Annotated in this window: 117 protein-coding genes (2 of these 117 cut by a window edge); 35 read left to right on the plus strand and 82 right to left on the minus strand. The window is 60.8% G+C overall.

The window, feature by feature from the left end; all coding sequences use genetic code 11:
- Positions 1-1799 carry the 3' portion of an RNA polymerase-associated protein RapA gene (rapA, locus tag ACFWHB_RS18055; RefSeq protein WP_395948990.1) on the plus strand. 1069 nt of this gene lie to the left of the window's left edge, so 1799 of the gene's 2868 nt are visible here — the last part of the coding sequence; its start codon lies beyond the left edge, outside the window; it ends in the stop codon at positions 1797-1799.
- Between the two features lie 115 nt (positions 1800-1914).
- Positions 1915-2571, plus strand: a complete 657-nt coding sequence (gene rluA / locus ACFWHB_RS18060; protein WP_395948991.1) for a bifunctional tRNA pseudouridine(32) synthase/23S rRNA pseudouridine(746) synthase RluA — start codon at positions 1915-1917, stop codon at positions 2569-2571.
- 73 nt (positions 2572-2644) lie between these two features.
- On the opposite strand, the gene ACFWHB_RS18065 is transcribed toward rluA, so the two are convergent.
- The 5 genes from ACFWHB_RS18065 to ACFWHB_RS18085 form a co-directional block, all read right to left on the minus strand.
- Entirely contained in the window at positions 2645-2833 is a 189-nt protein-coding gene (locus tag ACFWHB_RS18065; RefSeq protein ID WP_106884960.1) for a hypothetical protein, read from the minus strand.
- Between the two features lie 58 nt (positions 2834-2891).
- On the minus strand, positions 2892-4823 hold the full coding sequence (locus tag ACFWHB_RS18070; RefSeq protein WP_395948992.1) for a putative bifunctional diguanylate cyclase/phosphodiesterase: 1932 nt from the start codon (positions 4821-4823) through the stop codon (positions 2892-2894).
- A gap of 25 nt (positions 4824-4848) precedes the next feature.
- Positions 4849-5346: a molybdopterin-binding oxidoreductase gene (locus tag ACFWHB_RS18075; protein ID WP_163135549.1), complete on the minus strand. Its 498-nt coding sequence runs from the start codon at positions 5344-5346 to the stop codon at positions 4849-4851.
- 95 nt (positions 5347-5441) lie between these two features.
- A complete protein-coding gene (gene groL, locus ACFWHB_RS18080) occupies positions 5442-7076 on the minus strand; it encodes a chaperonin GroEL (protein WP_025325745.1) in 1635 nt (544 codons plus the stop codon).
- Between the two features lie 44 nt (positions 7077-7120).
- The gene (locus tag ACFWHB_RS18085) at positions 7121-7414 is read right to left on the minus strand and encodes a co-chaperone GroES (protein WP_005318973.1); all 294 of its coding nucleotides are present in this window, start codon (positions 7412-7414) and stop codon (positions 7121-7123) included.
- Positions 7415-7656: 242 nt separating this feature from the next.
- Between ACFWHB_RS18085 and ACFWHB_RS18090 the strand changes: the two genes are divergently transcribed.
- Positions 7657-8991: an MATE family efflux transporter gene (locus ACFWHB_RS18090; RefSeq protein ID WP_395950220.1), complete on the plus strand. Its 1335-nt coding sequence runs from the start codon at positions 7657-7659 to the stop codon at positions 8989-8991.
- Positions 8992-9028: 37 nt separating this feature from the next.
- On the opposite strand, the gene ACFWHB_RS18095 is transcribed toward ACFWHB_RS18090, so the two are convergent.
- Positions 9029-9505, minus strand: a complete 477-nt coding sequence (locus ACFWHB_RS18095) for an FxsA family protein (RefSeq protein ID WP_163147431.1) — start codon at positions 9503-9505, stop codon at positions 9029-9031.
- Positions 9506-9954: 449 nt separating this feature from the next.
- Here ACFWHB_RS18095 and aspA point away from each other — a divergent pair, with 449 nt between their 5' ends.
- Positions 9955-11397 (plus strand): aspartate ammonia-lyase, encoded by a 1443-nt coding sequence (aspA, locus tag ACFWHB_RS18100; protein ID WP_106884964.1) that lies wholly within the window; start codon positions 9955-9957, stop codon positions 11395-11397.
- Between the two features lie 128 nt (positions 11398-11525).
- Complete coding sequence (locus ACFWHB_RS18105) at positions 11526-12845, plus strand: anaerobic C4-dicarboxylate transporter (RefSeq protein WP_106884965.1); 1320 nt, start codon at positions 11526-11528, stop codon at positions 12843-12845.
- A 126-nt stretch (positions 12846-12971) separates the two neighbouring features.
- On the opposite strand, the gene gshA is transcribed toward ACFWHB_RS18105, so the two are convergent.
- The 4 genes from gshA to ACFWHB_RS18125 are packed head-to-tail and all read right to left on the minus strand — an operon-like array spanning position 12972 to position 18877.
- The gene (gene gshA / locus ACFWHB_RS18110) at positions 12972-14567 is read right to left on the minus strand and encodes a glutamate--cysteine ligase (RefSeq protein ID WP_395948993.1); all 1596 of its coding nucleotides are present in this window, start codon (positions 14565-14567) and stop codon (positions 12972-12974) included.
- A 60-nt stretch (positions 14568-14627) separates the two neighbouring features.
- Entirely contained in the window at positions 14628-17441 is a 2814-nt protein-coding gene (locus tag ACFWHB_RS18115) for a M16 family metallopeptidase (RefSeq protein WP_395948994.1), read from the minus strand.
- Between the two features lie 27 nt (positions 17442-17468).
- On the minus strand, positions 17469-17906 hold the full coding sequence (locus ACFWHB_RS18120) for a YqaA family protein (RefSeq protein WP_395948995.1): 438 nt from the start codon (positions 17904-17906) through the stop codon (positions 17469-17471).
- Positions 17903-18877, minus strand: coding sequence for an NADP-dependent oxidoreductase (locus ACFWHB_RS18125; protein ID WP_395948996.1), 975 nt, complete (start codon positions 18875-18877; stop codon positions 17903-17905). The genes ACFWHB_RS18120 and ACFWHB_RS18125 overlap by 4 nt, the downstream gene beginning before the upstream one ends.
- A 65-nt stretch (positions 18878-18942) precedes the next feature.
- Between ACFWHB_RS18125 and ACFWHB_RS18130 the strand changes: the two genes are divergently transcribed.
- The gene (locus tag ACFWHB_RS18130) at positions 18943-19101 is read left to right on the plus strand and encodes a hypothetical protein (RefSeq protein WP_005331791.1); all 159 of its coding nucleotides are present in this window, start codon (positions 18943-18945) and stop codon (positions 19099-19101) included.
- A gap of 45 nt (positions 19102-19146) precedes the next feature.
- Here the strand turns inward: ACFWHB_RS18130 and ACFWHB_RS18135 are convergent, their stop codons facing one another.
- The gene (locus ACFWHB_RS18135; RefSeq protein ID WP_162520010.1) at positions 19147-20145 is read right to left on the minus strand and encodes a Preprotein translocase subunit SecY; all 999 of its coding nucleotides are present in this window, start codon (positions 20143-20145) and stop codon (positions 19147-19149) included.
- Between the two features lie 246 nt (positions 20146-20391).
- Between ACFWHB_RS18135 and ACFWHB_RS18140 the strand changes: the two genes are divergently transcribed.
- The 3 genes from ACFWHB_RS18140 (at position 20392) to ACFWHB_RS18150 (ending at position 21573) form a co-directional block, all read left to right on the plus strand.
- Entirely contained in the window at positions 20392-20682 is a 291-nt protein-coding gene (locus ACFWHB_RS18140) for a hypothetical protein (protein ID WP_171275434.1), read from the plus strand.
- A gap of 26 nt (positions 20683-20708) precedes the next feature.
- Positions 20709-21089, plus strand: a complete 381-nt coding sequence (locus ACFWHB_RS18145) for a hypothetical protein (RefSeq protein ID WP_111913168.1) — start codon at positions 20709-20711, stop codon at positions 21087-21089.
- Between the two features lie 286 nt (positions 21090-21375).
- Entirely contained in the window at positions 21376-21573 is a 198-nt protein-coding gene (locus ACFWHB_RS18150) for a hypothetical protein (RefSeq protein WP_234676031.1), read from the plus strand.
- A 16-nt stretch (positions 21574-21589) separates the two neighbouring features.
- On the opposite strand, the gene ACFWHB_RS18155 is transcribed toward ACFWHB_RS18150, so the two are convergent.
- From ACFWHB_RS18155 to rpsF, 4 genes are all read right to left on the minus strand, one after another.
- Entirely contained in the window at positions 21590-22333 is a 744-nt protein-coding gene (locus ACFWHB_RS18155) for a ferredoxin--NADP reductase (protein WP_163156684.1), read from the minus strand.
- 113 nt (positions 22334-22446) lie between these two features.
- Entirely contained in the window at positions 22447-22893 is a 447-nt protein-coding gene (rplI, locus tag ACFWHB_RS18160; RefSeq protein WP_005331773.1) for a 50S ribosomal protein L9, read from the minus strand.
- Positions 22894-22942: 49 nt separating this feature from the next.
- Positions 22943-23173: a 30S ribosomal protein S18 gene (rpsR, locus tag ACFWHB_RS18165; protein ID WP_005313392.1), complete on the minus strand. Its 231-nt coding sequence runs from the start codon at positions 23171-23173 to the stop codon at positions 22943-22945.
- 32 nt (positions 23174-23205) lie between these two features.
- Positions 23206-23592, minus strand: a complete 387-nt coding sequence (gene rpsF / locus ACFWHB_RS18170) for a 30S ribosomal protein S6 (protein ID WP_005331771.1) — start codon at positions 23590-23592, stop codon at positions 23206-23208.
- Between the two features lie 236 nt (positions 23593-23828).
- Here rpsF and ACFWHB_RS18175 point away from each other — a divergent pair, with 236 nt between their 5' ends.
- On the plus strand, positions 23829-25052 hold the full coding sequence (locus ACFWHB_RS18175; protein ID WP_392417484.1) for an Nramp family divalent metal transporter: 1224 nt from the start codon (positions 23829-23831) through the stop codon (positions 25050-25052).
- Positions 25053-25165: 113 nt separating this feature from the next.
- Positions 25166-26014, plus strand: a complete 849-nt coding sequence (locus ACFWHB_RS18180) for a hypothetical protein (protein WP_392417481.1) — start codon at positions 25166-25168, stop codon at positions 26012-26014.
- 27 nt (positions 26015-26041) lie between these two features.
- Here the strand turns inward: ACFWHB_RS18180 and ACFWHB_RS18185 are convergent, their stop codons facing one another.
- From ACFWHB_RS18185 to rnr, 5 genes are all read right to left on the minus strand, one after another.
- Positions 26042-26878, minus strand: coding sequence for an EamA family transporter (locus ACFWHB_RS18185; protein WP_395948997.1), 837 nt, complete (start codon positions 26876-26878; stop codon positions 26042-26044).
- 97 nt (positions 26879-26975) lie between these two features.
- On the minus strand, positions 26976-27428 hold the full coding sequence (locus tag ACFWHB_RS18190) for a GNAT family N-acetyltransferase (protein WP_395948998.1): 453 nt from the start codon (positions 27426-27428) through the stop codon (positions 26976-26978).
- 56 nt (positions 27429-27484) lie between these two features.
- Positions 27485-28051 (minus strand): Crp/Fnr family transcriptional regulator, encoded by a 567-nt coding sequence (locus ACFWHB_RS18195; RefSeq protein ID WP_395950221.1) that lies wholly within the window; start codon positions 28049-28051, stop codon positions 27485-27487.
- A gap of 10 nt (positions 28052-28061) precedes the next feature.
- Positions 28062-28811 (minus strand): 23S rRNA (guanosine(2251)-2'-O)-methyltransferase RlmB, encoded by a 750-nt coding sequence (gene rlmB, locus ACFWHB_RS18200; protein ID WP_163156688.1) that lies wholly within the window; start codon positions 28809-28811, stop codon positions 28062-28064.
- Complete coding sequence (gene rnr, locus ACFWHB_RS18205) at positions 28808-31174, minus strand: ribonuclease R (RefSeq protein WP_395948999.1); 2367 nt, start codon at positions 31172-31174, stop codon at positions 28808-28810. Before rnr ends, rlmB begins: the two co-directional genes overlap by 4 nt.
- Before the next feature lie 133 nt (positions 31175-31307).
- On the opposite strand from rnr, the gene ACFWHB_RS18210 reads away from it, so the two are divergent.
- Positions 31308-32330 carry a GGDEF domain-containing protein gene (locus ACFWHB_RS18210; protein ID WP_162520008.1) on the plus strand — a complete coding sequence of 341 codons (1023 nt, stop codon included), beginning with the start codon at positions 31308-31310 and terminating at the stop codon, positions 32328-32330.
- A gap of 60 nt (positions 32331-32390) precedes the next feature.
- On the opposite strand, the gene luxS is transcribed toward ACFWHB_RS18210, so the two are convergent.
- From luxS to ACFWHB_RS18230, 4 genes are all read right to left on the minus strand, one after another.
- The gene (gene luxS / locus ACFWHB_RS18215) at positions 32391-32900 is read right to left on the minus strand and encodes an S-ribosylhomocysteine lyase (RefSeq protein ID WP_106884978.1); all 510 of its coding nucleotides are present in this window, start codon (positions 32898-32900) and stop codon (positions 32391-32393) included.
- A gap of 17 nt (positions 32901-32917) precedes the next feature.
- Positions 32918-33511 (minus strand): transglycosylase SLT domain-containing protein, encoded by a 594-nt coding sequence (locus ACFWHB_RS18220; RefSeq protein WP_163149504.1) that lies wholly within the window; start codon positions 33509-33511, stop codon positions 32918-32920.
- A 61-nt stretch (positions 33512-33572) separates the two neighbouring features.
- Entirely contained in the window at positions 33573-33911 is a 339-nt protein-coding gene (glnB, locus tag ACFWHB_RS18225; protein WP_025325723.1) for a nitrogen regulatory protein P-II, read from the minus strand.
- 9 nt (positions 33912-33920) lie between these two features.
- A complete protein-coding gene (locus tag ACFWHB_RS18230) occupies positions 33921-35543 on the minus strand; it encodes an NAD+ synthase (RefSeq protein WP_163154498.1) in 1623 nt (540 codons plus the stop codon).
- Between the two features lie 138 nt (positions 35544-35681).
- On the opposite strand from ACFWHB_RS18230, the gene ACFWHB_RS18235 reads away from it, so the two are divergent.
- On the plus strand, positions 35682-36191 hold the full coding sequence (locus ACFWHB_RS18235; RefSeq protein ID WP_106884981.1) for a GspH/FimT family pseudopilin: 510 nt from the start codon (positions 35682-35684) through the stop codon (positions 36189-36191).
- 13 nt (positions 36192-36204) lie between these two features.
- On the opposite strand, the gene ACFWHB_RS18240 is transcribed toward ACFWHB_RS18235, so the two are convergent.
- The 12 genes from ACFWHB_RS18240 to murJ all read right to left on the minus strand — a co-directional run bounded on the left by ACFWHB_RS18240 (position 36205) and on the right by murJ (position 50007).
- Entirely contained in the window at positions 36205-36489 is a 285-nt protein-coding gene (locus ACFWHB_RS18240) for a TapY2 family type IVa secretion system protein (RefSeq protein WP_262113501.1), read from the minus strand.
- Entirely contained in the window at positions 36486-40064 is a 3579-nt protein-coding gene (locus tag ACFWHB_RS18245; RefSeq protein WP_395949000.1) for a pilus assembly protein, read from the minus strand. The genes ACFWHB_RS18240 and ACFWHB_RS18245 overlap by 4 nt, the downstream gene beginning before the upstream one ends.
- Positions 40065-40075: 11 nt before the next feature.
- A complete protein-coding gene (gene tppD / locus ACFWHB_RS18250; RefSeq protein WP_106884984.1) occupies positions 40076-40519 on the minus strand; it encodes a type IVa pilus pseudopilin TppD in 444 nt (147 codons plus the stop codon).
- The gene (locus ACFWHB_RS18255) at positions 40516-41511 is read right to left on the minus strand and encodes a PilW family protein (RefSeq protein ID WP_395949001.1); all 996 of its coding nucleotides are present in this window, start codon (positions 41509-41511) and stop codon (positions 40516-40518) included. Before ACFWHB_RS18255 ends, tppD begins: the two co-directional genes overlap by 4 nt.
- Positions 41508-42071, minus strand: coding sequence for a type IV pilus modification protein PilV (gene pilV, locus ACFWHB_RS18260; protein ID WP_163135571.1), 564 nt, complete (start codon positions 42069-42071; stop codon positions 41508-41510). Before pilV ends, ACFWHB_RS18255 begins: the two co-directional genes overlap by 4 nt.
- Before the next feature lie 3 nt (positions 42072-42074).
- Entirely contained in the window at positions 42075-42482 is a 408-nt protein-coding gene (tppA, locus tag ACFWHB_RS18265; RefSeq protein WP_163135572.1) for a type IVa pilus pseudopilin TppA, read from the minus strand.
- A 110-nt stretch (positions 42483-42592) separates the two neighbouring features.
- The gene (ispH, locus tag ACFWHB_RS18270; protein ID WP_395949002.1) at positions 42593-43528 is read right to left on the minus strand and encodes a 4-hydroxy-3-methylbut-2-enyl diphosphate reductase; all 936 of its coding nucleotides are present in this window, start codon (positions 43526-43528) and stop codon (positions 42593-42595) included.
- Positions 43528-43980, minus strand: a complete 453-nt coding sequence (fkpB, locus tag ACFWHB_RS18275; RefSeq protein WP_395949003.1) for an FKBP-type peptidyl-prolyl cis-trans isomerase — start codon at positions 43978-43980, stop codon at positions 43528-43530. Before fkpB ends, ispH begins: the two co-directional genes overlap by 1 nt.
- On the minus strand, positions 43977-44489 hold the full coding sequence (lspA, locus tag ACFWHB_RS18280) for a signal peptidase II (protein ID WP_139743717.1): 513 nt from the start codon (positions 44487-44489) through the stop codon (positions 43977-43979). Before lspA ends, fkpB begins: the two co-directional genes overlap by 4 nt.
- A complete protein-coding gene (ileS, locus tag ACFWHB_RS18285) occupies positions 44489-47350 on the minus strand; it encodes an isoleucine--tRNA ligase (RefSeq protein WP_395949005.1) in 2862 nt (953 codons plus the stop codon). Before ileS ends, lspA begins: the two co-directional genes overlap by 1 nt.
- On the minus strand, positions 47350-48324 hold the full coding sequence (gene ribF, locus ACFWHB_RS18290; protein WP_234676016.1) for a bifunctional riboflavin kinase/FAD synthetase: 975 nt from the start codon (positions 48322-48324) through the stop codon (positions 47350-47352). The genes ileS and ribF overlap by 1 nt, the downstream gene beginning before the upstream one ends.
- 120 nt (positions 48325-48444) lie before the next feature.
- A complete protein-coding gene (gene murJ / locus ACFWHB_RS18295; RefSeq protein WP_395949006.1) occupies positions 48445-50007 on the minus strand; it encodes a murein biosynthesis integral membrane protein MurJ in 1563 nt (520 codons plus the stop codon).
- A 191-nt stretch (positions 50008-50198) separates the two neighbouring features.
- Between murJ and rpsT the strand changes: the two genes are divergently transcribed.
- Positions 50199-50462, plus strand: a complete 264-nt coding sequence (gene rpsT / locus ACFWHB_RS18300; protein WP_033129187.1) for a 30S ribosomal protein S20 — start codon at positions 50199-50201, stop codon at positions 50460-50462.
- A gap of 49 nt (positions 50463-50511) precedes the next feature.
- Here rpsT and ACFWHB_RS18305 read toward each other — a convergent pair whose 3' ends face one another.
- From ACFWHB_RS18305 to rppH, 8 genes are all read right to left on the minus strand, one after another.
- Positions 50512-50814 (minus strand): ArsR/SmtB family transcription factor, encoded by a 303-nt coding sequence (locus ACFWHB_RS18305; RefSeq protein ID WP_106884992.1) that lies wholly within the window; start codon positions 50812-50814, stop codon positions 50512-50514.
- Positions 50815-50863: 49 nt separating this feature from the next.
- A complete protein-coding gene (gene nhaR / locus ACFWHB_RS18310) occupies positions 50864-51796 on the minus strand; it encodes a transcriptional activator NhaR (RefSeq protein WP_005332358.1) in 933 nt (310 codons plus the stop codon).
- Entirely contained in the window at positions 51783-52163 is a 381-nt protein-coding gene (locus ACFWHB_RS18315) for a hypothetical protein (protein WP_290070252.1), read from the minus strand. The genes nhaR and ACFWHB_RS18315 overlap by 14 nt, the downstream gene beginning before the upstream one ends.
- 20 nt (positions 52164-52183) lie before the next feature.
- Positions 52184-53374 (minus strand): Na+/H+ antiporter NhaA, encoded by a 1191-nt coding sequence (nhaA, locus tag ACFWHB_RS18320; protein ID WP_106884995.1) that lies wholly within the window; start codon positions 53372-53374, stop codon positions 52184-52186.
- 295 nt (positions 53375-53669) lie between these two features.
- Positions 53670-54464 (minus strand): thymidylate synthase, encoded by a 795-nt coding sequence (gene thyA / locus ACFWHB_RS18325; protein ID WP_395949007.1) that lies wholly within the window; start codon positions 54462-54464, stop codon positions 53670-53672.
- Positions 54464-55288, minus strand: coding sequence for a prolipoprotein diacylglyceryl transferase (gene lgt, locus ACFWHB_RS18330; RefSeq protein ID WP_395949008.1), 825 nt, complete (start codon positions 55286-55288; stop codon positions 54464-54466). Before lgt ends, thyA begins: the two co-directional genes overlap by 1 nt.
- Before the next feature lie 67 nt (positions 55289-55355).
- The gene (gene ptsP / locus ACFWHB_RS18335; RefSeq protein WP_106884996.1) at positions 55356-57635 is read right to left on the minus strand and encodes a phosphoenolpyruvate--protein phosphotransferase; all 2280 of its coding nucleotides are present in this window, start codon (positions 57633-57635) and stop codon (positions 55356-55358) included.
- 13 nt (positions 57636-57648) lie between these two features.
- Complete coding sequence (rppH, locus tag ACFWHB_RS18340) at positions 57649-58176, minus strand: RNA pyrophosphohydrolase (protein ID WP_106884997.1); 528 nt, start codon at positions 58174-58176, stop codon at positions 57649-57651.
- A 732-nt stretch (positions 58177-58908) separates the two neighbouring features.
- Between rppH and mutH the strand changes: the two genes are divergently transcribed.
- Positions 58909-59583 carry a DNA mismatch repair endonuclease MutH gene (gene mutH / locus ACFWHB_RS18345; protein WP_005332349.1) on the plus strand — a complete coding sequence of 225 codons (675 nt, stop codon included), beginning with the start codon at positions 58909-58911 and terminating at the stop codon, positions 59581-59583.
- An 83-nt stretch (positions 59584-59666) separates the two neighbouring features.
- Positions 59667-59990, plus strand: coding sequence for an isoamylase early set domain-containing protein (locus tag ACFWHB_RS18350; protein WP_005332348.1), 324 nt, complete (start codon positions 59667-59669; stop codon positions 59988-59990).
- 129 nt (positions 59991-60119) lie between these two features.
- On the opposite strand, the gene rplS is transcribed toward ACFWHB_RS18350, so the two are convergent.
- The 5 genes from rplS to ffh all read right to left on the minus strand — a co-directional run bounded on the left by rplS (position 60120) and on the right by ffh (position 63637).
- On the minus strand, positions 60120-60467 hold the full coding sequence (gene rplS / locus ACFWHB_RS18355) for a 50S ribosomal protein L19 (protein WP_005313505.1): 348 nt from the start codon (positions 60465-60467) through the stop codon (positions 60120-60122).
- A gap of 32 nt (positions 60468-60499) precedes the next feature.
- Positions 60500-61249, minus strand: a complete 750-nt coding sequence (gene trmD, locus ACFWHB_RS18360) for a tRNA (guanosine(37)-N1)-methyltransferase TrmD (protein WP_041206410.1) — start codon at positions 61247-61249, stop codon at positions 60500-60502.
- Positions 61250-61283: 34 nt separating this feature from the next.
- Positions 61284-61805: a ribosome maturation factor RimM gene (gene rimM / locus ACFWHB_RS18365; protein WP_005332346.1), complete on the minus strand. Its 522-nt coding sequence runs from the start codon at positions 61803-61805 to the stop codon at positions 61284-61286.
- A gap of 24 nt (positions 61806-61829) precedes the next feature.
- Positions 61830-62078 (minus strand): 30S ribosomal protein S16, encoded by a 249-nt coding sequence (gene rpsP, locus ACFWHB_RS18370; RefSeq protein ID WP_025325696.1) that lies wholly within the window; start codon positions 62076-62078, stop codon positions 61830-61832.
- A gap of 179 nt (positions 62079-62257) precedes the next feature.
- A complete protein-coding gene (gene ffh, locus ACFWHB_RS18375) occupies positions 62258-63637 on the minus strand; it encodes a signal recognition particle protein (protein ID WP_139436841.1) in 1380 nt (459 codons plus the stop codon).
- A gap of 286 nt (positions 63638-63923) precedes the next feature.
- On the opposite strand from ffh, the gene ACFWHB_RS18380 reads away from it, so the two are divergent.
- Entirely contained in the window at positions 63924-64715 is a 792-nt protein-coding gene (locus ACFWHB_RS18380) for a cytochrome C assembly family protein (protein ID WP_041204421.1), read from the plus strand.
- Between the two features lie 40 nt (positions 64716-64755).
- Positions 64756-66036 carry an HlyC/CorC family transporter gene (locus tag ACFWHB_RS18385; RefSeq protein WP_106884999.1) on the plus strand — a complete coding sequence of 427 codons (1281 nt, stop codon included), beginning with the start codon at positions 64756-64758 and terminating at the stop codon, positions 66034-66036.
- Positions 66037-66067: 31 nt separating this feature from the next.
- Here the strand turns inward: ACFWHB_RS18385 and ACFWHB_RS18390 are convergent, their stop codons facing one another.
- Positions 66068-66535, minus strand: coding sequence for an Rrf2 family transcriptional regulator (locus ACFWHB_RS18390; RefSeq protein WP_106885000.1), 468 nt, complete (start codon positions 66533-66535; stop codon positions 66068-66070).
- Between the two features lie 111 nt (positions 66536-66646).
- Between ACFWHB_RS18390 and hmpA the strand changes: the two genes are divergently transcribed.
- Positions 66647-67840, plus strand: a complete 1194-nt coding sequence (hmpA, locus tag ACFWHB_RS18395; protein WP_395949009.1) for an NO-inducible flavohemoprotein — start codon at positions 66647-66649, stop codon at positions 67838-67840.
- A gap of 86 nt (positions 67841-67926) precedes the next feature.
- Here hmpA and ACFWHB_RS18400 read toward each other — a convergent pair whose 3' ends face one another.
- From ACFWHB_RS18400 to ACFWHB_RS18425, 6 genes are all read right to left on the minus strand, one after another.
- Positions 67927-68517, minus strand: a complete 591-nt coding sequence (locus ACFWHB_RS18400) for a tetratricopeptide repeat protein (protein WP_395950222.1) — start codon at positions 68515-68517, stop codon at positions 67927-67929.
- A 401-nt stretch (positions 68518-68918) separates the two neighbouring features.
- Positions 68919-69854, minus strand: a complete 936-nt coding sequence (gene mdh, locus ACFWHB_RS18405; protein ID WP_395949010.1) for a malate dehydrogenase — start codon at positions 69852-69854, stop codon at positions 68919-68921.
- 242 nt (positions 69855-70096) lie between these two features.
- Positions 70097-70759 carry an arginine ABC transporter permease ArtM gene (gene artM, locus ACFWHB_RS18410; protein ID WP_139743708.1) on the minus strand — a complete coding sequence of 221 codons (663 nt, stop codon included), beginning with the start codon at positions 70757-70759 and terminating at the stop codon, positions 70097-70099.
- A 2-nt stretch (positions 70760-70761) separates the two neighbouring features.
- The gene (artQ, locus tag ACFWHB_RS18415) at positions 70762-71412 is read right to left on the minus strand and encodes an arginine ABC transporter permease ArtQ (protein ID WP_171275409.1); all 651 of its coding nucleotides are present in this window, start codon (positions 71410-71412) and stop codon (positions 70762-70764) included.
- 3 nt (positions 71413-71415) lie between these two features.
- A complete protein-coding gene (locus ACFWHB_RS18420; protein WP_395949011.1) occupies positions 71416-72153 on the minus strand; it encodes a transporter substrate-binding domain-containing protein in 738 nt (245 codons plus the stop codon).
- A gap of 24 nt (positions 72154-72177) precedes the next feature.
- Positions 72178-72918 (minus strand): ATP-binding cassette domain-containing protein, encoded by a 741-nt coding sequence (locus ACFWHB_RS18425; RefSeq protein WP_163135598.1) that lies wholly within the window; start codon positions 72916-72918, stop codon positions 72178-72180.
- Positions 72919-73118: 200 nt separating this feature from the next.
- On the opposite strand from ACFWHB_RS18425, the gene argR reads away from it, so the two are divergent.
- A complete protein-coding gene (gene argR, locus ACFWHB_RS18430; protein WP_005308670.1) occupies positions 73119-73589 on the plus strand; it encodes a transcriptional regulator ArgR in 471 nt (156 codons plus the stop codon).
- Positions 73590-73667: 78 nt separating this feature from the next.
- Here argR and ACFWHB_RS18435 read toward each other — a convergent pair whose 3' ends face one another.
- From ACFWHB_RS18435 to glnK, 5 genes are all read right to left on the minus strand, one after another.
- Positions 73668-74573: a Dyp-type peroxidase gene (locus ACFWHB_RS18435; RefSeq protein ID WP_139743706.1), complete on the minus strand. Its 906-nt coding sequence runs from the start codon at positions 74571-74573 to the stop codon at positions 73668-73670.
- A gap of 81 nt (positions 74574-74654) precedes the next feature.
- Entirely contained in the window at positions 74655-75689 is a 1035-nt protein-coding gene (locus ACFWHB_RS18440) for an ABC transporter ATP-binding protein (protein ID WP_395949012.1), read from the minus strand.
- A 234-nt stretch (positions 75690-75923) separates the two neighbouring features.
- On the minus strand, positions 75924-77549 hold the full coding sequence (locus ACFWHB_RS18445; protein ID WP_395949013.1) for an ABC transporter permease: 1626 nt from the start codon (positions 77547-77549) through the stop codon (positions 75924-75926).
- A gap of 39 nt (positions 77550-77588) precedes the next feature.
- On the minus strand, positions 77589-78596 hold the full coding sequence (locus ACFWHB_RS18450; protein ID WP_234568975.1) for a Fe(3+) ABC transporter substrate-binding protein: 1008 nt from the start codon (positions 78594-78596) through the stop codon (positions 77589-77591).
- 242 nt (positions 78597-78838) lie between these two features.
- Positions 78839-79177 (minus strand): P-II family nitrogen regulator, encoded by a 339-nt coding sequence (gene glnK / locus ACFWHB_RS18455; protein WP_005332325.1) that lies wholly within the window; start codon positions 79175-79177, stop codon positions 78839-78841.
- Positions 79178-79378: 201 nt separating this feature from the next.
- On the opposite strand from glnK, the gene arfB reads away from it, so the two are divergent.
- The gene (gene arfB / locus ACFWHB_RS18460) at positions 79379-79795 is read left to right on the plus strand and encodes an alternative ribosome rescue aminoacyl-tRNA hydrolase ArfB (RefSeq protein WP_368169209.1); all 417 of its coding nucleotides are present in this window, start codon (positions 79379-79381) and stop codon (positions 79793-79795) included.
- A gap of 27 nt (positions 79796-79822) precedes the next feature.
- Positions 79823-80317 carry a methylated-DNA--[protein]-cysteine S-methyltransferase gene (locus tag ACFWHB_RS18465; protein WP_368169208.1) on the plus strand — a complete coding sequence of 165 codons (495 nt, stop codon included), beginning with the start codon at positions 79823-79825 and terminating at the stop codon, positions 80315-80317.
- Positions 80318-80979: 662 nt separating this feature from the next.
- On the opposite strand, the gene ACFWHB_RS18470 is transcribed toward ACFWHB_RS18465, so the two are convergent.
- From ACFWHB_RS18470 to ACFWHB_RS18500, 7 genes are all read right to left on the minus strand, one after another.
- The gene (locus tag ACFWHB_RS18470; protein WP_111912147.1) at positions 80980-82176 is read right to left on the minus strand and encodes a NupC/NupG family nucleoside CNT transporter; all 1197 of its coding nucleotides are present in this window, start codon (positions 82174-82176) and stop codon (positions 80980-80982) included.
- 182 nt (positions 82177-82358) lie between these two features.
- Positions 82359-83294 (minus strand): LysR family transcriptional regulator, encoded by a 936-nt coding sequence (locus tag ACFWHB_RS18475; protein ID WP_041204171.1) that lies wholly within the window; start codon positions 83292-83294, stop codon positions 82359-82361.
- Between the two features lie 82 nt (positions 83295-83376).
- Positions 83377-83913 carry a glutathione peroxidase gene (locus ACFWHB_RS18480; protein WP_025325677.1) on the minus strand — a complete coding sequence of 179 codons (537 nt, stop codon included), beginning with the start codon at positions 83911-83913 and terminating at the stop codon, positions 83377-83379.
- A 59-nt stretch (positions 83914-83972) separates the two neighbouring features.
- On the minus strand, positions 83973-84536 hold the full coding sequence (locus ACFWHB_RS18485) for an NnrU family protein (protein ID WP_106885010.1): 564 nt from the start codon (positions 84534-84536) through the stop codon (positions 83973-83975).
- A 202-nt stretch (positions 84537-84738) separates the two neighbouring features.
- Positions 84739-85872, minus strand: a complete 1134-nt coding sequence (locus ACFWHB_RS18490; RefSeq protein ID WP_163135611.1) for a glycerate kinase — start codon at positions 85870-85872, stop codon at positions 84739-84741.
- A gap of 9 nt (positions 85873-85881) precedes the next feature.
- A complete protein-coding gene (locus tag ACFWHB_RS18495; RefSeq protein WP_025325674.1) occupies positions 85882-87144 on the minus strand; it encodes a GntP family permease in 1263 nt (420 codons plus the stop codon).
- A 119-nt stretch (positions 87145-87263) separates the two neighbouring features.
- Entirely contained in the window at positions 87264-88379 is a 1116-nt protein-coding gene (locus ACFWHB_RS18500; protein WP_395949014.1) for a sugar diacid recognition domain-containing protein, read from the minus strand.
- Positions 88380-88588: 209 nt separating this feature from the next.
- Between ACFWHB_RS18500 and ACFWHB_RS18505 the strand changes: the two genes are divergently transcribed.
- The 3 genes from ACFWHB_RS18505 (at position 88589) to ACFWHB_RS18515 (ending at position 90336) form a co-directional block, all read left to right on the plus strand.
- The gene (locus tag ACFWHB_RS18505; RefSeq protein ID WP_025325672.1) at positions 88589-88963 is read left to right on the plus strand and encodes a YacL family protein; all 375 of its coding nucleotides are present in this window, start codon (positions 88589-88591) and stop codon (positions 88961-88963) included.
- Between the two features lie 50 nt (positions 88964-89013).
- The gene (locus ACFWHB_RS18510; protein WP_005332293.1) at positions 89014-89310 is read left to right on the plus strand and encodes a hypothetical protein; all 297 of its coding nucleotides are present in this window, start codon (positions 89014-89016) and stop codon (positions 89308-89310) included.
- Positions 89311-89505: 195 nt separating this feature from the next.
- Positions 89506-90336, plus strand: coding sequence for a CPBP family intramembrane glutamic endopeptidase (locus ACFWHB_RS18515; protein WP_395949015.1), 831 nt, complete (start codon positions 89506-89508; stop codon positions 90334-90336).
- A gap of 78 nt (positions 90337-90414) precedes the next feature.
- Here the strand turns inward: ACFWHB_RS18515 and ACFWHB_RS18520 are convergent, their stop codons facing one another.
- The 5 genes from ACFWHB_RS18520 to ACFWHB_RS18540 form a co-directional block, all read right to left on the minus strand.
- Positions 90415-90834, minus strand: a complete 420-nt coding sequence (locus ACFWHB_RS18520; RefSeq protein WP_025325669.1) for a DUF4426 domain-containing protein — start codon at positions 90832-90834, stop codon at positions 90415-90417.
- A 4-nt stretch (positions 90835-90838) separates the two neighbouring features.
- The gene (gene yggU, locus ACFWHB_RS18525) at positions 90839-91147 is read right to left on the minus strand and encodes a DUF167 family protein YggU (protein ID WP_111912133.1); all 309 of its coding nucleotides are present in this window, start codon (positions 91145-91147) and stop codon (positions 90839-90841) included.
- On the minus strand, positions 91147-91698 hold the full coding sequence (locus ACFWHB_RS18530) for a YggT family protein (protein ID WP_025325667.1): 552 nt from the start codon (positions 91696-91698) through the stop codon (positions 91147-91149). The genes yggU and ACFWHB_RS18530 overlap by 1 nt, the downstream gene beginning before the upstream one ends.
- A 23-nt stretch (positions 91699-91721) precedes the next feature.
- Positions 91722-92546, minus strand: coding sequence for a pyrroline-5-carboxylate reductase (proC, locus tag ACFWHB_RS18535; RefSeq protein WP_395949016.1), 825 nt, complete (start codon positions 92544-92546; stop codon positions 91722-91724).
- Positions 92547-92672: 126 nt separating this feature from the next.
- On the minus strand, positions 92673-93374 hold the full coding sequence (locus ACFWHB_RS18540) for a YggS family pyridoxal phosphate-dependent enzyme (RefSeq protein WP_395949017.1): 702 nt from the start codon (positions 93372-93374) through the stop codon (positions 92673-92675).
- A 39-nt stretch (positions 93375-93413) separates the two neighbouring features.
- On the opposite strand from ACFWHB_RS18540, the gene tapT reads away from it, so the two are divergent.
- The 3 genes from tapT to yaaA are packed head-to-tail and all read left to right on the plus strand — an operon-like array spanning position 93414 to position 96390.
- Positions 93414-94448, plus strand: coding sequence for a type IVa pilus ATPase TapT (gene tapT / locus ACFWHB_RS18545; protein ID WP_111912129.1), 1035 nt, complete (start codon positions 93414-93416; stop codon positions 94446-94448).
- 26 nt (positions 94449-94474) lie between these two features.
- A complete protein-coding gene (locus tag ACFWHB_RS18550) occupies positions 94475-95584 on the plus strand; it encodes a PilT/PilU family type 4a pilus ATPase (protein ID WP_395949018.1) in 1110 nt (369 codons plus the stop codon).
- Positions 95585-95616: 32 nt separating this feature from the next.
- Complete coding sequence (gene yaaA / locus ACFWHB_RS18555; protein ID WP_262113416.1) at positions 95617-96390, plus strand: peroxide stress protein YaaA; 774 nt, start codon at positions 95617-95619, stop codon at positions 96388-96390.
- A 183-nt stretch (positions 96391-96573) separates the two neighbouring features.
- Here yaaA and srmB read toward each other — a convergent pair whose 3' ends face one another.
- The gene (gene srmB / locus ACFWHB_RS18560) at positions 96574-97797 is read right to left on the minus strand and encodes an ATP-dependent RNA helicase SrmB (protein WP_106885020.1); all 1224 of its coding nucleotides are present in this window, start codon (positions 97795-97797) and stop codon (positions 96574-96576) included.
- Between the two features lie 128 nt (positions 97798-97925).
- On the opposite strand from srmB, the gene ACFWHB_RS18565 reads away from it, so the two are divergent.
- Positions 97926-98636 (plus strand): tRNA1(Val) (adenine(37)-N6)-methyltransferase, encoded by a 711-nt coding sequence (locus ACFWHB_RS18565; protein ID WP_395949019.1) that lies wholly within the window; start codon positions 97926-97928, stop codon positions 98634-98636.
- Between the two features lie 235 nt (positions 98637-98871).
- Positions 98872-100134, plus strand: a complete 1263-nt coding sequence (brnQ, locus tag ACFWHB_RS18570) for a branched-chain amino acid transport system II carrier protein (protein ID WP_234569036.1) — start codon at positions 98872-98874, stop codon at positions 100132-100134.
- An 88-nt stretch (positions 100135-100222) separates the two neighbouring features.
- Here brnQ and ACFWHB_RS18575 read toward each other — a convergent pair whose 3' ends face one another.
- Genes ACFWHB_RS18575 through zur form a run of 3 tightly spaced genes read right to left on the minus strand, consistent with a single transcriptional unit; the run spans position 100223 to position 101365 of the window.
- A complete protein-coding gene (locus ACFWHB_RS18575; protein WP_163135628.1) occupies positions 100223-100450 on the minus strand; it encodes a hypothetical protein in 228 nt (75 codons plus the stop codon).
- Positions 100451-100455: 5 nt separating this feature from the next.
- Positions 100456-100917 carry a chemotaxis protein CheX gene (locus ACFWHB_RS18580; protein WP_025325657.1) on the minus strand — a complete coding sequence of 154 codons (462 nt, stop codon included), beginning with the start codon at positions 100915-100917 and terminating at the stop codon, positions 100456-100458.
- A complete protein-coding gene (gene zur, locus ACFWHB_RS18585) occupies positions 100907-101365 on the minus strand; it encodes a zinc uptake transcriptional repressor Zur (protein ID WP_025325656.1) in 459 nt (152 codons plus the stop codon). The genes ACFWHB_RS18580 and zur overlap by 11 nt, the downstream gene beginning before the upstream one ends.
- Before the next feature lie 136 nt (positions 101366-101501).
- Here zur and dusA point away from each other — a divergent pair, with 136 nt between their 5' ends.
- Complete coding sequence (gene dusA / locus ACFWHB_RS18590) at positions 101502-102488, plus strand: tRNA dihydrouridine(20/20a) synthase DusA (RefSeq protein WP_395949020.1); 987 nt, start codon at positions 101502-101504, stop codon at positions 102486-102488.
- Positions 102489-102490: 2 nt separating this feature from the next.
- On the plus strand, positions 102491-102640 hold the full coding sequence (locus ACFWHB_RS18595; protein ID WP_289986391.1) for a hypothetical protein: 150 nt from the start codon (positions 102491-102493) through the stop codon (positions 102638-102640).
- Between the two features lie 74 nt (positions 102641-102714).
- Here ACFWHB_RS18595 and ACFWHB_RS18600 read toward each other — a convergent pair whose 3' ends face one another.
- Positions 102715-103140 (minus strand): hypothetical protein, encoded by a 426-nt coding sequence (locus tag ACFWHB_RS18600; RefSeq protein ID WP_106887789.1) that lies wholly within the window; start codon positions 103138-103140, stop codon positions 102715-102717.
- Positions 103141-103253: 113 nt separating this feature from the next.
- Positions 103254-103526 (minus strand): nucleoid-associated protein HU-alpha, encoded by a 273-nt coding sequence (gene hupA / locus ACFWHB_RS18605; protein ID WP_005305063.1) that lies wholly within the window; start codon positions 103524-103526, stop codon positions 103254-103256.
- 338 nt (positions 103527-103864) lie between these two features.
- Here hupA and rsd point away from each other — a divergent pair, with 338 nt between their 5' ends.
- Both rsd and ACFWHB_RS18615 read left to right on the plus strand, forming a co-directional pair.
- Positions 103865-104338 carry a sigma D regulator gene (rsd, locus tag ACFWHB_RS18610; RefSeq protein WP_106885024.1) on the plus strand — a complete coding sequence of 158 codons (474 nt, stop codon included), beginning with the start codon at positions 103865-103867 and terminating at the stop codon, positions 104336-104338.
- Between the two features lie 110 nt (positions 104339-104448).
- A complete protein-coding gene (locus tag ACFWHB_RS18615; protein WP_106887790.1) occupies positions 104449-104832 on the plus strand; it encodes a PilZ domain-containing protein in 384 nt (127 codons plus the stop codon).
- A gap of 61 nt (positions 104833-104893) precedes the next feature.
- On the opposite strand, the gene radA is transcribed toward ACFWHB_RS18615, so the two are convergent.
- Complete coding sequence (gene radA, locus ACFWHB_RS18620; RefSeq protein WP_111912119.1) at positions 104894-106258, minus strand: DNA repair protein RadA; 1365 nt, start codon at positions 106256-106258, stop codon at positions 104894-104896.
- 100 nt (positions 106259-106358) lie between these two features.
- Here radA and ACFWHB_RS18625 point away from each other — a divergent pair, with 100 nt between their 5' ends.
- Positions 106359-108728 (plus strand): PilZ domain-containing protein, encoded by a 2370-nt coding sequence (locus ACFWHB_RS18625; RefSeq protein ID WP_395949021.1) that lies wholly within the window; start codon positions 106359-106361, stop codon positions 108726-108728.
- An 84-nt stretch (positions 108729-108812) separates the two neighbouring features.
- Here ACFWHB_RS18625 and ACFWHB_RS18630 read toward each other — a convergent pair whose 3' ends face one another.
- Positions 108813-109718: an alpha/beta hydrolase family protein gene (locus ACFWHB_RS18630; protein WP_106885027.1), complete on the minus strand. Its 906-nt coding sequence runs from the start codon at positions 109716-109718 to the stop codon at positions 108813-108815.
- Between the two features lie 29 nt (positions 109719-109747).
- Positions 109748-110102: the 3' portion of a phosphoserine phosphatase SerB gene (gene serB / locus ACFWHB_RS18635; RefSeq protein ID WP_395949022.1), read on the minus strand. 650 nt of this gene lie beyond the right edge of the window; 355 of the gene's 1005 nt are visible here — the last part of the coding sequence; its start codon lies beyond the right edge, outside the window; its stop codon occupies positions 109748-109750.

Below are 110102 nucleotides of genomic sequence, written 5' to 3' on the forward strand. Positions count from 1 at the left end.
AGCTGCTGGATGGCGAGACCCTGAGCGATGAAGCCAGGCAGATCCTCGCCAGCCAGCTGGAAGGGCTGGACTTAAGCGATGCTGCCGCCCGTCAGCAGGCGGTCGCCAGATTGCTGGATCAGCATGGCACCGGGCGGGTGCTGTTCCGTAACAGCCGCGCCAATATTCAGGGCTTCCCCGAGCGTCACCTCAACGTCTACCCCATGCCGCTGCCGGAGCAGTACAAGACCGCCATCAAGGTAATGGGCATGATGGGTGGCAATGGTGGCGATCTGCAGACCCGTGCCCTGCGCTACCTCTATCCCGAGAAGATCTTCCAGCAGTTCGAAGGCGACAACGCCACCTGGACCCAGTTCGACCCCCGCGTCGAATGGTTGCTGGAACTGCTGCTCTCTGCCCGCCAGCAGAAGGTGCTGGTGATCTGCTCCGAAGCGGCCACCGCCATCGCGCTGGAAGAGGCGCTGCGTACCCGTGAAGGGATCCGCGGCACAGTGTTCCATGAAGGGATGTCCATCCTCGAGCGGGACAAAGCCTCCGCCTATTTCGCGCAAGAGGATGGTGGCGCTCAGGTGCTGCTCTGCTCCGAGATCGGCTCAGAGGGTCGCAACTTCCAGTTTGCCAGCCATCTGGTGCTGTTCGATCTGCCGCTCAATCCGGATCTGCTGGAACAGCGTATCGGCCGACTGGACCGTATCGGTCAGCAGAATACCGTCGAGATCCACGTTCCCTATCTGGAAGGGACTGCCCAGCGCGCCCTGCAGCTGTGGTATCACGACGGCCTGGACGCGTTCGAGCAGACCTGCCCGACTGCCCGCCCGGTATTCGAAGCGGTGCGTGACGAGCTGTTCGAACTGCTTGCCGCCAATACGGGTGATCAAGCCGCTCTGGATACCCTGCTGGCCAGGACACGGGAGATCCACGAGCCGCTCAAATCCCGCATGGAGCAGGGCCGCGATCGCCTGCTGGAGATCCACTCCAGCGGTGGCGCCGCCGCCCAGCAGCTGGTCGACAAGCTGGCCGCCGAAGATGACGACACCGGCATGATCTCCTTCGCCCTCAAGATGTTCGACGAGATCGGCGTCAATCAGGATGACAGGGGCGAGAACGCGCTGGTGCTGACCCCGGGGGATCACATGCTGGTCTCCAGCTTCCCGGGCTTGCCGCAAGACGGCATGACCATCACCTTCGATCGCAACACCGCCCTGTCGCGGGATGATATGGCGCTGCTCTCCTGGGATCACCCCATGATGCGCGGCGGTATCGACCTGATCCTGGGCTCCGAGATCGGTGCCACCTCGGTCGCACTGCTCAAGAACAAGGCGCTGCCCATAGGCTCCATCCTGCTTGAGCTGATCTTCGTTGCCGAGTCTGCGGCCCATCCCCAGCTCTACCGCTTCATGCCGCCGACCCCGATCCGTCTGCTGATGGACAAGAACGGCCAGAATCTGGGCGAAAAGGTGGCGTTCGATGCCTTCAACCGCCAGCTGACCCCGGTCAACCGCCACCTTGGCAGCAAGCTGGTCACCGCGTCACAGCCGGTGATCCACGGCCTGATTGGCAAGGGGCAGGTCATTGCCGACGAGCTGAAAGCCGGGATTGTCGACAAGGCCCGCGCCCAGATGGCGCAGACCCTGCAGCAGGATCTGGATCGTCTGGAAGCGCTCAAGGCGGTCAATCCGAACGTGCGCGACAGCGAACTGGATTATCTGCGCAATCTGCAGGCAGAATTGCACCACCTGATCGATCAGACCCAACTCAAGCTGGATGCCATCCGCTTTATCGTGGTCACCCATAACTGACAAGGTACCGACCGACAGCGGCCAGACCCAGCTCAAACTGGATACCCAATGCCGCTTTATCGTGGTCACCCATAACTGATGGGGGCTTGCCCCCACCTTCTGATGCGAGACATTTATGTTTGAATACTCACCGCCTCTGGAACCCTGGCTCGATATCCTGTTCAAGGACAAGGACATCATGGTGGTCAACAAGCCCACTGGCCTGCTGAGCGTCCCCGGGCGCGGCCCCGAGAATGAAGACAGCGTCCTGCATCGGGTGAAACAGCAGCACCCCAAGGCGGCGGCAGCTCATCGCCTCGACATGTCCACCACTGGCGTCATTGTCATTCCCCTCAATCCCAATTCCCATCGGGAGCTGAGCCGACAATTTCGCGAGCGGGAAACCGAGAAGCACTACCTCGCCTGGGTGTGGGGCGAGCCGGAGGCAGACTCGGGTCAGGTCGACCTGCCGCTCTGCGTCGACTGGCCCAATCGCCCGAAGCAGAAGGTGGACTTTGAGGAGGGGCGTCACGCCCTGACCCTGTGGGAAAAACTGAAGGTGGAGAACGGCAACAGCCTCATCAAGCTGACCCCCATCACGGGTCGCTCCCATCAGCTGCGCGTCCATATGCTGGAGCTGGGGCACCCGATTCTGGGTGACAACCTCTATGCCCATCCGGATGCACTGGCGGCGGCCCCCCATCTCTACCTGCATGCGGCCATGCTGACCATCAGCCACCCCCGCAGCGGCGAGCGGATGACCTTCGAAGCCCAGGCCCCCTTCCCGGTCTGAGTAGTGAAACCGTCAGATAACACCCGATAAAAAAGAAAGCCCCCATCGCGAGATGGGGGCTTTTTCGTTCAGGTCAGACGCGAATATCGATCCTGCTTCCGAGGGAAGCGCTGGCCGATGTCGGCGCTGCCGGAGCGGACTGCGCTGCCGTTGCCAGCAGTTTCAAAGCCGATTCGCCCTCCTGGGTCTGCTGCTTCTTGGCCAGGCTGGCCACCATCAGTGCAGAACCAAACGACGCATTTGCAGAGCTAGAAATATCCATTGTGTACCTCCTGCCTAAACACTATCGGCCAGAACGTGGCAGACATGAGCCATATCGTTCAGAGCAGGTATGCCTTGTTCGGCGCACGCCGTGCCAGCCAGCGCTCCTCCATCTCCAGCAGGGTTTGATAGGCCTTGGACGCCTGTTCCGGGCGGCTGAACAGATAGCCTTGTCCGTAGAGATGGATGTCGGTCAATGAACGCAGCACGTCGAGCTGCCCCTGGGTCTCGATGCCTTCACACACCAGCTTCTTGCCCAGCATGGAGCCCATGCGGCAGATGTTGGCCACCAGCTCGGCCGCCTCTATGGAGGTGTCTATGCCCTGGATGAAGGATCTGTCTATCTTCACCTTGCTCACCGGCAGCTTCTGCAGATAGCTGAGAGAGGAGTAACCGGTCCCGAAGTCATCAAGGGCCAGGTGCACCCCCTGCTGGCTGAGATCCTGCATCAGCTGCAGCGAGTTCTTCACCTCGCGCATTGTGGTGTCTTCCGTCACTTCCAGTACCAGACAGGATGCGGGAATATGGTGTTCCATCAACGCCTTGGCCACCAGCTTCAACAAGTTGCGCTGGTACATGCCAGGGGAGATGTTGACGCACATCTGCAGATCGACCAGCCCCAGGTGCTGCCACTGGTGGAGCTGCTCGCACGCCGTGTTCAGCACCCAGCTCCCCAGCTTCTCGGCAAGCTGGAACTCTTCCGCCACCTGGATCACCTCGTTGGGCGGGATGAAGCCAAGTTCGGGGTGGCGCCACCTCAGCAGCGCCTCCACCGCCTCGCAGCGACCGCTCTCCAGGTTGACTATGGGTTGGTAATAGAGCTCCAGGGCATTGTGTTCCAGCGCCATCACCATATCGGAGGCGAGGTGCTTGCGCCTGGCGGTTTCGTTGAGCAGGGAGCTGTCATAGATGACATAAGGCACATGGGTCTTGCGACTGTGGAACAGCGCCTGCTCCGCCCGGCTCAGCAGCTCCTGGGTCTGGTTGCTGTCCGTGGGGAAGAAGGCGATGCCTATGCCCACCTCCAGCCGGAAGGGGTAACTATCGATGATGATGTCTTGCTTGATGGCGTGGAGTACCCTAGCCACCAGCTCCCTGACCTGGCGCAGGTCGCTGCTGTCCCGTTGCAGCATGGCGAGCTGATCGCCCCCGAGACGCGCCACCCACTCGCCGTTTTCACACAGGGAACGCAGCCGCTTCGCCAGCTCCTGCAGCAGTATGTCCCCTGTGCTGTAGCCAAACTTGCTGTTGATGTCCCGAAAATCGTTGATGTCGATCAGTATCAGACCAAAGGGAGTATCACGGCTGACATAGGACTCCATCTTCTCCAGCAGGGCCAGCCTGTTGGCCAGTCCGGTCAGCGGATCGACCCGGGCCGTTCTGAAATGGCGCCTGGCTTCACGCACCAGCAGGCCGCTGAGCAGAATGACGGAGATCACCAGGCCCAACACCATGAACAACAGGGCATCGCGCAGCTGGCCGAAGCGCTTGTCATTGCCCGAATAGACATTGATGTTCTTCTGCATCATGGAGGCGAGAGAGTAGGAGAGCGGCTCCTGCAAGGGCGCAAGGGTCATCATGATCTGCTGGTAGTCCGGCATCCCCGGCTTCAGCCTGGTCAGCTCTGGCTCCAGCTTGCGGATATTGCTCTCGGTCAGCTGGACCAGCCGCAGCGTCTTCGGATTGTCCGCCAGACTCTTGCGCAGCTGGCCGCTCAGCAGTATGGGGGTGCGGCTCCACAGGATGTCGTAGCGCAGCAGCAGGGTTTCATGGTCGATGCCGCCGTAGTGGTAAATCTCGACGGCATTGATAAAGCGCCCCAGCTCGAGCTGCAACTGCATCAATGCCCAGGAGACGTCATAGGTATACTTTTCCATCACCCGGGTCGCATTTTGTATCTGCACCAGGCAATACAGCGTGCTACCCGTGAATAACAGAATGGATAGATAAAGAACGCCGAGTAAGGGCCAGGCCCTGGTCTTCGCTTTCACCCAGTACTCCCGCAAGTCACCGTCTTTACTGCTGAATATCGATTGCGCTCAGTTGCCAGATCATCATGTCGGTGAACTCGGATCGCTTGAGTTCGGGATGCTGATCCAGCGGCAGGATAAACCAGAGCGGCCCTTTGTCACGTACCCGCATGGTCACCCCATCATCCTGCCAGGCCAAGATGGGATCGTATTGCCTGACCTTATCCCAGTTGATCCGGATCTGGAAACTATTCAAGGCGGTGAGCGTGATGCTCTTGCCGTTGGCCTTCACCGCCGTCAGCACATCCGCCAGCTTGGGCCCCACGTATTTGTGCGGCTTGTCCACCCAGGGATTGCTCGTCACTATCTCATGCTGTGGCAGGGCCTGGATCATGGCCATGTCGAAGGCAACCTCACCATCACTCGGGTCGGCGGGATCCAGATTCCCCGTCACCTTGAGGATCACGGGCCCTTCGGGAGCGGCCAATGCCATGGTGGGGACGACAAGGGAAAACAGTAATGGGATCAGGCCTAATGTTCGCATGCTTACCTCAGATCATTTCACTATCAACAACTTCAGCTTAGTAGCACTAAAAAAAACGGCCCGCAAAAGCGAGCCGTTTGATGACTATGACGGAATTACATCATACCCATACCGCCCATGCCACCCATATCAGGCATGGCCGGGGTATCTTTCTTCGGCAGCTCGGAGATCATGCACTCTGTGGTGATCATCAGGCCGGCGATGGAAGAGGCGAACTGCAGGGCAGAACGGGTCACCTTGGTCGGATCCAGGATACCCATTGCCAGCATGTCACCATACTGTTCGGTGTAGGCGTTGTAGCCGAAGTTACCCTCACCGTTCTTCACGGCGTTGGCAATGACGGAGGCTTCTTCACCGGCGTTGATGACGATCTGACGCAGCGGCGCTTCCATGGCGCGCAGGGCGACCTTGATACCCACGTTCTGGTCTTCGTTGTCACCACGCAGGGAGGCCAGCTTGGCGGCTACGCGCACCAGCGCCACACCACCACCGGCAACCACGCCCTCTTCTACGGCAGCGCGAGTGGCGTGCAGGGCATCGTCAACACGGGCTTTCTTCTCTTTCATCTCGACTTCGGTGGCAGCGCCAACCTTGATGACGGCGACACCACCGGCCAGCTTGGCCACGCGCTCTTGCAGCTTCTCACGGTCATAGTCGGAAGAGGTATCTTCGATCTGCTGACGGATCTGAGCAACGCGGCTCTCGATCAGGGCGGCATCACCCACGCCATCGATGATGGTGGTGTTCTCTTTGGTGATGACGATGCGCTTGGCACGGCCCAGATCTTCCAGGGTCGCTTTTTCCAGCTCCATGCCCACTTCTTCGGAGATCACGGTACCACCGGTCAGGATGGCGATATCCTGCAGCATGGCCTTGCGACGGTCGCCGAAGCCCGGCGCCTTGACGGCGGCGACTTTCACGATGCCGCGCATGGTGTTGACCACCAGGGTCGCCAGCGCTTCACCTTCCACGTCTTCGGCCACGATGATCAGCGGTTTGCCCGCCTTGGCCACGCCTTCCAGCACCGGCAGCATTTCGCGGATGTTGGAGATCTTCTTGTCCACCAGCAGGATGAAGGGGTCATCCAGCTCGACGGAGCCGGTTTCCGGCTTGTTGATGAAGTAGGGGGAGAGGTAGCCACGGTCGAACTGCATGCCTTCGACGACAGCCAGCTCGTCTTCCAGACCCTGACCGTCTTCTACGGTGATCACGCCGTCACGGCCGACCTTGTCCATGGCTTCGGCGATCAGTGCACCCACTTTCTCGTCGGAGTTGGCGGAGATGGTACCGACCTGAGCGATGGCGTTGTTGTCGGCGCAGGGCTGGGACAGGGCCTGCAGCTCGGCGACGGCGGCCACGACGGCCTTGTCGATACCGCGCTTCAGATCCATGGGGTTCATGCCGGCGGCAACGGCCTTCAGGCCTTCGTTGACGATGGCTTGCGCCAGTACGGTGGCAGTGGTGGTACCGTCACCGGCGGCGTCGTTGGCCTTGGAAGCAACTTCCTTGACCATCTGGGCGCCCATGTTCTGGAACTTGTCTTCCAGCTCGATCTCGCGAGCAACAGAAACGCCATCCTTGGTGATGGTCGGGGCACCGAAGGACTTGTCCAGTACCACGTTGCGGCCTTTCGGGCCCAGGGTCACCTTGACGGCGTCGGCCAGGATGTTGACGCCTTCCAGCATCTTGATGCGGGCTTCGTTGCCAAACTTAACTTCTTTAGCTGCCATGTTCTTCAGTCCTTAAATCAATTCGGGAAAAAGGGGGGAGGTGATTACGCTTCGACAATCGCCAGGATGTCGGTCTCGGACAGGATCAGCACGTCCTGGCCATCCAGCTTCTCGGTCTTCACGCCGTAGCCTTCGTTGAAGATCACCTTGTCACCCACCTTGACGGCGAGGGCTTTGACATCGCCATTGTCCAGAATTCGGCCAGTCCCCACGGCAAGAACTTCACCACGGGTGGACTTCTGGGCCGCAGTGCCAGTCAAGACGATGCCGCCAGCGGATTTGGCTTCAGCTTCGATGCGCTTGATGATGACGCGGTCGTGCAGTGGACGAATTTTCATCGATAACTCTCCCAAAATGAGTCTCTGTGTTGCTTGAGGAATGGCCGCAGTCGGCCAAATTTGTTATGCCCCTGATCTGGGGCAATTTGGGTAGCCCTTCAAGGGCAAATACAAAAAAAATATTTTCACGTACTATGAGTATCTTCGATGGATCACCCACCCCCAATCAGGAAGGCGGATGGACGCGGCCAGCATTTAGGCCCAGAGCACATAGAGACCCTGCCTTGAGCCGACCCAATCCCATGCTGACCGAGCCCATGACGCCAGTGCTGCTGCGCATGACGGGCCCCATGATCCTCGGCATCGTTGCCATCCTCGCCTTCAACCTGGTCGATACCTTCTTCATCGGCATGCTGGGCACCCAAGCGCTCGCCGCCATCAGCTTCACCTTTCCGGTCACCTTCGTGGTCACCTCCCTCACCATGGGGCTGGGAGCGGGACTGTGCGCCCTGCTCGGTCATGCCCTGGGCCAGGGCCGTCACGACGAGGCCGCCCGCATCACCACCGACTGCCTGTTCCTCGCCGTCATCCTGGTGACCCTGCTCGCCGTGCTGGGGGCCTTGACCATAGAGCCCCTCTTTACCTTGCTGGGCGCCAGCGCCGAGCTCATTTCCCTCATCCATGACTACATGCTGCTCTGGTATCTGACCGTGCCCATGCTGGTCATCCCCATGGTCGGCAATGCCGCCATCCGGACCACAGGGGATACCAAGACCCCCAGCCTGGTGATGGGGGTGGCCGGTCTGGTTAACGGGGTGCTGGATCCCCTGCTCATCTTCGGGCCCGGCCCTTTCCCCGAATGGGGCATTCGCGGCGCCGCCATCGCTACCTCGATCTCCTGGCTGATGGCCATGCTGGTCAGCCTGCACATACTGCGCAAGCGGGAGCAACTGCTGTCATGGCGTCTCTCCCCTCGCCCGCGGCTGCTGACCCACTGGCGCGCCCTGCTGCAGGTGGCGGTACCCGCCTCCTTCACCAACATGCTCAATCCGCTGGCCAACGCCGTGCTGATGGTCATCTTCGCCGGCCTGGGTACCGAGGTGGTGGCCGCCTATGGGGCCGCCTCCAGGGTGGAGGCGCTGCTGCTGATCGTGATGATGGCGCTCTCTTCCGTGCTGGCCCCCTTCGTCTCGCAGAACTGCGGGGCGGGCAATCCGGCGAGGGCCAGGGCCGCCCTGCTGCTCTGCATGCGGTTCGCCCTGCTGTTCCAGCTCGCCATCTATGGCCTCGTCTGGCTGCTGGCCCCCCTCATCGCCAACCTGTTCAGCGATCACCCTCAGGTCGTTCGACTGATCGTGCTCTATCTGCATCTGGTGCCCATCGGCTATGGTTTTCAGGGCATGGTGATGTTGCTGGCCTCGGCCCTCAACGGTGTCAGAGCCTCGACAGTGTCATTCGTCTTCAACGGCATGCGGCTGTTTGTCTTCTTGCTGCCAGGGGCCTGGCTGGGGGCAAAGCTGGGGGGAGAGCAGGGGATCTATCTGGGGATATTGCTGGCAAACCTGGCGGCGGGGCTGCTGGCCTGGGGTTATGCCCACCGCAGGTTTGAGGGGCTCTGCCATCAGGTCCACCCCTGACGGCGAGGGCCCCGATATGGCGGCCGACTCCGTTCACTCACTCTTTGCGTTCAAATTCGCCTTCGATTGTGGTTCCGCCACCCTTGGTCCGATCCGGCTGCCCCTCGCCAGGGCGCGCCTCGAACGGCGGTTGCTGCCCCTGGAAGCCCCCCATCTGCATCCTGAACTGGCTGCTGCCCACCAGCTTGTCGGCCAGCCGGTTGCGCAGCCAGGGCTGCAGCAGCAGGATGCCGAAGAAGTCGGTCACAAAACCCGGAATGATCAGCAGCAGACCGGCCAGCGCCAGCATCATGCCCCCCATCACCTCGCGGCCCGGCATCTCGCCCTGCTGCATCTTCTGCTGGGCGCTGAACAGGGTCTTGATCCCCTCGCTGCGCACCAGGGAAGAGCCCAGCACCGCGGTCAGCACCAGCAGGCCCACGGTCGGCAAGGCACCAATCACCGAGCCCACCTCTATCATCACGGTGAGCTCCAGCAATACCAGGCCAACCAACAACAGTAACAACTTGCCCATAGCAACCTCAGTGCGGTGAATAAATGAACCTGCCATCACGCATTGAGCGGAGTATGGCCCATGCCAACTCGCCATCGCGCAGGTCTCTTGTCACTAAAATGGGGAGCCCTGGCGGTTTTTCAAGTCCGCGGCGCCAGACAACCCGGGTTCGGGAGAAATATTTGGTCGCCCAACTGTGATTGAAGTGATTGTTCTGTCAAAGTTAATCGCTCAATTGCAATATCTGTTTAATGACCACAAGATATTTGGGGTTGCCTCAAATTTAGTGATCCAAGTCTAATATCAGATACCTCAATTGAGGTAAGATCTATCCCAGTCATTGCACAGGGGAGCCACAGGTTCCCCACTGCCCCACCCGATGTGTGGTGCTTCAGGATGAAATGTGCGTAAGGAAGTCGCGACCACTCGGTGAGGATCGTTTCCATTTATCTGATTTCTGAGGCATTACAATGAGCGACATCAAGAACGTCCGCATTGAAGAAGACCTGCTGGGCACCAAAGAAGTTTCCAACGATCTCTATTACGGTGTGCATACCCTGCGCGCCGTCGAGAACTTCAAGATCAGCACTCAGAAGATTTCTGACGTTCCCGAATTTGTCCGTGGCATGGTGCTGACCAAGAAGGCCGCCGCACTGGCCAACGGTGAGCTGGGCACCATACGTCCCGAAATCGCTGACAAGATCATCGAAGCCTGTGACCTGATGCTGAACACCGGTAAATGCTTCGACCAGTTCCCGGTCGATGTCTATCAGGGCGGCGCCGGTACCTCCGTCAACATGAACACCAACGAAGTGCTGGCCAACATAGCACTCGAGTTGATGGGTCTGGAGAAGGGCCGTTACGACGTCATCAACCCGAACGATCATGTCAACAAGTGCCAGTCCACCAACGACGCCTACCCCACAGGTTTCCGCGTGGCCGTGGTCAACAGCACCGACACCACCCTGCATGCCCTGGAAGCGCTGATCGCTGCCTTCGATGCCAAGGCTGCCGAATTCAAGAGCATCCTGAAGATGGGTCGTACCCAACTGCAGGATGCTGTCCCCATGACCTTGGGTCAGGAGTTCCACGCCTTCGCCGTCACCCTGCGTGAAGAGATCAAGTCCATCAAGCGTTGCCAGGAGCTGCTGCTGGAAGTGAACCTGGGCGCCACCGCCATAGGTACCGGCCTGAACACCCCGCCCGAGTACTCCGCCCTGGCCATCAAGCGCCTGGCCGAGATCACCGGTCGTGCCTATGTGCCGGCCGAGGATCTGATCGAAGCGACCTCCGACTGCGGCGCCTATGTCATGCTGCACGGCGCCATCAAGCGTCTGGCCATGAAAATGTCCAAGATCTGTAATGACCTGCGTCTGCTCTCCTCTGGCCCGCGTACCGCGCTCAAAGAGATCAACCTGCCGGAAATGCAGGCGGGCTCTTCCATCATGCCGGCCAAGGTCAACCCCGTCATCCCGGAAGTGGTCAACCAGTCCTGCTTCAAGGTGTTCGGTAACGATGTCACCATCACCTTCGCCGCCGAAGCCGGTCAGCTGCAGCTGAACGTCATGGAGCCGGTGATTGGCCAGGCCATGTTCGAATCCCTGAGCCTGATGGAAAAAGCCTGTATCTCCCTGCGCGAGAAGTGCGTGGAAGGCATCACTGCCAACCCGGAAATCTGCATGAACCACGTGCTGAACTCTATCGGTATCGTGACCTACCTGAACCCCTTCATCGGTCACCACGAAGGTGACATCGTCGGCAAGATCTGCGCCCAGACCGGCAAGAACGTCCGCGAAGTCGTGCTTGAGCGCGGCCTGCTGACCGCCGAGCAGCTGGACGAGATCCTCTCCATCGAAAACCTGATGAATCCGCAATACAAGGCCAAGCGTTACACCCGCGAAGCCACCGTATAACCGGAATCCTGGGCCGGGTATATCCCGGCCCCATAGAGTCAGTTCCCGAGCGGCCTCCTGCTAGTCCCGTCGGGAATTGGCTTTCTGCCTAATAAAACCTAAAAAAACTGGAAAATGGAGTGTTCGCTATGATTGGAATCGAGTTACTTGTGGTGCTCGCCGCTATCTATCTGGGGGCCCGGATAGGCAGCATCGGCATCGGCTTTGCCGGTGGTCTGGGGGTGCTGGTACTGACCTGGGGTCTGGGCATGCCCATCCCGAGCGATCAGCTGGTTGCCTACCTCCCCTGGGACGTGATCATGATCATCGCGTCCGTCATCTGCGCCATCGCCTGCATGCAGCTCGCTGGCGGGATGGACTACCTGGTGCACCTGGCAGAGAAGGCACTGCGCAAGAATCCCAAGCACATCACCTTCGCCGCCCCCGTCGTCACCTACCTGATGACCATGCTGGCCGGTACCGGCCACACCGCCTTCTCCACCCTGCCGGTGATAGCAGAAGTGGCCAAGGAGCAGGGCATTCGCCCCTCCCGTCCGCTCTCCATCGCGGTCGTTGCCTCCCAGATCGCCATCACAGCCTCGCCCATCTCGGCGGCCGTGGTCGCCTTCTCCGGCATGCTGGAGCCGCTCGGTGTCGACTACCTGACCCTGCTGGCCATCTGCATCCCGTCCAGCTTCATCGCCTGTCTGCTGGGGGCCTTCGTGGCCAACATGCTGGGCAAGCCGCTGGAGCAGGATGAAGTCTACCTGGAGCGCAAGGCCAAGGGCCTGATCAAGCTGCGCGGCACCAGCAAGGTTGAGCTCAAGCCTTACGCCAAGCTCTCCGTCGGCATCTTCGTCGTCGCCATCGTCGCCGTTATGGCCTATGCCACCGCCATCTCCGGCAACGTGGGCCTGATCGCCAGCCCGCCCATCCCCCGCGATGGCGCCATCATGGGCATCATGCTCTCCGCCGCCACCCTGATGGTGCTGTTCTGCAAGCTGGACGCAGCCCAGATCACCAACATGCCGACCTTCAAGTCCGGTATGTCCGCCTGTATCTGCGTACTGGGTGTGGCCTGGCTCGGCAACGTCTTCGTGAAGGGCAACATGGTCGAGATCCAGGCGTTCGCCGGCGATCTGCTGAGCCAGTACAGCTGGCTGCTGGCCGTGGTGCTGTTCTTCTCCTCCATGCTGCTCTACTCCCAGGGTGCCACCACCAAGGCACTGATGCCGGCCGCGCTGGCACTGGGCGTCAGCCCGCTGGCGGCCATCGCCTCCTTCGCCGCCGTGAGCGCCCTGTTCGTGCTGCCGACCTACCCGACCCTGCTGGCGGCGGTCGAGATGGACGACACCGGCTCCACCCGGATTGGCAAGGCGGTGTTCAACCACCCCTTCTTCATCCCGGGCGTGGCCACCATCGCCATGGCAGTGGCGCTGGGCTTCTTCTTCGGCGGTCTCATCCTCTGATAGCGAGCAACTCCTTGCCAAACGGCCCTTCGGGGCCGTTTTTTATGTCCGGCCGCCGCGAATGGCCCCCGAACGCCCATGAAAAAGCCGCTCAAGGGAGCGGCTCTCGTCATCAGGGGCAGATCCTCAGGGGGTCTGCCGGGTACCGAAATAGTCGGCGAGGAAGTCGTCGAACGACAGGCTGTCACCGCGCTCCCGCTCCCGCTGCTTGGCCAGGGAGTCCCGCGCCTCGCCGGCGAAGTAGGCCTCATCCCAGTACTGCAGCTCACCACTCAGCATCTCTTCCCGGTAACGGCTCGCCAGGGCATCGCCGAAGCAGCCGTTGTCCTGGCCGCTTTCCAGCAACTGCTTGAGCAGGCGGGCGGAGTAGGTCAGCTCGGGGTTGAGCAGCTTCTCGCGGTGCATGGCCAGGGTTTCCCGGTAACGGTTGCGGCCGCAGCAACGATCCAGCAGTTCGGCGACCTGGGCCAGCTCGTCGAACAGCTTGAGCCCGTACTCCTTGAGGCCGATGGCATTGCCCTGCTCGTCTTCCAGCTCGAGGCCGGGACGGCGCCCTTCCAGCACCACCTTGTTCTGGTTGCGACGGTTGCGGGCTATCTCCTCGTCACCCAGCACGGGAGACGGGCGCAGCAGGCACCAGACCAGGAAGAGATCGAAGAAGCGGATCTGATCCACCTCTATGCCAAAGGGCGTGAAGGGATTGACGTCCACGGTGCGCAGCTCTATGTATTCGATGCCGCGCTGCTCCAGCGCATCCGAGGGCTTCTCGCCGCTGCGCGGGGTGCGCTTGGGCCGGATCGGGGCGTACAGCTCGTTCTCCAACTGCAGCACGTTGTCGTTGAGCTGGCGGTACTCGCCGTTCACCTTGACCCCTATCTTGGCAAACTCGGGATCATGGGTATTGATGGCGCGGCGCAGGCTGCTCACGTAAGCGGGCAGGTTGTCGTGGCTGATCTTGAGCCCCGCCTGGGCGCTGTTGGTATAACCGAGATCGGACAGGCGCAGGGCGGTGGCATAGGGCAGATAGAGGGTGCCCTTGCCAATCTTCTGGAACGGCAGGCTGCTCTTGCGCCCCTTGAGGAAGGAGTCGCAGATGGCCGGGGAGGCGCCGAACAGATAGGGCACCAGCCAGCCGAAGCGATAGACGTTGCGGATCAGTCCCATGTACTTGTCGGAGATGAAGCGCTGGCTGCAGCACCCCTCGCCCACCAGATCCTGCCACTCGCACCAGAAGCTGTCCGGCATGGAGAAGTTGAAGTGCACCCCGGCGATCACCTGCATCAGGCTGCCGTAACGGTTCTTCAAGCCCTGGCGATAGAGGGTCTTCATCCGGCCTATGTTGGAGCTGCCGTACTGGGCCAGGCGGATGCTCTCCTCGTCGCCGACGAAGCAGGGCATGGAGAGGGGCCAGATCCGCTCATCCCCCAGGTGGTGAATGGCGTGGCGATGGATGTCGCCAAGCTGCTCGATCAGGCTCTCGATGGAGTCGGTCGCCGGGGTGATGAACTCCAGCAGGCTCTCGGAGTAGTCGGTGGTGATGTTGGCATGGGTCAGCGCCGATCCCAGGCCTCTGGGGTGATCGGTCTGGGCCAGGGTCCCTTCCGGGGTGATGCGCAGACATTCACGTTCGATCCCGCGCCGGATCCCCTTGAGGGCGGCCACCCGATCCGGGGTGCCCAGCGCGGTCAGCAACTCGGTGAGCGACAAGCTAGTAGTAGTCATATTCACGGCTCATGTATGGCCGCCCCACCTGGGGCGGCGCTCATTTTTTTGCAACGCCCCTCAGGGCAGTTGCAGCGGATAGATGGGAAGATGAAGCTCGCTCAAGGGTTTTTCAAGCTTTTGCTTGTCCCCCACCACCACAATCACCATGTCGGCCGGGTCGAGCCAGCGTGTCGCACTGGCTTTTAGCGTCTCAGGCGACACCGTTTTGATCAGCTGGTTCTGGGCCTGCACATAGTCCGGCTTCAGCCCATACATGATCATCTGCAGCAGGAAGCCCGCCTTCTGACCGAGGGTCTCGTAGGAGAGCGCATCCTGCTGGGAGACGGCGCTGCGCATATAGGCCAGCTCCACCGGGGTGGGCCCGCTCGCCCGGTAGCCATCCATCTCCTTGAGGAACTGGCGGATGGCATCCGCGGTGGCATCGGTGCGCACGTTGGCACCGGTGGCGAAGATGCCGGCCTCGCGGTTCGCCTGGAAGCCCGAGCTGGCACCATAGGTGTAGCCCTTGTCCTCCCGCAGGTTGAGGTTGATGCGGCTGTTGAAGTTGCCCCCCAGGTTGAAGTTCATCAGGTTGGCGACGAAGTAGTCCCCGGTGGTGTCAAACGGCATGGCACGGCGGCCGATGCGGATCACCGACTGGGGCGCCCCCGGCTTGTCCACCAGGTAGATGCCCGGCTTGGCCTGCTCCCCCTTGAGCTTGAGATCCCCCAGGGTCGGGGCAGGCCCCTGCCACTGGGTGAGGAAGCCGAGCTGCTGTTCGACCTGTTGCTGGGTCACATCCCCGGTCACCACCACCTTGGCATTGGTCGGGTTGTAGTAGGTGTGATAGAAGCGCTTCACATCCGCCAGGGTCAGCTTCTCGACATCGGTCAGCACCCCGTCGGTCGGCTGACCGAGGCGGTTCTGCTCGCCGTAGACCAGCTCACGGAACGCCTGCCCCGCCAGCCACTCGGGCTGCTGCTCGCTCTGCTTCATGCCTTGCAGCATCTGCGCCTTGAGCCGCTCGAAGTCCGCCTCCCGCAGGCCGGGTTGCAGCAGCACCTCGCGCACCAGTGCCAGCGTCTGGGGCAGCTTGTCGGTCAGGCTGCTGATGGTGATGAGGTTGTTGTACTGGGCGGTCGAGACGCTGATGCTGGCGCCGAGCTTTTGCAGCTCGTCGCTGAGCTCGGCCTCGGAGAGGCGCGCCGTCCCCTGCCCCAGCATGGCGGCGGTGAGGCTGGCCAGCCCCAGCTCGCCCTTGCCCTCGGCCCGGATGCCGCCTGGCAGGGCAATCATGATGGAGACGGCCGGGATCTCGTCACTCTGGGTGCCGATGATCTCGATGCCCTTGTCCAGCTTGCCATGCCAGATGGCCGGCACCTTGACGCTGACCGCCTCCGCCGTCTTGGGCTCCACGCTGCGGTCGAAGCTGTCCTTGACCGTTTGCTGGGCCAACGGCTCCCCATGCTGGCTGTAATCCGGCAGCTCGCGCTTGGCCGGGGTGAAGTTAGGCGTGCCCGCCTGCCACTGGGTCTTGCCCTTGGGCACCACGCTCAACACCACAGAGGGCTTGTTCGCGATGAACTTGTCGTAGGCCGCCTTGACCTGCTGGGCGTTCACCTGACCTATGGCATCCAGGTTCTTGAACACATAGTTGGGATCCTGAGCCAGCACCTGACCCATGGCGAGCTGGCTCACCTTGCCGGACACGCTGTCCAGCCCCCAGATGGCCGAGGCGCGATAGCTGCTGATGGCTTTCTCCAGATCCTCTGGCTTGATGCCGCGACCGGCAAACTCGCCGATCACCTTGTCCACTTCCCCCTTGAGGGTCTTGAGGCTGCCATCCACCGCCGGGTTAGGGTAGGCGTAGACCGCCAGGGTACAGGCCAGCTCCTCGCAGGAGTGGGAGGCCCCTACCTCGATGGCCTTGCCTGTCTTGACCAGGGACTGATAGAGCATTGAGCTGGCGGAGCCGCCGAGCACGTCGGCAAAGATGTCCAGCGCCGGCTCCTGGGGGTCGCCGAGGGAGACGGTCGGATAGCTGATGTAGAGCAGCGGCAGGTGCACCTTGTCTTCCAGCGTCACATAGCGGGTCTCGGGCAGGGTCGCAGGCTCCGGCGTCGGCTCGGCCACCTCGGGGCCACGGGGGATGGGGCCGAAGTATTGCTCAATCCAGGCCAGCGCCTGCTTGGTGTCGAAATCGCCGCCCAGGGTGAGGGTGGCGTTGTTCGGACCATACCAGCGCAGGAAGAACTGCTTGAGGTCATTCACATCGACCCTGTCCAGATCCTCCACATAGCCGATGGGCTGCCAGGAGTAGGGATGGGTGCGCGGATAGAGCGCCTCCCCCACCTTCTCGCTCAGCAGGCCGTAGGGCTGGTTGTCGATGCGCTGGGCCCGCTCGTTCTTGACGGTGGCGCGCTGGATCTCGAACTTCTTCTGGCTCACCGCATCGAGCAGGAAGCCCATGCGATCCGCCTCCAGCCAGAGCACCTTCTCCAGCTGGTTGGCCGGTACCGTCTCGAAATAGTTGGTCCTGTCCTTGTTGGTGGTGCCGTTCATCTCGCCACCGGCCTCGTTGATGATCCGCATGTGCTCCTGATCGCCAACGTGTTTGGAGCCCTGGAACATCATGTGCTCGAAGAAGTGGGCAAACCCCGACTTGCCGACTGTTTCGCGGGAAGACCCCACGTGATAGGTGACATCCAGGTGCACCAGAGGGTCAGACTTGTCCGGCGCCAGGATCACGGTCAGGCCGTTGTCCAGCTTGTACATCTGATAGGGAATGCCGAGCTTGCCTTCCTGCTTGACCTGCTCGGACACCAGGGTGGGCGCTGCCAGTGCGGGCAGGGAAAATCCCAGGAGAATGCTTAATGGAATGAGTTTGTTCACGGTTACCTCGTGAGTGACAAAAATGGGCTAGAAGATCTGGCTGGCCAGCAGAAACACCAGGGCATAACGAAACAATTTGCCGAGCCCGATCAGGATGAGAGAGCGCCAGAAGGAGAAGCGAAGCCAACCGGCCAGCAGGCAGAGGCCATCGCCGATCACCGGCGTCCAGGCGAGCAGCAGGCACCAGTGACCATGTTGTTTGAGCCAGGCGAGCGCCTTTTGTTCCCCACGGCCTTGAAAATCTTCCGGTTTTTTCTTGTGAGTGGCGAGTCGGCCGAGCCACCAGGTGGTCATGGAGCCGAGGGTGTTGCCCAGCGTCGCCCACAGCAGCAGGCTGGCCATGCTCCACTCTCCTCGGGTGGCCATGGCCCCCAGCAGCACTTCCGAGCTGCCGGGCAGCAGGGTGGCCGAGGTGAAGGCACTCAGAAACAGCCAGCCCAACCCCATCTCGGCAATGTCGTTCATCCGGGCTGGCCGTCGGCGGCAGGCATGCGCAGCAGCAGCTTGCCCCGCACATGGCCGCCTTCGATAGCCTGATGGGCCAGCGCCCCTTCCCCCAGCGGGTACTCGCCGGAGATGGTGATATGCACATCGCCCTGACGCAGCAGCATCAGCACCTGGGTCAGCTGCTTGCTGTCGGGATGCACCAGCATGCCGAGCACCTCTATGCCCGCCTCGGCCCCCGCCTCCTTGATCTGCTGGGCCGTGATGGTGGGCACAGTCACCAGGCGGCCACCCGGTTTGACGCAGGCCAGCGCCGCCTTGCCGCTCTCGCCGCCCACCAGATCCAGCACCAGATCCACCGGGCCGCCAGCCACCACCTGTGAAGGCCAGTCGGCGTCGTGGTAATCCACAATCTGGCCGGCCCCGAGCCCGTGCAGGAAGCTGTGGTTGTCAGGCCCTGCCGTGACCACCACCTGGGTCCCGTAGGCGGCGGCAAACTGCACCGCCAGATGGCCCACGCCACCGGCACCGGCCAGGATCAGCACCCGCTGGCCGCCCTTGAGGGCACCATGTTCGAACAGTCCCTGCCAGGCGGTGAGCCCCGCCAGCGGCAGTGCCGCCCCCTGCTTGAGGCTGACCCCGTCGAGCTTGACCAGCTCGTCTTCGCGCGCCACCACAGATTCCGCATAGCCACCGGCCGTCAGGGGAAAGCCCACCATGCCGCACACCTTATCCCCTTCCACCAGGGTGGTGACATTGGGGCCGACCTTCTCCACCACGCCGGAGACGTCATAACCCGGGGTCCAGGGCAGCTTGTCCTTGTTCTGAGCCGCCGCCCAGCCGAGGCCGGCCCGGGTCTTGGCATCTATGGGGTTGACCCCCGCAAAGCAGATGCGCACCCGCACTTCCCCCTCGGCGGGCACCTTGTCGAGGGAGGGGTTGAGCCGAAGTACCGAGGGGTCGCCGAATGCGGTAATCTGTAGCTGCGTCATTGCACAATCCATCCTGTTGATTGATCAAGGTTCAACAGAATAACAGCGAGGACACCATGGCTCGAATGTTTCTTATTCCTCTGTTGCTGGCCCTGGGGTGGTGGGCGTTTCTGCTCTACTTCCGCATCCCGCTCAAGCAGGGGGCCAAGGGGTTTTACTGGATCATCGGCATAGGTGGGGGGCTCGCCGCCTTCTTCAGCCTGATGATGGTGCTCACCCACTGACACCGTCTGCGGCAACAAAAAGGCCACCCTGAGGTGGCCCGGATCTCAACCCGCCTGTGAACTGAGGTGGTAGTGGCGATTGCTGCCCTGCCCCAGCACCCCCTCTGCCAGCAGATGGTGGAACACACGGTCCACCTCTTCCAGCGAGAGGGAGAGGGCCTCTGCCACCTTGCGCTTGCTGCACTTGAGCTCGCCGCTCTCCAGCGCGCTGCGCACCTGGGCCACCACGGCCGGTGCGGGCTCGGGTCTGCTCACCACCATGGGCGCGGCGGCGGCTGATTCGATCTGGCGCGCCTCGGCCTGCTCCCGCGCCCGCAGCCACTGCCATTGACGGCGGAAGCGGTTCTCCTCGCCGATCAGGCTGACGAAAAAGGCACCGAACGCATCCAGCAACACCGAGAGGAAGCAGACCAGCAGGAACTGCACCTGGCTGATGCTCATGCCCACCCCGTCCGCCAGGCTGCTCATCAGCCCCAGCATGGAGGACTGTTCATTGACAGGCTTGGCATCGCGCTCCTGGCGCAGCTCATCCTGCTTCAGCCTGAGCCGGGTGTTGGCCTGCTGCAATCCGCTCACACCGCTGGAGATCCGCGCCATCTCTATGTACTTGCGCGCCGCCTCCTCGTTGAGCTGGATCTGCCGCTCTATGCTGGCGATCTGCTCGTCGAAACGGGCTATCTCCCGCTCGTGGCGTGCCTGCTGGCTCAGTATGGTGTTGGTGGCGCTGTTGATGCCGCCTATGCTGCCCCCTATGGAGATGGCGGCCAGCACGCTGTAAAACAGCAGCGACCAGAAGGCACCCCCGAGATCGCGGCGCGCCTTGCACTCGCCGTATTCATACCAGACATAGAACTTGCCCAGCTCGAAGATGATGGCCAGGCCGCCAAACAGCCACTTCATCAGCGGGTTGTCGTCGATGGAGAGAAACAGCAGCAGGGAGAAGACGATGGAGGCCAGAATGGCCAACCCGGTAAAACTGTACACCGTGGTCAGTGCGAACCAGCCCTTGGGATAGCGCAATGCGGCAGGAGCCTGTGTGGTCATGATGAAGAGGGAGTGCCGTGCAGGAAAAGTTGGCTGCCGATTATAGTCAGCGGGCGGTCGGAGAGAAGGGCAAATACCTGAATTCCTTCATATGGATAACCAGCTGTCCATAGTGCGACCAAAACGGACAAATCGGCAGCAGAAAACCGCTACAATCGACCTCAGACTTGAAGGGCATGTTTCGTTGTGCCCGGGTTCAGCCCGGCGCGCTACACTGACTCCCTATTGCCATTATCCGAGGCCATCATGAACAGAACGACTAAGCTGCTGCTCTCCCTTCTTCTGGTTGCCGGCACCTCCACCTCATCGGTCCAGGCTCAGGAGCAGGGGAATCAAACTTTCTCCGTTGACGAGCTCACCTTCAAACTGGACTGGAATGACACACAATTTGACTGGTCGCAGACCGGCTGTCTGGATCTTGGGGTCGGTGAGGAGACCTCACCCGATTGCAAGGGCGTGAAGCTCAACCTGGATGATGAGGCGCTCCGCAACCAGCCCCCCAGCAGCAACCAGATCCCGACCAGCCAGGAAGAGTAACCCTTCCCCCCAGGAGCATCTCTGATATGACCCACTTCAAGCGCAGTGCCATCATGCACAGGAGCACCCTGCTGTGCGCTCTGCTGATGGCCCAGGGCGTCGCCTTTGCGGCCCCTCCCTCCAAGAACAACGACGACGTCAGGATCTCCACCGATCGAGGCCAGATCAGCCTGGATTGGGACGACAAGGAGTATGGCTGGTGGCAGGACAACTGCCTGGATGTCAGCACCCGCAGCAGCCGTATCAAGCTCAACTGTGACAACATGGATGGCAAGTATCGCGATCACTACAACCGCAGCATCCACAGCGGCAACAACCCGGGCAAGGGCCACGACAAGGACGACTGGGACAATCACGGCAACGGGAAGAACAAGGATAAGGGAAACGGGAAAGGCAAAAACAAGTGATGGTTCAGGGGCCCCGGCCCCTGAATGCGGCCACCTGTGCAGGCGGTGGCCGCCATATCCTACGCTCGGCTCACGAGCCCCGGGAACAGGCAACTGCCATTCTGCCAACCCAGGCTCAATGAAACACCTTGATACCCTTGGCAAAAAAGTATGAACCAGGCCATTTCACGAACGTTCACCGCCCATTTCTGACAATATTCACAACAATGATGCCAGGATCCTGTTCCGCCCCGGTTAAGGCTGGCGGCGATAGACTGCCTCTCCTCCAGCCGTCATCGAGGCCATCATGCGCAATACCATCTCCCATCTGCTCGCCCGGTTACTGAACAGCGGCGCCGCATTTGAAGCCCCTCTTGCCCGGCGCAGCGCCGCCCAGGATCCCGGTGCTCGCCAGGAAGCACAGGGAGCGAGACGGCCGCCACAGGGCAATAACTCCTGCACCGAGAGCTCTGGCAAGCGCGACGGTGACAAGGTCGGCCGCTGACCGCCCCTGCTGGCGTCTACCAGTAATTTTCCACGCTGATGTTGCCGGGGGCCCGGCGCAGGTTCTTGGCAAGACCCAGATCCAGCAGGGTTAGCTGCGTCTCCTTCACCATGGCGGGATTGCCGCAGATCATCACCTGGCTATGCTCGGCCGAGAAGGCGAGCCCGACCCTGGCCTGCAGCTCGCCGCTGGCGATGGCCGCCGGGATCCGGCCGGGCAGCGCACCGGGCCAGGGTTCGCGGCTGACGAAGGGCACATAGTGAAAACGGGGCCCATACTGCTCGACCAGGCTGGTAATCAGGCCCTGATAGGTGAGCTCCTCCCCCTTGCGCACCCCCTGTACCAGCACCAGATTCTCGAAGCGCTCGAATGCCTCCCCCTCCGCCAGCATGGCGAGGAAGGGGCCTATGGCCGTGCCGGTGGAGAGCAGCCAGAGATCCCGTCCCGGCGGGAGCTCGTCCAGGGTCAGGAAACCCGTGGCCTGGGACTGAACCAGCAAGGTATCCCCCAATTGCAAGGCTCCGAGGGCGGGAGTCAGTTCGCCGTCCGGGATCTCCACCAGATAGAATTCGTGATAGGGGGCTGAGGGGGGATTGACGAAGGAATAGGCGCGCTGGATCCGCTGCTCGCCCCGTTGCAGGGCCAGCTTGGTAAATTGCCCCGCCTTGTAGGGGGCGAGATCCGCCGCTATGCGCAAGGAAAACAGGGTGGGCGTCCACTCGATGCGCTCGAGTACCCGACCTTCGACCCAGGCTGCCATACAGGTTCTCCTCCAAAAGAACAGAACCTCACTCTACCCCTTGATCACCTCTTGATTCAAAAAGAAAAAAACCCGCGCATGTGCGCGGGTTTTTTCTGCAAAGCGAATCGCTATTACAGAGCAACAACCTGGATCTGTACGGTTGCCTTGACGTCAGCGTGCAGCTGAACAACAACTTCGTACTCGCCGGTGTTACGCAGAACGTTGCCCATACGGACTTCGCTCTTGGCAACGGCGACGCCGGCAGCAGTGATGGCTTCAGCCACGTCACGGGTACCGATGGAACCGAACAGCTTGCCTTCGTCGCCAGACTTGGAGGCGATGACAACGGCAGCCAGTTCACCCAGCTTGGCAGCGCGCTCTTCAGCGGCAGCTTTACCGGCAGCCAGTTTGGCTTCCAGTTCAGCACGGCGAGCATCGAAGGTCTCGATGTTGGCCTTGGTAGCCATAACGGCTTTGCCTTGCGGGATCAGATAGTTACGGGCGTAGCCAGCTTTAACAGCTACTTGATCACCCAGACCGCCCAGTTTGGCGATTTTGTCGAGCAGGATAACTTGCATTACCTTTCCTCTATAAAAGTTGAGTTAGGCTTAAGTGCCGGACCGATTCTTACTTGTTGTGCAGATCGGTGTACGGCAGCAGAGCCAGGTAACGAGCACGCTTGATGGCGCGTGCCAGCTGACGCTGATACTTGGCGCGGGTACCGGTGATACGGCTCGGTACGATCTTGCCAGATTCAGTGACGTAGTTTTTCAGAGTAACGATATCTTTGTAGTCGATCTCGGTAACGTTCTCGGCGGTGAAGCGGCAGAACTTACGACGACGGAAATAACGTGCCATGGCCTTTATCCTCTAATGCGGTGATCTAAGAATTACTCTTCGGAAGACGCTTCAACAGCATCTTCGCGGCGCTCGTCGTCACGACGGGTGAAGCGCTCTTCCTTGGCCTTGGCCATCGGAGAAACTTCAGTCACGGCGTGCTTGGTGCGCATGATCATGTTGCGGATAACGGCATCGTTGAAGCGGAAGTTGGTTTCCAGTTCGTCGATAACGGCCTGCTCGGCTTCTACGTTCATCAGAACATAGTGAGCCTTGTGCAGCTTGTCGATCGGGTAAGCCAGTTGACGACGGCCCCAATCTTCCAGGCGATGAATGGTGCCACCAGCGGTGGTGATAGCGCCGGTGTAACGCTCGATCATGCCAGGTACTTGCTCGCTCTGGTCCGGATGAACCATGAAGACGATTTCGTAATGACGCATTTTAGCTCCTTACGGATTAATTCAGCCTCCGCCCAGGTGCAGCCAGACCTCGGAGGCAAGGAACATAGTGGTGTTTAGACGCTGCTTTCTAGGGCGGCGTATTGTACGAAATCACATCTCCCACTGCAACTGGCGTCGACAGATGTTTTTGTCGATGACCCTGATGCAAAACTTCAATTGATAACAATTATCATTTAGATCTATGCTATCTCCATGCTCTTATGGAGGGTGACACCATGCAACCCGCATTGACCACGGCCATCCCGGCCCGCAAATTCAAGCTGACCCTGCTTGGCCCCGCCTTCATCGCCGCCATCGGCTACATAGATCCGGGCAACTTCGCCACCAATATCCAGGCCGGATCCACCTTCGGTTATCAACTGCTGTGGGTGGTGGTCTGGGCCAACCTGATGGCCATGGTGGTGCAGACTCTCTCCGCCAAGCTCGGCATAGTCACCGGCAAGAATCTGGCGGAGCACATCCGCGACCGGCTGCCCAAACCGGCAGTCTGGGCCTACTGGGTACAGGCGGAGATCATCGCCATGGCCACGGATCTCGCCGAGTTCATCGGCGCTGCGGTGGGCTTCAAACTGCTGTTCGGGGTGACCCTGCTGGAAGGGGCCTGCATCACGGCCGTGGTCACCTGGGGCATTCTCATGCTGCAATCCCGCGGCCAGAAGCCGCTGGAATTCGTGGTGGGCGGTCTGCTGCTGTTCGTGGCCGCCGCCTACATAGTCGAACTGGTCTTCTCCCGCCCCCATCTGCCCAGCCTGCTGGAAGGCGCCCTCTTCCCCGGCCTACCCAACGGCGATGCCGTCTATCTCGCCGCCGGCGTGCTGGGGGCGACAGTGATGCCCCACGTCATCTACCTGCACTCAGCGCTGACCCAGCACACCCAGGATCAAGGAACCCTTTCCCAGCGGCTGCACAGCACCCGAGTCGATGTGGCCATCGCCATGACCATAGCCGGCTTCGTCAACCTGGCCATGATGGCAATGGCCGCCGCGGCCTTCCACGACTCGGGCCACCAGCAGGTGGCTGAGCTGGAAACGGCCTACCAGACACTCACTCCCTTGCTGGGGCAGGCAGCCGCCACCCTGTTCGGCCTCTCCCTGGTCGCGTCCGGCATCTCCTCCACAGTGGTCGGGACCCTGGCAGGCCAGGTGGTGATGCAGGGCTTCGTTCGCTTCACCATACCGCTCTGGCTGCGCCGGGCCATCACCATGGCCCCCGCCTTCGTGGTGATCGCCATGGGGCTCAACACCACCGAGATCCTGGTGCTGAGCCAGGTAATTCTGAGCTTTGGCATAGCGCTGGCACTGATTCCGCTGCTGATCCTGACCGGCGATCGCACCCTGATGGGGGAGCATCGCAACCATCCTCTGACCCAGGCAGTCGGTCGTCTCATAGTCGCGCTGGTGATCGGTCTCAACGCCTATCTGCTGGTCACCATGATCTAGTGCTCACTCCGCCATCTTGGGGCCGGCTCGTTAACAGAGGTTAATGAGCCGGTCCCCGCTTTGGCGTATGCTGCCGCTTTCTCTTCTCTTTTTCTCGTTGCGGGAGCCTTGCCATGGAACATACCCGAGTCAGCTTCGTGCTGGGCCATCATCAGGAACAGGCCAACGTCGTCTATTACGATCAGGGGCAACCCAGCCTGCTGGTCACCGACCTCACCCCCTTCCACCCCCAGAGCCACCTCTGGCCCGATCAACCGGGGGATGTGGGCACTGTGCGCTGGGATGGTGGCGAGGCGGCCGTGGGCCCCTGCCGGATGGGGGCCATCAGCCCGGAAGGCAGGCTGTTCGTGGATCAGGATATTCCGGTCAAGCGGGGCGCCGAGGGCTGGGCCTTCGTGGTGGTGCATCCGCTGGCAGGCGGCCACCCCCTGACCCTTGGCAGCCGGGTGGAGCTGCAGGTGGACAAGGATGCCCGCCATGCCCTGAGCCTGGGCCACAGCGGCTGCCATCTGGTGGCGCTGGCCCTTAACCAGGCGCTCGTTCCTTACTGGCGCAAGGAGGTGAGCGAGCGCGACGCGCTGGATCAGCCCGACTTCGACCGCCTCGCCATCCAGAGCTCGCGCGTCGAGCCCATGGGCTCCCGGGAGCAATACCGCATCGGCAAGAGCCTGCGCAAGAAGGGGGTCAACGGCGAGGCCCTGCTGGCGGATCTGGCGCTGATAGAAGAAAAGGTCAACCGGCAACTCGCCGACTGGCTGGCTGAGGGGGGCGAGATCCGCCGCTCGCGAGCTGGCGAGGCCATCATCGACTCTCGTTACTGGCACTGCACCCTGGAAGGGCAAGAGCTGACCATCCCCTGCGGAGGCACCCATGCCGGCACTCTGGCGGAGCTAGGTCAGGTCAGGGTGCGGCTCATCCCCGCAGAGGAGGGGTTCAGCCTGCTATCCGAAGTCACCCCCTGAGTCGACGACCGACCCGGCTTCGCCTCATCAGCCGAGCCGGATCAACAGTATGCCGCAGAGGATCACCAAGGCCGCCATCAGCCTGACCCTCCCCAGCCGCTCCCCCAGCCAGAGCCAGGAGAGCAGGACGGCAAACAGCACGCTGCTCTCGCGCAGTGCCGCCACCAGCCCGATGGGAGCCAGGGTCATGGCCCAGATGACGATGCCATAGGCGAGCAGCGAGAGGGCGCCGCCCAGGGCGCCCGAGTACCACTCGGCCCGGGTCAGGTTGCGCAAGGCGGTGCGGCTCTGCCATCTCATCAGCAGCGGCATCACCAGGGCCGTCAGGGTAAAGAGCCAGAGGGTGTAGCGTATCGGCTCCCCCGCCGAGCGTGCCCCGACCCCGTCAGACAGGGTATAGGCGGCGGTAAACAGCGCCGTGATCAGCACGGCGCACAGGGCCGCAGGCGCCAGCCTGATGCCGCCACGCCAGGCCATCAACAAGACTCCGCCCACCAGCACCATGGCCCCCGCCACAGCCACGACACCGGGCACCTCCTCCAGCAGCAAGGCACCGAACAGCAGCGTCACCAGAGGGGCGCTGCCACGGGCCAGCGGATAGATCTGGCCAAACTCCCCCAAGCGGTAGGCCCGGCCGAGAAAGAGGCAATAGCCGCAGTGCAACAGGATGGAGAGTGCCAACCAGGGATATTCGACCGGGGCCGGCCACCCTACCAACGGCAGGAAAGGCAGGGAGAAGAGGCCGGAGCAGAGGGAGACCAGCAGCACGCTGACACGCCCCTCGGCCTGGCGCTTGGCCAGCGCATTCCACAGGGCGTGCAACAAGGCGGCCAGCAAGATGGCCGCGAAGATGGAGAGGGTCACGACGGGGTTCCAATCAACAAGGGAGTGAGATCATACCCGTTTGCGTCGCAGCAATATGGGAGCCAGCTCATGAAGGCTCCCTGGACTTGACATCAACTCAGGGGGCTTTGCGCATCCCCATATGAGGGATGTCGTCTTCGATATAGCCCTCCCCTTCCGGCACGAAGCCGTGCTGGCCATAGAAACCCTGCAGGTGAGCCTGGGCACCGAGCCAGATGGAGTGACCCGGCCAGCGGGCCGTGCAGGCGGTCACCGCCTCGTCGATCAAGCTGTGACCCAGACCGCCCCCTCTCGACTGGGGGGATGTGACCACCCGGCCTATGGCGGCGCCATTGTCGTCGCCGATGCCGGGGGCCATGATCCTGGCATAGGCCGCCAGATGCTCTCCCTCGTAGCCGAGCAGGTGCAGCACCCCTTCGCGGCGATCCAGTCCATCCAGATCCTGGAAGGGGCAGCTCTGCTCCACCACGAACACCTCGGCCCGCAGGGCCAGCAACTCGTACAACTCGTCCGTGGTCAGTTCAGACCAGGGTTTCAGGATCCAGTTCATGGGCGACTCCTTATCGGTTAGGCCCGCCAGCATAGGTGAGCACCGCCAGGGCGGCATTAACCTTGGTTAAGACTTTTAAGCCGTTTGCGAATGCGGCTGAGGCTGATAGGGGTGATCCCCAGATAGGCGGCGATCTGGTGATCCGGCACCCTGGCATCCAGGGCCGGGAAGCACTGCAGGAAGTGCTGGTAGCGGGCTTGGGGGCTCTCGGTCAACAGCAGCAACTCCTTCTCCTCCTTGATACGCAGCTGCACCGCCAGCAGGTGCTGATACCAGGCGGACCAGCAGGAGAGCGGACGCAGGTCGGCCAGCTGGAACAGCTGCAAGCGGCAGGGTTCCAGTGCCTCCACGCTGTAGCGGGCGGGTTCGCCACTGAGCAGGTGATGGAAGTCGAGAAACTCGTCCCCCTCCCAATAGAACTCCTTGATGTACTCCCGCCCATCCGCCAGCACCACCTTGGCCCGCAGCAACCCCTGCTCCACCCTGACCAGCAGATCCGGGTTGTCACCGGCGTGCCAGAGACTGGTTTTTGGGGCCAGCCGCAAGGGCCGGGCAAAAGAGAGGAGGCGCCTGGCCTCCTGCTCATCTGTGACCCTGTCCCGGAAAAAGGGAGGTCTGTCCATCATCACGGCGTCAGCTGCGGCGCTGACGCACGGCTTCGAACAGGCAGACGCCGCTCGCCACCGAGACGTTGAGGCTGGATACCGCCCCCGCCATCGGGATGCTCACCAGTTCGTCGCAATGTTCGCGGGTCAGGCGACGCATCCCCTTGCCCTCGGCGCCCATCACCAGCGCCATGGGGCCGGTCAGCTTGGCCTGATAGAGGTCGTGGTCCGCCTCGCCGGCGGTACCGACGATCCAGACACCGCGCTCCTGCAACTCACGCAGGGTGCGGGCCAGGTTGGTGACCTGAATGAGCGGCACCACTTCGGCGGCTCCACAGGCGACCTTGCGCACTATGGAGGTCAGGCCAGTGGCCTTGTCCCGCGGCACTATCACCGCATGGACCCCGGCCGCATCGGCGCTGCGCAGGCAGGCGCCGAGGTTGTGCGGGTCAGTCACCCCATCGAGCACCAGCAGGAAAGGCTGGGCCTTTTGATCGGCCAGGCCGTCCAGCAGGCTGGCCAGATCGTGCTCGGCCAGTTTGGGCGCCTCTATCACCTTGGCCATGATGCCCTGGTGATTGTTGCCCTCCGCTTTATCATCCAGCGTCTTGCGGTTCACGCTCTGCACCTTGATGCCGAGGGATTCCAGCTCGGTCAGCAAGGGTTGCAGCCGGTCGTCATCACGGCCCTTGAGGGCCCACACCTCGATGAAACGCTCCGGGGTGCGCTCAAGCAGCGCGGATACAGCGTGAATGCCGTAGATCAGTTCTGTACTCATTTAGTGCTCTTGGTCTTGTCCCGAGCCTTCTTGCTCGGTCGTCTGTTGCTGGGCTTGGCACGGCCACCCTTGTCGGATTTGCCGCTATCCTTGCTCTCTTTGCGTTTATCGTGACGCTGGCCACCCTTGGCGGGCTTGCGCACCACCTCTTTGCCATCCTTGCCGGTCAGCGGCGCTTCCACCATCACGAAGTCGATCTTGCGATCGTCCAGGTTCACGCCCATCACCTTGACGCGCACCTTGTCACCCAGACGGTAGCGACGGCGGAAGTTCTCGCCGATCAGCTGCATGTGCAGGGGATCAAACTGGTAGTAGTCGTTGGTGAGGGTGCTGACGTGCACCAGACCGTCGATGTGGATATCCGCCAGGCGCACGAAGAAGCCAAAGCCGGTGACGCTGGCGATGACGCCGTCGAAGTCGTCACCCACGTGATCCAGCATGTACTCGCACTTGAGCCAGTCTGCCACGTCGCGGGTCGCATCGTCGGCACGGCGCTCGGTCATGGAGCAGTGCTCGCCCATGGGATCCACTTCTTCCAGCTGGTAGTGGTAACCACCGCTCGGCGTCCACTTGTGGCGCAGGTTGCCCTGCTGTTCCTTGGCCGTCTGGTACTTGATGGCGCGGTGCAGAATGAGGTCGGGGTAACGACGGATCGGCGAGGTGAAGTGCGCATAGGACTTCAGGGCCAGACCGAAGTGACCTATGTTGTCGGCCTGATAGACCGCCTGGCGCATGGAGCGCAGCAACATGGTGGAGAGCAGCTCGGCATCCGGGCGTCCCTCAAACTTGGCAGCCAGCTCGGCAAAGTCTTTCGGCTCTGGCTCGAGGCCACCCTTGAGCTCCAGACCCAGTTCGGCCAGGAAGTCACGGAAACCGGTCAGACGCTCTTCGCCCGGGCGGTCGTGCACCCGGAACAGGGCAGAGGCTTCGTTCTTCTCGATGTAACGGGCCGCGGCCACGTTCGCCTGGATCATGCACTCTTCGATGATCTTGTGGGCGTCGTTGCGCACCAGCGGCACTATCTGATCGATCTTGCGCTGGGCGTTGAAGATGAAGCGGGTCTCTTCGCTCTCGAACTCCACGGCGCCACGCTGGTGACGGGCGTGCTTGAGCGCCTTGTAGAGGTTGTTCAGCTCCTCGATGTGACCCACCAGCGGCTCGTACTGCTGACGCAGCTTGGGCTCGCCATCCAGGATCCCCGCCACCTTGCTGTAGGTCATGCGGGCGTGGGAGTTCATCACGGCTTCGTAGAACTTGTAACCGGACATGCGGCCGGCGGCGGAGATGGTCATCTCGCACACCATGCAGAGGCGGTCAACCTGCGGGTTCAGGGAGCAGAGGCCGTTGGAGAGCACCTCCGGCAGCATGGGCACCACGAACTCGGGGAAGTAGACGGAGTTGCCGCGCTGATAGGCTTCGGCATCCAGCGCCGTACCGGGCTTCACATAGGCGGAGACGTCCGCGATGGCAACCCACAGGCGCCAGCCGCCGCCGCGCTTGGCTTCACAGAAGACGGCGTCATCGAAGTCGCGGGCATCTTCCCCGTCTATGGTGACCAGCGGCAGGGCACGCAGATCGATGCGACCCTCTTTGGCCGTCGAAGGCACCTGCTCGCCCAGACCGGCAACCTCCTTGGTCACCTCTTCCGGCCAGGTGTGCGGGATGCCGTGGGTGCGCAGGGCGATCTCGATCTCCATGCCAGGGGCCATGTTCTCGCCCAGCACGTCCAGCACTGTACCGACCGCGTTGATGCGGGAGGTGGCGCGCTGGGTGATGCGTACGACCACCACCTGGCTCTGGCGGGCACCCTTGTTCTCCCCTTCCGGGATGATGATGTCCTGGCCGATGCGGCTGTCATCCGGCACCACGAAGCCAACCCCGTTCTCGACGAAGTAGCGGCCGACGATGTCAGCCTCGCGGGCCTTGAGCAGGCGCACCAGACGCGCTTCCTGACGACCCTTGCGGTCGATCTCGGTCGGCTGCACCAGCACGTAGTCGCCGTGCATCAGCCGCTGCATCTCGCGGTTGTTCAGGAAAAGATCCGATCCGCCACCCTCGGGGCGCAGAAAACCGAATCCATCTTTGTGGCCGAGCACATAGCCTTTCACCAGATTCAGACGATCCGGCAGGGCGTAACATTGGTTGCGAGTGAATACCAGTTGCCCATCGCGCTCCATGGCGCGCAGACGACGGCGCAAGGCTTCCAACGGCTCTTCGTCGGTCAGCTTGAGGACCTTGGCCAACTCCTCCCGGGACATGGGTTTCTCATGACCACGGATAAGCTCCAGCAGCATCTCGCGGCTGGCGATGGGGTTATCGTATTTTTCGGCCTCGCGTTGGAGGAAAGGATCTTTTTGAGACATAAGCAGGCCTTAGGGTAGGTAGTAACGCAGACATTATATCGAAGGGGGGAGCTAATGGCATCCATCGACTGCCTTTTGCCCAATCTCTCTGTCATACTGGGCAAAGTTTGCAGGTATGTGAGACTCGGAACTCATGAGCAAGGACTCGTTCGCCCAATCGGCCGCCTATTTGAAACAGGCGGTCCCCCTGATGATCAAGTATCAAATCCCCACCACCCCGAACAATTACCACCTCTGGTACAACTACGTCTCCGGCGCCATGCCCGAACTGAACAATGCCGTCGATCACGCCATAAAACTGCAGGGCACCTTCTCCCTCACCACCTGTGAGCGTCTCTATCACCAGCATCTGGCCAGCCAGGACGAACAGCAGATGGAGACGATGAAGCTCAATCTGGTCGCCATGGCCAACGAGCTCGGCCACTCCATGCAGGATGCGCTGGTCGACACCGGCCAGTTCCAGGCGATGCTCGACAAGAGCTTCGACAAGTTGAGTCTCATCGATGACGAGGGGCTGAGCCTGGACGACACCATGGCCATCTTGCGGGAGCTGGTACGCGAATCGCGGGATGTGCGCATGTCCACCCTGCACTTTCGCAACCAGCTCAGCAGCGCCGAGAAGGAGATCAAGGAGCTAAAGGCGGCGCTGAACGAGACGCGCAAGATGGCCACCGAGGACGCGCTCACCTCCCTGCTCAACCGCCGCGCCTTCGATCTGGAGATGGACAGCCTGATCCGCAACAAGCAGCCCTTCTCGTTGATCATGACCGACATCGATCGTTTCAAGAACTTCAACGACGAATATGGCCACTTGCTGGGGGATCAGGTGCTGCGCATCGTCGGCAAGCGGCTGCGGGAAGTCAGCAAGGAGGGCATCACTGCCTATCGGCTCGGGGGGGAAGAGTTTGCCCTGCTGGTGCCGGGCCGGGCTCTGGCGCTGACCCGCCAGATGGCGGAGAGCCTGCGCCGGGTCATAGAGCGGATGTCGCTGCTGGATCGCAAATCGGGCCGGCGCATCGATCACATCACCGCCTCCTTCGGTGTGGGGGAATACAATGGCCAGGAGACGGCAGACGCCCTGATAGAGCGCACCGACAAGCTGCTCTACAAGGCCAAGGAGCTCGGTCGCAACCGGGTGATGCCGCTTCCCTCCTGAGCACATCAGACACAAAAAAGGCCGGTCAATGACCGGCCTTTTCAACTTTACCGCGTCGGCTCAGAGGCTTTTCAGCTTCTCTTCCGGCAGCGCCAGCTCATCGTTGTGGTTGACGCCGATGCCGCGCTCCAGCACGTGGCGGGCGATGGCATGGGCCTCTTCCAGGGAGTGCATGCTGTAGGTACCGCACTGGTATTCGTTCAGCTCGGGGATCTTCCCCTGCTCCTGCACTGTCAGCACATCGCTCATGGCAGCCTGCCAGGCCGCACCCACGCGAGCCTCGTCCGGCGCGCCGATCAGGCTCATGTAGAAGCCGGTACGGCAGCCCATGGGGGAAATGTCGATAATTTCGACCCCGTTGCCGTTCAGGTGATCACGCATGAAACCGGCAAAGAGGTGCTCGAGGGTGTGGATGCCGCGCTCGGAGAGGATCTCCTGGTTCGGCACGCAGAAGCGCAGATCGAACACGGTAATGGTGTCCTTGCTCGGGGTCTGCATGGTCTTGGCCACCCGGACTGCCGGGGCTGCCATGCGGGTATGGTCGACGGTAAAACTGTCCAATAACGGCATTTCTGACTCCTGATTGGTTACGAGAACCAGCCCCCGCTGGGGAGCCGATCCTTGCATTGTCGATACTGGGCGCCGTAGCGTTGGGCACGGGCCTCCACCTTGCGGGAGACCTTCATCAGCCACCCCTTGCTGCGGTAGCTGCCACGCCGGTAGCCACCCCAGCCTTCGTGATAGTTGAGATACTGGCCATAGGCATCCCACTTGGAGGTGCCGTTGAGCCGCTGCGCCTTGTTAGTGTACCAGCCCATGAAATCGATGGCGTCGGCGAAGTCGTCGCGATCGCTCCAGCCGTTGCCTGTCTCACGCTGATAGTCGTCCCAAGTCTCATCCTTGACCTGGGCATAGCCGTAGGCAGAGCTGGCACGCCCGGTCGGGATGAAGAGGAAGTATTGCATCGGCGGCTGGGCATCGTGCACGAAGGAAGACTCCTGATACATCATGGCCATCACCACGTGCACCGGGGTCCCCCACTTCTCGTTCATCTTGAGTGCCGCCTTGTGCCACTCCGGCTTCTCCCGAAAGATCTGGCACAGGTTTTCCGGCTGGGCCGGTGGCCGGGAGCTGCAAGCCGTCAGCGCCATCAGCAGGCCTGCCGCCACCACGAGACGCATCCCTGACATCAAGGGGGTGACATCGTCGTGTTTTTGGTCGTTTCGAGGCACATCCATCACATCAAATCGCGTCTTCGTTCTCTTCGCCGGTACGGATACGAATGACACGCTCCACCTCGCAGACGAAGATCTTGCCATCACCGATCTTGCCGGTGCGGGCGGTGTTCTGGATCGCTTCCAGACAGGCGTCGAGCTCTTCGTCCTGCACCACCAGCTCTACTTTCACCTTGGGCAGGAAGTCGACCATGTACTCGGCACCGCGGTAGAGCTCGGTGTGGCCCTTCTGGCGCCCGAAGCCTTTGACTTCGGATACCGTCATGCCGTTGATGCCGATCTCGGCCAGGGCTTCGCGCACATCGTCCAGCTTGAACGGTTTGATGATGGCTTCAATCTTCTTCATGGTGACTCCTTACCAGTTCTGTTTACCGAACCCGGACGTAATGGGGTAGCGGCGATCCTTACCAAAGTTGCGAGCCGTGATGCGGGGCCCGACGGCAGCCTGACGGCGCTTGTACTCGTTGAGATCCACCAGACGGATCACCTTGCGCACCACGGCTTCTTCGAAGCCCTCCGCCACCATGTCGGCGACCGAGGCGTCTTCTTCCACATAGCGCTTGAGGATTGCGTCCAGAATGTCGTAGGGAGGCAGGCTGTCCTGATCCACCTGATCCGGTGCCAGCTCTGCCGAAGGGGGACGATCGATGACCCGCTGCGGGATCACGTAGTCGACCGAGTTGCGATATTCGCACAGCTTGAAGACCAGCGTCTTGGGTACGTCCTTGAGCACGTCAAAGCCGCCCGCCATGTCACCATACAGGGTGGCATAGCCGACCGCCATCTCGCTCTTGTTGCCGGTGGTCAATACGATGCGGCGACGCTTGTTGGAGAGTGCCATCAAGAGCACGCCACGGCAGCGGGCCTGCAGGTTCTCTTCGGTGGTATCCCGGGCGGTTCCCTCGAACAGCGGCGCCAGCTGGGTCATGAAACCTTCGAACATGGGTTCGATGGAGATGATGTTGAACTCGACCCCCATCCGCTCTGCCTGTTCCTTGGCATCTTCCACGCTCATCTGGGCTGTGTAGCGGAACGGCATCATCACCGCCTGCACCTTGTCCGCACCTATGGCATCGGCCGCGATGGCGAGCGTCAGGGCGGAGTCGATGCCACCGGAGAGGCCCAGCACAGCCCCCTGGAAGCCGTTCTTGGTGACGTAGTCATGCACCGCCAGCACCAGCGCCTGATAGGTCTCGGCCAGGGGCTCCAACTGCGCTGCGGGTTCTCGCTCTTTCAACGGCTGACCGTCGACAAAGCGCACCAGCGCCAGCTCTTCGGCAAAGGGAGCCAGCTTGTGAGTCAGCTCGCTCTGACCGTTGAACACCTTGGAGCAACCATCGAAGATCAGTTCATCCTGACCACAGACCTGATTGAGGTAAACCAGTGGCAAACCGGTCTGCTCGCAGCGCTCGGCCATCAGCTCGCGGCGGATCCAGGGTTTCTCCTGATCATAAGGGGAGGCATTGATGGTGAGCAGCAGCTCGGCACCGGCCGCCTTTGCCGCGAGTGCCGGGCCCGGTTGCCACAGATCTTCGCAGATAAGCAGCCCCAGCTGGTGGCCACGGAACGGCACCACGCAGGTATCGCTGGCCGCGGTGAAGTAACGCTTCTCGTCGAACACCCCGTAGTTGGGCAGATCCTGCTTGAAGTAGCGGGCGATGAGCTTGCCCTGCTCATAAAGGGAAGCTGCGTTGTAGAGCGCCTCTCCTTCACGCCAGGGGTGGCCCACCAGAATGGCGCAACGACCCTGCCAGGCCGCGACACGAGCCAAGGCCGCCTCCACTCGTATCATCAGATCGCTGCGCAGCAGCAGATCTTCAGGCGGGTAGCCGGTCAGCGCCAGCTCGGAGCAGACCAGCAGATCGGCTCCTTGCTGGTCGGCCTCTGCGGCGGCAGCCAGCACCTTGTCACAGTTATCTTCGATAGCGCCTACCGTCAGATTTAACTGGGCAAGCATCAGAGAGAGGGCTTTTGCCATGGCGATGCATCTTGAATTCGAAAATGATGGGGAATGATAAAGAAAAGGGGCTGGCTGTGCCAGCTCAACACTTGGCCTTTGCGCTGGTGTTCTGGCTGTCTGGAGATAAGATGTAACTAATCGAGGGAGATATTTGCCATGATCAAGGATGTGAAAGGATTCACTCTGCTGGAACTGATGATAGCGGTCAGTCTCGGGGTTATCTTGCTCGGGATTGGGGCGCCGGCCATGTCGAGTCTGCTCAGTGAGAACAGCTTGCGATTTGAATCACGCACGCTCCTGAAATACCTGCGCTTTGCCCGCAGTCAAGCCATCGACAACCAGCAATCAGTCACCGCCTGCCTGGCCAATGCCAGCGACAACTGCGTCACTGCCAACCCGACTCAGTTGCTGGTATTCGTCGATAATGATGCTCCGGCAGACAACATCTTGAATAACAGCGATCAATTTCTGGCCAGAACCGCTGCATTTGCCGGAACACTGACAATCTCCAACAACCGGATTTCCACCACCTTCAGCCCGGATGGCACCAGCCTCGGCAGCAATGCCACTATTAGCCTCTGCCGCTCAGGCAATGCCCAAGTCAACTTGGTCATTGCCCAATCGGGACGCTCCAGCCAGTCAACCCAGGCCAACGTCTGCCCCTGAAAACGTCGGCTCACTAGCGTAACTGGCTGGCGTCCTGCTGCTGTCCCTCTTTTGACTGAAACTTCTCCCCCAGCGGGCGGCACTCCAGCAGTGTCTTCACCGGCTGTACTGCCCCGTCGACCTCATACCCTCTCTTCTTGAATTTCTCGTGTACAGCCTGAGGAGAAGTATCCGTCACAGGACCATGCAACACGACTCGCTGTCCATTCGCCAGCTCGGCGTAGCACTTCATGTCCTCCGCCAGCGCCGCTCCCGATAACAACAGGCTCAGGCCCAACACCGTACTCAGTGGTTTCATTGCGCCTCTCCTTCATACAGGTAAATTTTCTTGGGCGACATGTCCATTTCCGCCTCTTCCGCGCCCTGGTTGCACTCCCCGGCACCAGTACAACGCTCCGGCTCACCGTCACCCTCGTCCTTGAGAATCACCTCCTCCCCAACACCTCCTCCAATGATACGGACCTTGGCATCATCCCCTGCATGCACCACCAGATCATCCGCCACCTTGTTTTGCACTTCCACGTAGCGTTCCGGCGTTTCATTGCCATCGAGATCGACCACATAACGGAAGGAGCTGCCATAGTGCATGTCCACCATGTACTGACGCGCCGCACCTATAGACTGAATGGTGCATTGCTGGAAGGACTGCACCTGCGGCAGGAACGAGGTGAAGTAAAGTTTGCCCTGCAACACCACCCCCGCCCCCATGGACTTCTCGCCGGGTTCGTTCAACCAGTTGACCCAACCTTTGGCGGTGGTGATTCCCGCCTTGGTCGCCAGAACATCATCACTGGTCGTCTGTGCCGACAGGGGGTCTGAGGTCACGTCGTAGAGATCGGTAATCAGGATGGGATTTCTGGCCTGCGCAGTAGTTGCACGGGGCATGACGTCATAGTCACGCAACATGAAATAACCATTGCGGACAGTCGCTTCCGAGGATGGCCGATTGCGATCACCACTGCCGATCAGCACCGCATCAAAGGGGCGATCCTGATAGGAATAGACCGTATTTCCCCCCACCACTGTACGTGTCACTTCCTTGTTGATGGTGCGCACCACTATAGGTTGCGTAAAGAAGCGGCGATCGGCGGCCTGAGTGCTGTCAGATCCCAGACTGGCAAATTTGAATACCCGCCAATCTGATTTGGTGGCATTCGGGAGATCCATCCGCCAGATATTACCTCCGGTATCCCCCGCATAGATGCGGTCGGTCTTGCCATCACCATCGCTATCCAGGGTCGCTACCGACCCCGGCATGCTGTCGGTCATCCCTGTGACCTGGAGATTCGTGGTTGAGGTGGCTGCCGGGGTCGCACTGAACACCAGGGCCCCCGTCTCAGCATTCACGATGTAGATCCCCCTACCCATGCTGTCATTCGCCCCCAACCCCTGGGCACTCTTGTTCACATCATAACCGCCAGCAAAAATCAGGACCGGCGTGGTGACTCCTGGCACAAAGGCGACTTCAGGCACCGACCAGGTCAGCCCCAGCTCGCCGAAGCCCGTCGTTTGGGAGTTCAGACGCCATTTCAGCGTTGGAGTATTGGGGCTGGAGATATCAAAGGCGTAATATGCCTTTCCACCGCTTCTCAATCCGGTGAACACCCAAACAAAATCATTCTCGGACGATTTCAACACCCCATTGCGATTGGCATCTTTGATAAGGGCGACAGGAGAGGAGTCAACACCATAAATATGCTCCGCAGATTCGGCGTTGATACGCAATGCCCTCTGGTTGGGCAAGAACTCATAGGGAATGGCGGCCCAACTCTCATCTATGGTGCTGCCCATATCCTTAAACATATGAAGGAAGCCCGCATTGGTCCCAAACAAGATCCGCAAATCAGGCGCATCGGCCGGGTTGCCGGATTGAGGGCCATAGTTCAACACCAGCGGCCGAGAATGCAGAGGGTCTCCCATGATGTGGCTGCGTATCAGGGTCGACGTATCAAAATCTTCGTCGTCGACATCCAACCCCTTGGTCCAGTCGATCAGGGAATCGAGTTCTGTCGTACTGCCTGCCTGCATGAAAGTCATGAGTGCCGCCTCACTGCCCGCCTGCGTCACCAGATTTGTCTTGGTGAGCGCATCGAGCCGATTCTGGGCATTATTGATGACATAGAGGTTTCGATTGCTTTTTGCCGCCAGCATTTCTTGGGCACCGCCTTCAGCCACCTTGTTGCCATCACGGCCGGATGACCAGAAGGTCTGGGCACTGTCGATGATGGTTCCATCAAACTTGATGGCGGGCAGACCTCGGCTATCCGCAACATAACCGTCCGGAGAAAATACCAATTTCTTCAGATTGCCCCGCCATCTGGGCCCGTCGTCCGGCTCAAACATGGCGTAATAGATGTTATTGAGACTACGGGTCCGGTCGAAATTGTTGCTGGCAATCGCAGGGGACACCAGTGAGGTATTGATGCGCAGGATCGCCAGCAAAGAGGCCTTTAGCGCATCGGTCAAGGCTGAGGCATCGGTCGCTGGGTAGTACTCACCACCTCCCCGCCTAGCCGTCTCCGCCAGCAGATTACCCGCCCCCGAGATAGCCTCATCACCGAATCCGACAGTAAAGGTGGTCACAGTCTGGGTGCCTGGTGAAACAGCATTGACATCCTTGTGCTTCATATAACCAGCCAAGGCAGCCAGATAGCTGTTTTCTCTGTTTCTTCCAGAACCATAAGAAACCACAGTCCCATAGGCTGCCTTTTCATCCGTGCTCAGGGTATTAATCAACCCCTGCACAAAGGTATCTGAAGAGGTATCCTGAGTCGGCTCACCATCGGTGATATAAATAACGTAACCGTTGTTTGAACAATTATCATAGGGAGCCTCATAGGTACCAGTCGGGCTCTCGGCTGCAGTATCTCTCGGGCTGCCTTGCAGTCCATACACAACGGTCTTGCCCCCAAAGAATTGATATGCCTCTCTCAATGTTTCACACAACGGAGTATTGGTACTGGCAGTCAGGGCTTCGACCCGATCCAACAGATCCTGCTCCCCCGTCTTGCCATTTGCCAGTGTGACCTCACTGCCTAATATGTCTCTGACAATACGCCCGCCATTATTATCAGTGTCATTATTCCTATTAAATACCGCCAGACCAAAATCCACCCCAGGTGTGGATGAAATCAAACCTTTCACTGCATCTTTGGCAATGCGGAGTCGAGATTCCACTGAGTATCCGGTTGGACCATGATACCAGCGGATATAATTGGCAGAATAAATAGTCACAGCTGTATTGCTGGCATTGACGGCATTATTTTTATTGGCCGTATAAAACCACTCGCCGCTTCTACTACTGTCCTTGTCTACTGGATAACCAGCCCCAACCGTCCAGCTTCCACTGTAGGGGTTGGCCGGGTTGCTTGCTGTAATATCCTGCTTGCAATCTACCAGATTGATATTGTTCTCTTGATCACCGCTGAGCGAATTCCATTCACCCCGCCCTCTTCCTGGTGGGTTACCATTCGTAACCTCATAACTCCACATTTGCGACTGAAAATAACCAATATTCGACAATGGCGTTTTTGAAGTCGCACAAGCATTCAGCTTGTCGGAGAATCGCCTGCTGGTGTTAATAGCAGGAATACTGCCATCGGTTGAATAGTAAATGTACTTTTTACTATTATTAGAATCAGGATCATTGCTCAATGCAGGATACACGGTAGCAGGATTATAGACCTCTTTGATCTGCTCCATGGTGTCAGCCATACTGCCTGAGTTATCGAATATCAGCAGCACCTTGGGGCGAAAGTCCCCTGCCTTGTTGAAGTCATAAATAAACAGCTCGGTGTCATCGGCTCTCGTCGATGTAATGCCAAACACAAGGCTACACCAGCATAAAATCACCCCAAGTCGTCGTAGCCACATATCCTTCGCTCCTATTCGGTGAGCAGTGGTTGTTCTACACCCGCAATCCAAGTCAACGGGCGAACATATTTTCCATAATTCACATTGGCCTGCAGCTCGACATACTTGCACGCAGGAATCACATTGCTGCTGCTGGCGTCAATCTTTCGCTTGCACACGGTTTCGATACGATTAGTAAGAGCGACAGCCGCCGAAGCATTGCTGCTATTGACGCTGATCGCCGCACTGGCCCCCAGAGTGGCGCCCATGCCGGCAATCACAGTCGATATGTTGTTGCTCTGCATCGCCGCTTCGATGATGCCTTCTAGCCGATGCTCCGCCTGTCGGAAGCTGGCGGACGAGCCTGCCATCTTGAGGTCTTGCCCCGAAGATTGCATCACTACCACGGCAATCAGGGTAAGGGGCAGCAAAATGATCAGGGCGACGATCAGAGCCACACCGCGCTGGGATCTCATGCTCCACCTCCCACTATTACCGCAGGATTGCGCAGCGATACACTGGTTTCCAGTAACAGACGGCGGAAACCATCTCCATTGCCTGATACGCTAGTGCTGCCAACCTGATAAACATTGTTATTCACATAACTGCTGGATGCTTGCAGTGAGCGCACCAGAATAAAGATGCGTGCCGCCACGACCCGACCTTCACTCCATTCCTGTTCAGTTACATTCGCGGTCGCGACATAACGGTCAATTTCACCATCCGGCACCGGGCTGTCGTCGACACCAAACAGCACCGTCATCCGTTCAATTCCTTCGGCCATGGGGCCGGAGATCAATACCGATCCGCCATTTGCGGTCAGGTAACGCTTTCTCAATTCAGGGTTGCCTGCTGCATTGGGAGAAAGGTAATAGATAAAGTGCTGATACTCCCAGAGCTGACGCTCCGGCGTCATAGCGGGGACCGTTTCTCCCCCCTTGAACATCTGGGCAGCCTGGGTCGTTGTGGCGAGATAAAAGCGATTGCCAGTAGCGGCGGTATCCGCCAGCGGAAGACCAATCAGCCGTTTGATGCTGATGACATCCGAATTGGCGACACGCGAAGCCACGGGGATACAGGCAAAAGCCCCTCCCGTAATCGCCCTGCTGTTGTCCACCCCTGCGACCCAGATCCCCCGATTTGTTCCCACACTGGGTGGCAGGCTGCCTCGCCCAAGATTGTCCAGACAATCATTTGCGGCAAGCACACTAGACCCAGCACTCAGCGTAACCCCCTGCCCCACGGCCATGGGAGAACCCGTATAGTCCCCCCAAAAGCCAGCCCATTTCAGGTCCTGAGTGAGCAGGCGCATGGCGATACGGCCATTTTCCTGCAGCTCGCTCTGATCGAAGGCATCCTCAGTGGTGGCCCGAGAGGCTACGAAGATGCTCAGGCCACCACCGATCAGAAATACTCCGATCAGCATGGCGATCAGCCACTCGACCAGGGTAAAGCCACGGGCGTTCATAGGGTGGTCGTCAGCACGAACTGACGCCTCTGCCGATCTGCGGCATTCCCAAGTCCACAACTGTTGCGCACGGCGGTAACCGCATCGGCGCCATCAGACAGAGACTCCCGGCCGCGCCAGAAGATCCCCACCGTCAGGCTGTTGTTGGCCCCGCGGATCACGCAGCCGACCGGAGCCTGCAGAGATGAGGCTGCACCGGACACGGCAGAACCCAGCAGGGACTGTTGCCAATAGAAGAGATCCAGCGCCTGCCGTTCGGTCCTGCTGCAATCCGACATGGTGCCATTGCTGTTGGCACAACTCGGCATGTTCAGGATAGTGTTGCCTGATACGACGGTCGTGCCCTGGGCAGTCCAGCTGTCCTGGTTGATCCTGGCACGTTCAACGAGGTCATTTGCCAGCCAGTTGGCAATGGTACGCTGTCGGGCCTCATAGCCGGAGAATTTGGCCGTGGCCTGCATGCCAACCAGCCCCAGCAGACCAAAGGAGAGCACCACTGCGGCTATCATCACCTCCAGCAGGCTGAATCCGGTCATCTGGCGACGGCGTTGAAGTTTCATCGGCTAGTCCCAGCAGGCGTCGTTGGCGGTATCGCCGAGTCGGGTGGCACTTCTGGTGCCATCCTGATCGATGGAGAAGATGATGCAGTCGCTATCGGAGCCTTGTGCGCCGGAAGCCGTGGCAAAGAGAATGAAAGTATTGGTGCCGGCAGAGATGACCAGATGGTAGAAGCCGGACTCGGAGTTGTCAGTGATATTCAGGTCGGCAGCGGAGGAGGCGTACCTATTGAAGTCCATAAAATAGGTTTCTTGTCTGTTGGCGGCATCCAACAGCATCTTTTTGGCATCAATACGGTGGCTGGCCAGCAGATAGCGCTGATATGAGGGATAAGCAATGGTGCCAAGAATCGCCACTATGGCGACGACAATCATCAATTCAATGAGGGAAAAGCCTCGATAGAACCCAATCATATCCCATCCTTGGTGACTGGCGGTCTTGTTAGTCTAATGCCGGATAGGTCGCAACAACAAATCCGGCATCAGGAACATCACTCTTTATTCTTAGGCCATCCTGGCCACATTCAAATGATTCTAAGCTCTGGCGGCACCTCGAAGACCACGTTCTCTTCGCGACCCGGGTGTTCGGTCACTATCTTGCCACCCAGCTCGCGCAGACGGGCGATGACATTCTGAACCAGCACATCGGGAGCAGAGGCTCCCGCCGTCACCCCGATACGTTCAACATCGTCCAGCCAGCCCGGTTCGATCATGGTGGCATCGTCGATGAGGTAGGCTCGCGCCCCCACCTTCTCGGCCAGCTCGCGCAGGCGGTTGGAGTTGGAGGAGTTCCGTGACCCCACTACCAGCATGGCGTCCACCAGCCCCGCCATCTCCCGCACCGCATCCTGACGGTTCTGGGTGGCATAACAGATGTCATCCTTGCGCGGTCCCTGAATTTTCGGGAAGTGTTGGCGCAAGGCATCGATAACGTCCGAGGTCTCATCCACGCTGAGCGTAGTCTGAGTAACGAAGCAAAGATCGTCCGGGTTCTTCACCTTGAGCTTGGCCACGTCCTCCGGCGTTTCCACCAGATACATACCCCCTTCCGGATTCTCGTACTGCCCCATGGTGCCAATCACCTCGGGGTGACCGGCGTGACCGATGAGCACGGCCTCGGAGCCCTTACGGCTGGCACGATGGACCTCCATGTGCACCTTGGTCACCAGCGGACAGGTGGCATCGAACACCTTGAGGGCACGGGACTTGGCCATCTCGCGCACCGTCTTGGCAACGCCGTGGGCGGAGAAGATGACGATGCTGTCGTCCGGCACCTCGTCGAGCTCCTCGACGAATACGGCTCCCGCCTCTTTCAGCTTGTTCACCACATAGCGGTTGTGCACCACCTCGTGACGGACATAGATGGGTGCCCCGAACTTCTCAAGCGCGCTCTCGACTATGCTGATGGCACGGTCGACACCGGCGCAAAAACCACGTGGGTTAGCCAGCAAAATATCCATCAGCTCACCTTTTCCTCGTCATCCACGCCCAGGATCTCCACCTCGAAGGTGACGGTGTGACCCGCCAGCGGGTGGTTGAAGTCGACCGTCACCGACATCCCTTCCACCGCCCGTATGATGCCCGGCAGCTCGCTGCCATTGGGCTGGTCGAAGAGGATGATGGTGCCAATCTTGGGCTCCACATCGGCACCGAACTTGGCTCTGTCCAGATGGTAGATGTTGTCGGGATTGGAGTGACCGAACGCCTGCTCCGGCGCCAGCGTGAAGCTCTTGCTCTCCCCCTGACTAAGCCCCAGCAGGCACTGCTCGAAGCTCGATGTCAGGCTGCCGTCGCCCATTCGCAGGCGGGCCGGTTTGCCGTGCAGCGCCGTGCTGTCGGCAACCGAGCCATCTTCCAGCTTGATGGAGAAGTGGAACAGTACGCTGCTGTCAGCGCCTATGGCCTGGCTCATGCCGTCTCCTTCTGTTTTTCGGAGCGAAAACCTTCCAACACTATCATGGCGGCACCGATGAAGATGAAGCTGTCCGCCAGGTTGAATGCGGGCCAATGGGAGCGCTGCCAGTAGAAGTCGAGAAAATCGACCACGTGGCCCAGCACCAGGCGATCAAAGACGTTGCCAAGGGCTCCGCCGATGATGAGCGAATAGGCGATGCCGCTCCAGCGCTGGGTGACCGACTGCTTTCGCAGCCAGTGTGTCAGCAGCCCACAGATGGCAAACGCCAAGACCGCGAAGAACCAGCGCTGCCAGCCCCCCTGATCGGCCAGGAAGCTGAACGCTGCGCCCTTGTTGTAGACGTGCACCAGGTTGAAGAAGGGGGTGATCTCCACCCCCGGATAGCCAAACGGCAGCAACTTGACCACGGCGAGCTTGCTCGCCTGGTCTAGTACGAAGGCCAGCACCGCCAGCCACAGCCAACGCAGGCCCGTTTTGTTATGAAGAGCGTTATTGGTCATGTTCATCAGGCAAATTGACGCGTTTCGCCGTCACCCTCGACGTTGGTGACGCAGCGGCCACAGATCTCTTCGTGACCGGCTATGGTGCCCACGTCTTCCACATGGTGCCAGCAGCGGTCGCACTTGGCGGCAGCAGACTGGGCCACGTTCAGCCACAGATCATCGCGCTCGGTCGCAACGGCACCTTCCGGTGCTGTGTCAGCCACCACCACCTTGGCCTTGGAGGTGAGCAGCACGAAGCGCAGCTCATCGGCCAGGGCATTCAGCCGCTTAGCCAGCTCGGGCTTGGCGAACAGGGTAAGTTCGGCCTGCAGGGAGCCACCGATGCGCTTCTCGCCACGGGCGGCTTCCAGCGCCTTGTTCACTTCACCACGCACTGTGAGGATCTCTGCCCAGAAATCGTCGTTCAGCACTTCACCCGCTTCCAGCCCGAACAGGCCGTCGTACCACTCTTCGGTGAAGACGAACTCACCGCGCTCACCCGGCAGCAGAGCCCAGATCTCGTCGGCGGTGAAGCTCATGATGGGCGCCATCCAGCGCACCATGGCCTCGGCGATGTGATAGAGGGCGGTCTGGCAGGAGCGACGAGCCAGGCTGTCCGCCTTGGCGGTGTACTGCCTGTCCTTGATGACATCCAGGTAGAAGGAGCCCATCTCGATGGAGCAGAACTGCATCAGCTTCTGGGTCACGCCGTGGAAATTGTACTCATCGAACGCCGCCATGATCTCGGCCTGTACCGCCTTGGCACGGCCCACGGCCCAACGATCCACCACCACCATGTCGGCAGGCGCCACCATGTCGGTCGCCGGATTGAAACCGTTCAGGTTGGCCAGCAGGAAGCGGGCTGTGTTGCGAATACGGCGATAAGCATCGGCGGAGCGCTTGAGGATCTCGTCGGAGACTGTCATCTCACCGGTGTAGTCGGTGCTCGCTACCCACAGGCGCAGGATGTCGGCGCCCAGCTTGTTCATCACGTCCTGCGGACTGACCACGTTGCCGATGGACTTGGACATCTTGCGGCCCTGACCGTCCACGGTGAAGCCGTGAGTCAGCACCTGGTTGTAGGGAGCCTTGTCTTTCATGGCCACGCCGATCATCAGGGAGGACATGAACCAGCCGCGGTGCTGGTCAGAGCCTTCCAGATACATGTCGGCCGGGTTGCCGTTGAACTCGGGACGGGCATCGACCACTGAGGAGTGGGTCGAGCCTGAGTCGAACCAGACGTCCAGGGTGTCGGGCACCTTGTCGTACAGGTCGGCGTCGCTGCCCAGCAGCTCGGCCTTGTCCAGATCCCACCAGGCCTGGATGCCGGACTGTTCGACCCGCTTGGCCACCTCTTCCATCAGGCGCACGGATTCAGGGTGCAGCGCCTGAGTCTCCTTGTGAACGAACAGGGAGATGGGCACGCCCCAGGTACGCTGACGGGAGATGCACCAGTCAGGACGGTTCTCGACCATGGCCTGGATGCGGTTCTTGCCCCATGCCGGTACCCAACCGCTCTGGCCGTGCTGGGCAATGCCATCTTTCTCGATGCGCTCTATCTCTTCCAGCGCGCGCTTGCGCAATCCCTTCTGCTCCATGCTGATGAACCACTGGGGGGTGGCACGGAAGATGATCGGGGTCTTGTGACGCCAGCAATGGGGGTAGGAGTGGTTGAACACCTTGTGATGCAGCAGGGCGCCACGCTCGGTCAGCACCTCGACCACGGCCGCATTGGCCTTGAACACGTGCTGGCCGGCAAACAGCTCGGTATCCGGCAGGTAAACGCCGTTGCTGCCAACCGGGTTGGCCACTTCCAGACCGTACTTCTGACCGACCACGAAGTCTTCCTGACCGTGGCCAGGGGCGGTGTGAACGGCGCCGGTACCGGCATCCAGGGTGACGTGGTCACCCAGTACGACAGGCACGTCGAAGCTGTAGAAGGGGTGATTGAAGCGCAGCAGCTCGAGCGCCGCACCCTTGGCATAGCCCAGGTTGTGGAACTTCTCGATACCGGCTCTGTCCATCACGTCCTTGACCAGCTCGGCGGCCAGGATCAGGCGCTCGGGGTTGTCACCTTCCACCTGTACCAGGGCGTAGTCCAGATCGGCGTGCATGGCGATGGCACGGTTGGCCGGCAGGGTCCAGGGGGTGGTGGTCCAGATCACGGCAGAGAGCGGGCCCTTGCCGGTGTGACCTTCGGGACAGTCAAACTTGGCAGCCACTATCGCCTCGTCGACGGCCTTGAAGCGCACATCGATGGAGGGGGAATTCTTGTCGTAGTACTCCACTTCCGCTTCTGCCAGCGCAGAACCGCAATCGGTACACCAGTGCACCGGCTTGGAGCCTTTGTGCAGGTGGCCATTTTCAACGATCTTGGCCATGGAACGAATGATGTTGGCTTCGGTGCCAAAGTCCATGGTCAGGTAGGGGTGTTCCCAGTCACCCAACACACCCAGACGGATGAAGTCGGTCTTCTGCGCTTCGATCTGGGTTTTGGCATATTTGCGACACTCGGCGCGAAACTCGGCAGCGGAGACTTTCTCACCCGGCTTGCCAACCATGCCTTCCACTTTCAGCTCTATGGGCAGACCGTGACAATCCCAGCCAGGCACATAGGGAGAATCGAAGCCGGAGAGGCCCTTGGACTTGATGATGATGTCTTTGAGGATCTTGTTGACCGAGTGACCGATGTGAATGCTGCCGTTCGCGTAGGGAGGGCCATCATGCAGAATGAAAGAAGGCTTGCCCGCTTTGGCGCGGCGAATGGCGCCGTAAAGATCCTGATCGTACCAACGCTTGAGCATGTTGGGTTCACGCTTGGCCAGATCGCCACGCATCGGAAACTCGGTTTCCGGCAGATTCAGGGTGTGTTTATAGTCGCTCATCAGTCCTGGGTTCCCTTCTTTTCTAAAAGAGTGCTGGGTAAATTGAATGGTGGCAGCCCGAACCAGGCTCGGGCCGCCAGGGCATCTCGTTCGATCTGCTCTTTCAAGGCGGTGAAAGAGGCAAACTTCTGCTCTTCGCGCAGCTTGTGGCGAAGCAGCACCTTGACCTGCTGACCGTATAGATCACCAGAAAAATCAAATAGATGTACTTCCAATCTGGCTTGTGTACCGCTCAAGGTCGGCCGTACACCCACATTGGCGACACCGGGGAAGGTCTTGCCGGAACATAACACTTCCACCGCGAACACGCCACCGACCGGGATCACCTGCCGTTTGAGCGCGAGATTGGCGGTAGGAAAGCCTATGGTGCGCCCCAGCTTGTCGCCATGGGCCACCCGACCACTGATGGCATAGGGACGGCCGAGCATCAGCTCCACCTCAGCCATACGCCCCGCCTTCAAGGCCTCGCGCACCAAGGTGCTGCTGACCCGCTGGCGCTCGACCTGGAAGCTCTGGGTGCTGATCACCTCGAAGCCGAAGCGATGACCCGCCTCCTCCAGCAGGTGGAAGTCCCCCTCCCGCCCCTTGCCGAAGCGAAAATCATCCCCCACCACCAGGTAGTGCACGCCGAGTTTCTCCACCAGCAACTGCTCGATGAAGCTGCTGGCGGCCTGCTCGGCGAAGCGGTGCGTGAACCGCACACAGAGCATGCGATCTATCTGCATCCCCTTGAGCGCTTCGTACTTCTCCCGCCAACGGCTGAGACGGGCAGGAGCGGCGTCCCCCGCAAACAGCTCAAGGGGCTGCGGTTCGAACAGCATGACGCAGGCGGGCAGGCCAAGCTGGGCGGCTTTCTCCTGCAGTCGGGCCAGCACCGCATGGTGGCCCTGATGAACCCCATCGAAGTTGCCTATGGTCAATACGCAGCCCCGATGATGGGGCTTGATATTGTGAATGCCGCGAATGAGTTCCATCAGTGCCTTGTGCGTTGCTGCCATGGAAATCGGCGGATTATATATCAGGCAGCAGGCAGGGTCAGCCCTGCTGTTGAGCCGATTTCAGGTATCTGACCCGGAACCCGGGCATCATCAGCCTCATTGCTGACCCGATTTCAGGTGTCTTGGCCTGACCCCCAGCACCAGCAGGACTATTCCATACAAGGCGCCCCCAAGGCAGAGCAGCAAGGTCAGCTCCAGACTGGCTTTGTCCATGCTCCAGGCCCCCCACTGGGCGAGATCCGGTGACAGATAGCCAAGCACGCCCCCCATCAGCACAGTCGCCACCAGCAGCTTGAGGCAGAACACGCCCGTGTTGCGGGAAGGGCGATAGACCGCCTGCTGATACAACCCCTTGAACAGCAGGGCCGCATTCAGGGTGCCGGAGCAGGCGGTGGCGAGTGCCAGCCCCACATAGCCAAGCGGATAGATGAAGATGAGGTTGCACACCATGTTGGCCACCATGGCCATGATGCCGATCCGGACCGGGGTCCTGGTGTCCTGGCGGGCATAGTAGCCGGGGGCCAGTACCTTGATCAGCATCAGGGAGAGTAGCCCTGTGGTAGACGCCAGCAGGCTGGCGCTGGACATGGCCACCTCGTGCATGCCGAACTCGCCGCGCATGAAGAGCACTCGCAGTATGGGCTCGCGCAATACGGCAATCCCCACCATGGCGGGCAGGCCGAGCAGCATCACCATGCGCACCCCCCAGTCCATGGTACGGGAGAAGTCGGCCGGATCCGCATCCACATGCTTCTTGGCCAGCGCCGGCAGGATCACTGTGCTGATGGCGACCGCGAACAGGCCGAGGGGAAACTCCAGCAGGCGATCCGAGTAATAGAGATAGCTGATGGCACCGGTCGCCAGGAAGGAGGCCAGCATGGTGTTGATCAGCAGATTGATCTGGCTGACCGAGACGCCGAACAGCGCCGGTATCATCAGGGTGCGGATCTTCACCACACCGGGATGGTGCCAACCCCACTTGGGCCACACCAGCATGTTGATCTGGCGAAGGAAGGGGTACTGGAACAGAAACTGCACCAGGCCGCCGAGGAAAACACCGATCGCCAGCGCGATCTCGGGCCGCTCCAGCAACGGGGCAATCCACCAGGCCGCCGCTATCATGGTGAGGTTGAGGAACACCGGCGTGAAGGAGGAGACGGCGAAGCGACCAAAGGTGTTGAGAATAGCCCCGGCCATGGCGGTGAAGGTGATGAACCAGAGATAGGGGAAGGTAATCTTGAGCATCAGGCTGGCCAGCTCGAACTTCTCGGCCGCCGGGCCGCCGTGCAGCCAGTCCCAGAACCAGCCCCAGCCAAACAGGGCCGTCAGCACCCCCGAGCCCAGCACACCGAGCAGGGTGACTATGGTGACTATGCCGCCAAGGGTGCCCGCCACCGCGGCCAGCAGCTCGCGTACGGCCTGCTCGTCACCGTTTTTCTTGTACTCCGTCATCACCGGCACGAAGGCCTGGTTGAAAGCCCCTTCGGCGAACAACCGGCGCAAGAAGTTGGGAATGCGATTGGCGAAGAAGAAGACGTCTGCGGCCACCCCGGCACCGAGCAGATTGGCGATGACCACATCGCGCACCAAGCCCATCACACGGGACACCAGCGTCATTGCGGACACTATCATGCCGGATTTGATCAATTTCTTACTCAAGACGAGGCCTCTGGAACTGTCAGAATGGAAAGAATGCTGCTAGAATCGGCCGACAGTTTAACCGCCTCCCAACTGACACACCACCGGGGGGCGGTGTTTATTTGCACAAATCATTTGACAATATGTGGTTGAGAAGGCATATTTCCGGGCCTTTTCAATACACTCGCTAAGACAGTTTTAGGAGTTTTACCTTGGCTAATATCAAATCTGCTAAGAAGCGCGCGATTCAGTCAGAGAAACGTCGTCAACACAACGCCAGCCGTCGTTCAATGACCCGTACCTATCTGAAGAAAGTAATTGCTGCCATCGCTTCTGGCGACAAAGCTGCTGCCACTGCAGCTTTCGCTGTTGCTCAGCCGATCATGGATCGTATGGCGACCAAAGGCCTGATCCACAAGAACAAAGCTGCTCGTCACAAGAGCCGCCTGTCTGCCCAGATCAAAGCTATGGCTTAATCAGCTTCGGCTGAACAAAGCTAAAAAAACCGGCCTTAGTGCCGGTTTTTTATTTGGGTTCGCTGCAATACAGCCTGTGCAACAATCCAATCATCTCGCGTACCTCATGGCTGCGCAGCGAATAGTAGACCGTCTGGGCCTCTTTTCGCGTCGCCACCAGCTCATCACGCCGCAGCACAGCAAGATGTTGTGACAGGGCCGACTGACTCAGTCCAAGCACCTCGTTGAGTTCCCCCACCGACAGCTCTCTCTCCAATAACTGGCACAGAATGAACAAGCGCCGTTCATTGGCCAGCGCCTTGAGCAGGGTGACCGCACGTCCGGCATTCGCCTCCATCTCTTCCAACTGCATCGCATTCCCTCCCCTGCAAGACAGGAATCATACCCTCTGCCCCGTCGATTTAAAATGACAGGGTCGCCGGCTGAATGGTGGTGAAATCCTCCTGACCGGCAAAGAGGAAGGAGAAATCACTCTCGCACACCCGTTTCACCGCCGGATGCTGGATCATCCGCTCGGCGAAGATGACGTAGTACTCCTCCATCAGATCCTGGGTCTCCCCGATCAGCATCACCTCCTCCCCCTCCAGGATCTCCTCCCGATAGATGGTCGGCGCCATGAAGATACCCTGATTGAAGAAGCCAAATGCCTTCATCAGGGCCGCATCGTCGAATTCCCCCAGGATGCTGGGAGAGATGCCCTGCTGCTCGAACCACTGGGTCAGCTGGCGCCCCATGGCGGTACGACGACCAGGGATGAGCAGCTTGCGCTCCTCGAGACAGGCAGGAAAAGGCTTTTCGGGCAGCGGTGCCTTGCAGAAGAAGCTGACACCACAGCCCCCCAGCCGCTTGGAGAGCAGGCCGGCGTGCTGGCTGGAGTCCACCGGACAATCGGAGAGGATCATGTCTAGCTTGTGCTCGCTCAGTTGCTCCAGCAGCAGCTCGTGGGTCGATTCGAAACAGCGCAGGTGGATGGAGCCGTCGTTGGGGATGACGGAGAGCAGCACCCGGCTGGCTAGGCGCTTGGAGAGTGCATCGGCGATGCCGACGTCAAACAGGATCTGGCTCTCCTTGCGGTAGTTGACGATATCCAGCATCTCGTAGGAGAGGCTGAACATCTTGTCGGCATAGCGAAACACCAGCTGGCCCAGTTCGGTGGCCTCGAGGGAGCGCCCCTTTCGAATCAACAGCTTGCCGCCGAGACGCTGCTCCAGCAGCTTGATCTGACCGGTGACTGTCTGGGGAGTGAGGAAGAGGGCTTCCGCCGCCTGGGTGACGGAGCCCTTCTTCTGAGTCATCCAAAAATAGTAGAGATGGTTGTAATTAAGGTGTGACATCCGATGGGGTTCCCGCGCTGCGCGGGCTCCGGTAGCAGCTGAGTTCAACCGCCAGAATGTCATACATGTCGCTGATCGAGTCAACCTTGTTTGCGCCGAACTGCTCTTGCAGGGTCAGCTTGAGGCGGGCCGGATCCGGCATCCGCTCCCCGCAGTAGCGCTTGTGGGACTTCTTCACTCGTTCGCCGGCCCGGCTGCTCAGGGCCCGCTCGGTGAAGGTTTCACCGAACTGGGCCTTGGCCTGCTTGTCCCCCAGCATGAGGGCGCTGTCCACCACCCCGTTGAGATAGGCCGAGCAACTGGCCGACGCCGCATCCTGCTGGCACTCCGCCAGGCTATTCGCCCAGACTGCCGGGCTCGCCAGCATGACTAACCATCCGAGTCTTCTCATAACCCCTCCGTGCTTTGATTCGCCTCCCGATTGGGCAGCGATATCCGCAGGGCGATAAAACCGATCACGGCCGCCAGGGTGGATCCCACCAGGATCCCGAGGCGTGAGTAGCTGCCGTAGTCGAGTCCGCCATGCTCGAATGCCAGCGATGCGATGAACATCGACATGGTAAAGCCGATGCCACACAGGATGCTGACCGCAAAGATCTGCTTGAAGTTGACGCCGCTCGGCAGCTGGGCGATGCCGAGTTTCACCGACAGCCAGCTGATGGTGAAGATACCGAGGGGTTTGCCGATGAAGAGCCCCAGTATGATGCCCATGGGCACCGGGCTGAGCAGATCCGACAGCTGGATCCCGTCGAGGGAGACCCCGGCGTTGGCAAAGGCAAACAACGGCAGTATCAGGTACGCGCTCCAGGGATGCAGCACATGCTCGAGGTGCTTGAGCGGCGAGGCATAGCGCTTCCCGGAGATAGGGATCATGAAGCCAACGATGACGCCGGCCAGGGTCGCATGGACGCCGGACTTGAGCACCGCAACCCAGAGCACCAGACCCACCAGCATGTAGAGGCCGATCCTGTCCTCACCGCGGCGGTTCATCCACAGCAGAGTGAGGGTCGCCACTATGCCGACCGCCAGTGCGGTCAGCGACAGCTGCTGGGTATAGAAGAGGGCGATGATGATGATGACCCCAAGGTCATCCATGATGGCCAGGGCCAGCAGGAATACCTTGAGGCTGGTCGGTACCCGCTTGCCAAGCAGCGCCATCACCCCGAGGGCGAAGGCGATGTCGGTTGCGGCCGGAATGGCCCAGCCGGCCCGGGTCACTTCGTCTTCGTAGTTGAAGAAGGCATAGATGAGCGCAGGGGCCAGCATGCCACCCACGGCGGCGATGGCCGGGAAGGTGGCCTGCACCCGTGATGAGAGCGCCCCCTCCAGCATCTCACGCTTTACTTCCAGCCCGACCAGCAGGAAGAAGATCGCCATGAAGCCGTCGTTGATCCAGAGCAGCAGCGGCTTGTTGATGTCGAGGGCGGCAATGCGCACCTGTACCTGGGTATTGAGGAAACTCTGATAGTGCTCCGCCAGGGCAGAGTTGGCCAGACCGATGGCCACCAGGGCGGCCAGGATCAGAATTATTCCGGAGGCTGACTCCAGTTTGAGAAATCGCTTGAACACATCGCTCATGGTCTAACTATCCATAAAATTGTACTTTTTCAGTCTAGGGGCCGAGTGAGTTAATGAAAAATCGTTTCTAACTGCCAATAACAACGGAAAAACCGAAGGCAAAATGAATCATGCCTGCTATAAGCACGTTTTATCCCGCCTTCATGAGCCCGCGGAGCATTCTTTTTTTTGCATATTTATTCTTTTTAGGCATGAAAAAGGCGCCCGCAGGCGCCTTTCGAACAGATGGAATAACGTAATGCCGCCATGCGGGAAACCCCGTCGAGAGCCGCTCGCCATCACGGCGGATGCGGGGTCAGATGGCGACAGGGGCCTTGATACCCGGATGGGGATCATAACCCTGGATCTCGAAGTCCTCGAACCTGTAGTCGAAGATGGAGTCCGGCTTGCGCTTGATCACCAGCTGCGGCAAGGGACGCGGCTCGCGGGAGAGCTGCAGCGCCGTTTGCTCCATGTGGTTGGAGTAGAGGTGCACATCGCCACCGGTCCAGACGAAGTCGCCCACGGCCAGATCGCACTGCTGGGCCATCATGTGGGTCAGCAGGGCGTAGCTCGCGATGTTGAACGGCAGGCCGAGGAATACGTCGCAACTGCGCTGATAGAGCTGGCAGGAGAGCTTGCCGTCTGCCACGTAGAACTGGAAGAAGGCGTGACAAGGGGCGAGCGCCATCTTGTCCAGCTCACCCACGTTCCAGGCGGAGACTATGATGCGGCGCGAGTCCGGGTTGTGCTTGATGTCATCCACCGCCTTCTGGATCTGGTCGATGACGGTGCCATCGGCCGTCGGCCAGGAGCGCCACTGGGCACCGTAGACAGGGCCCAGATCGCCGTGCTCGTCGGCCCACTCGTCCCAGATGCTGACGCCGTGCTCTTTCAGGTAGGCGGTGTTGGTGTCGCCATTGAGGAACCAGAGCAGCTCGTGAATGATGGAGCGCAGGTGGCACTTCTTGGTGGTGACCAGCGGGAAGCCTTCCGCCAGATTGAAGCGCATCTGATGACCGAACAGGGAGACTGTCCCCGTGCCGGTGCGATCGGATTTGACGGTGCCTTCATCCAGGATCTTCTGCATCAGGTCGAGATAGGCCCTCATTACTTTGCCTCCTTCGCCGCGTTGCCGAACAACTGCGGACGCTTGTAGGCGACCCAGATCATCAGGGCGCCGATGATGATCATCGGAGTGGAGAGGATCTGGCCCATGCTGATCTCCTGGAAGTAGAGACCGAGCTGGCTGTCAGGCTGGCGTACGAACTCCACCAGGAAGCGGAACAGGCCGTAGAACAGCAGGAACATGCCGGAGATGGCGCCCCGTGGCGGGTTCTTGCGCCAGAACAGGTTCAGGATGATGAAGAGCACCACACCTTCCAGAGCGAACTGGTAGAGCTGGGAGGGGTGACGCGGCTCGGGGCCGGCCTCCGGGAAGATGATGGCCCAGGGCACGTCTGTGACCCGGCCCCACAGCTCGCCGTTCATGAAGTTGCCGATGCGGCCGACACCGAGGCCGAACGGAATGAGCGGCGCCACGAAGTCCGCCACGGTGAAGAAGTGACGCTTGGTCTTGTGGGCAAACCAGATCATGGCGGTGATGACACCGATCAGGCCGCCGTGGAACGACATGCCGCCGGTCCAGATCTTGAACAGGTAGGTGGGATCGGCCAGGAAGAGATCGAAGTTGTAGAACAGCACATAGCCGATACGACCGCCCAGGATCACCCCGAGGAAGCCGTAGAACAGCAGGTCGGAGACCTCGTTGCGAGTCCAGCCACTGTTGGGCGCATCGGCGCGGCGGCCCGCAAGCCACATGGCAAAGGCAAAACCAAACAAATACATGAGACCATACCAGCGTACCGATAGTGGTCCCAAACTGAATGCTACGGGATCAATCTGCGAGAAAACCCAATATCCGTCGTGCTGCATGGCGCGGCCCCAGTCATAAGAAAAGCCGCATTCTCCGATCATTCGTCAGCAGGAACAAGACTGAATATCAATCGGGCAGCTTGGTCTTGTGGCCCGCGCGCAGCAAACCGCCCAGACCGTGCTCTTCCAGGTAGCGGGCAAACAGGCCACGGAGCACGTGGGGATTGTCATGCTTGAGGCCATCGGCCATCAGCGCCTTCAGCTCGCCGAGATCGGACTGACGCAGCACGTACTTGATGCGGGAGATGTTGTGGGTGTTCATGCTGAAACGGCGATAGCCCATGGCCAGCAGCAGCAGCACACCGACCGGATCCCCGGCCAGTTCGCCACAGACCGAGACCGGCTTCTGGTAGCGATGGGAGGCATCGACCAGCAGTTGCAGGGCGCGGATCACCGCGGGATGGAAGGCGTCATAGATGCTGGCGACCCGGGCGTTGTTGCGATCCACCGCCAGCAGATACTGGGTCAGGTCATTGCTGCCCACCGACCAGAAGTCGATGAGGGGGGCCATCTCCGGCAGGATGTAGAGGGCGGAGGGCACCTCTATCATCACCCCCAGGCTGGGGTAGCGGATCACCGCATCGCGGCTCGCCGCCTCTTCCGACACTTCACGCCAGGCCTGATCCAGCAGCCGGCGGGAAGCCTTGATTTCACTGACGCTGCTGATCATCGGCAGCATGATGGCCAGATTGTCCAGCCCTTCGCTGGCGCGCAGCATGGCCTTGAGCTGCACCAGGAACAACTCGGGGTGATCCAGGGTGAGCCGGATCCCCCTCCAGCCAAGGAAGGGATTTTCCTCCACTATGGGGAAATAGGGCAATTGCTTGTCCCCCCCCACGTCCAGGGTGCGCATGCAGACCGGGCGATCCCGATAAGTCTCCAGGATCCCGCGATAGCGCGCCGTCTGCTCCCATTCGGAGGGGAAGCTGTCCTGCAGCATGAAGGGGATCTCGGTACGATAGAGCCCGACCCCGTCCGCCAGATGATTGAGGGAGATCTCGGTGTCGGCGCTGAGGCCGGCGTTGAGCAGCAAGGAGACAGGAGTGCCGTCAGCCGTCTCCGAGGGTTGGTTGTCGACGCTGCGCACCAGGGTATCGAGCGCCCGCTCCTCGCTCAGCAGTTGCCGGTACTCGGTCAGGATCACCTGATTGGGTTCGATGAAGAGATCGCCGCTGTAACCATCGACGACCAGGGTGCGACCACCTATGTCACCCAGGGGCAGATCCACCCCCATGATGGCCGCCACCCCCATGGCGCGGGCCAGGATGGCGGCATGGGAGTTGGTCCCCCCCTTGAGCGAGACCACGCCGCTCAGGAACTCCCGCGGGATCTCGGCGAGTATGGTGGCGGTCACCTCGTCGGCGACCAGCACCACCGGCTCCCCTATGGTGAGCTGCTCGGGTTCGTCCTGCACCAGACGGCTGATGAGCCGCTGGGCTATGTCTTTCACATCGGTGGATCGCTCCCGCAGGTAGGGATCCTTCATCCCCTTGAACTGCTCGATCAGCCGATCGCTGATGATCTTGACCGCGGAGATGGCGGTCCAGTGCTCCTTGCCGACCTTGTTGCGGATGGGCTTGATGTAGCCTGGATCGTTCAGCAGGTGCAGATAGATGTCGAAGATGGCGACCGAATCCTGGCTGTAGCTCTCGCGAAAGCGCAGCGCCAGGCTCTCCAGATCGTGGCGCACCTCTTCCACCGCAAGCTCCAGTCGGGCCAGCTGCTTGCCGTGGTCCTCGTCCTTGCGCGGGGTGATGCTGTTGAGCGCCTTGCGCGGGCGCCACACCCAGGCCTTGGCGATGGCGATGCCACTGGCACCGGCGATGCCGCGCAGCGGCTTGCTCCAGTCGGTCTTCTGCAACCAGCCCTTGGCCTGGGCCTGGGCGATGCGCGCCGCCAGCTGCGCCGCCAGGGTGACCATGAAGGACTCTTCCCCTTCATCGAACAGCCGGCTCTCTTTCTGCTGCACCACCAGAATGCCCACCACCTGGCGCTGGTGCATGATGGGGGCGCCGAGGAAGGAGCGAAACGCCTCTTCCGCGACATCGGGCAGGAACTTGAAACTGGGGTGAGAAGGCGCATCGGCCAGGTTGATCAGCTCTTCCCGCTGACCCACCAGACCGACGATGCCCTGCTCGAACGGCAAGGTGGCCTTGCCCACCGCCGACTCGGCCAGGCCATCGGTGGCCGCCAGTCGATAGCGGCGCATGTCGGGCTCGGCGACATAAACGGAGCAGCAGTCCACCGTCATGGCGAGCCGGGTCTGGCTCACCAATGCCTGCAAGGCCTGTTCGAGGGTGTTGGCCTCGGCCATGCTCTCGACGATGCGTCTGAGTTCCGTCAGCAACTAATTGTGCTCCTTAGCGCGAGCGGTTGCGCCGCCCATCCTTTCGATTAACCTGCACCACCGGCACCGGCATGGCCAGCGGGGCAAACTCCTTCATCACCCGGCGGTAAACTTCCCGCTTGAAGGAGACGACCTGACGAACCGGGTACCAGAAGCTGACCCAACGCCAATCATCAAATTCCGGGTGACCATGACAGCCGAACTGGATCCTGGACTCTCTGCCAGGATCGAGCTGCAACAAAAACCATTTCTGCTTCTGGCCAATACAGACCGGTGAACTGTCCCAGCGAACGAGTCGTTTGGGTAAGCGATACTTCAGCCAGTTGCGACTGGTCGCCAGTATGGTCACATCCTCGGGCTTGAGGCCTATCTCCTCATACAGCTCACGATACATGGCCTGTTCCGGCGATTCACCATCATCAACTCCCCCCTGCGGAAACTGCCAGGAGTGCTGCCCATAGCGCTTAGCCCACAATACTTGCCCGTCACGGTTACAGATCACGATGCCGACATTGGGACGAAATCCGTCGCCATCTATCACGTGATCACCTTATAAAGGCTGAATCTATAAAGAGATTGTTCCACATTCACCCCGTGGCGGCAAACAGGGACTGTCATCTTCCACTCATGAATAACTTGGCATTTCAAGCAAAGTTATAAACAAACCGGAAGAACAAGCTCCGCAAGTTGCCCACCCAGACTGTGCATAAGCCTGTGATCAAGCGGGTATATACAGTAGTTTTATACTATGACTTCAAATCATGCCGTATCATACCCGATTCATATAAAAACAAAATATTCATTTAAATACATACAGTTAATATTTAAAGACTGGATCAAGATCCATGTCTTTTGCGCCCGAGGATCCTCGCCGTCAATTGTGAACAAGTTCGACTGTTCAAAGATCCACCAAGGCTAGTTTATCCACAAGGATGGCGCATTATCTGCACCGATATGGCGAGAAAAATCGGCGTGCTCTCACATTTATTTCTGATGCCGGGCCCTGTATCACCACTTTATGTCAGTTATCCAAGATTTCTGTGGATAACTATGTGCAACAGCCAGGCCAAACCCTTGGACAACTCGCAGCAACCGGGATCCTCCCGTTATCCAGGCTGGAGAAAAAAGTCAAATTCCTTTAAAATCATTGCCATAGATTAAAATTCACAATCCTGCCCCCCCTGTGTATAGCCGGGCAAGGATCGGTTACAAAAACAGCGATCCTCTGTCAGGATCACACTTGTCCACCCCTTCTCGCCAACAGGAGCCCCTCATGCCCGACAACCCACAGTCAGAGCAGGAATTGCTGGCGCGCGCCTACGCCATGGCGGGCTTCACTCTGGCTCAGCTCGCCGCGACGGCCGGCATCCCGGTGCCACGGGATCTCCGGCGGGACAAGGGCTGGATCGGCCAGTTGATCGAGTGGCAGCTGGGCGCCAGCGCGGGTAGCCGACCGGAGCAGGACTTCCCCGATCTCGGCATAGAGCTCAAGACGATCCCGATCGATCCTCAGGGCAAACCGCTGGAAACCACCTTCGTCTGCGTCGCGCCCCTCATCGGGATCAGTGGCCAGCGCTGGGAGGAGTCCAATGTGCGCAACAAGCTGTCGCGGGTACTCTGGATCCCGGTGGAGGGCAGCCGCACCATCCCCGTCGGTGAGCGCCGGGTCGGCATGCCGTTGCTGTGGAGCCCGAACGAAGAAGAAGACAGGTTACTGCGTCAGGATTGGGAGGAGCTGATGGACATGATAGTGCTGGGGGAGGTGGAGCAGATCAGTGCCCGCCACGGCCAGGTCATGCAACTGCGCCCCAAGGCGGCCAACAGCAAGGCACTGACCCGCGCCATCGGCCGCAATGGCCAGCCAATCCAGACACTGCCAAGGGGCTTTTACCTCAAGATTGACTTCACTCACCAGCTGCTTCGGCGTCATTTCGCCCTGCCTGCCTGACGATTGCTATCAACATCCTTGTCATAAAGTGATATAAAAATGAACAGCGCTGCTTTCTTCGCAGTCAGTGACAAGGAGTCGATATGCCGATCAACAAGCAATTTCTCAAGTCCCGCCCCGAGGTCAAGGTGACCTTCGCAGTGGAAAAGGAGGCCGCAGGCGAGGCCGAACAGGTCTTGCTTCTGGGGGAGTTTAGCCAGTGGCAACCCATTGAATTGAAAAGAATGAAGAGCGGGGAGTTCAAGGCGACCCTCAACCTTCCCACCGATGGCCCCAGCCATTTCGAGTATTGCTACCAGCTGGTGCAGCCGGACGGGGAGACCCGTTATGACAACGACTGGGAAGCGGACGACTACGTGCCTGGCCCCTTCGGGCGCGACAACTCTGTGGTGCGGGTCAGTCAGTAGACGACGACCAGAACACTAACACCTCTGACCGATACCCGAATTACAGACACAAAAAAGGCTCGCCATTGGCGAGCCTTTTCACTACCTGTCGAGCTTTTCGCCGACATACCGACACCAATTCGAATCGAATTAGTTGAGCTTCTCTTTGATACGAGCAGCTTTGCCGGACAGGTTGCGCAGGTAGTACAGCTTGGCGCGGCGAACATCACCACGACGCTTCAGTTCTACACTGTGGATCAGCGGAGAGTGAGTCTGGAATACACGCTCAACACCTTCGCCGTTGGAGATCTTGCGAACGGTGAAAGCAGAGTGCAGACCGCGGTTACGCTTGGCAATGACGATGCCTTCGAAAGCCTGCAGACGCTCTTTACCACCTTCTTTAACACGAACTTGAACACGTACGGTGTCGCCCTGGGCAAAAGCCGGGATGTCGGTACGCAGTTGCTCTTGTTCAAGCTGCTGAATAATCTTGCTCATTGTCTTTCCTTACCTAGGATAAACTGAAAACTCTACTTAACGCTGTCACGCACTTCGCGGACATACTCGGCAAGAAGTGATTCTTGCTCGTCAGTCAGAGCTAGGTTGTTAATAAGTTCCGGCCTTCTCTGCCAGGTTCGTCCGAGCGACTGCTTGAGACGCCAGCGCCGAATCACTTCGTGATTGCCGCTTGTCAGCGCCTCGGGCACCGCCAATCCATCCAACAACTCCGGCCGAGTGTAGTGGGGATGATCCAGCAGGCCATCCGTGAAGGAGTCCTGCTCGGCACTGGCCTGATCACCCAAGACCCCGGGGACCAGACGCGAAACCGCATCGATCAGGGTCATGGCAGGCAACTCGCCACCACTTAACACGTAATCCCCGATAGACCACTCTTCGTCGACTTCGGTTTGTATCACGCGTTCATCGATACCTTCGTATCGACCGGCGACCAGAATCAGTGTCTGATTCGTCGCCAACTCGGTTACGCCCGCTTGAGTCAGCTTGCGCCCCTGAGGAGAGAGATAGATGACTTTCGCCCCGTCTCCCGCCGCTTGCTTGGCTGCATGAATCGCATCACGCAGCGGCTGAACCATCATCAGCATCCCAGGCCCACCACCATAAGGACGATCATCGACCGTACGGTGCTTGTCGTGGGTGAAATCCCGAGGGTTCCAGCACTCAATCTGCAGCAGGCCACTCTTGACGGCCCGACCCGTTACCCCGTGCTCGGTAATGGCTCGGAACATTTCCGGGAAGAGGCTGATCACCCCAATCCACATAAGAAACCTCCGGCACCCGTGTTAGCGCGGGAAACTAGAAACCAGGATCCCAATCAACTTCGATTGTTCGAGCAGTCAGATCAATATTCTTGATCACCTGCTCTTCCAGGAACGGGATCAGCCGCTCCTTTGCACCAAAGGCATCTTTTACATTGGCCTCAACCACCAACACATCGTTGGAGCCGGTTTCCATCAATTCGGTCACCTTGCCCAGGTCGTATCCCTTGGTGGTCATCACGGAGCAACCAATCAGGTCACGCCAGTAGAATTCACCTTCAGGCAACGCAGGCAACAGATCGGCGGCTACGCCAATCTCGACATTGGTCAATGCCAGGGCATCCTCGCGAACATCGATACCATCGAGTTTGCAGATCAGACCCTTGTTGTGACGCTTCCAGGCCGAAACCTGAATCTCACGCCACACCCCGTTCTGATTGATCAGCCAGGGGTTGTAATCGAAAATCGCTTCGGCAACATCGGTGAAGGAGTTCACTTTAAGCCAGCCCTTGATGCCGTAGACGGTACCCAGGGTGCCCAGAACTATAGGTTTTTCCACCTTAACTCCTTACCGTTTGGCTGATTAAGCAGCTTTTTTAGCGTCTTTGATCAGCTTGGCAACGCGGTCAGAAACAGCGGCACCAGTAGCAACCCAATGCTCGATACGAGCCAGGTCCAGGTTCAGCTTTTCAGCGTTACCAGCAGCAACCGGGTTGAAGAAACCAACGCGCTCGATGAAGCGACCGTCACGGGCGCAACGGCTGTCAGAAACTACTACCTGGTAGAACGGACGCTTTTTCGCGCCACCACGTTGTAAACGAATGGTTACCATATCGTCCTCATGAACATCTAATGAACAAGGCCTGCAAATACGCAGACCCTAGCTTAAAATAAGCCGCGTAATTCTACTTGGATTCGTAATAATTGCAACCAAGCCTGCTATTTTTTGCGCAGGAGCTGGCATGAAAAAGGCTCACCGAGGTGAGCCTTTTTGCCTGACAAGCAGGAAAATCAGAACGGACCGCGTCCGCCACCACCGAATCCGGGCGGCAGCATGTTCTTCATCTGGCCCATCATCTTGCGCATGCCGCCCTTGCCGGACATCTTCTTCATCATGCGCTGCATCTCGGTGAACTGCTTGAGCAGCTTGTTCACGTCCTGCACCTGCATGCCGGAACCCGCAGCGATGCGGCGCTTGCGGGAGCCCTTGATGAGATCGGGATGAGCACGCTCCTTGGGCGTCATGGAGCTGATGATGGCCTCCATCCGCACTGTGATCTTGTCATCCATCTGATCTTTCACATTATCCGGCAGACCGGACATGCCGGGCAGCTTGTCGAGCATGCCCATCATGCCGCCCATGTTGCGCATCTGGGCCAGCTGCTCGCGGAAATCTTCCAGATCGAAGCCCTTGCCGCTCTTGACCTTGCTGGCCAGCTTGGCGGCTTTCTCCTTGTCGACTGTGCGTTCCACTTCCTCGATAAGCGACAGCACATCGCCCATGCCGAGGATACGGGACGCGAGTCGGTCCGGGTGGAAGGGCTCAAGGGCGTCGGTCTTCTCGCCCATACCGATGAACTTGACCGGCTTGCCGGTGATGTGGCGCACCGACAGGGCGGCACCGCCGCGGGCGTCGCCGTCCGCCTTGGTGAGGATGACGCCGGTGAGCGGCAGCGCTTCGTTGAATGCCTTGGCGGTATTGGCGGCATCCTGACCTGTCATGGCATCCACCACGAACAGGGTCTCGACCGGCTTGATGGTGGCGTGAAGATCCTGGATCTCCGCCATCATCTCGGTGTCCACGTGCAGACGACCGGCGGTATCGACGATCACCACGTCATAGAACTTCTTGCGCGCCTGATCGATGGCGGCGGTGGCGATCGCCACCGGCTTCTGGGTCACATCGCTCGGGAAGAAATCGACAGAGATGTCGTTGGCCAGAGTCTCGAGCTGCTTGATCGCCGCGGGGCGATAGACGTCGGCACTGACGACCAGCACCTTCTTCTTGTGGCGCTCTTTGAGCAGCTTGGCGAGCTTGCCCACAGTAGTGGTCTTACCGGCCCCCTGCAGACCCGCCATCAGTATGATGGCCGGCGGCTGAGCGGCCAGATTGAGCTGCTCGTTCGCCTCCCCCATGACGGAGACCAGCTCGCCATGCACTATCTTGATGAAGGCCTGGCCCGGGCTCAGGGACTTGGCCACTTCCTGGCCGACGGCACGCTCTTTCACGCGGGCAACGAAGTCACGCACCACCGGCAGGGCCACGTCCGCCTCGAGCAGCGCCATGCGCACTTCACGCAAGGTATCCTTGATGTTCTCTTCGGTCAGCCGGCCACGGCCACTGACATTGCGCAGGGTGCGCGAGAGTCGTTCAGTCAAATTCTCAAACATGACGCATTCCGATTCTTGGCGTAACTAGTGGGGCATTATACCCCAGTCAGCACTGTGAGGACGATTACTCACCGCTTGCGGCGGTGACCCGCCATCGAATGAGCGGGTGTAACAAATGGAGGGCATTATACCCCAGTCAACGCCGGAGGACGATTATTCGCCGCACGGGGCCGTCAGTTGCTACTTATATATGGGCAGTTAGCCCCTGGCACAACTGGCGAGCATATCTTGTGCAAGGTATACTGCCCCTCTTATCCATAAAAGCTTGTTCGACAACGACCTGGTTATGATCGTGATCTCTGTTCTGGCCCTGGCGTTTTACCTGCTGGCCATCATCGCCTCTCTGCACCTGCTGCTCAGCGCCAAGCCCGTCGGGCAGGTGTCGCTGTTTGCCTGTGTCGGCCTGGCCCTGACCGCCCATGGTGTGGCGGTGGGAAGCGAGGTGCTGGCCACCCATTCCGGCCAGAATCTCAGCATGTTGAACGTCGCCTCCCTAGTCAGCCTCATCATCAGCTGCTTCATGACCTGCGTCACCCGCCGTTTCAACGGCTGGATCTTGCTGCCCGTGGTCTACAGCTTCTCGGCCTTGCTGCTCGCCGCCAGCGCCCTCATACCGGGTCGCTACATCACTCATCTGGAAGCTCATCCCCAACTGCTGCTGCACATAGGGCTCGCCTTGATGGCCTATTCGGTGCTGATGATCGCCTGCCTCTTTGCGCTCCAGCTTGCCTGTCTGGATCGGCAGCTAAAGTCCAGAAAGATCAGCCATCTGCCAGCCATGCCGCCCCTGATGACGGTAGAGAAGCGGCTGTTCCAGCTCATCTCCGCAGGCCTCTTGCTGCTGACGCTCTCCATCGCCTCGGGTCTGTTCTTCCTGGAAGACATGTTCGCCCAGGGCAAATCCCACAAGGCCATCCTCTCGATCCTGGCCTGGTGCGTCTATGCCTTGCTGCTGTGGGGTCACCACACCCGAGGCTGGCGTGGTCGCAAGGTCATCATGCTGAGCCTCATCGGCAGCGTCATCCTGACCCTGGCCTACTTTGGCAGCCGCTTCGTCAAGGAAGTCTTGCTGAGCTGACGGTTCAGCCACCCCAAAACCATCCCAACAGGAGCCCTTCTTGGACAGTATCTCAACGAGCACATTACTGATTGTTCTCGTTATTTTGATTGTTTTGTCAGCCTTCTTCTCCAGTTCTGAAACCGGTCTGATGTCCCTCAACCGCTACAAGTTGCGGCATCTGGCCCAAACCAAGCACAAGGCGGCCCGTCGGGTCGAAAAGCTGCTGGCCCGACCGGACCGCCTGCTTGGCCTCATCCTGATCGGCAACAACCTGGTCAACATCCTGGCCTCCGCCATCGCCACCATTGTCTGCATCCGGCTGTTCGGGGACATCGGCGTCGCCGTTGCTACCTTCGGCCTCACCCTGGTGGTGCTGGTATTCGGGGAAGTCACTCCCAAGACACTGGCGGCCATGTTTCCCGAACGCATCGCCTACCCCGCCTCCTGGGTCCTCAAGGGGCTGATGGTACCCTTCGCCCCCCTGGTCTGGCTCATCAACAGCATCACCAACCTCTTGCTCAAGCTGCTGCGGCTGGAACATCGCAAGGATGACTCCCTCAACACCGAAGAGCTGCGCACCATAGTCAACGAGGCGGGCAGCCTCATCCCCCAGCGCCATCAGGAGATGCTGATCAGCATTCTGGATCTGGACAAGATGACGGTGGAGAACATCATGGTGCCACGCAGCGAGATCTCTGCCATCGACATCAATGACGACTGGAAGAGCATATTGCGCCAGCTGGCTCACTGCGCCCATACCAAGATCCTGCTCTATCGCGACAATATCGACGACGTTGTCGGATTTTTACACTCTCGTGACGCCCTCAGGCTGGTCGCCAGAGACCAGTTCAGCAAGTCCAGCCTGCTGCGGGAAGTCGATCCCATCTACTTCATTCCACAGGGCACGCCCCTCAACGTGCAACTGGCCAAGTTCCAGCGCAACAAGGAGAGGATCGGGCTGATTGTCGACGAGTATGGCGATATTCAGGGGCTGATCACCCTGGATGACATCCTGGAAGAGATAGTGGGCGACTTCACCACCTCCATGGCCCCGGCGCCAAGCGACGAGATCCACCCCCAGCCGGACGGCTCCTTCCTGGTGGAAGGCTCCGCCAGCATCCGCGAGCTGAACAAGGAGATGCACTGGCACCTGCCCATTGACGGCCCGCGTACCCTCAACGGGGTGATCCTGGAGTACCTGGAGGAGATCCCCCAGCCCAACATCAGCGTCAGGCTGGCGGGTTATCCCATCGAGATCATCGAAGTCGAGAACAACATGGTGAAGATGGCGAGGATCATGCCACATCTCTACCGTAACGAGTCGGGTTACGAGGATTGAAAAAAGGCTGCCGATGGCAGCCTTTTTCGTCTCACTCGTTCTCGTCATCCGGCTCCAGCACCAGGGTCGGGATCAACTCGCCGAACACCTGCTGCAGCTCGTCGCGGTTGGCCAGCAGGTCTTGCAGCGTATAGCCGTCCATCACCGCGAGGAAGGCGTTCATCGCCTCCTTCAAGGCACTCTTGAGCAGACAGACAGAGACGATGTGGCACACCGGCGAGTTGCAGTCGATGCCGTCCAGGTTGCCTTCCAGCGCCCGGATCACCTGGCCTATGTTCACGCTCTCAGGGGAACAGGCCATGCGGATCCCGCCATTCTTGCCACGCTGGGACTGCAGATAACCCAGCTTCACCAGCTGGTTCACCACCTTCACCATGTGATTGCGAGAGACGTCATACAAGGCAGACACCTTGGCCACGCTCGACAATTCCCCCTCCGGCAAGGTGGCCAGATAGAGCAGGGCTCTCAATCCAAAATCGGTATAGCTTGTTAGTCTCATAGTGCCTGTGGCGCATAGCGCAAAGAATTGATGATTGATCCAGATCAATTAAACATTTAGGATGCAACTTATTAAGTGACATTCCAGATGTTCAATTAGAAAGGACCTCCTATGTTAGACCAAGCCACCATCGCCGTCATCAAGAGCACCATTCCTTTGCTCGAATCGGCGGGGCCTGCCCTCACCCAGCACTTCTACCAGCGCATGTTCAACCACAACCCCGAATTGAAGGATGTGTTCAACCTGGCCCATCAGCGCAGTGGCGGTCAGCCCCTGGCTCTGTTCAGTGCCGTGGCGGCCTACGCCAGGAATATCGACAACCTGGGGGCCCTGGCCGGAGCCGTGGAACGCATCGCCCACAAGCACACGGGTTTCCTGATCCAGCCGGAACAATATCACATTGTGGGTAGTCATCTCTTGGCCACGCTCAAAGAAATGGGTGGCAGTGCGGTGACGGACGAGGTGCTGGAAGCCTGGGGCAAGGCCTATGGCGTGCTGGCCGACATCTTCATAGGTCGGGAGGGCCAGCTCTACCGGGAGAAGGCGAGCGAGCTCGGTGGCTGGCAAGGGGCCCGCCCCTTCCTCATCAAGGAGAAGCGCCAGGAGAGCGAGCTTGTCACCTCCTTCATGCTGGTGCCCGTCGACAGCAAGCCCGTGCTGCGCTTCAAGCCGGGGCAATATATCAGCATCAGGCTCAATCACCCGTCGCTGGCGCATCAGGAGATCCGTCAATACTCCCTCTCCGATGCCCCCAATGGCCGCGACTACCGCATCAGCGTCAAGCGCGAACCTCAGGGCCAGGCCTCCAACCTGCTGCATGACAAGCTTCATGTCGGTGACGAGGTGGCGCTGATGCCGCCGGCGGGGGACTTTTTCCTGCAAACCGAGACGACCACCCCGGTGGTGCTGCTCTCCGCCGGTGTGGGCCTGACCCCCATGCTGGGCATGCTCAACCAGTTGCTGGCCGAACAAGCGGGAACTGAAATCCGCTGGTTCCATGCCTGCGAGCATGGCGCCCAGCACGCCTTCAAGGAAGAGATCCAGGCCAAGAGCCGCCAGCACGCCAGCCTGCAGAGCCGGGCCTGGTACAGGGTGCCTGCCGAGCAGGACGTGCAGGGGAAGGACTACGACTTCAGCGGCACCATGGCGCTGGAACAGGTCACGGACCTCATCCCGGCCAACGCCCACTACTACTTCTGCGGTCCCCTGGGCTTCATGAAAGCTGTGAAAGATCAGCTGAGCTGTTTGGGCGTGCCTGCCGACCGGATGCACTACGAGGTATTCGGCCCCCATCAGGATCTCTGATCCCGCCGCCTGCCCGGAGAAATGCACAAGGCCCACGAACGCAGGTTCGTGGGCCTTGTTGTATCCAGTGACCTGGTTTGCCGGGCCTAGTGCATCGCCTTGGCGCGGGCGATGGCATTGGCGGGCATGCGATTGCCGAGCCGGCTCAGCAGGCTAGCGGCTTTCTGGTGGGTCGCCTTGTCGCCGATGACGGCGCCGTGCAGCCAATGATAGGCCTCTTCGTAATCCAGCGGACTGCCCATGCCCTGCAGCAGCATCTCGACCCACTCTATCTGGGCCCGCTGGAAACCAAGACTGGCGGCCTCCCGCATCAGGGTCTCGGCCCGCACCAGATCCTTCTGGACCAGGATGCCTTTCCAGTAATAGCGCCCCAGCTGCTCCAGTGCCGGGGCCAGGCCCTGATTGGCCGCCTCCCACATGTATTGCACGCCGACCTGGGCGTCCGGCTTGATGCAGACGCCCCAGGCCAGCATGTCCCCCCACAGGAACTGATAGGCCGGGATCTTCATCACAGAGGCGCGCGCCTCTATGTCCTGGGTCAGCTGGCACCTGTCCTGCTTCACCCGGGTCAGATGACGTCCCTGCTCTATCCAGTTGAGCAGCTCGTCCTGCCGATAGAGCGGTACCGCCTGCAGCTCTGTGGTGACCAGAGAGCCAGGGTTCACCGCCTTGGGCAGCGGTGCAGCCGCCGGGGCTGATGTCACGGGGGCAGGTGCGGCAACGGTCGACAGCACAGGGGCCGGATCACCAGCAGGCACCGCGGCTGACGGTACAGCTACGGTGGCCGGTAGGGCAGCTGACGCATCCGGCGCTGGTGCGGTCGATGGCAAGGCCGCCGAGGGCACCGGGAAGGAGGCGGTCGCCACCGACTGGGTTGGCGTGGCCGCGGATACCGGCTCGGCCCCCTGCAAGGGGAGGCTGCACAGACCGACGAGGCCGATGAGGGTAGTGGGTTTCATCATAGGGATCTCCTGCTGCCCTCTTTATCGGCAGCCGGGTCCATCTCCTTAGCCCGCCATGCCAAACCTCGGAAATGACAAAGGGGAGCCTAGGCTCCCCTTATGATCGACGCTGCGGCTTATTTGACGAAGTCGACACCCAGCTGGATATCGGCCTTCAGGGTAGCCAGCATGCTGTCCATGGACTCTTGCTCGAAGGCGCCCAGCTTGCCGTAGTCCAGCACGCTCTCGACACCGTTCTTGCCCAGCAGTACCGGCTGCGCGAAGAAGGTGGCGTGCTCGCCATTGCCTTCCACATAGGCGCACTCGATGACGTTGGCTTCGCCCTGCAGACCCTTGATGAGCGACAGGCCGAAGCGGCAGGCTGCCTGACCCATGGAGAGAGTAGCAGAACCGCCACCGGCCTTGGCTTCCACCACTTCGGTACCGGCATTCTGGATGCGCTTGGTCATGGCAGCCGCTTCTTCTGCGGTGAAGCTGGCCCCTTCGATCTGGGACAGCAGCGGCAGAATGGTCACGCCACTGTGGCCACCGATCACGTTGACGCGGATCTTGTCGATGTTCAGGCCCTTGGCCTCGGCCACGAAGGTCTCGCCACGGATGACGTCCAGGGTGGTCACGCCGAACAGGCGACGCTTGTCATAGACACCGGCCTTCTTCAACACTTCGGCGGCGATGGCGACCGTGGTGTTGACCGGGTTGGTGATGATGCCGATCAGTGCCTTGGGGCAGGAGACGGCACACTTCTCCACCAGGTTCTTGACGATACCGGCGTTGATGTTGAACAGATCGGAACGATCCATGCCGGGCTTGCGCGCCACGCCGGCAGAGATCAGCACGACATCGGCGCCGACCAGAGCAGGGCTCGGATCTTCACCGCAGAAACCTTTTACTTTCACGTCAGTCGGGATATGGCTCAGGTCCGCCGCCACGCCCGGAGTGACCGGGGCAATATCATACAGGCTCAATTCGGAACCGGCAGGCAGGCGATTTTTCAACAGCAGAGCAAGGGCTTGGCCGATGCCACCGGCGGCACCCAGAACGGCAACTTTCATGATCAACTCCATGTCTAAGCGTAGGTTTAAGGTTGTTTCTAGTTGGGTTAACGCTGTTTCTTATTGTGCGCCTCACCTTAAAGGATCCCCTGCTAAAAAACAATCTGATAACAGTTGTAATCACAGGTTCTGTGAGCCAGGGAACAAGCGGCGACGAAAGCGGAGAGGAATATGCGATAAATGGGAGGAAAGACACAGATTTCCTGTGTCTCCCTCACCATTAAGAGGTAAATACGACTGCTTCAGGACTGGAATGCCAGTGCTCGCTTCTCGCACCAGCGGAAACCAATTGTTAACAATCCATTCATGGTCAGGTAGAGACCCCCGGCCACGGTGAACACCGCCAGGGTGTCATAGGTCTGGGCGTTGAGACGCTGGGCCAGCCCCATGATGTCCATGATGGTGATGGTGCTGGCGAGGGAGCTGCCCTTGAGCACCAGGATCACCTCGTTGGAGTAGGCGGGCACCAACCGACGGGCGGCGTGACGCGCCTTCATCCACAGGGTCTGGCCGGCCGAGAAACCGAGCGCCCGGCAGGCTTCCACCTCGCCGGCGGGGATGGCATCGAGCGCCCCCTTGAACAGCCGGGTGGAATAAGCCGCGGTATTGAAGCCCAGCGCCAGCACGGCGCAGAACCAGGGCTGCTTGAGCAGCGGCCAGAGCGGCCCTGCCTTGAGCCATTCAAACTGACCCGGCCCGTAGTAGATGAGGAAGATCTGGATGAGCAGAGGCGTGCCGGTGAAGATCAGCACCCACAGCTGCACCAGCTGGGTCGCCACCGGAATGCGGCGCTCCAGCACCCAGGTCATGCCAGCCGCCAGCAGCACGCCGAGCAGCAGGCTGAGCGCGGTGAGCTGCAGGGTGATGGCCAGCCCCCCCAGCAGGGTCATCAGGTAATCCTGCATGATCAGCCTCCGTAACGGCGGGTATAGTTGGCAGCCTGCTTGAGGCCGAACTCGCTCACCAGGCTGATGGCCAAGTAGATAAGGGCCGCAGCGGCATACCAGGTGAAGGGTTCATAGGTGCTGGCCGAAGCCATCTGTGCCTGGCGCATCATCTCGTTCACCCCGATGAGGGAGACCAGGGCAGTGTCTTTCAGCAACACCAGCCACTGGTTGCCGAGGCCCGGCAGGGCGTGGCGCCAAGCCTGGGGCAGCACGATGCGAAAGAAGATGTGGCTCTTGCCAAGGCCCAGCGCCAGCGCCGCCAGCCGCTGCCCGGCGGGCACCGCATTGAGCGCCGCCCGCAGGGTCTGGGTGGCATAGCTGGCGAACAGCAGGGAGAGCGCCAGCACGCCGCAGGCGAAGGGGCTGAACTCCACGTACTCGCCGGTGATGAGGAACAACACCTGGGTCGAGCCGAAGTAGATGAACAGCACCACCAGCAGCTCGGGCAAACCACGAATGAGCGTGGTCAGTGTGGCCACAGGCCACACCAGCCAACTGCGCTTGCTGAGCTCGGCGGCGCTGAACGCCAGCGCAAGCGCCATGCCCCCGACCAGTGATGCCAAGGCCAGCCCCAGGGTCATCCAGGCTGCATCCAACAACAGGCTCAGCATGGCTTACTGCGCGAAGTACTTGTCATAGATCTTCTGATAGGTGCCGTTGGCCTTGATCTCGGCCAGCCCCTTGTTCAGCTGAGTCAGCAGCTCCTGGTTGCCCTTGGCCACAGCGATGCCAAAGCCGGTACCGAAGTACTTGGCGTCGGTCACCGGCGTGCCGATGACAGCGTACTCCTTGTGCTGCTTGAGCCAGTCGGCGGCGACGGCGGTGTCGGCAAACACACCATCGGTACGGCCGTTCATCATGTCGAGGAAGGCGCTCTGGTAGCTGGCGTAGGGCACGGTCAGCAGACCCTTGCTCACCCAGTTGTCCACCAGGTAGGACTGGTGAGAGGTGCCGTTCTGCACGCCGACCGTCTTGTCCGCCAGCTCTTCAGGCCCCTTGAAGGCACCCTTCTTGGCCACGAATACCGCCGAGTTCTCGTAATAGATGTCGGAGAAGTCGACCTGGGCGGCCCGCTCCGGGGTCACGTCCATGGCGGCGATGACGGCGTCATAGCGACGGAACTTGAGGCTGGGGATCAGGCTGTCGAAGGCCTGGTTGTGGAAGCTGCACTCCAGCTTGGCCTGCTCGCAGACGGCGCGAGCCAGATCGATGTCAAAGCCCTGGAATTCGTTCTTGTCATCCAGGTATTCGAACGGCGCATAGGTGGCCTCGGTGGCGAACTTGATCTCCTTGGCCAGCACCGAGGTGCTCAGCAGACCCATGGCAGCAACCAGCAACAGACTCTTTTTCATGACAGCTTCCTTATCGATTCAGTATCAATGCATCAAGAATTCGGCAAACCGGCTGGTTTGCGGAGATTGGAAGATGGCGGCGGTGCCGGATTCGATGATCCGCCCCTTCTCCAGATAAATCACCTGACTGGCCACCTTGCGGGCGAACTCCACCTCGTGGGTCACCACCACCTGGGTGATGCCGGTCTGGCTCAGGGTGCGGATGATCTCCGCCACCTCTTTGGTTATTTCAGGATCGAGCGCCGCGGTCGGTTCATCAAACAGCAGCACCTGGGGATCCATCATCAGGGTACGGGCTATGGCCACCCGCTGCTGCTGACCGCCGGAGAGGCGCGCAGGCCAGGCATCCCGTTTGTCGGCCAGCTGCAACTGGGCCAACAGGTAGGCGCCCTTCTCGATGGCGGCCTCGCGGCTCATGCCCAGCACCTTGACGGGGGCTTCAATCAGGTTCTCCATCACGGTGAGGTGGGGCCACAGATTGTACTGCTGGAACACCATGCCCACCTTGCGGCGCAAGGCCTGGGCCTGACGGTTGAATTCCGCGGCAGAGAGGCTGGACGGGAAAGAAAATTCACTGTCAGCAATGCGCAGCACACCCGCATCCGGGGTGTCCAGCAGGTTCATCATCCGCAGCAGCGAACTCTTGCCCGCACCGCTCGGGCCCAGCAATACCAAGGTCTCGCCGGGTGCGGTCCGGAAGCTGACCTGTTGCAGTACCGGCACCTTGTGCCAGGATTTTTCGATGCCGATTAATTCGATACCCATACAGCCCAATTGAATAAGTTTTCAAAATTTCGTCCTGATTCTAGCGCCAGCATAAGTTGATGCAAGCTATATTTGAATCAATATGCAGAACAAGCGCCGCTTCCTTGCCAAAACAGGCATATGAATGCAAAATAGCAGCGCTGTTCGTATCTGCCGCCTGAGCGTGACAGGCGGTCACCTCCCTCATTCGTGAGTCCAAGATGAAACATAACGACAAGCAAGAAAAACTGGCCAAGGCCTTTAAAGCCTTGCTGAAAGAGGAGCGATTTGGCTCCCAGGCAGAGATAGTCACTGCCCTGCAAGAGATGGGCTTTGAGAACATCAACCAGTCCAAGGTCTCGCGCATGCTGAGCCGCTTCGGCGCCGTTCGCACCCGCAATGCCAAGATGGAGATGGTCTACTGCCTGCCGGTGGAACTGGGTGTGCCCACCACCTCCAGCCCGCTCAAGAACCTGGTACTGGATGTCGACCACAACGGTGCCCTGGTAGTGATCCACACCAGCCCGGGTGCGGCCCAGCTCATCGCCCGCCTGCTCGACTCTCTCGGCAAGGCCGAAGGTATCCTCGGCACCATAGCCGGTGATGACACCATCTTCATCACCCCGACCAGCGACACCGACATCGAAGAGCTCTACCTCTCCGCCCTCGAGCTGTTCGAACAGACCCCCTGATCGGGTCGCGCTCGCGCCACCCGAACGAAAAATCCCGGCCAAGGCCGGGATTTTTGTTTCTGCACGATCGGCAAGTCGTTACTTACCCTGGGCGACCAGAAAATCGATGGAGGGGGCGAAGAAGGCGGCCCCTGTCACCGCCCTGGTGAAGCGCAGCAGGTGATCGAAGTGGCTGCCCTCCCCCTTGTACATGCTGGCCAGCATGGCGTTGAAGTGCTGCGGGGTGCGGCAGCAGGAGATGAAGTAGAGCCCCTGCTCGCGCATGGTGCCCCAGGGCATGCTCTGGCGCAGTATCTCCATGGACTCTCCCTTCGGGGTCTTGAGGTTGACCCGCTTGATGTGGGAGGTCAGCGGCTTGTCGGCCGACTCGTACTCGATGTTGTCTGCCTTGGTACGGCCAATGATGTCTTCCTGCTCCTTCAGGGCCAGCTTCTCCCAGTCGCTCATGGCATGCACCCAGCGCTGGACATGAACATAGGATCCGCCGGCAAACTCGCCCCCCTCCAGCAGCGCCACCTCGGCCCTGTGCTCATCCTGGGGGTTCTCGGTGCCATCGACGAAACCGGTCAGGTCGCGGCAATCCAGATTGCGGAAACCACGCACCTCTTCGGCCAGCTCCACCAGGCCGGCCAGCAGCGCCATCACCCGCTGCCCGGCGTGATGGAGCACGTCGACCCGATCCGCGCGCAACTGCACGAAGAGATCGAACGGGGTATTCGGGGCCTCCTGGCCGTTGGCAGACTGCGCCATGAAGCCACGGAACTGGGGCGGACGGGCGGCAGGGTAGATGGCATCCCAGCCCTCGGCGCCGACGGCGACCAGACCGCTGAAACCGGCGTCGGGGAAATCGGCACTCACCGCATCCCACAGAACCGGCAGCTTGGCCAGACGGGCCGCCAGCTCGGCACCGTCACCGGTGCGATTGAACATCAGATAGAGGGCATGCAGATTCGGCTCTGCGCAGATCCCGGCTTGGGCTTTCATTTCTCTCTCCAAAGACATTGGCTATGGGCGTGGCGCGATTATAAACCGGAACCGGGTCAATTCCTTGATTTCACATCACTATCAGGGCATCTGTTCGAACAGCACCAGGGCATGGGGGGCCACGGTCACCCGCGCCCGCGCCCCTTCGAGAGGCTCCCCTATGCTGGCCTCCAGCACCTGACCGGCGCACTCCACCAGCACCCGGCAGTGATGGCCGAGGAACTGCTGCTCCCGCACCAGCAAGTCGCCGTCAGTGGCGGCCGTCAACACCAGCTGCTGGGGTCTTAGCATCAGCTGCAGCCGCTCTCCCGGGGCGCGACCGTGCGCTTCATGGCCACAGATGACCCCGAGCGCTGTCTGCACGCAGTGGCTGTCCACCACCTCGGCCGCCAGATAGTTGACCCCGCCGAGAAACTCCGCCACGAAGCGGTTCTCGGGGCGGCGATAGAGCTGCTCCGGCTGGCCCACCTGCTCGATATGACCGGCCCGGAACAGCGCCAGCCGATCGGCGAAGGCGAACGCCTCCTCCTTGCTGTGGCTGACGAAGATGGCGCCGATTCCCTGACGCTTGAGCAGGGCGCGGATCTCGAGGATCAGCTTCATCCTCACCTGGGTGTCGATGTTGGAGAAGGGCTCGTCCAGCAGCATCAACTTGGGCTTGCAGACCAAAGCGCGAGCGATGGCAACCCGCTGCTGCTGGCCACCGGAGAGCTGATGGGGATAGCGATCCCCCAGCCCCTGCAGGTTGACCAGGGTCAGCGCCTCGTCGATCTGCTGCTGGCGGCTGTCGCGAGGCACCCGGGTCAGCCCGAAGCCGATGTTCTCGGCCACCGTCAGATGGGGGAAGAGGGCGTAATCCTGAAAGATCATGCCGATGTGGCGACGCTCAGGCGAGACCGTCACGCCGGGCCCATCCAGCAGGGTATCCCCCAGACGAATGCTGCCCTCCGCCAACGGCAGCAGGCCGGCGACCGCCTTGAGCAGCGTGGTCTTGCCACAGCCACTCGCACCCAGCAGGCAGACGATCTCGTTGTCGGCCACCGTCAGGGAGAGCTGTTCCAGCACGTTCTGGCCGTTGTAACGGCAGCTTACCTTCTCTACTTGCAAGCAAGACACGACTCGGTTCCTCTCGTGTTAAATTCAGCGCAGCCACTCGCTACCAAGCTCAGGCAGACGATCTCGTTGTCGGCCACCGTCAGGGAGAGCTGCTCCAGCACGTTCTGACCGTTGTAACGGCAGCTTACCTTCTCTACTTGCAAGCAAGACAAGACAGACTTCCTCTCGTTTCTGGCGGTGCGCTGCCTTTCGGTCAAGCACACCGCATGCAATTTCATTGGCCGACGTGGCGACTCAATGCCCCGGGCTGTCCAGGCTGCGGTTGACCCAGATAAGCGGCACCAGCCCCACCAGCACTATGACGATGGCGCCGAGTGCCCCCCGCTCCAGCATCTCGTCCGAGACGAACTGGTAGACGTGGGTGGCCAGGGTCTCGAAGTTGAACGGCCGCAGCAGCAAAGCCGCGGGCAGCTCCTTCATGGATTCGATGAACACCAGCATGGCACCGGCAAAGAGGCCGCGTCGCACCAGGGGCAGATGCACCCGGCGCAGCATGCCCCCCGTCCCCTGCCCCAGGGAGCGGGCCGCCATGTCGAGGCTAGGGGAGACCTTGCCCATACTGCTCTCCACCGAGCCGATGGCGATGGCCACGAAGCGCACCAGGTAGCCAAATACGATGGCGGTGAGGGTGCCGGTCAGCAGCAGGCCGGGCCCCTGCATCCCGAGCCACTCGGCCAGATCGTTGAGACCAAAATCCAGCGCCGTCAGCGGCACCAGCACCCCGATGGCCAGCACTGTGCCCGGCATGGCATAGCCGGTGGCGGCGATGCGCAGGGGCAGCAGGCTGCGGGTGCCGCCATCGAGGCGGCGGAAGAAGCCGAGCAACAGGGCTATGGCCATGGCGAGCAGGGCAGTCAGTGCCGAGATGAGCAGACTGTTGCCAGCGAAACGCACGAATTCCGGCGTCCACGACAACTCGAAGTAGCGCACCCCGTAGTCCAGCAGTATGACGAACGGCAGGCCGAAACCGGCCAGCACCAGCCCCCAGCACCAGAGCCCGGCCAGCAGACGGCTGGCCCCCTTGAGGGGGTAGCGCAGGGGCTGCTCATGGCCCATCGATTTCTGGAACACCTGCTGGCGCTGGCGGGAGCGGCGCTCCAGGGCGATGAGCAGCACCACAGCCAGCAACATCAGGCAGGAGAGCCGTGCGGCTGTGGCCAGGCTGCCATAGCCGAGCCAGGTGTCGTAAATGGCCGTCGTCAGGGTGTTGATGGCAAAGAAGTGGACGGTGGCGAAGTCCGCCAGTGTCTCCATCGCCACCAGCGACGCCCCCACCATGATGGCAGGACGGGCCAGGGGCAGGCTGAGGCGACGAAAGCTCTGCCAGGGGGTGCAACCGAGCAATCGGCTGGAGTGGATCAGGCTGACCGACTGCTCCAGGAAGGAGGCGCGCGCCAGCAGATAGACATAGGGGAAGAGCACCAGCGCCAGCACCCAGGCGGCACCGCCGAGGGAGCGGATGGCCGGGAACCAGTAATCGGCCGGGCTTTGCCAGTCAAACAGGGATCTCAGCCCCGCCTGCAGCGGGCCCGAGTAGTCAAGCAGGTCGGTATAGACGTAAGCCACTATGTAGGAGGGCATGGCCATGGGCAGCATCAGCGCCCACTGCAGGACGCGGCGCCCCGGCACCTGGCACATGGCGACCAGCCAGGCGGTGGGCACCCCGAACAGCAGGCTGAGCAGCACTACCCCCAGCACCAGCCCTGAGGTGTTGCCAAGGTAATCGAGCAGTACCGTATCGGCGAGGTGGCGAAACAGGTCTCCGTCTGCCGAGAAGGCAGAGAAGATGAGGGCAAGCACCGGTAAACCCAGCAGCAGGGCGGTGGCCCAGCTGCCGGCAATCCATCCAAAATTTTTCATGAGACCACAGCGATTGATGGGGCCTTAGGCCCCATCTGATTACAAGTCGAATTTCACTTCATCCAGCAGCTGCAAGGCGTCCTTGCGGTGCTTGGCATAGTCGCTGACCGGCATGGGGTCAGACTTGAAACTACCCCAGGACTTGACCATGGCGGAAGGCTCGACCCCGGCCTTGACCGGATACTCGGCATTCACGTCCGCATACATATGCTGGGCGGTATCGCCAGAGAGGAACTCCATCAGCTTCTGGGCGGCTTCCTTGTTCTTGGCGTACTTGGTCATGGCCACGCCGCTCACGTTGACGTGGGCACCGCGATCAGCCTGGTTCGGGAAGTTGATGTAAACCGCCTCGGCCCAGGATTTCTGCGCCGGATCTTTCAGCATGGCGCCCAGGTAGTAGCTGTTGCCGAGGGAGACATCACAGATACCGTCCTTGATCGCCTTGACCTGATCCCGGTCGTTGCCTTGCGGCTTGCGCGCCAGGTTGGCCTTGACCCCTTCCAGCCAGGTCTTGGTGTCCGCCATGCCGTGATGGGCAATCATGGACGAAACCAGCGCCACATTGTACTCGTGCTTGCCGCTGCGGGTACAAATTTTTCCTTTAAATTCAGGCTTGACCAGATCTTCGTAGCGGATGGTGTCGAGCTTGCCGAGCCGATCCTTGCTGGAGTAGATGGCGCGCACCCGGGTGGTCAGGGCGAACCACTTGTTGTCCGGATCGCGATAGATGGAGGGGATGTTCTCCTGCAGCGTCTTGCTGTCCACCGGCTGCACCAGATCCTTGTCCACCAGATCGGTCAGACGGCTGATGTCGACGGTCAGCATCAGATCCGCCGGGGAGAGCTTGCCTTCGCGCTCCAGGCGCTCGTTCAGCCCCTCTTTGGCAAACACCACATTGACCTTGATCCCGGTCTCTTTCTCGAACTGCTGGATGATGGGCTTGATCAGCTCATCCTGCCGATTGGAGTAGACATTCACTTCAGCGGCGGCAAAGGCCGACTGGGCGATCAGCGAGGAGAACACCAGCGCCAACATCTTCATTTTCATCATCCATTCCTTGTCTGTGCATAAAGTGATAACTATTTTCGTTTGCATTCTGCATGAATCGGGATGAGAGGATCAAGGCGGTTTGCAGAGGTAAGGCCACATATTTAATCGTCGCCAAAACAAAAAGACCGGATGGAATCCCACCCAGTCTCTCCATGACCACGCATTCTCTTTTGCTATCGGCCCGGCAGGGCCTGAGCGCTCAACCCGGTCGGCTCAGTGGCCGGGGCCCTGGCGCAGCATCACAGCGCCTCGTCGTCGCTCTCGCCGGTACGGATGCGCACTGCCTGCAGCAGGTCATAGACGAAAATCTTGCCGTCCCCTATCTTGCCGGTATAAGCCGCCTTGCAGATGGCCTCGATCACCCCTTCCACGTTCTCGTCGGCGGTGGCGATCTCCAGCTTTACCTTCGGCAGGAAGTCGACCTGGTACTCGGCCCCCCGGTATAATTCGGTGTGCCCCTTCTGGCGACCGAAACCCTTGACCTCGGACACGGTCAGGCCCTCGACGCCCAGGTTGGCGATGGCCTCGCGCACGTCGTCCAACTTGAAAGGTTTGATAATCGCAGTAATCAGCTTCATCTGGTTGCTCCCAATCCATGGTATGTCACGAATGGGTCATCAATTCTTGTGCCAAGTATTTTTATTGTTTATTTTCATAAAGATAGCCATTAACCCTTGAGCCGTTTCGGCCCAGGATCACCAAGGAAGCGCATCTCGCCCCATAATGAGGCACCAAGCTGCACCAGACTCCCTTGATGCACCAAATGAGAGCATCACCCCATGTTAGTCATCTCCAACAGCGTGATCATTCCCTGGCATGAGCTGCAGTTTCAGACCATGCGCGCCCAGGGTGCCGGGGGCCAGCACGTCAACAAGACGGACTCCGCCATCTGGCTGCGCTTCGATTACCGCGACTCCCCCAGCCTGCCGGATCTCTACAAGGAGGGGCTGGAGAAGCTGAGCGACAGCCGGGTCCACGATGGCTTCATCCAGATCAGGGTCGAGACCCACCGCAGCCAGGACATGAACCGCAAGGAGGCCATGAGCCGCCTGACCGAGCTGCTGAAAAAGGCCGCCTGGCGCCCCAAGGCCCGCCATGCCACCAAGCCGACCCGAAGCTCCCAGCGCAAGCGGGTCGACGCCAAGAAGCGCAAGGGCGAGATCAAGTCGGCCCGTGGCAAGCCCGGGATGGAGTGAGCCGTTCAGGCCGAGGAAAAGAGACTCATGAGATACAGCTTTTGTGACAGCGCCCAGGGCCCCCTGCTGGTCGCCATCGACCAGGATGGCCTGCGCTTCGTGGAGTTCGTGCGAGGGGAACAGCCGGTGACCCCCATGGCGCAGTGGCAGCGGGACGATGCGGCCCTGGCCCCCTACCTAGAGCAGTTCGAGGCCTATTTTGCTGGCCGGCTGCGGCGCTTCACGCTGCCGCTCGCCGCCAGAGGCACCCCCTTCCAGCAGTCGGTGTGGCGCGCCCTGTGCGACATCCCCTACGGCGAGACCGTCAGCTATCTCGAGATAGCCCAGGCCATCGGCAACCCCAAGGCGGTGCGGGCCGTCGGGGCGGCCAACGGCCGCAACCCGCTCAGCATCATAGTGCCCTGCCACCGAGTGATAGGCAGCAGCGGCGCGCTGACGGGGTACGCCGGCGGCATTCCCATCAAGCGCTGGCTGCTGGCATTGGAGCAACAGACTGTCGACCACTTCACGCTGACCCCCTGACCCTTGGTTAGCCGGCGGCATCCCGTTCACAACGCTGGTTGCTGGCATTGGAGCAACAGACTGTCGACCACTTCACGCTGACTCCCTGACCCCTGGTTAGCCAGCGACATCCCGTTCACAACACTGGTTGCTGGCGCTGGAACAATAGACTGTCGACAACGTAGCGCTGACCCCCTGATTAGCCGGCGGCATCCCGTTCACAACACTGGTTGCTGGCGCTGGAACAATAGACTGTCGACAACGTAGCGCTGACCCCCTGATTAGCCGGCGGCATCCCGTTCACAACACTGGTTGCTGGCGCTGGAACAATAGACTGTCGACAACGTAGCGCTGACCCCCTGATTAGCCGGCGGCATCCCGTTCACAACACTGGTTGCTGGCACTGGAGCAAGGGAGCAGAGGCTTCGAGCTGACGCTACCGGGCGTTTAGCAAAATGAACATAGTATGAAGAATCGCCTCAGAAGGGCTTCAGACTGGGAAAGGCATGATGTACTCACACTTGGATGGCACGGCTCATCCCTCATTCAAGTGGCACCCATGTGACGCTTCCAATCTGTCTTTTCCCCGCGCCTCCTCTGAGGCGCTTTTTTTTGCCCGACAACAGCCACAAGAAAGCCCGCCGAAGCGGGCTTTGATCTGAAGGCGCTAGCCTCGAGGCCACTCAGAGGGCGAGGAACAGACCCGCGAGCGAAGCGCTCATCAGGTTTGCCAGCACCCCCGCCAGGATGGCGCGCATGCCGTAACGGGCGATGAAGGACTTGCGCTCCGGCACCATGGCCCCCAGGCCGCCGATGAGGATCGCCATGGAGGAGATGTTGGCGAAACCGCACAGGGCGAAGGTGACTATGGCCTTGCTCGACTCGTCCAGCGTCTGATCCTGCACCAGGGCGATGAAGGCGACGAACTCGTTGATGACGATCTTGGTGCCGATAAGCGCCCCGGCCGCCTGGGCCTGATCCCAGGGCACGCCGATCAGCCAGGAGACGGGGGCGAACAGCCAGCCCAGGATGATCTGGAAGCTCAGATCCAGCCCCACCAGATCACCGGCCCAGCCCAGCAGACCGTTGAGCATGGCAATCACGCCGACGAAGGCCAGCAGGGTCGCCCCCACCGCCACAGCGATATTGAGGCCGGACATGGCGCCATCGGCCGCCGCTTCGATCACGTTGGTGGCGCGGGGGATCTCCACATCCTGATGGTGATCCACCTCATCGGCACCGGGCGGCACCAGGATCTTGGCCATGGCCAGGCCGGCAGGCGCCGACATGAAGGCGGCGGCGATCAGATATTTCAGCTCGACCCCTATGCTGGCATAGCCCACCAGGGTGCCACCGGCCACTGAGGCGAGACCGCAGCTCATCACCGCGAAGAACTGGGAATCAGACATCTTGGAGAGGTAGGGTTTGACCACCAGGGGCGCCTCCACCATGCCGACGAAGATGTTGGCGGTGGCGGAGAGACTCTCGGCACGGCCGGTGCCCAGCAGCTTCTGCAGGCCGCCTCCCAGCAGGGCGATGACCCGCGGCATGATGCCGATGTGGTAGAGGATGGCGATCACCGCGGAGAAGAAGATGATGACCGGCAGCACGTTGAACGCGAAGATGAAGCCCAGCTTGAACTTGGCCAGGTCGCCGAACAGGAAGGCGATCCCCTCCTGGCCGTAGCCGATCACGCTGCTGACGCTCTCGCTGACGCCGTTGAGCACGCTCTGACCGGCAGGCAGCCAGAGCACCAGGGCGGCGAAGAGGACTTGCAGACAGAGGGCGAGACCCACTGTTCTCAACGGGATACGACGACGATTATCAGAACAGAGTGCGGCTAGTGCCAGGATACTCAAGATGCCGAGCAGGGCGATCATAGGGATTCCATCTAGTGGGACTGAAGATGGGCGCGGATTCTGCTCCCCTACCCCCATCACTGCAAGCCCACCTGGTTACAACCCTGTTAGCAAAAACGTTTGCACGATATCGGTTGCGCCAACTGGCTGATTTGGCTCGTGTTTGGTATCAGGCGAAAGTCAGTGTTCTTGTATGGAAACGATTATTCCTCCACACCGGACAATCTGCCCCCAAGCCAGGGGGCCAGCCGCTGTGCCCAATAGGGTTCGGGGCCGAAGCTCTCCTTGAGGAAGTCGATGAAGAGGCGGATCTTGGGATCCAGGTGCTCACGCCTGGCGTAGACGGCGTGCACCGCCATCTTCTGGTTCGGGCGCCACTGGGGCAGCAGGGGAATGAGCTGACCGGATTGCAGCTCCTTGTCCAGCAGGTAGTTGGCAACATAGGCGATGCCGAGCCCGGCCAGGGCGGCATCCCGCACCGCCTCCGCCAGATCCACCCTGTAGTTGCCGGCCACCTGCACCGTCTGGCGCTCCTTGCCCTGGCGAAACGACCACTCGTGGTAGCGCCGCTCCCGGCTCTGGTAGGTGATGCAGTTGTGCCTGGCCAGATCCCTGGGGTGCAGCGGGGTGCCGTGGCTCAGCAGATAGTCCGGCGAGGCCACCAGCACGAAGCCGATGTCCGCCAGCCGCTGCCCCACCAGCCCCTCGGGCTTGTCCTCGTAGGTGGTGATCCAGAGATCCAGCCCCTCATCCACCAGGTTGGTTCTGTGATCGAACAGGGAGACTTCCAGCTCCAGATCGGGGTAGCGCGCCTGGAATGCCTTGAGCCGCGGGATCACGTGCAAGCGGCCGAAAGACTGGCCCACCCCCAGGTGCAGCACGCCGCTCACCTTGCCGCGTCGCTCCGCCACCATGGAGTCCGCCTCCAGGGCCACCGCCACTAGGGCGCGGCAGTGACGGGCATACTCCTGACCGAGTTCGGTCAGGGAGAAGCGGCGGGTGGTGCGTTGCACCAGTTGGGCCCCGAGCTCGGTCTCAAGCTGGGCCAGCTGCTTGCTGATGTGGGACTTGGATACCCCGAGCCGCCGCGCGGCGGCAGAGATGCCTTGCTCGCGGACCAGGGCATCGAAGATCACCATTTGGGGAAGACGTTGCAGCACGGAATAACCAGAGTGAGTGGCGGGCCCCCATTATTCCAGAGCCGCCCGCCAGGGGGTAGGGTCAGCGTCCCAGCGCCTGGATCAGCTGCTCCTTGAGGGGATCATCGGCCGGATTCTGATTGGCGCCATAGCTGGCAATCAACTTGCCATCGCGGCCCACCAGGTATTTGTGGAAGTTCCAGTTGGGCGCATCCCCATCGGCGGCGGCCGCCAGCCCCTTGAACAGGGGCACCGCATCGGCGCCACGCACCGAGACCCGGTTGAACATGGGGAAGGTCACACCGTAATCCCGGCGGCACACCTCGGCGGTCTTGTTCTCATTGCCCGCCTCCTGCCAGAAGTCGTTGGAGGGGAACCCCAGCACCATCAAGCCCTTGTCCTTGTAGCTCTGATAGAGCGCCTCCAGATCCCGGAACTGGCCGCTGTAACCACAATAAGAAGCTGTATTGACCACCAGCACCACCTTGCCCTCGGTCAGCTGGCAGAGGTTGTGACGCTGGGTGTTGTTGAGCTCCCGCATCTCCACATTGAAGTAGTCGGGACAGGCGGCAGATGCCGCGCCAGATCCGAGCAACAGCAGCAGGGTGAACCATTTCATTGACGTGACTCCTCGGGTTTTCTCCATCATACGCGAGATCCCCGAACAAGGTTCAGGGATCAGTGCAGCGGGATCCCGGTCAACCAGCCGTGGCCCCAGAAGATGAGCAGGGCCGTGAGCGCCAGACCGGCGCCCACGCTGATCCCCGTCCCCTGCCAGGTGGCCGCTGGTCTCGGCTTGGTGCGCCAGTCCCGCACCGATATCCAGACGATGCTGACCAGCGCCCAGGCGCCCAAGCCCCCAAACAGCACCAGGGAGCGTGCCTCGCTGTTGACCGCCAGATGGGCGCAGGCCCAGAGCAGGGTGCCGAGCAGTTGGGGGTGTACCAGCCAACGGCGCAGGTGGTTGGCCCCCTGGCCGGCGCACAGCAGGATCAGCGCAACCGGCATAACCGCCATCACCAGCATGGGCCCCCAGGCGGGCGGGAAGTAGAGCGGCATAGGGCTGGCGCTGCGCCAGCCGGCGAGGATGCAGCCGATGGCGACGAACACCAGCAGCGAGAAGAGTCCCTTGTAACGGTTCTCCCCCAGCCGATCGCACATTCGGGCACGGTGCGCTGCGGCGAAGCAGGGATAGAGATGGATCAGGGTAAATAGCAGTACCCCCAGGGTCAGCAAGATCATGGGTTGCTCCTTGTACTATGGGGGATCACTATGCCGCAAAGGCCACTGGCAGAATACAAAAACCATATAAAAGACAGCAGGATAATAAAAAAGCCGATCCTGGGATCGGCAAGGTGCGTCAGAGGGTCCGCCCTCAGGCGAGCAACCACATCCGCTACACGGGGCTGGGTGTGGCCGGTGACGGGCACCGGCCAGAAGAGGGTTAACGACGCAGCAGATAGAGGGCGGCGACGTTGCGGGCCGTGAGCTGCAGGTTGGTGGTGGCGGTTGCGATCGCCTCCGGCAGGGACATGGCCCGGTTGACCACGGCGAACACGGCGTCGATGCCATGGTCATGGACCACGCCGCAATCGTCGGTGAGGCAGCCGGCGATGCCGATCACCGGTTTGCCAAACTGCTTGGCGCAGCGTGCGACACCGATTGGCGTCTTGCCGTGGATGGTCTGGCTGTCGATGCGCCCTTCCCCTGTGATGACGAGATCCGCGTCGGCTACTTCATCGGCCAGCTTCAAGGCTTCGATCACTATCTGGATGCCGGGCTTGAGCTCGGCCCCGAGCAGGCCGACCAGGGCAGCGCCCATGCCACCAGCGGCGCCCGCCCCCGGCAGTTCCTTCACCTGCTTGCCGAGGGCCTGCTCGATGCAGTCGGCGTAGTGGGCCAGATTGGCGTCCAGCTGGGCCACCATCTCGGGGGTCGCCCCCTTCTGCGGGCCGAACACGGCGGAGGCACCTTTCGGGCCGCACAGCGGGTTGTTCACATCGCAGGCCACCTCGATGACCAGCTCGCTCAGGCGGGGGTCCAGCCCGCTCAGGTCTATGGTGGCAAGCTCGGCGAGACCAGCACCGCCCAGGGCTATGGGGGTGCCATCTTCTTTCAAGAGCTTGCCGCCGAGCGCCTGGATCATGCCGGCACCACCGTCGTTGGTGGCACTGCCACCGATGCCGAGGATGAGGTGAGTGACCCCCATCTCCAGCGCGGCCAGGATCAGCTCGCCAGTGCCGAAGCTGGAGGTGAGCAGCGGATTGCGCTGCTCCGGTGCCACCAGATGGATACCGGAGGCCGCCGCCATCTCGATGACGGCACGCTTGCCATCACCCAGCAGGCCGACGAAACCCTGCACCTTGTTGCCAAGGGGCGCGGTCACCTCGACCGGCAGTATGTGACCACCTGTGGCATCCACCAGGGACTGCACAGTGCCCTCGCCGCCATCGGCCATGGGCAATTTGACATAGGTGGCATCCGGCAGCACCAGCTTGAAACCGGCCTCGATGGCATCGGCCACCGCCATGGCGCTCAGACTCTCCTTGAATGAATCGGGGGCAATAACAATTTTCATATCAATTCCTTAGGCGAGGCCAAACACGCCAAACATCAGGGTGGAGACAGTTGCAATGGTCAGACCGACCGCAGTTTCGTACGGGATAAGCTTGAGGCGCTCACCCACACCCATGTGGACGCTGCCACCGGTGGCGTGGAAGAAGGAGCCGTGGGGCATATGGTCAAATACGGTGGCACCGGCATGGATCATGGCGGCCCCCGCCAGACTGCTGATACCCAGCTCGATCAGGGTGGAGCTGAACACGTTGGAGGCCACCACAGTACCGGCCGTGGTCGAGGCGGTCGCCAGCGACATCAGGGCACCTGAGATGGGGGCCAGCAGGTAGGAGGGCAAGCCGGAGGCGGTCAGGCCGCTGATCAGCACATCCTTCAGACCCGAGTTGGCTATGATGCCCGCCAGGGTACCGGTCCCTAGCAGCATGATGGCCACCGGCGCCATGCGGGCCAGACCCGAGACGGCAAACTGATTCACCTTGCTGAACTTGCCCATCATCAGGGCGCCGACCAGGCCGCCGAGGGGCAGGGCGATGAGGGGATCCACGACTATACCGGCCACCGGGCGCAGGGCCAGCAGCAGTATGGCGACCAGGGGGGCGCTGATGGCGGCGAAGAAGCCGGGCAGCTTGCCACCGTCAAAGTTCACCACCTCGTCGGCCGCGACCTTGCTGCCCCGCTTGTTGAGGCGCTTGGCCAGCCAGTAGGCCATCACCAGACCGAACAGGCCCGGGATGATGCCGGCCGCCATCACTGAGGTGAGGGGCAGATGGAAGGCGTCGGACGCGGCTATGGCATTCGGGTTGGGGGACATGACGTTGCCCGCCTTGCCGCCCCCTATCATGGCCAGCAGTATGGCGGCCTTGGAGAGATCGGCGCGACGGGCGATGGCGAGCGCTATGGGGGCGACAGTGATGACGGCCACGTCCACGAAGACGCCGACCGCGGTCAGGATCAGGGTGGCCAGCGCCAGGGCCAGCAGGGCACGGGTCTCGCCGAGCTTGCGAACTATGGTCTCGGCTATGGTGGTGGCGGCACCCGATTCGATCAAGACGCCTGCCAGCACACCGGCCGCCAGGATCCGCATCACGGCCGTGGTGATCCCCTGGGCGCCGCCGATCATCAGGGCGACGGTCTGGGTCAGGTCGGCGCCGCCGATCAGGCCACCGGCCAGGGCACCGACTATCATGCCGTAGGCGGGCGGCACCTTCTTCAGAATGAGGAAGATGGCGATGGAGAGCGCAGCGAGAGCACCGAGCGCGGATACAGGGATCATGACGGGCACCTTGAGTGGAAGTAAGTGGTGGCCATTATGGTGATCCCCGCCCGGAATGCTTTGGCTGAAAAGCCAAAGCTTGTGCTTCAGGAGCCTTCTATTTTGTTCACATGAACAAATCAGCCGTCGAGATTGAGCCCGAGATAGAGCAGGAACTTGTCATCTAACTTGTTGAAACTTAAGCCGGTTATCTGCTCTATCCGGGTCAGTCGATAACGCAGGGTATTGGGGTGGATGAAGAGCGTTTCGGCACAGGGATGCAGATCACAATCCTGCAAGAAATATTGGCGCAGTGTCTTTTGCAGCGTTCCCTTTGCATCCTCCTTTGCCAGCTTTAGCAGGGGGGCCCGCAGCTGATCCGCCTGCCAGGAGTCCGCCAGGCTCCCGAGCAGCACCGGCAGGCGGTAATCCTCGAAGAAGTAGACCTGCTTGCGCGGTGCCTGGCTCATGCCGCGGCGCAGGGTGTCGCGGGCGGTCTGGTAGGAGCGCGCCAACCCGCCCGTCCCGGCGAAGTAATCACCCACCCCGATGCGCACCTTGAAATGGGGAATGCGGGCCAGCAGCAGCTTGATGCGGCTGCGCTCCTGCGCCGATTGCCAGACGCCGTCGCTGAGCTGGGCCGGCTTGAGCACCACTATCTCGTCCAGGCCGTTGATGGCCACCAGGTTGTCCCGCTCCGGATTTTCCAGCAAGTGCACAAGCTCCCGCAGCCGGGCGGGATCCGCCTCCTCCAGCGCCAGCACGGCGACGACGCGAGGCTGAGCCAGATCGAGATCGAGGAAGCGGGCCGCCTGCTGCAACTGATCGGCCCGCCCCTCGCCGCGGATGAGCTGCAGCACCAGCTCCTCCTTGTGGCGCTTGTCCCACTGCAACTGCTCGGTGAGCGCCGCCTGCTCCAGAATGAGCTCGGCTGTCATCCTCACCAGCTCGGCGTAAGCACGCACTTCCTCCGGATCCCCCGAGATGCCGATGACCCCGAGCAACTCCCCCTGATAGGCGATGGGCAGGTTGATGCCGGGCCTCACCCCCTTGAGCTGCTGGGCGGTCGCTTCGCTTATCTCCACCACCCGATTCTCGGTCAGCGCCAGCACGGCCCCCTCGTGACGTTGATGGAGCCGCTCCGGGTTGCCGGAGGCGATGATAAGGCCGCGCTCGTCCATCACGTTCACCGAGAACGACAGTATCTTCATCGCCCGGCTCACTATTTGACGGGCGAGGGTGTCATTGAGCTGCATTGCCTCTCCATACCATTCGTTGACAGGGCCCCCGGGTGGCCTGGATCAGGGGGACAGACCCGTTAAAGATCCCACATCATCAAGACAAGCGCGGGGGGGATCGCTAGAATAGGCCACTTTACGCTATCTGTGCCCCACCCTGGATCATGGATCCGGCGTCACGCCGCTCCGTGTTGTGGTGGCTCCACCCTTCCGATAGGGACTCCGCTATGGACTATGAATTTCGCCGCGACCCGTTCGGTGGCTATCGCGCCCGGTTCTCCATGGGCCATGAGGCCATAGGTCAGTGGCTGATCGATGAAGTTGGCAAGGATGAGGAGACCCTCGACGAGCTCTTCTCCATCATCGACCAGCTCTCCAATCGAACCCGCACGGAGTACAGGCGTCACGGCGGTGACTATTCGCTGCTGCTCACCCCTGAGGAGGCCGAGGTGAAAGCCAACGTCCTCAATATCGAGCTGGATGAGGATCTCGACGATCTCGCCTACTACGATGATGAGCAGCTGGCCATGTGCGGACTGGAAGACTTTGCCCAGGTGCTCGGCTCCTGGCGCGCCTTTATCCGCAACGAGGATATGGGCTGAATACCCACATTTCGGGCGAGCATGCCCCTTGCAACCCAACAGGATTGACTATGTCCATTTACGATTTTGATGACGAACTGCCGGAAGACGAAGAACAGGAATCCAGCCAGAAAGCCGCCGTGCCTGCCAAGAAGAAAGGCAAGCAGGTGATGAATACCCAGGTCAACCTGAGCCCGCGCGATGCCAGCCGCCTGAACGGTCTGCACGTCGAAGCCATCACCACCCTGGACGACGTCAGCCTGCCGAAGAACGTCATCTTCAAGGCCGGCCTCATCGCCCTGGGCGAGCTGGAAGCGACCAAGCGCGCCGACATCATAGCCCGCGTCATCGCCGAATCCGGCCGTTAATCTGGCTTGGGCCCCTTCATCCGGGCCACCATCTATCCCCAAAGCCGGAGCCTTTGCTCCGGCTTTTTTATTGTCCAGACCGGCCAGAACCATCGGCAAGAAGTGGCACACCAGGGCTCCGACCAGTCCATTGCGCCTTGTGCGAGAGACAGAGGCTGGTTAAGGTGCGCCCCTTGGAACCCACAAGGAGACTCAATGTTACCACTCCCTGACACCCTCATCTGGCTCGCCCTGGGACTGGCCGTGCTGCTCTGCCTTGCCCGCCAGCAGAGGAGCGGCCTGATCCTGCTGGGGGTCGCCCTGCTGACCGCCCTCTGGCTGGAACGACTCAGCCCCGTCGCCGCGCTGGTCAGCCTGGCCGGTCTCTTGCTGGCCTGGCGCACGCCAGGCCTGCCCCAACCCTGGCGTGGCGTCGCACTGACGCTGGTGCTGCTGTGGGCCATGGCCCTGACGCTGCACCTGGTGCCGGGCTTTGACAACCTCAAGGTGCTGGATCGGGTACAGGCCGGCCCCGCCAGCGTCCCCTTCACCCTCTACCTGAATCTGGACAAGCCGCTCATCTTCTTCGGCCTGCTGCTGGCCTGGCCCGCCCTGCTCGGCCCTGGCGGCACTATGCGCTGGCGACCGCTGGCCCTGCTCATACTGCCGCTGGCGGCCCTGCTGATCACCGCCTGGCAACTGGGGGCACTCAAGCCCGACGTGGGGCTGCCCCACTGGTGGTGGCTGTTCGCCTTCAACAACCTGGTGTTCACCTGCGTGGCGGAAGAGGCGCTGTTTCGCGGCTTCATCCAGCAAGGGGTGGCGAGTCGCAGCAAGCCCTGGCTCGGCCTCTTGGTCGCCAGCCTGCTGTTCGGAGCCGCGCACCTGGCCGGTGGTCCGCTGCTGGTGCTGTTTGCCGCCCTGGCGGGGGCCTGCTACGGCCTGGCATTCCAGCTCAGCGGCCGCCTGAGCGTCGCCATACTGCTGCACTTCCTGTTCAACTTCGCCCACCTGGCCCTGTTCACCTACCCGCTGGCCAGCCGCTAAATACGGAGGCAGGCTCTCGCCGGATAAAAAAATGCCCCGAACCTGTGGGTTCGGGGCATTTTCATCGCATCCGGACAGCTAGTCGACGTAGAAGGTCTGCTGGAAGGTCAGCGTCTGCTGCTGCCCCTCCCCCATGATCTTCAGGGTAAACTGGTAGGTGTCCTCGTTCCGGTAGGGCAGCACCGCCAGGTAGTAAATGGAGTCACCCTCCTTCACCTCCTGGAAGCTCAGGGTACGTATGGTGCCGGTGAGGTTCTTGGCCTCGCCGCTGATGCCCACCGCCTGAGCCACCCCTTGCTTGTTCTGCACCGCAATGTTGACGATGCCGTTGTAGCGGCTGCGCTCCAGGCCATAGGCCTTGGCCACCTCAGGGGTGAGGAAGCTGGAGTTGAAGGCGCTGTAGTGAACCTGCCAGGGGCCCAGCTCCTTCATCTGCTCGGCCCGCACCGGCAGTGTCATCAAGAGCGCCAGCAGGCAGCTCATCCAGACTGTTTTCATGATGTCATCCTTCTCCTGTTCCACTCTCCAGCAGGGCGGCGATCTCGGCGGGGATCTGCCTCGGTGCCTCTATGGCGACCGTCTTGTGCCGTCCCAGCTCCCCCCGCACTATGCGGACCTGCCCCTTGGCCACCTTGCACTGTTTGGCCAGATACTTGATCAGATGGCTGTTCGCCTGACCATCCACCGGCGGCGCCGTGATGGCCACTTTCAGTTCGTCCCCGTGCAAGCCGACGATCTGATCCCGGCTCGCCTTGGGCTGGATCATCAGGTGCAGTATCAGCGCGTCCCCTTCCAGCAGGACGGCTGGCATCAGATCATCCACCACAGCTGACCGAACAGATCCCCCAACAGATAGTTTATGGCCTGCAGCGCGATGAAGGCGACCAACACGGAGAGATCCAGGCCACCCAGCGCCGGCAGTATGCGGCGGATAGGTGCCAGGAAGGGTTCGGTGAGCTGATGCATCACGTACTCGATGGGGTTGCGACCCTGGCTGACCCAGCTCAGGATGGCGCGGATCAGCAGCACCCAGAAGATCATCGAGCCCGTCTTCTTCAGAATGGTAAGCACGGCAAACAGGCTGAGGGTCAGCCAGTCGGTCAGCAGCACGTTCATGCTCTTGAGCAGCGCCAGCTTGGCGAAGGCGATGATGAGCGCCAGCAACACCGAGGCCATATCCAGCCCGCCGAAGCCGGGGATGATGCGGCGCAGCGGGATCACCAGGGGGTTGGTCACCTTGACCACCATCTGGCTCATGGGGTTGTAGAAATCGGCGCGGGCCCACTGCAACCAGACTCGCAGCAGCACCACCATGAGGTAGAGATCAAAAATCGTGTTAATCAAAAAGTAAGCCGTGTTCATCCGGGCTCCTTGCTACAAAAGGTTCAGAAAAGGGTTTCCATCTCGGCGGCCCGGGTGACGGCCGCCTGCATGGCACGAGCGGTCAGTGGCTTCAGCCCCTGCTCCTGGAATGTCTTGACGGCCTCGGCCGTGGTGCCGCCCTTGCTGGTGACCTGCTCGCGCAGGGCCTGCAGGGAGAGCCCGGGGTTCTGCTCCACCATGGCGGCGGCGCCAAGGGCGGTCTGCTGCACCAGCAGACGGGCCTGCTCGGGAGTGAAGCCCATGGCCTCAGCCTCCTCGGCAATCACCTGCATGAACAGGAAGAAATAGGCCGGGGCACTGCCCGCCGCGGCGATGACGCCGTTGATGCCGCTCTCCTGCGCGACCCAGAGGGTCTTGCCGACGGCCTGCATCATCTGCTCGGCGAAGTCGCGATCCGCCTGCGCTATGCCGGTCGGGGCATAGAGGCCCGTCATCCCCAATCCCAGCAGGGAAGGAGTATTGGGCATGGTGCGGATGATGCGGGCATGCCCCCCCGCCATCTCCTGCAACCGCTCGACCTTGATGCCGGCGGCGATGGAGACGAGCAGCTTGCCTTCGAGGGAGCCCAGCTCGGCCACCAGCGCCTCCAGCATGGCCGCCATCAGCTGGGGTTTGACCGCCAGCACTATGACCTCGGCCTCACGGGCCGCCTCGGCGTTGTTCTGGGTGATGCGAATGCCGAACTGGTCAGCCAGCTGGTCCAGCTTGGGCCGGCTGGGGTTGGCGGCGGTGATCCGCTCGGCCGGATAACCGGCCTGGATCAGACCGGCAATGATGCTGCGGCTCATGTTTCCCGCCCCGATGAAGGCGAGGGTTCTATGTTGCATCAAACACTCCTGTTACTGACATCGCAGCGGATGCCGACCCAGCCTGTGCGGGCTGACACCGGCATCACACGCGCCTGTTTACCTGAAAAAAAGCACGGCCGGGGTGTTTCTCGCCCCGGCTCTTGCTCATGAATAGTCACGAGCCCCGAAGATGGCAGTGCCGACCCGGACCATGGTGCTGCCATGGGCGACGGCGGCCTCGAGATCCTCGGTCATGCCCATCGAGAGGGTGTCGACGCTCGGGTATTGTTGCGCAAGCTCGGTGAACAGAGCCTGCATGCGCCGCATCTGCGCGGCCAGCACCACCTCGTCGCTGGTGTGCTCCGGGATGGCCATCAGGCCACGCAGCACCAGTCGCTCGCTCTGGGCAACCAGGACGGCCAGCCGGAAAATCTCTTGCTCCGACGTACCGGATTTGCTGCTCTCTCCGCTAATATTGATTTGCAGACAGACATTTAGCGGCGCCAACCCGGCTGGACGCTGGTTGTTGAGGCGCTCGATGAGTTTGTCACGATCGACACTTTGCACCCAATCGAATCGCTCCGCCACCAGCCTGGATTTGTTCGATTGCAGCGGGCCGATAAAGTGCCACTCTATGTCTTGGCAGGCCGCCTGCTCACGCAGGGTATCTATCTTGAGCGCGGCTTCCTGGGCATAGGATTCACCAAAGCGGCGCTGACCGGCGGCATAGGCGGCCTGGATGTCTTCAAGCGGCTTGGTCTTGCTGACCGCAAGCAGCTGGATATGATCGGCGCCACGGCCAACTCGCCTGGCGGCCTGTACAATACGTTCCTTTACCTGAAGCAGGTGCTGGGCAATCTGGCTCATATTTCGTTCGTGATCTTGTGATGGGAGAATAACAAATCTATGGATATCACAGAGTTATTGGCTTTCAGTGTAAAGCATAAGGCCTCGGATCTACACCTCTCGGCCGGGGTTCCCCCGATGATCAGGGTTGATGGGGAGGTTCGCAAGATCAATTTGCCCGCCCTGGATCACCGTGAAGTACACGCCCTCATCTACGACATCATGAACGACCACCAGCGCAAGGAGCTGGAGGAGAATTTCGAGGTGGACTTCTCCTTCGAGGTGCCCGGCATGGCGCGCTTCCGGGTCAACGCCTTCCAGCAGTCGCGGGGCTCTGGCGCCGTGTTTCGTACCATACCGAGCACAGTCCTGACCCTGGAAGATCTGGGGGCGCCGGAGATGTTTCGCAAGATAGCGGAGTTTCCCCGCGGCCTGGTGCTGGTCACGGGCCCGACCGGTTCGGGCAAGTCCACCACCCTGGCGGCCATGGTCGATTACATCAACGACAACTTCCACCACCACATCCTCACCATCGAGGATCCCATCGAGTTCGTGCACGAGAACAAGCGCTGCCTGGTCAACCAGCGCGAGGTGCATCGCGACACCAAGAGTTTCGCCAACGCCCTGCGCTCGGCCCTGCGTGAAGATCCGGACATCATACTGGTGGGGGAAATGCGCGATCTGGAGACCATACGCCTGGCCATGACGGCGGCGGAGACGGGCCATCTGGTGTTCGGCACCCTGCACACCTCGTCGGCAGCCAAGACCATAGACAGGATCATCGACGTCTTCCCCGGCTCGGAGAAGGACATGGTGAGATCCATGCTCTCCGAGTCCCTGCGGGCTGTCATCTCCCAGACCCTGCTCAAGCGTATCGGCGGCGGCCGGGTGGCGGCCCACGAGATCATGCTGGGAATCCCGGCGGTGCGAAACCTGATCCGGGAAGACAAGGTCGCCCAGCTCTACTCCATCATCCAGACCGGGATGACCCACGGCATGCAGACCATGGATCAGAGCCTCAAGCAGCTGGTCAACCGGGGCGTGGTTGCCGCCCTGGACGCCAAGGCCAAGGCGGCCGATCCCAACAGCATTTAAGACGCTTTCACACCCAAGGAGTCGCTATGAACATGGATGTTCTGCTCGCTGCACTGGTTGAACAAAAGGGCTCGGATCTCTTCATCACGGTCGATGCCCCTCCCACCCTCAAGGTCAACGGGCGTCTGGCGCCACTCGGGGGGAGCCCGCTGGACAAGCAGGGGGCACTGGCGCTGGTCAGGGAGAGCCTGGACGAGGCGCACTTCGAGCGCTACCTGCACACCCGGGAGGCCAACTACGCCATTCACCGCGAGGGGCTGGGGCGATTTCGGGTCAGCGCCTTCTGGCAGCAGGATCTGCCGGGCATGGTGCTGCGCCGCATCGAGACCCGCATTCCCACCTTCGAGGAACTGACGCTGCCCCTCATACTCCAGGAGGTCGCCATGGCCAAGCGCGGCCTGGTGCTGTTCGTCGGCGCCACAGGGGCCGGCAAGTCCACCACCCAGGCGGCCATGATAGGCTACCGCAACCAGCACGGCGACGGCCACATACTGACGGTGGAGGATCCGGTGGAGTTCGTCCACCAGCATGGGCGCTGCCTGGTGACCCAGCGGGAGGTGGGGATAGACACCGAATCATTCAACGTGGCCCTCAAGAATTCCATGCGCCAGGCGCCGGACGTCATCCTCATAGGCGAGATCCGCACCCAGGAGACCATGGAGCTGGCCATCCAGTTTGCCGAGACGGGCCACCTCTGTCTCGCCACCCTGCACGCCAACAATGCCAACCAGGCGCTGGATCGCATCCTCCATCTGGTGCCGCAGGAGAAGCATCGCCAGTTCCTGTTCGATCTCTCCTTCAACCTGCGCGCCATAGTCGCACAGCAACTGCTGCCCTCCCTTCACGGGCAGCGCCGTGTCGCCGCCTTCGAGATACTGCTCAACACCCCGCTCATCACCGACATAGTCCGCAAGGGAGAGGTGCACAGGCTCAAGGAGGTGATGACCAAATCCGGCGAACTCGGCATGCAGACCTTCGATCAGGCGCTGTTCGCCCTGTTCTGCGCCGGCCAAATTGGCTACAGTGAGGCCCTTGCCCATGCCGACTCCGCCAACGACCTGCGACTGCTGATCAAGCTGTCGGGTCGCGAGCAGCTGGGTGCAGGCACACTCGACAACGTGACCCTGGATGAATGAGGGGCGTGCGTCACCGCTAGTAAAGGACAGTTATGCTGATTGTGGTTTCCCCGGCCAAGACGCTGGATTACGAGTCGCCGCTGGTGACCTCCCGTTTCACCCTGCCCGAGCTGCTGGATCACTCCGCCCGGCTGATCCACAGGGCCAGGCAGCTGGCCCCGGATCAGATCGCCAGCCTGATGAAGATCAGCGACAAGCTGGCGGGACTCAACGCCGCCCGTTTTGCCCAGTGGCAGCCGGATTTCACCCCGAGCAATGCCCGCCAGGCGCTGCTGGCCTTCAAGGGTGACGTCTACACCGGACTGGCCGTTGAGGATTTCAGCGAGGCCGACCTCGACTTTGCCCAGGCACACCTGCGCATGTTGTCCGGCCTCTACGGGGTGTTGCGACCGCTGGATCTGATGATGCCCTACCGGCTGGAGATGGGGATACGCCTCGACAACGAGCGCGGCAAGGATCTCTATCAGTTCTGGGGTGACATCATCACAGAGCACCTGAACAAGGTGCTGGCCGCACAGGGCAGCGAGGTGCTGATCAATCTGGCGTCTGACGAATACTTCAAGTCGGTTCGCCCGGGCGCCCTGAAGGGCCGCATAGTGACTCCGGTGTTCAAGGACGAGAAGAATGGCCAGTTCAAGATCATCAGCTTCTACGCCAAGAAGGCCCGCGGCATGATGGCCCGCCACATCATCAAGCACAGGCTGACCGAGGTGACCCAGCTGACCGGGTTCAATGAGGCTGGCTACTATTTCGTGCCAGAAGAATCCGACGATCGCACCCTGATGTTCAAGCGCGCTGAAAATTAATTACAAATGGAGGGAACCAAGTTCGGGATCCCCGGGTCTGAACCTATGAATCCTCTGTTGTAAGCACTTTTTGTTGGCCGACGTTCATGCGTCGGCTTTTTTCTGCGCGCTGATCTCCACAGGCCCGGGTGACAGGCAGCAAAACGGCCATCCGAGGATGGCCGTTGCAGCGTCAATGGGGCATTACTTCTTTTTCTTCTTGGCGCTCTTTTTCTTGCCATCCTTCGGCTTTTTCTTCTTCACCGGCACCCGCGCCTCCTTGTGTCGCGGGCGCAGCTCATCGATCACCCGGCGCTTGAGGCGCTCCTCGGTGTAGCGCTCTATCTTGGCCACCATGGCCATGTCGTGGGCTTCTACCAGGCTGATGGCGCAGCCACGGTTGCCGGCGCGACCGGTACGGCCGATACGGTGGACGTAGACGTCGGTGCCGTAGGGCATGTCGTAGTTGATGACGTGGCTGACGTTGGGCAGGTCGATGCCCCGGGCGGCTACATCGGTGGCGATGAGGAAGGGCACCTCCCCTTCATGGAACTTGCGGATCGACTCGACTCGCTTGCTCTGCTCCATCTCGCCACGGATCCAGGCACAGGAGACACCGGCCGCCTGCAACTGGCCGGAGAGCTCCGCCAGCCGCTCGCGGGTCTTGACGAAGACGATGGCCTTCTGGGTCTGGGGATCCTTCAGAATGTGGATCAGCAGCGCCAGCTTGTGGGCGGCGTCATCGGCCAGGTGCACCCACTGGGTGATGGGGCGGCGCTCGCTGCGGGGCGGCTCGGCATGCAGTTCCACCGGATCTTTGAGGATCTCGCTCGCGAACTTCTCGAGACCGGCCCCTTCCAGGGTGGCGGAGAACAACATGGTGTGCTTGCGGTAGCGCGCCTCGGCCACGATCCGGTTCACATCCTTGATGAAGCCCATGTCCAGCATGCGGTCCGCTTCATCCAGCACCAGCACCTCGATGTCGTGGCTCTCGAACTCTTCCTTTTCTATGTACTCCAGCAGGCGACCCGGGGTGGCCACGACTATGTCGGTGGTCTTGGTCAGGGCAGGCAGCTGCTCTTCATGGCTGACGCCGCCGATGATGGTCTCGATGCTGAGGTGGGTATGCACCGCCAGCGCCCTGGCATGGGCACTGACCTGCAGCGCCAGCTCGCGGGTCGGAGTCAGGATCAGCATGCGGCACGGGCCCGGCTTGCGACGCGGGAAGTCCAGCAGGTGCTGCATGGCGGGCAGCAGGAAGGCGGCTGTCTTGCCGGTACCGGTCGGAGCTGATGCCAGAATATCGCGGCCGTCCAGGGCTGGCTCCAGCACCATCTGCTGAATGGTGGTGGGGCGGGTGAAACCCATCTCGGCCAAGGCCCGGTTGAGGGCTGGATTCAGGTCGAAATCATCAAAGGACTGGCTCATGGCAATACTCGGTCATTAAGGAAGCGGCAGATTATAGGCGATTATGCCGCCGGCTCCTATGGCGACTGTGGCTTAGCCGCTATAATCGCCGACCATTTTCGCCATGGCAGACGAGCAACGAGGGTCAGATGGGACGTAGCAGCGGTTTTACCTTCAAACAATTTCACATCGACCATGACCGCTGTGCCATGAAGGTGGGCACCGACGGCATCCTGCTGGGGGCCTGGGCGCCAGTCGAACAGGCGCACCGGGTACTCGATATCGGCACCGGCAGCGGCCTGATCGCCCTGATGCTGGCACAGCGCAGCACGAACGACTGCCGGATCGACGGGGTGGAGCTGGATAAGGATGCAGCGGACCAGGCCAGGGATAACGTGGCGGCCTCCCCCTGGGCCACCCGGGTCAGCATCATAGAGAGCGCCATTCAGGATTATCAGGCGGCTCCTTACGATCTCATCGTCTCCAACCCTCCCTATTTCTTGGCAGGTCAGGTATTTAGCGATCCGGCCAGGGCGCTAGCCCGTCACACTGGCGCGCTCGATCCCCATGCGCTGCTGGCGGCAAGCCGTCGTCTGCTGAGTCAGAATGGACGGCTGGCGCTGGTGCTGCCCACCGCCATGGCAGATGAAATTTTATGCATCTCGGCAGATTATGATCTGTACAGCCTTTGTTATACAGCTGTTATCACCAGGGAGGGGAAAGAGGCAAATCGCGTTTTATTGCTACTTGGCAGAGGATTAAGCAGGTGTGAGCAGGGTGAAATTGTGATCCATTCTACTGCCGGAGGCTATTCCGACAGATACATCCAACTAACCCACCCCTTCTATTTGAAGATGTAAATTTCGCCTTGAACTATTTTTTCACATCATTATGCTGACTAGCAAACGAGCGCCCGCTCAAGACCAGCTCAAACCACTGGTGGCGATGAAAAAAGCAGCGGGGCTCTTTTTTTTACCCCTGAACAACGCCGGTCACTGACCAATAAAAAACTATAACAAGCAATAGTTTACAAGACAGACGAGGTTGAACTTGACGAAATCACTCACATTGTCCGATGTACTCGGATTGGGCTTCATGACCTTCGCCTTCTATCTGGGCGCAGGCAACATCATCTTCCCGCCCCTGGCCGGTTACATGGCGGGTGAGCACCTCTCCCTGGCCATGCTGGGCTTCCTGGTGACCGCCGTGGGCCTGCCCCTCATCACCATTCTCGCCGTCGCCAAGGCCGGTAACGGCTGGGCCGGCATGACCAAGTTGCTGCCCACAGGCGTTGCCACCGCGCTGGCCGTCGCCATCTACATCATCATAGGCCCGGCCTTTGCCGCTCCCCGTACCGGCCTGGTGGCCTACGAGATGGGTCTCAAGCCCTTCCTCGGCGACATGGGTCAATCCGGTCTGGCCGCTTACACTGTGGTCTTCTTCGGTATCGCCATCCTGGTCTCCCTCAATCAGGGCAAGCTGATGGATGCCATCGGCAAATACCTGACCCCCGTGCTGATGCTGCTGCTGCTGACCCTGGCCGTCGGCGTCTTCGTCGCCCCCCAGGGCACCATGCCCGCCGCGTCCGGCGACTATCAGCACAGCCCCCTGGTGAAAGGGATCCTGGAAGGCTACAACACCATGGATACCCTGGCGTCCCTGATGTTTGGCGCCCTGATCGTCGATCTGCTGCGCAAGAAAGGCATTCACGACTATCAGAGCCAGTTCAAGTACCTGGCCATCGCCGGCATCATCTCCGCCATCGGCCTGTCCGTGGTCTATGTCTCCCTGTTCCAGCTGGGTAACACTGCGGCCGGTGTCGCCACCGACGTCAGCAATGGCGGCGCCATCGTCAACGCCTACGTGCTGAGCCTGTTCGGTCAGCCGGGTCAGTTCATCCTGGCAGCCATCATCACCCTGGCCTGTTTCACCACGGCCGTGGGCCTGATCTCCGCCTGCTCCGACTTCTTCCACAATCTCACCGGCGTGAGCTACCAGAAGCTGGTGGTACTGCTGGGTGTCGTCTGTGCCGTGGTGGCCAACGTCGGCCTGAGCCAGCTCATCAGCCTCTCCATCCCGGTGCTGGTCGCCATCTATCCGGTGGCCGTGGCCCTGGTGCTGGTCACCTTCCTGAAGGGTTACTTCGGGCGTCCCCGCCTGGTGTTCCGCTCCGTGCTGCTGGTTGCCTTCCTGTTCGGCTGCCTGGACGGTCTGGGTGCCGCCGGCATGAAGATGGATGCGTTCGCCTTCCTGCCGCTGTTCGACAAGGGCCTGGCCTGGTTGCTGCCTACCCTGCTGGCCTGCGGCCTGGGCACCCTGGTGCGCGGTGGTGACAAGCTGGCCGCCGAAGCCGCCTGATCCTCATCCCCAACGACATAAAAAAGAGGCCAGCTTTCGCTGGCCTCTTTCATTTTTGCAACGGGTGCATGGCAAATCGGGTTTGTGCTCAGAGCACGGAGGCCGGCTTGGGTTTGCCGGCCAGGCCGTACCAGTGGCTCTCGACCTGGCCGGCATGCCAGCGCAGGCTGCCCCAGGGCTGCTCACTCTGCCAGCGCGGGAAGTTGATCTGCACACTGTTGTCTTCGTACTTGTAGAGGGAAGTGCTGATCTGGATATCCGACAGGATAAGCAGCAGCACCCCACAGATGACAGTCCATTTCAGCATCGTCCACATGGCGGTTACTCGAAGCAGATCTCTATGGTGGCACGGCCGTATTCGGAATCGAACGGCATCATGATCTTGGCACCGTCAGCCCTGTGGGTGATGGTGTGATTGGGGCCGGAGACTATGATGGGGGTCGCCATGTCGAACTCATAGCCCTTCTCCCCCAGCATGCGCTTGGCGCCGCCGGTCACCATGTTGGTGATCTCGCCCACCATGTCGGTCACCTCTTCGTTGATGGTGGCCGGTGCCTCCCCCAGCATGCGGCGCATGATCTCCAGCGCCAGCCCCTTCTCGAAGCTGATGGAGAGCGAGCCCCGGGTCTGCGGACCCACCATGCCGATGAGGCCGGAGACATCCCCCCGCGCCAGCTCGTCCGTCTTGCGCTTGGGCGCGCCGGGTTTGAGCTCCAGCTGTGCCATGGTAGAGAGCACATTGAGCAGGGAGAGCAGGAACGGGTTTACAAAATCAGCCTTCATCTTCACTTCCTAGGGTGTCAGAGCAACGAGCACATTGACCATGGGCCTCTATGGTCTTGTTGGTAATAGTAAAACCATGCTGGTGAGCCTGCTCGGAAAAGGCGCTGTCGATGGCCGGATCGTGCAGCTCCACCACCTCCTTGCAGCGATCGCAGATCAGCAGCTGCATGGGGTGGGCATGGTCAAAGTGGCAGCAGAAGATGAAGGCGTTGAGCGACTCCACCTTGTGGGCGAACCCCTGCTCGAGCAGAAAGTCGAGCGCCCGGTAGACGGTGGGGGGTTTGGCATGTGCCTCGGTCTGCTGCAACTGGGCCAGCAGATCGTAGGCGCTGATGGCATTGCCATGGGCGGCAAGCAGCCGGAACACCTGGCGCCGGGTCGGGGTGAAACGGATCCCCCGCTGGTCGCAGAGACGTTCCGCTCGTTGTAGAAGTAGGTCTTGATTCATGATCACGCAGATACCCTGTCAATTAGCCGGATACTATCACAGGGCCCCCTGTGCGCGGCGACAAAATTCATTTTCTGAGGCCGTCTCACCTTGTGGTAGAATCCTGCCCCTTATTTTGCCAACCCGGATGATTTTTATGCAGGCGCAGCGCTTCTCCATCGCCCCCATGCTGGACTGGACCGATCGGCATTGCCGTTATTTCCACCGTCTGATGACCCGCCAGACACTGCTCTATACCGAGATGGTGACCACGGGCGCCATCATCCATGGCAAAGGGGACTATCTGGGTTACAGCGAGCAGGAACATCCCCTCGCCCTGCAGCTGGGTGGCAGCAATCCGGCGGACCTGGCCCGTTGTGCCAGGCTGGCCGAGGAGCGCGGCTATGACGAGATCAACCTCAACGTGGGTTGCCCCTCCGATCGCGTCCAGAACGGTCGTTTCGGCGCCTGTCTGATGGGGGAGCCCGCCCTGGTGGCCGACTGCGTCAAGGCGATGCGCGATGTGGTGGGCATTCCGGTGACAGTGAAGACCCGCATCGGCATCGATGATCAGGACTCCTACGAGTTCTTGCAGGCCTTCATCGAGCAGGTGCGCGATGCCGGCTGCGAGACCTTCATCGTCCACGCCCGCAAGGCCTGGCTGAGCGGCCTGAGCCCGAAAGAGAACCGCGAGATCCCGCCGCTGGACTACCCGCGCGTCTATAGGGTCAAGCAGGACTATCCCGAGCTGACCATAGCCCTCAACGGCGGGGTCAACTCCCTCGAGCAGACCCTGGAGCACCTGCTGCAGGTGGACGGGGTCATGATGGGGCGCGAGGCGTACCAGAACCCCTATATCCTGGCCGAGGTCGACAGTCGGGTATTCGGTCTGGGGGGCGAGGTGCCGAGCCGCCACGAAGTGGTGCACATGATGCTGCCCTACATGGAACAGGAGCTGGCCAAGGGCAACTACCTCTCCCACATGACCCGTCATATGCTGGGCCTGTTCCAGAACATGCAGGGGGCCCGCGCCTGGCGCCGCCACCTGAGCGAGAACGCCTGCAAACCCGGAGCCGGCATCCAGGTGGTACTGGATGCCATGGCCAAGGTGCCCGAGTTCGCCCCGGCCGAATCGGTGGAGTAAACATGTATCGCTTCACCGGTTCCTGGCTGCACAAGGCGCTGGTTCGCCTCTGTGCCGGCATACTGGCCATCCTCGGCATCAAGCTCAGCGCCTTCTACCTGCTCGGGCTCCTGATAGTGCTCGGTCTGCACAGGGAGCAGTTGCTCGGCTGACCCCGTCGGCCCTCAGGCAAGAAAAAGCCGGAACAGCGATGTTCCGGCTTTTTTATCTGGATGGTGGCGCCCGCTCACTCCTCCAGCGCCACAAACTGCAATTCCGGAGGGGAAGAGGTCAGCACATCGGCGCAGTAATCCCAGGTCGAGATGCGATAGTGCTGCAAGTCCTCGTCCAGGTGCAGACCATCGGACTCCTGATGGAACCAGCTGGCGAAGCGGGACGGCGTGATCAGCTGGATCTGCTCCTCGATGACGTGGCTGTCCCGCCCTTCCGCCAGATCGCAATCCTCCATCACCCTCACGGCGAAGATATGGCGGAAACTGACCCGGCACAGCGGCTGCGGCGGCAGATCTATGCTGCGGGCACGCCCCAACACAACCGTCAGATTGTCACTCCAGATATCCTGATGCAGTTCGGCCACAACCAGGCCGGGGGGAAGTTGGCGGGAGGGTGCCCAGGGCACGGCCACCTGCCGGATGGCATTCTTCTGTTCCATATCCACCTCACTACAGCGCATGCCATATCCTGAGTGTATCTGAAACAAATTTTAACGAAGATGGCAAGAAAAAACCCGGCAGGCGCCGGGTTTCATTTGATTACTTTACGCGATTACTTGACGGCATCTTTCAGCGCCTTGCCTGCCACAAAGGACGGCACATTGGCGGCTGCAATCTGGATCTCTTTACCAGTTTGCGGGTTGCGACCGGTGCGGCCCGCGCGATGGTTGACCTTGAAGGTACCAAAACCCACCAACTGAACGGCATCGCCCTCTTTCAGGCTCTGGGTAATACCATTGATGATCTCTTCCAGAGCAACTTTGGCCTGAGCTTTGCTCAGGTCTGCTTTGGCGGCAATTGCATCGACAAGTTGAGCTTTGTTCATAACATTTCCTTTATGATCGGGCATTTAGCACCGGGCCACTCTATTCAAAAAAAAACACTCAGGCAAAGGCTTTATCAGCCGGATTGGCTTGAATGCTGGGGTTTTCATCAAGATCTGCGGAAATAGTCACATATCTCGCCCCTGCGTCCTCCTGACAAGCGACACGGGACCAGAAACCGACGGAGACTTGTATGCAAACCCCCGCCTGATGTAACAATATCCCCACACTCCTATTGACGGTCAACAGGATTTTCCCTAGTTATAGGAGTGTCGTCAGTCGCTGAGAATGACCGAAGGCCTGCAGCCATCGCGCTTCATGCCATGCCCATGGAGGGACTATGTTAACTGAACTGGAACAAACCAAGCGCGCGTTGGCAGGCAAGCACAGGGCAATCGATGACTGGCTGGATGCCAGGCAGGCATTACTGGTCGAGTACATGCGACTGGCCGGGCTCATGCCCACCAAGTCCAAGCAACGCTCCCTTCCCGGTCATGTCGAACTGCAACGCTTCTGCGAGCAGCTGGTCGACTACGTCAGCGCTGGTCATTTCGAGATCTACAACCACGTGGTCACCGCCTTCGAGCAAGCCAGCGGTGACAAGCTGGAACTGGCCAAACGCATCTATCCCCATATCCGCGCCTGCACCGAGTTTGCCCTGGAGTTCAACGACAAATACAGCAATGCCGACGAGGCCCAGCTGTTGCAGCTCGATGAGGATCTGAATCAGCTGGGTCCGGTGCTGGAGGACAGATTCAAGCAGGAGGACAGGCTGGTCAAGGCGCTTCAGGTGGTCGAATCCCTCAGCCGCTAGCGAGTCTGATGCTCAATATCGGAGCCAGTTCAACATCCTGATGCGCCGGCTAGATTACACTCTGGGCATGGATGGTTAGCACTGTGCTCGCACGCAGACCGGAGATGAACATGGCCGAGCGCCGCCACTTTACCCGAATCTTCTATTTGACCGCCGCCAAGCTGACGCAAGGGGTGCACCAGTGGCGTACCCAGCTGGTGGATGTCTCCCTGCAGGGCGCCCTGCTCATCAGGCCCGAGGATTGGGTCGGCAGCGACGACAAGGAGTACGAGATCTGCTTCATGCTGGGCGGCAGTGACATCGAGATCAAGATGCAGGTCGAACTGACCCACGAGGCCAGCAAGAAGCTGGGCTTCTACTGCCACCACATCGACATCGATAGCGCCACTCACCTCAAGCGGATGATAGAACTGAACATAGGTGAAGAGCAGCTGCTGTATCGCGAGCTGGAGCAGTTGCTGCAAGAGCACAGGGAGCACAATCCCCCCTCCTGATCCGCCGTCCTCAATGAAAAAGGAGCCTCACTGGCTCCTTTTTTTGTGCTCTTTTAAGCTGTTACAAGGCCTCGAGGGCATCGGACAGCTTCTTCACCGGCACCACTTCCATCCCCTCGATGGGGTGCTTGGGCGCGTTGGCGTGAGGCACTATGGCGCGGCGGAAACCGTGCTTGGCCGCCTCCTGCAACCGCTCCTGGCCGGAGGGCACGGGCCGGATCTCCCCAGACAGCCCCACCTCGCCGAACACCACCAGATCCTTGGGCAGGGGCTGATCCCGGAAACTGGAAACCATGGCCAGCAGCAGCGCCAGATCCGCACTGGTCTCCTCGACCTTGACCCCGCCGACCACGTTGATGAAGACATCCTGATCCGCCATCTGCAAGCCACCGTGACGATGCAGCACCGCCAGCAGCATGGCGAGACGGTTGTGATCCATCCCCACCGCCACCCGGCGCGGGTTGGAAACCTGGGAGTAGTCCACCAGCGCCTGCAACTCCACCAGCAGGGGGCGCGTCCCCTCCCAGATCACCATGACGATGGAGCCGGGGGCCTGCTCGTCACCACGGCTCAGGAAGATGGCGGAGGGGTTGCTCACCTCCTTCATCCCCTGCCCCGTCATGGCGAAAACGCCAAGCTCGTTGACCGCGCCGAAGCGGTTCTTGTGGGAGCGCAGGGTTCGAAAGCGCGAGTCGTGGGCGCCATCCAGCAACACGGAGCAGTCGACACAGTGCTCCAGCACCTTGGGTCCGGCCAGGGTGCCGTCCTTGGTTACATGGCCCACCATGAAGATGGCGACATGATTCTGCTTGGCGTAGCGGGTGAGCAGGGCCGCAGATTCGCGCACCTGGGAGACGGAGCCGGGGGATGACTGCACATCCGCCACATGCATCACCTGGATGGAGTCGATGACCATGATCTGCGGCTGCTCCTGCTGGGCAATGATGCAGATCTGCTCCACGCTGGTTTCCGACAGCATCCGCAGCTTGTCGGTGGGCAAGCCCAGCCGGCTGGCTCGCATCGCCACCTGTTGCAGGGACTCCTCCCCGGTCACATACAGGGTCTTCATCCGCTGCGCCAGACCGCACATGGTCTGCAGCAGCAGGGTCGATTTGCCCGCCCCCGGGTTGCCGCCGATGAGGATGGCCGAGCCCGGCACCACACCGCCGCCGAGCACCCGATCCAGCTCCTTGAAGCCCGAGCTGAAGCGGGGGATCTCTGTGGTCGCAACTTCGGCCAGGGTCTGCACCTGGCTGCCGACGGCACCGGCATAACCTGTGTAGCGGGCACTCTTGCCGGGGGTAGTGACGCCCAGCCGGACCTCGGTGATGGTGTTCCACTCCTTGCACTCGCTGCACTGACCTTGCCAGCGGGTGAAGTCGGCGCCACATTCGGAACAAACATAGGCGGTTTTGTTTTTGGCCATGGATAACTCGGGGACAGGATGAATTCCTGCTTGATATACTGGTTTGCGACCGGCAGATCAAACCCAGAATCGGAAAAGTGACTTTCCGCGGCAGGAATACATGGATTCAGAACAACCACTACACCTGATTGAACAACTTGTCCCCCTGCTCCGGGAAAAGGACTTCGACGAGATCTTCAACCGCCTGACCCAGAACGAGAATACCAACGGCCGCTTCCTGCTGAAGATGGAACTGAAGCGCAAGTGCACCCCCTGTCGGCGCGTGATCGACATGCGCAACGAGCTGGGGGCCCTCTGCCAGGTACACGAGTTTGAAGGGGTGACCCACTTCATGCCCGCCGAGGCCGTCGAACAGTTCCAGTCCCAGTGCTATCTCTACCGGGACAGCTACACGCTGGGGGTCTACGAGGCGCTGCAAGCCTGGTACAAGCTCAATCAGGGGCGCAGCGAGAGCCTCTCCCTACCCGTCAGCCCGTTCAGCCCCTTCGATGTCAACGCCATCCCCTTCGCCAGCCACTACGGTCGGCAGGAGGAGCGGATGCACTTCAGCTCCCCCATGGTGCTCAGGCTGGCGAACGGGGAGAAGCTGCTGGCCAAGAGCTCGGATCTCTCCCTCGGCGGGATCCGGGTCTCGGTTCCCTATCTGCCCGACTACCAGACCGGCGACCACATAGAGGTCTTCTTCACCGGACTGGAGCGCGAGAACCCCCTCCCCATACTGCACCAGCCGATCAGCTACCAGATCCTGGGGCAGGAGCAGAAAGAGGGGAAATTCTGGCTGCGGCTGGTGAAAAGCGGCGAGCATCCCGCCTTCGACGAGTTCCTGCGCGACTTCATCGAGCGCAACCGCAGTCGCTATCGGGTCAGTGTCGACTACCTGCTGTCGGCCGCCATCATCAAGGGATACGAGCAGTTCTACCTGCCGCGCATGACCGGCATGCCGCTCTACTTCGGGCGGGGCGACACCCCAAACCTCGAGATCGCCCTGCGCACCGAGAACAACCAGCACATCCTCGAGTACTGGCGCGACGCCAAGAACCGCGACATGCTCGCCAGCCTCTTCACGGCGGCGCGCATGCCCTCCCTGTTGCCCGCCAAAGGGGGACTGCGCGAGACCCTGATCTACAGCTTCACCCACTCGGTGCGAAGTCACCTCTACTTCTTCTCCGCCACCCGCGAAGAGTTGCAGCAGAGCGGCCTGGCCGCCCTCTTCTTCCAGGTCGGGGCCCGTCGCCCCAGCTGGCGCGTCTACAAGTTCAGCCTGGAGGCCTGCACTCTGAGCGAAGCCGACCTCGACAGCCAGCAGGGGGAGTCGCACCAGTTGCAAGACATGCTGCTGCGCGAGCGCCTCGGCCAGATAGGCTATGTCGGCCTGCTGCAGGAGATAGGGCTGGACCACCAGCGCAGCGAGTTCCACTACGACAGCCAGCAGCCCAACGCCAACGCCTTGCAACGCTTCGGCCACGACACCCAGGCGGCCCCCTTCGAGATAGAGACGCTGCACTATGTGCAACTGCGCAAGGAGGCCCGCTACGTACACAAGACGGCGATAGTGCTCAGGCACCAGGATCGCGCCTGGATCGGCTGGACCCGTGACATCTCGGCCCATGGCATGCAGATCGAGCTGGAGGAGGCATTCGAGGGGGAGAAGGGGGAGACAGTCACTGTCGCCCTGCCCAGGTTGCAGGAGCTCGCCAAGACCATGGACTTGCAGCGCCTGCCCTACCGGCTGGTCAGCCTCAATCTGAGCCGTACCGTGCTGCACCTTTGCATCGAGGGCACGGCGGAGCGCCACATAGGCCATCAGTTCTTCAGCCTGCTGATCGAGAGCAACCAGAACAAGCTCAAGACCACCCGGGAGCACAAGCGCTACCGCGGCATGGCACGGGCGCTGCGCAACCTCTATACCCACCACCTGTTCAACTCGCCGGTCTATGTCAACAAGCTCAAGGCGGCCGCCAGACCTTCCGCCGTGGGCATGGCCCCACGGCCGCGCAGCCTCTCCCGCCTGTTGCAGACCTGCGCCGGGCAGGAGAAGCAGCTGAACCTCTACCCCCTGTTCCAGGGGGCTCTGCTCAAGACGGTGCTGCTCAACCCCTTGCGCACCATGGCGCGGGAAGACAAACCGGAGGAGGAAGAGGTCTACATCGCCAGCCTGCACTCCCAGGGCGGGGCTCCCCTGTTTCGCAGCCACCTGGCCAGCAGCTTTTCCTCGCCGGAGGCGAAGCGCCGCTTCATCGAGTTGGCCCTGCAGCAGGGCGAGTTCTATTCGGTGCTGGTCGGCATCTCCCGCACCGGTCGCCCCGACACCAGCTTCATCGCGGGCGAGCTGGACTACATCGCCAAGTTCGCCATTCACAAGGCCAAGCAGCTGGAAGAGGAGCTGTGGAGCGTGGTGGGGGTCGGCGAGCTGACCGATACCACAGAGGCCACCCTGTTCCGGCTCGGCATCAAGCCCCCGGCGAAGTAGCCCGAAGAGGCCAGCCCCTGGTGCCGTCAGGTGTCGGCATCAGGGGAAGGTGGCGGGCAGATGGCTGCCCGTTTCAGCGAGCGCTCAGGCCGCCTGGGGGTTGAGCAGCCAGGCGAGGATCTCGGGGAAGTGATCCTCCTGGGCCTGGGGCGCCGTCAGCATGTTGATGTGATCGTAATCGAGCCGGTTGCCGTTATCCCGGCCGAGGCGAGTATGGCGGGTCGCCGACCCCATCTCGGCGCTGAAGCGGCGCACGTCTGTGGGGTGCCCCAGCACCTTGTCCGCCTTGGCCGAGATCATCCAGAGCGGCGGCCAGCTCACCCTGGCGGCGGCCTCGTCATAGGCAAAGCCGTCGTGGGGATCCTGCCAGGGCCCGCACTTCACCCAGGGAATGGTCTCCTGCAGGTAACGCAAGGGCTCATCATCGGCCCCTATCTTCAACTTGCGGGCAGCCAGAAACCCCTGGCGGCGCGCCAGCCAGGGCGCCAGCCGGTTCCAGATCAGGTCCACCTTCAGCCAGCGCTCGGGGCTCTGCACCGAGACCCCCCGCTTGGTGCCGAAGAACACCAGGCTCGCTATCTGATCCGCCAGCTCGGGGAAGCGCACCAGGGTCGAGGCCATGATGACCCCGCCCCAGGAGTGGGCCATCCAGTGCACCCTGGCTGCGGGATGGCGCGCCGCCACCCAGTGCTGCAGCGCGGGCAGATCCTCGGTGATCAACTCATGCTGGCCGTGGCCGGCACGCTCGGCGATGGCTGGCGTGCTCTGGCCTCGTCCACGCAGATCGGCCACGTACACCTGATAGCCGTGTCTGGCCAGAAAACAGGCCAGCCCCTTGCCGGATTCGGTGTAGAAGATACGCCCGTTCTCGATGGCGCCGTGCACCATCAGGATGGGATCGGCATGGACGGCGACACCGGGCTGGATATGGCGCACATGGAGCCGATGTTCGCCACAGGGGACAAACAGGGATTGTTGCAACAGTTCCATCTTGTTCTCTGCTCCTCCTTGAGCGGGTTTCAACTCCAGCGCCTGTCGCGGCAGGCGAGCGCGCCGAGCAGGCAGAGCACCCCTTCCAGATCATGATGATTGAGGGTGGCGGCCGCCTGGGCCCGCACCAATGGTTTGGCGTGAATGGCGATGCCGAGCCCTGCCACCCCCATCATCTTGAGATCGTTGGCGCCATCGCCGACCGCCACCGTCTGGGCAGCGGGGATCCCGTGCTCCCGCGCCAGTTGCAGCAGCGCCTCGGCCTTGGCGGCGGCATCCACTATGGGACCGCTCACCTGGCCGGTCAGCACGCCCCCCTCCACCGCCAGCTCGTTCGCGAAGATGGCATCCAGCCCCAGCGCGTGCTGCAGTTCGCCGGCGAAA

Source organism: Aeromonas mytilicola subsp. aquatica, from assembly GCF_044336385.1.
GTDB classification, from domain to species: domain Bacteria; phylum Pseudomonadota; class Gammaproteobacteria; order Enterobacterales; family Aeromonadaceae; genus Aeromonas; species Aeromonas rivipollensis.

What these genes read in the sequence shown, in the direction of transcription:
- ACFWHB_RS18230 (WP_163154498.1), bottom strand. Translation starts at nt 35,543, where the DNA reads ATGGCAAAAGCCCTCTCTCTGATGCTTGCCCAGTTAAATCTGACGGTA.
- ACFWHB_RS18625 (WP_395949021.1), top strand. Translation starts at nt 106,359, where the DNA reads ATGGATTCAGAACAACCACTACACCTGATTGAACAACTTGTCCCCCTG.
- ACFWHB_RS18565 (WP_395949019.1), top strand. Translation starts at nt 97,926, where the DNA reads ATGGGACGTAGCAGCGGTTTTACCTTCAAACAATTTCACATCGACCAT.
- nhaA (WP_106884995.1), bottom strand. Translation starts at nt 53,374, where the DNA reads ATGAGCGATGTGTTCAAGCGATTTCTCAAACTGGAGTCAGCCTCCGGA.
- ACFWHB_RS18085 (WP_005318973.1), bottom strand. Translation starts at nt 7,414, where the DNA reads ATGAAAATTCGTCCACTGCACGACCGCGTCATCATCAAGCGCATCGAA.
- ACFWHB_RS18580 (WP_025325657.1), bottom strand. Translation starts at nt 100,917, where the DNA reads ATGAAGGCTGATTTTGTAAACCCGTTCCTGCTCTCCCTGCTCAATGTG.
- ribF (WP_234676016.1), bottom strand. Translation starts at nt 48,324, where the DNA reads ATGGAACTCATTCGCGGCATTCACAATATCAAGCCCCATCATCGGGGC.
- ACFWHB_RS18615 (WP_106887790.1), top strand. Translation starts at nt 104,449, where the DNA reads ATGGCCGAGCGCCGCCACTTTACCCGAATCTTCTATTTGACCGCCGCC.
- ACFWHB_RS18240 (WP_262113501.1), bottom strand. Translation starts at nt 36,489, where the DNA reads ATGAAACCACTGAGTACGGTGTTGGGCCTGAGCCTGTTGTTATCGGGA.
- brnQ (WP_234569036.1), top strand. Translation starts at nt 98,872, where the DNA reads ATGACCTTCGCCTTCTATCTGGGCGCAGGCAACATCATCTTCCCGCCC.
- srmB (WP_106885020.1), bottom strand. Translation starts at nt 97,797, where the DNA reads ATGAGCCAGTCCTTTGATGATTTCGACCTGAATCCAGCCCTCAACCGG.
- ACFWHB_RS18575 (WP_163135628.1), bottom strand. Translation starts at nt 100,450, where the DNA reads ATGTGGACGATGCTGAAATGGACTGTCATCTGTGGGGTGCTGCTGCTT.
- ACFWHB_RS18505 (WP_025325672.1), top strand. Translation starts at nt 88,589, where the DNA reads ATGGACTATGAATTTCGCCGCGACCCGTTCGGTGGCTATCGCGCCCGG.
- ACFWHB_RS18600 (WP_106887789.1), bottom strand. Translation starts at nt 103,140, where the DNA reads ATGGAACAGAAGAATGCCATCCGGCAGGTGGCCGTGCCCTGGGCACCC.
- rpsP (WP_025325696.1), bottom strand. Translation starts at nt 62,078, where the DNA reads ATGGTAACCATTCGTTTACAACGTGGTGGCGCGAAAAAGCGTCCGTTC.
- ACFWHB_RS18425 (WP_163135598.1), bottom strand. Translation starts at nt 72,918, where the DNA reads ATGGGTATCGAATTAATCGGCATCGAAAAATCCTGGCACAAGGTGCCG.
- ACFWHB_RS18180 (WP_392417481.1), top strand. Translation starts at nt 25,166, where the DNA reads ATGGAACATACCCGAGTCAGCTTCGTGCTGGGCCATCATCAGGAACAG.
- ispH (WP_395949002.1), bottom strand. Translation starts at nt 43,528, where the DNA reads ATGGATATTTTGCTGGCTAACCCACGTGGTTTTTGCGCCGGTGTCGAC.
- yaaA (WP_262113416.1), top strand. Translation starts at nt 95,617, where the DNA reads ATGCTGATTGTGGTTTCCCCGGCCAAGACGCTGGATTACGAGTCGCCG.
- ACFWHB_RS18305 (WP_106884992.1), bottom strand. Translation starts at nt 50,814, where the DNA reads ATGCAGTTGGAAGAGATGGAGGCGAATGCCGGACGTGCGGTCACCCTG.
- ACFWHB_RS18220 (WP_163149504.1), bottom strand. Translation starts at nt 33,511, where the DNA reads ATGCGTCTCGTGGTGGCGGCAGGCCTGCTGATGGCGCTGACGGCTTGC.
- ACFWHB_RS18090 (WP_395950220.1), top strand. Translation starts at nt 7,657, where the DNA reads ATGCTGACCGAGCCCATGACGCCAGTGCTGCTGCGCATGACGGGCCCC.
- ACFWHB_RS18315 (WP_290070252.1), bottom strand. Translation starts at nt 52,163, where the DNA reads ATGCTGGCGAGCCCGGCAGTCTGGGCGAATAGCCTGGCGGAGTGCCAG.
- ACFWHB_RS18475 (WP_041204171.1), bottom strand. Translation starts at nt 83,294, where the DNA reads ATGGTGATCTTCGATGCCCTGGTCCGCGAGCAAGGCATCTCTGCCGCC.
- ACFWHB_RS18630 (WP_106885027.1), bottom strand. Translation starts at nt 109,718, where the DNA reads ATGGAACTGTTGCAACAATCCCTGTTTGTCCCCTGTGGCGAACATCGG.
- rluA (WP_395948991.1), top strand. Translation starts at nt 1,915, where the DNA reads ATGTTTGAATACTCACCGCCTCTGGAACCCTGGCTCGATATCCTGTTC.
- fkpB (WP_395949003.1), bottom strand. Translation starts at nt 43,980, where the DNA reads ATGAGCCAGGCCATAGGCGCTGACAGCAGCGTACTGTTCCACTTCTCC.
- thyA (WP_395949007.1), bottom strand. Translation starts at nt 54,464, where the DNA reads ATGAGGGCCTATCTCGACCTGATGCAGAAGATCCTGGATGAAGGCACC.
- ACFWHB_RS18175 (WP_392417484.1), top strand. Translation starts at nt 23,829, where the DNA reads ATGCAACCCGCATTGACCACGGCCATCCCGGCCCGCAAATTCAAGCTG.
- radA (WP_111912119.1), bottom strand. Translation starts at nt 106,258, where the DNA reads ATGGCCAAAAACAAAACCGCCTATGTTTGTTCCGAATGTGGCGCCGAC.
- rlmB (WP_163156688.1), bottom strand. Translation starts at nt 28,811, where the DNA reads ATGAGTACAGAACTGATCTACGGCATTCACGCTGTATCCGCGCTGCTT.
- hmpA (WP_395949009.1), top strand. Translation starts at nt 66,647, where the DNA reads ATGTTAGACCAAGCCACCATCGCCGTCATCAAGAGCACCATTCCTTTG.
- trmD (WP_041206410.1), bottom strand. Translation starts at nt 61,249, where the DNA reads ATGTGGATTGGGGTGATCAGCCTCTTCCCGGAAATGTTCCGAGCCATT.
- tapT (WP_111912129.1), top strand. Translation starts at nt 93,414, where the DNA reads ATGGATATCACAGAGTTATTGGCTTTCAGTGTAAAGCATAAGGCCTCG.
- rsd (WP_106885024.1), top strand. Translation starts at nt 103,865, where the DNA reads ATGTTAACTGAACTGGAACAAACCAAGCGCGCGTTGGCAGGCAAGCAC.
- ffh (WP_139436841.1), bottom strand. Translation starts at nt 63,637, where the DNA reads ATGTTTGAGAATTTGACTGAACGACTCTCGCGCACCCTGCGCAATGTC.
- ACFWHB_RS18150 (WP_234676031.1), top strand. Translation starts at nt 21,376, where the DNA reads ATGCGCAATACCATCTCCCATCTGCTCGCCCGGTTACTGAACAGCGGC.
- nhaR (WP_005332358.1), bottom strand. Translation starts at nt 51,796, where the DNA reads ATGTCACACCTTAATTACAACCATCTCTACTATTTTTGGATGACTCAG.
- ileS (WP_395949005.1), bottom strand. Translation starts at nt 47,350, where the DNA reads ATGAGCGACTATAAACACACCCTGAATCTGCCGGAAACCGAGTTTCCG.
- rpsR (WP_005313392.1), bottom strand. Translation starts at nt 23,173, where the DNA reads ATGGCACGTTATTTCCGTCGTCGTAAGTTCTGCCGCTTCACCGCCGAG.
- ACFWHB_RS18245 (WP_395949000.1), bottom strand. Translation starts at nt 40,064, where the DNA reads ATGTGGCTACGACGACTTGGGGTGATTTTATGCTGGTGTAGCCTTGTG.
- ACFWHB_RS18520 (WP_025325669.1), bottom strand. Translation starts at nt 90,834, where the DNA reads ATGAAAACAGTCTGGATGAGCTGCCTGCTGGCGCTCTTGATGACACTG.
- ACFWHB_RS18485 (WP_106885010.1), bottom strand. Translation starts at nt 84,536, where the DNA reads ATGATCTTGCTGACCCTGGGGGTACTGCTATTTACCCTGATCCATCTC.
- ACFWHB_RS18490 (WP_163135611.1), bottom strand. Translation starts at nt 85,872, where the DNA reads ATGAAAATTGTTATTGCCCCCGATTCATTCAAGGAGAGTCTGAGCGCC.
- luxS (WP_106884978.1), bottom strand. Translation starts at nt 32,900, where the DNA reads ATGCCGTTATTGGACAGTTTTACCGTCGACCATACCCGCATGGCAGCC.
- tppD (WP_106884984.1), bottom strand. Translation starts at nt 40,519, where the DNA reads ATGAGATCCCAGCGCGGTGTGGCTCTGATCGTCGCCCTGATCATTTTG.
- proC (WP_395949016.1), bottom strand. Translation starts at nt 92,546, where the DNA reads ATGCAACATAGAACCCTCGCCTTCATCGGGGCGGGAAACATGAGCCGC.
- ACFWHB_RS18445 (WP_395949013.1), bottom strand. Translation starts at nt 77,549, where the DNA reads ATGAAAAATTTTGGATGGATTGCCGGCAGCTGGGCCACCGCCCTGCTG.
- ACFWHB_RS18510 (WP_005332293.1), top strand. Translation starts at nt 89,014, where the DNA reads ATGTCCATTTACGATTTTGATGACGAACTGCCGGAAGACGAAGAACAG.
- ACFWHB_RS18120 (WP_395948995.1), bottom strand. Translation starts at nt 17,906, where the DNA reads ATGAACGACATTGCCGAGATGGGGTTGGGCTGGCTGTTTCTGAGTGCC.
- ACFWHB_RS18550 (WP_395949018.1), top strand. Translation starts at nt 94,475, where the DNA reads ATGAACATGGATGTTCTGCTCGCTGCACTGGTTGAACAAAAGGGCTCG.
- ACFWHB_RS18210 (WP_162520008.1), top strand. Translation starts at nt 31,308, where the DNA reads ATGAGCAAGGACTCGTTCGCCCAATCGGCCGCCTATTTGAAACAGGCG.
- argR (WP_005308670.1), top strand. Translation starts at nt 73,119, where the DNA reads ATGAAACATAACGACAAGCAAGAAAAACTGGCCAAGGCCTTTAAAGCC.
- rplS (WP_005313505.1), bottom strand. Translation starts at nt 60,467, where the DNA reads ATGAGCAAGATTATTCAGCAGCTTGAACAAGAGCAACTGCGTACCGAC.
- dusA (WP_395949020.1), top strand. Translation starts at nt 101,502, where the DNA reads ATGCAGGCGCAGCGCTTCTCCATCGCCCCCATGCTGGACTGGACCGAT.
- ACFWHB_RS18075 (WP_163135549.1), bottom strand. Translation starts at nt 5,346, where the DNA reads ATGCGAACATTAGGCCTGATCCCATTACTGTTTTCCCTTGTCGTCCCC.
- ACFWHB_RS18530 (WP_025325667.1), bottom strand. Translation starts at nt 91,698, where the DNA reads ATGAACACGGCTTACTTTTTGATTAACACGATTTTTGATCTCTACCTC.
- artM (WP_139743708.1), bottom strand. Translation starts at nt 70,759, where the DNA reads ATGCAGGATTACCTGATGACCCTGCTGGGGGGGCTGGCCATCACCCTG.
- arfB (WP_368169209.1), top strand. Translation starts at nt 79,379, where the DNA reads ATGTTAGTCATCTCCAACAGCGTGATCATTCCCTGGCATGAGCTGCAG.
- aspA (WP_106884964.1), top strand. Translation starts at nt 9,955, where the DNA reads ATGAGCGACATCAAGAACGTCCGCATTGAAGAAGACCTGCTGGGCACC.
- pilV (WP_163135571.1), bottom strand. Translation starts at nt 42,071, where the DNA reads ATGAAACTTCAACGCCGTCGCCAGATGACCGGATTCAGCCTGCTGGAG.
- ACFWHB_RS18390 (WP_106885000.1), bottom strand. Translation starts at nt 66,535, where the DNA reads ATGAGACTAACAAGCTATACCGATTTTGGATTGAGAGCCCTGCTCTAT.
- yggU (WP_111912133.1), bottom strand. Translation starts at nt 91,147, where the DNA reads ATGCCAGCCGTCCTGCTGGAAGGGGACGCGCTGATACTGCACCTGATG.
- lgt (WP_395949008.1), bottom strand. Translation starts at nt 55,288, where the DNA reads ATGCAGCACGACGGATATTGGGTTTTCTCGCAGATTGATCCCGTAGCA.
- ACFWHB_RS18435 (WP_139743706.1), bottom strand. Translation starts at nt 74,573, where the DNA reads ATGAAAGCCCAAGCCGGGATCTGCGCAGAGCCGAATCTGCATGCCCTC.
- rpsF (WP_005331771.1), bottom strand. Translation starts at nt 23,592, where the DNA reads ATGCGTCATTACGAAATCGTCTTCATGGTTCATCCGGACCAGAGCGAG.
- rnr (WP_395948999.1), bottom strand. Translation starts at nt 31,174, where the DNA reads ATGTCTCAAAAAGATCCTTTCCTCCAACGCGAGGCCGAAAAATACGAT.
- ACFWHB_RS18140 (WP_171275434.1), top strand. Translation starts at nt 20,392, where the DNA reads ATGAACAGAACGACTAAGCTGCTGCTCTCCCTTCTTCTGGTTGCCGGC.
- lspA (WP_139743717.1), bottom strand. Translation starts at nt 44,489, where the DNA reads ATGAACATGACCAATAACGCTCTTCATAACAAAACGGGCCTGCGTTGG.
- ACFWHB_RS18350 (WP_005332348.1), top strand. Translation starts at nt 59,667, where the DNA reads ATGCCGATCAACAAGCAATTTCTCAAGTCCCGCCCCGAGGTCAAGGTG.
- mdh (WP_395949010.1), bottom strand. Translation starts at nt 69,854, where the DNA reads ATGAAAGTTGCCGTTCTGGGTGCCGCCGGTGGCATCGGCCAAGCCCTT.
- glnB (WP_025325723.1), bottom strand. Translation starts at nt 33,911, where the DNA reads ATGAAGAAGATTGAAGCCATCATCAAACCGTTCAAGCTGGACGATGTG.
- ACFWHB_RS18195 (WP_395950221.1), bottom strand. Translation starts at nt 28,051, where the DNA reads ATGGACAGACCTCCCTTTTTCCGGGACAGGGTCACAGATGAGCAGGAG.
- ACFWHB_RS18095 (WP_163147431.1), bottom strand. Translation starts at nt 9,505, where the DNA reads ATGGGCAAGTTGTTACTGTTGTTGGTTGGCCTGGTATTGCTGGAGCTC.
- ACFWHB_RS18480 (WP_025325677.1), bottom strand. Translation starts at nt 83,913, where the DNA reads ATGAAATGGTTCACCCTGCTGCTGTTGCTCGGATCTGGCGCGGCATCT.
- ACFWHB_RS18135 (WP_162520010.1), bottom strand. Translation starts at nt 20,145, where the DNA reads ATGACCACACAGGCTCCTGCCGCATTGCGCTATCCCAAGGGCTGGTTC.
- ACFWHB_RS18495 (WP_025325674.1), bottom strand. Translation starts at nt 87,144, where the DNA reads ATGATCCCTGTATCCGCGCTCGGTGCTCTCGCTGCGCTCTCCATCGCC.
- gshA (WP_395948993.1), bottom strand. Translation starts at nt 14,567, where the DNA reads ATGACTACTACTAGCTTGTCGCTCACCGAGTTGCTGACCGCGCTGGGC.
- rplI (WP_005331773.1), bottom strand. Translation starts at nt 22,893, where the DNA reads ATGCAAGTTATCCTGCTCGACAAAATCGCCAAACTGGGCGGTCTGGGT.
- ACFWHB_RS18190 (WP_395948998.1), bottom strand. Translation starts at nt 27,428, where the DNA reads ATGAACTGGATCCTGAAACCCTGGTCTGAACTGACCACGGACGAGTTG.
- tppA (WP_163135572.1), bottom strand. Translation starts at nt 42,482, where the DNA reads ATGATTGGGTTCTATCGAGGCTTTTCCCTCATTGAATTGATGATTGTC.
- zur (WP_025325656.1), bottom strand. Translation starts at nt 101,365, where the DNA reads ATGAATCAAGACCTACTTCTACAACGAGCGGAACGTCTCTGCGACCAG.
- ACFWHB_RS18470 (WP_111912147.1), bottom strand. Translation starts at nt 82,176, where the DNA reads ATGATCGCCCTGCTCGGCATCTTGAGTATCCTGGCACTAGCCGCACTC.
- groL (WP_025325745.1), bottom strand. Translation starts at nt 7,076, where the DNA reads ATGGCAGCTAAAGAAGTTAAGTTTGGCAACGAAGCCCGCATCAAGATG.
- ACFWHB_RS18255 (WP_395949001.1), bottom strand. Translation starts at nt 41,511, where the DNA reads ATGAACGCCCGTGGCTTTACCCTGGTCGAGTGGCTGATCGCCATGCTG.
- ACFWHB_RS18380 (WP_041204421.1), top strand. Translation starts at nt 63,924, where the DNA reads ATGATCGTGATCTCTGTTCTGGCCCTGGCGTTTTACCTGCTGGCCATC.
- glnK (WP_005332325.1), bottom strand. Translation starts at nt 79,177, where the DNA reads ATGAAGCTGATTACTGCGATTATCAAACCTTTCAAGTTGGACGACGTG.
- ACFWHB_RS18145 (WP_111913168.1), top strand. Translation starts at nt 20,709, where the DNA reads ATGACCCACTTCAAGCGCAGTGCCATCATGCACAGGAGCACCCTGCTG.
- mutH (WP_005332349.1), top strand. Translation starts at nt 58,909, where the DNA reads ATGCCCGACAACCCACAGTCAGAGCAGGAATTGCTGGCGCGCGCCTAC.
- artQ (WP_171275409.1), bottom strand. Translation starts at nt 71,412, where the DNA reads ATGCTGAGCCTGTTGTTGGATGCAGCCTGGATGACCCTGGGGCTGGCC.
- ACFWHB_RS18515 (WP_395949015.1), top strand. Translation starts at nt 89,506, where the DNA reads ATGTTACCACTCCCTGACACCCTCATCTGGCTCGCCCTGGGACTGGCC.
- ACFWHB_RS18105 (WP_106884965.1), top strand. Translation starts at nt 11,526, where the DNA reads ATGATTGGAATCGAGTTACTTGTGGTGCTCGCCGCTATCTATCTGGGG.
- ACFWHB_RS18595 (WP_289986391.1), top strand. Translation starts at nt 102,491, where the DNA reads ATGTATCGCTTCACCGGTTCCTGGCTGCACAAGGCGCTGGTTCGCCTC.
- ACFWHB_RS18465 (WP_368169208.1), top strand. Translation starts at nt 79,823, where the DNA reads ATGAGATACAGCTTTTGTGACAGCGCCCAGGGCCCCCTGCTGGTCGCC.
- ACFWHB_RS18500 (WP_395949014.1), bottom strand. Translation starts at nt 88,379, where the DNA reads ATGCAGCTCAATGACACCCTCGCCCGTCAAATAGTGAGCCGGGCGATG.
- ACFWHB_RS18125 (WP_395948996.1), bottom strand. Translation starts at nt 18,877, where the DNA reads ATGACGCAGCTACAGATTACCGCATTCGGCGACCCCTCGGTACTTCGG.
- ACFWHB_RS18155 (WP_163156684.1), bottom strand. Translation starts at nt 22,333, where the DNA reads ATGGCAGCCTGGGTCGAAGGTCGGGTACTCGAGCGCATCGAGTGGACG.
- ACFWHB_RS18130 (WP_005331791.1), top strand. Translation starts at nt 18,943, where the DNA reads ATGTTTCTTATTCCTCTGTTGCTGGCCCTGGGGTGGTGGGCGTTTCTG.
- ACFWHB_RS18450 (WP_234568975.1), bottom strand. Translation starts at nt 78,596, where the DNA reads ATGAAAATGAAGATGTTGGCGCTGGTGTTCTCCTCGCTGATCGCCCAG.
- hupA (WP_005305063.1), bottom strand. Translation starts at nt 103,526, where the DNA reads ATGAACAAAGCTCAACTTGTCGATGCAATTGCCGCCAAAGCAGACCTG.
- ACFWHB_RS18420 (WP_395949011.1), bottom strand. Translation starts at nt 72,153, where the DNA reads ATGAAAAAGAGTCTGTTGCTGGTTGCTGCCATGGGTCTGCTGAGCACC.
- ACFWHB_RS18540 (WP_395949017.1), bottom strand. Translation starts at nt 93,374, where the DNA reads ATGAGCCAGATTGCCCAGCACCTGCTTCAGGTAAAGGAACGTATTGTA.
- ACFWHB_RS18065 (WP_106884960.1), bottom strand. Translation starts at nt 2,833, where the DNA reads ATGGATATTTCTAGCTCTGCAAATGCGTCGTTTGGTTCTGCACTGATG.
- ACFWHB_RS18235 (WP_106884981.1), top strand. Translation starts at nt 35,682, where the DNA reads ATGATCAAGGATGTGAAAGGATTCACTCTGCTGGAACTGATGATAGCG.